This is a genomic window from Pseudomonas sp. D1HM (assembly GCF_019266105.1).
Lineage (GTDB): Bacteria > Pseudomonadota > Gammaproteobacteria > Pseudomonadales > Pseudomonadaceae > Aquipseudomonas > Aquipseudomonas taetrolens.
The window spans coordinates 115,344-230,686 of the sequence record NZ_LRMN01000006.1 but is presented as its reverse complement, the minus strand read 5'-3'; the positions used below and the strand labels follow the sequence as shown (position 1 = coordinate 230,686).

The 115,343-nt window shown below is 59.1% G+C and carries 101 protein-coding genes and 2 pseudogenes (2 of these 103 cut by a window edge); 52 read left to right on the top strand and 51 right to left on the bottom strand.

The annotated features are described in order from the left end of the window. The 3 genes in view from AWM69_RS08575 to AWM69_RS08565 are tightly spaced (at most 44 nt apart) and all read right to left on the bottom strand, a layout consistent with a single transcriptional unit that may run on beyond the window. Positions 1-562: the 5' end (the start) of an aldehyde dehydrogenase (NADP(+)) gene (locus AWM69_RS08575; protein ID WP_218726264.1), read on the bottom strand. The gene continues 1,028 nt to the left of window position 1, outside the view; the window shows 562 of its 1,590 coding nt (coding positions 1-562); it begins with the start codon at positions 560-562; its stop codon lies beyond the left edge, outside the window. Between the two features lie 21 nt (positions 563-583). Continuing rightward, complete coding sequence (locus AWM69_RS08570; RefSeq protein WP_131653843.1) at positions 584-1,921, bottom strand: MFS transporter; 1,338 nt, start codon at positions 1,919-1,921, stop codon at positions 584-586. Between the two features lie 44 nt (positions 1,922-1,965). Beyond that, the gene (locus AWM69_RS08565; RefSeq protein ID WP_218726263.1) at positions 1,966-3,108 is read right to left on the bottom strand and encodes an iron-containing alcohol dehydrogenase; all 1,143 of its coding nucleotides are present in this window, start codon (positions 3,106-3,108) and stop codon (positions 1,966-1,968) included. 154 nt (positions 3,109-3,262) lie between these two features. Between AWM69_RS08565 and AWM69_RS08560 the strand changes: the two genes are divergently transcribed. From AWM69_RS08560 to AWM69_RS08545, 4 genes are all read left to right on the top strand, one after another. Beyond that, positions 3,263-4,195 (top strand): LysR family transcriptional regulator, encoded by a 933-nt coding sequence (locus AWM69_RS08560; protein WP_131653841.1) that lies wholly within the window; start codon positions 3,263-3,265, stop codon positions 4,193-4,195. A 62-nt stretch (positions 4,196-4,257) separates the two neighbouring features. Next, positions 4,258-5,408, top strand: a protein-coding gene (locus AWM69_RS08555; protein WP_218726262.1) for an IS3 family transposase whose coding sequence is annotated in 2 segments (ribosomal slippage) — positions 4,258-4,501 and positions 4,501-5,408 — 1,152 coding nt in all. Because the reading frame shifts where the segments join, the coding sequence is not laid out codon by codon here. Between the two features lie 309 nt (positions 5,409-5,717). Further along, positions 5,718-6,191, top strand: coding sequence for a (2Fe-2S)-binding protein (locus tag AWM69_RS08550; RefSeq protein WP_218726261.1), 474 nt, complete (start codon positions 5,718-5,720; stop codon positions 6,189-6,191). Then, positions 6,188-8,476, top strand: a complete 2,289-nt coding sequence (locus AWM69_RS08545) for a xanthine dehydrogenase family protein molybdopterin-binding subunit (protein WP_179573124.1) — start codon at positions 6,188-6,190, stop codon at positions 8,474-8,476. The genes AWM69_RS08550 and AWM69_RS08545 overlap by 4 nt, the downstream gene beginning before the upstream one ends. A 198-nt stretch (positions 8,477-8,674) precedes the next feature. Here AWM69_RS08545 and AWM69_RS08540 read toward each other — a convergent pair whose 3' ends face one another. Further along, positions 8,675-8,872: a 3'-5' exonuclease gene (locus AWM69_RS08540; protein ID WP_256930246.1), complete on the bottom strand. Its 198-nt coding sequence runs from the start codon at positions 8,870-8,872 to the stop codon at positions 8,675-8,677. Beyond that, the gene (locus tag AWM69_RS08535) at positions 8,859-9,290 is read right to left on the bottom strand and encodes a hypothetical protein (RefSeq protein WP_256930245.1); all 432 of its coding nucleotides are present in this window, start codon (positions 9,288-9,290) and stop codon (positions 8,859-8,861) included. The genes AWM69_RS08540 and AWM69_RS08535 overlap by 14 nt, the downstream gene beginning before the upstream one ends. A 325-nt stretch (positions 9,291-9,615) precedes the next feature. Between AWM69_RS08535 and AWM69_RS08530 the strand changes: the two genes are divergently transcribed. Both AWM69_RS08530 and AWM69_RS08525 read left to right on the top strand, forming a co-directional pair. After that, positions 9,616-10,254, top strand: a complete 639-nt coding sequence (locus AWM69_RS08530) for a hypothetical protein (RefSeq protein WP_218726260.1) — start codon at positions 9,616-9,618, stop codon at positions 10,252-10,254. Positions 10,255-10,445: 191 nt separating this feature from the next. Next, positions 10,446-10,643, top strand: a pseudogene (locus AWM69_RS08525) (transposase domain-containing protein); the annotation flags it as partial. Here the strand turns inward: AWM69_RS08525 and AWM69_RS08520 are convergent. Continuing rightward, positions 10,633-11,199 carry an isochorismatase family protein gene (locus AWM69_RS08520; protein ID WP_131653838.1) on the bottom strand — a complete coding sequence of 189 codons (567 nt, stop codon included), beginning with the start codon at positions 11,197-11,199 and terminating at the stop codon, positions 10,633-10,635. The pseudogene AWM69_RS08525 and the gene AWM69_RS08520 overlap by 11 nt on opposite strands. A gap of 90 nt (positions 11,200-11,289) precedes the next feature. Between AWM69_RS08520 and AWM69_RS08515 the strand changes: the two genes are divergently transcribed. Further along, positions 11,290-11,811: a MepB family protein gene (locus AWM69_RS08515; protein WP_218726259.1), complete on the top strand. Its 522-nt coding sequence runs from the start codon at positions 11,290-11,292 to the stop codon at positions 11,809-11,811. Between the two features lie 248 nt (positions 11,812-12,059). Here AWM69_RS08515 and AWM69_RS08510 read toward each other — a convergent pair whose 3' ends face one another. From AWM69_RS08510 to AWM69_RS08470, 9 genes are all read right to left on the bottom strand, one after another. Further along, on the bottom strand, positions 12,060-12,770 hold the full coding sequence (locus AWM69_RS08510; RefSeq protein WP_218726258.1) for an NAD(P)H-dependent oxidoreductase: 711 nt from the start codon (positions 12,768-12,770) through the stop codon (positions 12,060-12,062). 60 nt (positions 12,771-12,830) lie between these two features. Then, positions 12,831-14,246 (bottom strand): aldehyde dehydrogenase family protein, encoded by a 1,416-nt coding sequence (locus AWM69_RS08505; protein ID WP_218726257.1) that lies wholly within the window; start codon positions 14,244-14,246, stop codon positions 12,831-12,833. Further along, positions 14,239-15,429 carry a pyridoxal phosphate-dependent aminotransferase gene (locus AWM69_RS08500; protein ID WP_218726256.1) on the bottom strand — a complete coding sequence of 397 codons (1,191 nt, stop codon included), beginning with the start codon at positions 15,427-15,429 and terminating at the stop codon, positions 14,239-14,241. The genes AWM69_RS08505 and AWM69_RS08500 overlap by 8 nt, the downstream gene beginning before the upstream one ends. 24 nt (positions 15,430-15,453) lie before the next feature. Beyond that, complete coding sequence (locus AWM69_RS08495) at positions 15,454-17,067, bottom strand: 5-guanidino-2-oxopentanoate decarboxylase (protein WP_218726255.1); 1,614 nt, start codon at positions 17,065-17,067, stop codon at positions 15,454-15,456. 10 nt (positions 17,068-17,077) lie between these two features. Then, complete coding sequence (locus AWM69_RS08490; protein ID WP_218726254.1) at positions 17,078-19,177, bottom strand: acetate--CoA ligase family protein; 2,100 nt, start codon at positions 19,175-19,177, stop codon at positions 17,078-17,080. Positions 19,178-19,190: 13 nt separating this feature from the next. Then, complete coding sequence (locus AWM69_RS08485; RefSeq protein WP_218726253.1) at positions 19,191-20,351, bottom strand: acyl-CoA dehydrogenase family protein; 1,161 nt, start codon at positions 20,349-20,351, stop codon at positions 19,191-19,193. Positions 20,352-20,417: 66 nt separating this feature from the next. Beyond that, entirely contained in the window at positions 20,418-21,209 is a 792-nt protein-coding gene (locus AWM69_RS08480) for an enoyl-CoA hydratase/isomerase family protein (RefSeq protein WP_218726252.1), read from the bottom strand. 294 nt (positions 21,210-21,503) lie between these two features. Continuing rightward, positions 21,504-22,916: an amino acid permease gene (locus AWM69_RS08475; protein WP_218726251.1), complete on the bottom strand. Its 1,413-nt coding sequence runs from the start codon at positions 22,914-22,916 to the stop codon at positions 21,504-21,506. Positions 22,917-23,127: 211 nt separating this feature from the next. Continuing rightward, positions 23,128-25,338 carry an ATP-binding protein gene (locus AWM69_RS08470; RefSeq protein WP_373274308.1) on the bottom strand — a complete coding sequence of 737 codons (2,211 nt, stop codon included), beginning with the start codon at positions 25,336-25,338 and terminating at the stop codon, positions 23,128-23,130. On the opposite strand from AWM69_RS08470, the gene AWM69_RS23095 reads away from it, so the two are divergent. Next, on the top strand, positions 25,258-25,428 hold the full coding sequence (locus AWM69_RS23095; RefSeq protein ID WP_373274307.1) for an AAA family ATPase: 171 nt from the start codon (positions 25,258-25,260) through the stop codon (positions 25,426-25,428). The two genes, AWM69_RS08470 and AWM69_RS23095, sit on opposite strands and share 81 nt — an antisense overlap. Here the strand turns inward: AWM69_RS23095 and AWM69_RS08465 are convergent. The 5 genes from AWM69_RS08465 to AWM69_RS08445 all read right to left on the bottom strand — a co-directional run bounded on the left by AWM69_RS08465 (position 25,389) and on the right by AWM69_RS08445 (position 29,666). Next, on the bottom strand, positions 25,389-26,165 hold the full coding sequence (locus AWM69_RS08465) for an ABC transporter substrate-binding protein (protein ID WP_218726249.1): 777 nt from the start codon (positions 26,163-26,165) through the stop codon (positions 25,389-25,391). The two genes, AWM69_RS23095 and AWM69_RS08465, sit on opposite strands and share 40 nt — an antisense overlap. 5 nt (positions 26,166-26,170) lie before the next feature. Next, positions 26,171-26,890 carry a response regulator transcription factor gene (locus tag AWM69_RS08460; RefSeq protein WP_218726248.1) on the bottom strand — a complete coding sequence of 240 codons (720 nt, stop codon included), beginning with the start codon at positions 26,888-26,890 and terminating at the stop codon, positions 26,171-26,173. A gap of 91 nt (positions 26,891-26,981) precedes the next feature. Further along, complete coding sequence (locus AWM69_RS08455; protein WP_218726247.1) at positions 26,982-27,629, bottom strand: TetR family transcriptional regulator C-terminal domain-containing protein; 648 nt, start codon at positions 27,627-27,629, stop codon at positions 26,982-26,984. Between the two features lie 153 nt (positions 27,630-27,782). Further along, complete coding sequence (locus AWM69_RS08450) at positions 27,783-28,571, bottom strand: class II aldolase/adducin family protein (RefSeq protein ID WP_218726246.1); 789 nt, start codon at positions 28,569-28,571, stop codon at positions 27,783-27,785. A 45-nt stretch (positions 28,572-28,616) separates the two neighbouring features. Continuing rightward, complete coding sequence (locus AWM69_RS08445) at positions 28,617-29,666, bottom strand: ABC transporter substrate-binding protein (RefSeq protein ID WP_218726245.1); 1,050 nt, start codon at positions 29,664-29,666, stop codon at positions 28,617-28,619. Between the two features lie 212 nt (positions 29,667-29,878). On the opposite strand from AWM69_RS08445, the gene AWM69_RS08440 reads away from it, so the two are divergent. The 4 genes from AWM69_RS08440 to AWM69_RS08425 all read left to right on the top strand — a co-directional run bounded on the left by AWM69_RS08440 (position 29,879) and on the right by AWM69_RS08425 (position 36,204). Further along, on the top strand, positions 29,879-31,840 hold the full coding sequence (locus tag AWM69_RS08440) for an FAD-dependent oxidoreductase (RefSeq protein ID WP_218726244.1): 1,962 nt from the start codon (positions 29,879-29,881) through the stop codon (positions 31,838-31,840). Positions 31,841-31,942: 102 nt separating this feature from the next. Next, on the top strand, positions 31,943-32,560 hold the full coding sequence (locus tag AWM69_RS08435; RefSeq protein ID WP_088500012.1) for a cupin domain-containing protein: 618 nt from the start codon (positions 31,943-31,945) through the stop codon (positions 32,558-32,560). Between the two features lie 67 nt (positions 32,561-32,627). Further along, a complete protein-coding gene (locus AWM69_RS08430) occupies positions 32,628-33,380 on the top strand; it encodes an enoyl-CoA hydratase (RefSeq protein ID WP_218726243.1) in 753 nt (250 codons plus the stop codon). Between the two features lie 400 nt (positions 33,381-33,780). Next, a complete protein-coding gene (locus tag AWM69_RS08425) occupies positions 33,781-36,204 on the top strand; it encodes a glucose/quinate/shikimate family membrane-bound PQQ-dependent dehydrogenase (RefSeq protein ID WP_218726242.1) in 2,424 nt (807 codons plus the stop codon). Between the two features lie 84 nt (positions 36,205-36,288). On the opposite strand, the gene AWM69_RS08420 is transcribed toward AWM69_RS08425, so the two are convergent. The 4 genes from AWM69_RS08420 to AWM69_RS08405 form a co-directional block, all read right to left on the bottom strand. After that, positions 36,289-37,836: a TerC family protein gene (locus tag AWM69_RS08420; protein WP_131653832.1), complete on the bottom strand. Its 1,548-nt coding sequence runs from the start codon at positions 37,834-37,836 to the stop codon at positions 36,289-36,291. A gap of 449 nt (positions 37,837-38,285) precedes the next feature. Continuing rightward, positions 38,286-38,483 (bottom strand): PLD nuclease N-terminal domain-containing protein, encoded by a 198-nt coding sequence (locus AWM69_RS08415; RefSeq protein WP_131653831.1) that lies wholly within the window; start codon positions 38,481-38,483, stop codon positions 38,286-38,288. A gap of 90 nt (positions 38,484-38,573) precedes the next feature. Further along, the gene (gene xerC / locus AWM69_RS08410) at positions 38,574-39,419 is read right to left on the bottom strand and encodes a tyrosine recombinase XerC (protein WP_048379771.1); all 846 of its coding nucleotides are present in this window, start codon (positions 39,417-39,419) and stop codon (positions 38,574-38,576) included. 201 nt (positions 39,420-39,620) lie between these two features. Then, positions 39,621-40,253, bottom strand: coding sequence for a LysE family translocator (locus tag AWM69_RS08405; RefSeq protein ID WP_218726241.1), 633 nt, complete (start codon positions 40,251-40,253; stop codon positions 39,621-39,623). Between the two features lie 147 nt (positions 40,254-40,400). On the opposite strand from AWM69_RS08405, the gene AWM69_RS08400 reads away from it, so the two are divergent. Next, positions 40,401-41,792 (top strand): PLP-dependent aminotransferase family protein, encoded by a 1,392-nt coding sequence (locus AWM69_RS08400; protein ID WP_218726240.1) that lies wholly within the window; start codon positions 40,401-40,403, stop codon positions 41,790-41,792. Here AWM69_RS08400 and AWM69_RS08395 read toward each other — a convergent pair. Next, complete coding sequence (locus AWM69_RS08395) at positions 41,789-42,424, bottom strand: response regulator transcription factor (RefSeq protein WP_218726239.1); 636 nt, start codon at positions 42,422-42,424, stop codon at positions 41,789-41,791. The genes AWM69_RS08400 and AWM69_RS08395 overlap by 4 nt on opposite strands. Before the next feature lie 3 nt (positions 42,425-42,427). Next, positions 42,428-44,239, bottom strand: a complete 1,812-nt coding sequence (locus tag AWM69_RS08390; protein ID WP_218726238.1) for a PAS domain-containing sensor histidine kinase — start codon at positions 44,237-44,239, stop codon at positions 42,428-42,430. 178 nt (positions 44,240-44,417) lie between these two features. On the opposite strand from AWM69_RS08390, the gene AWM69_RS08385 reads away from it, so the two are divergent. After that, positions 44,418-46,040: an acyl-CoA synthetase gene (locus AWM69_RS08385; RefSeq protein WP_131653826.1), complete on the top strand. Its 1,623-nt coding sequence runs from the start codon at positions 44,418-44,420 to the stop codon at positions 46,038-46,040. A gap of 48 nt (positions 46,041-46,088) precedes the next feature. After that, positions 46,089-47,861, top strand: a complete 1,773-nt coding sequence (locus tag AWM69_RS08380) for an acyl-CoA dehydrogenase C-terminal domain-containing protein (protein WP_218726237.1) — start codon at positions 46,089-46,091, stop codon at positions 47,859-47,861. 65 nt (positions 47,862-47,926) lie between these two features. On the opposite strand, the gene AWM69_RS08375 is transcribed toward AWM69_RS08380, so the two are convergent. Both AWM69_RS08375 and AWM69_RS08370 read right to left on the bottom strand, forming a co-directional pair. Continuing rightward, the gene (locus tag AWM69_RS08375; RefSeq protein WP_048379759.1) at positions 47,927-48,223 is read right to left on the bottom strand and encodes a putative quinol monooxygenase; all 297 of its coding nucleotides are present in this window, start codon (positions 48,221-48,223) and stop codon (positions 47,927-47,929) included. A gap of 25 nt (positions 48,224-48,248) precedes the next feature. Continuing rightward, on the bottom strand, positions 48,249-48,485 hold the full coding sequence (locus AWM69_RS08370; RefSeq protein ID WP_218726236.1) for a YdcH family protein: 237 nt from the start codon (positions 48,483-48,485) through the stop codon (positions 48,249-48,251). 547 nt (positions 48,486-49,032) lie between these two features. Here AWM69_RS08370 and bcsE point away from each other — a divergent pair. From bcsE to bcsC, 9 genes are read left to right on the top strand one after another with little or no spacing between them, the layout of a single operon-like run. Then, positions 49,033-50,577 carry a cellulose biosynthesis protein BcsE gene (gene bcsE / locus AWM69_RS08365; protein ID WP_218726235.1) on the top strand — a complete coding sequence of 515 codons (1,545 nt, stop codon included), beginning with the start codon at positions 49,033-49,035 and terminating at the stop codon, positions 50,575-50,577. After that, entirely contained in the window at positions 50,574-50,774 is a 201-nt protein-coding gene (bcsF, locus tag AWM69_RS08360) for a cellulose biosynthesis protein BcsF (RefSeq protein WP_131653823.1), read from the top strand. Before bcsE ends, bcsF begins: the two co-directional genes overlap by 4 nt. Beyond that, on the top strand, positions 50,761-52,404 hold the full coding sequence (bcsG, locus tag AWM69_RS08355) for a cellulose biosynthesis protein BcsG (RefSeq protein ID WP_131653822.1): 1,644 nt from the start codon (positions 50,761-50,763) through the stop codon (positions 52,402-52,404). The genes bcsF and bcsG overlap by 14 nt, the downstream gene beginning before the upstream one ends. Then, positions 52,374-52,613: a cellulose biosynthesis protein BcsR gene (bcsR, locus tag AWM69_RS08350; RefSeq protein WP_131653821.1), complete on the top strand. Its 240-nt coding sequence runs from the start codon at positions 52,374-52,376 to the stop codon at positions 52,611-52,613. The genes bcsG and bcsR overlap by 31 nt, the downstream gene beginning before the upstream one ends. After that, on the top strand, positions 52,610-53,329 hold the full coding sequence (gene bcsQ, locus AWM69_RS08345; protein ID WP_131653820.1) for a cellulose biosynthesis protein BcsQ: 720 nt from the start codon (positions 52,610-52,612) through the stop codon (positions 53,327-53,329). Before bcsR ends, bcsQ begins: the two co-directional genes overlap by 4 nt. Next, positions 53,326-55,929 carry a UDP-forming cellulose synthase catalytic subunit gene (gene bcsA, locus AWM69_RS08340; protein ID WP_131653819.1) on the top strand — a complete coding sequence of 868 codons (2,604 nt, stop codon included), beginning with the start codon at positions 53,326-53,328 and terminating at the stop codon, positions 55,927-55,929. The genes bcsQ and bcsA overlap by 4 nt, the downstream gene beginning before the upstream one ends. Further along, positions 55,926-58,247, top strand: a complete 2,322-nt coding sequence (bcsB, locus tag AWM69_RS08335) for a cellulose biosynthesis cyclic di-GMP-binding regulatory protein BcsB (RefSeq protein ID WP_218726234.1) — start codon at positions 55,926-55,928, stop codon at positions 58,245-58,247. The genes bcsA and bcsB overlap by 4 nt, the downstream gene beginning before the upstream one ends. Positions 58,248-58,251: 4 nt before the next feature. Next, positions 58,252-59,364: a cellulose synthase complex periplasmic endoglucanase BcsZ gene (bcsZ, locus tag AWM69_RS08330; protein WP_218726233.1), complete on the top strand. Its 1,113-nt coding sequence runs from the start codon at positions 58,252-58,254 to the stop codon at positions 59,362-59,364. Then, on the top strand, positions 59,352-62,882 hold the full coding sequence (gene bcsC / locus AWM69_RS08325; protein ID WP_218726232.1) for a cellulose synthase complex outer membrane protein BcsC: 3,531 nt from the start codon (positions 59,352-59,354) through the stop codon (positions 62,880-62,882). The genes bcsZ and bcsC overlap by 13 nt, the downstream gene beginning before the upstream one ends. Positions 62,883-63,544: 662 nt before the next feature. Here the strand turns inward: bcsC and gorA are convergent. Both gorA and galU read right to left on the bottom strand, forming a co-directional pair. Beyond that, positions 63,545-64,903: a glutathione-disulfide reductase gene (gene gorA, locus AWM69_RS08320; RefSeq protein ID WP_218726231.1), complete on the bottom strand. Its 1,359-nt coding sequence runs from the start codon at positions 64,901-64,903 to the stop codon at positions 63,545-63,547. Between the two features lie 133 nt (positions 64,904-65,036). Next, positions 65,037-65,876 (bottom strand): UTP--glucose-1-phosphate uridylyltransferase GalU, encoded by an 840-nt coding sequence (gene galU / locus AWM69_RS08315; RefSeq protein ID WP_048379735.1) that lies wholly within the window; start codon positions 65,874-65,876, stop codon positions 65,037-65,039. A 275-nt stretch (positions 65,877-66,151) separates the two neighbouring features. Between galU and AWM69_RS08310 the strand changes: the two genes are divergently transcribed. Further along, positions 66,152-66,340 carry a hypothetical protein gene (locus AWM69_RS08310; protein WP_131653814.1) on the top strand — a complete coding sequence of 63 codons (189 nt, stop codon included), beginning with the start codon at positions 66,152-66,154 and terminating at the stop codon, positions 66,338-66,340. Positions 66,341-66,363: 23 nt separating this feature from the next. Next, on the top strand, positions 66,364-66,645 hold the full coding sequence (locus AWM69_RS08305; protein WP_131653813.1) for a hypothetical protein: 282 nt from the start codon (positions 66,364-66,366) through the stop codon (positions 66,643-66,645). An 80-nt stretch (positions 66,646-66,725) separates the two neighbouring features. Here AWM69_RS08305 and AWM69_RS08300 read toward each other — a convergent pair whose 3' ends face one another. Continuing rightward, positions 66,726-67,076, bottom strand: coding sequence for a hypothetical protein (locus AWM69_RS08300; RefSeq protein ID WP_131653812.1), 351 nt, complete (start codon positions 67,074-67,076; stop codon positions 66,726-66,728). A 201-nt stretch (positions 67,077-67,277) separates the two neighbouring features. Between AWM69_RS08300 and AWM69_RS08295 the strand changes: the two genes are divergently transcribed. The 6 genes from AWM69_RS08295 to modC all read left to right on the top strand — a co-directional run bounded on the left by AWM69_RS08295 (position 67,278) and on the right by modC (position 71,129). Further along, a complete protein-coding gene (locus AWM69_RS08295; RefSeq protein ID WP_048379727.1) occupies positions 67,278-67,580 on the top strand; it encodes a DUF1883 domain-containing protein in 303 nt (100 codons plus the stop codon). Between the two features lie 36 nt (positions 67,581-67,616). Continuing rightward, positions 67,617-67,799, top strand: coding sequence for a hypothetical protein (locus AWM69_RS08290; RefSeq protein WP_048379726.1), 183 nt, complete (start codon positions 67,617-67,619; stop codon positions 67,797-67,799). A gap of 6 nt (positions 67,800-67,805) precedes the next feature. Next, entirely contained in the window at positions 67,806-68,462 is a 657-nt protein-coding gene (gene alkB / locus AWM69_RS08285; RefSeq protein WP_218726230.1) for a DNA oxidative demethylase AlkB, read from the top strand. A gap of 127 nt (positions 68,463-68,589) precedes the next feature. Continuing rightward, the gene (gene modA / locus AWM69_RS08280; protein ID WP_131653810.1) at positions 68,590-69,357 is read left to right on the top strand and encodes a molybdate ABC transporter substrate-binding protein; all 768 of its coding nucleotides are present in this window, start codon (positions 68,590-68,592) and stop codon (positions 69,355-69,357) included. After that, entirely contained in the window at positions 69,358-70,038 is a 681-nt protein-coding gene (modB, locus tag AWM69_RS08275) for a molybdate ABC transporter permease subunit (RefSeq protein WP_131653809.1), read from the top strand. A gap of 2 nt (positions 70,039-70,040) precedes the next feature. Continuing rightward, on the top strand, positions 70,041-71,129 hold the full coding sequence (gene modC / locus AWM69_RS08270; RefSeq protein WP_131653808.1) for a molybdenum ABC transporter ATP-binding protein: 1,089 nt from the start codon (positions 70,041-70,043) through the stop codon (positions 71,127-71,129). Here modC and AWM69_RS08265 read toward each other — a convergent pair. Continuing rightward, positions 71,126-72,415 carry a Wzz/FepE/Etk N-terminal domain-containing protein gene (locus tag AWM69_RS08265; protein WP_256930244.1) on the bottom strand — a complete coding sequence of 430 codons (1,290 nt, stop codon included), beginning with the start codon at positions 72,413-72,415 and terminating at the stop codon, positions 71,126-71,128. The two genes, modC and AWM69_RS08265, sit on opposite strands and share 4 nt — an antisense overlap. 426 nt (positions 72,416-72,841) lie before the next feature. Between AWM69_RS08265 and AWM69_RS08260 the strand changes: the two genes are divergently transcribed. Further along, the gene (locus AWM69_RS08260; RefSeq protein WP_131653807.1) at positions 72,842-73,777 is read left to right on the top strand and encodes a LysR family transcriptional regulator; all 936 of its coding nucleotides are present in this window, start codon (positions 72,842-72,844) and stop codon (positions 73,775-73,777) included. Positions 73,778-73,805: 28 nt separating this feature from the next. Here AWM69_RS08260 and hemB read toward each other — a convergent pair whose 3' ends face one another. Further along, positions 73,806-74,780: a porphobilinogen synthase gene (hemB, locus tag AWM69_RS08255; protein ID WP_048379711.1), complete on the bottom strand. Its 975-nt coding sequence runs from the start codon at positions 74,778-74,780 to the stop codon at positions 73,806-73,808. Between the two features lie 233 nt (positions 74,781-75,013). Here hemB and AWM69_RS08250 point away from each other — a divergent pair, with 233 nt between their 5' ends. The 3 genes from AWM69_RS08250 (at position 75,014) to AWM69_RS08240 (ending at position 76,933) form a co-directional block, all read left to right on the top strand. After that, positions 75,014-75,310, top strand: coding sequence for a helix-turn-helix transcriptional regulator (locus AWM69_RS08250; RefSeq protein WP_131653806.1), 297 nt, complete (start codon positions 75,014-75,016; stop codon positions 75,308-75,310). 52 nt (positions 75,311-75,362) lie between these two features. After that, positions 75,363-76,373, top strand: a complete 1,011-nt coding sequence (locus AWM69_RS08245) for an NAD(P)-dependent alcohol dehydrogenase (RefSeq protein ID WP_218726229.1) — start codon at positions 75,363-75,365, stop codon at positions 76,371-76,373. A gap of 80 nt (positions 76,374-76,453) precedes the next feature. Then, positions 76,454-76,933, top strand: coding sequence for a YbaK/EbsC family protein (locus AWM69_RS08240; RefSeq protein ID WP_218726228.1), 480 nt, complete (start codon positions 76,454-76,456; stop codon positions 76,931-76,933). 73 nt (positions 76,934-77,006) lie between these two features. On the opposite strand, the gene pgm is transcribed toward AWM69_RS08240, so the two are convergent. Then, positions 77,007-78,647 carry a phosphoglucomutase (alpha-D-glucose-1,6-bisphosphate-dependent) gene (gene pgm, locus AWM69_RS08235; protein ID WP_218726227.1) on the bottom strand — a complete coding sequence of 547 codons (1,641 nt, stop codon included), beginning with the start codon at positions 78,645-78,647 and terminating at the stop codon, positions 77,007-77,009. 264 nt (positions 78,648-78,911) lie between these two features. On the opposite strand from pgm, the gene eco reads away from it, so the two are divergent. Next, complete coding sequence (eco, locus tag AWM69_RS08230) at positions 78,912-79,394, top strand: serine protease inhibitor ecotin (RefSeq protein WP_131653804.1); 483 nt, start codon at positions 78,912-78,914, stop codon at positions 79,392-79,394. A gap of 64 nt (positions 79,395-79,458) precedes the next feature. Next, positions 79,459-79,782, top strand: a complete 324-nt coding sequence (locus AWM69_RS08225; protein ID WP_218726226.1) for a DUF2834 domain-containing protein — start codon at positions 79,459-79,461, stop codon at positions 79,780-79,782. 43 nt (positions 79,783-79,825) lie between these two features. Here the strand turns inward: AWM69_RS08225 and AWM69_RS08220 are convergent, their stop codons facing one another. The 7 genes from AWM69_RS08220 to AWM69_RS08190 form a co-directional block, all read right to left on the bottom strand. After that, positions 79,826-80,977 (bottom strand): PQQ-dependent sugar dehydrogenase, encoded by a 1,152-nt coding sequence (locus AWM69_RS08220; protein WP_218726225.1) that lies wholly within the window; start codon positions 80,975-80,977, stop codon positions 79,826-79,828. An 18-nt stretch (positions 80,978-80,995) separates the two neighbouring features. Further along, positions 80,996-81,358, bottom strand: a complete 363-nt coding sequence (locus AWM69_RS08215; RefSeq protein ID WP_131653801.1) for a hypothetical protein — start codon at positions 81,356-81,358, stop codon at positions 80,996-80,998. A 186-nt stretch (positions 81,359-81,544) separates the two neighbouring features. After that, positions 81,545-82,003, bottom strand: a complete 459-nt coding sequence (locus AWM69_RS08210) for a hypothetical protein (protein ID WP_256930243.1) — start codon at positions 82,001-82,003, stop codon at positions 81,545-81,547. A 248-nt stretch (positions 82,004-82,251) separates the two neighbouring features. Continuing rightward, on the bottom strand, positions 82,252-82,569 hold the full coding sequence (hdeA, locus tag AWM69_RS08205; RefSeq protein WP_218726224.1) for an acid-activated periplasmic chaperone HdeA: 318 nt from the start codon (positions 82,567-82,569) through the stop codon (positions 82,252-82,254). Between the two features lie 309 nt (positions 82,570-82,878). Next, positions 82,879-83,406, bottom strand: coding sequence for an anti-virulence regulator CigR family protein (locus tag AWM69_RS08200; RefSeq protein WP_218726223.1), 528 nt, complete (start codon positions 83,404-83,406; stop codon positions 82,879-82,881). Positions 83,407-83,909: 503 nt separating this feature from the next. Next, entirely contained in the window at positions 83,910-84,326 is a 417-nt protein-coding gene (locus tag AWM69_RS08195) for a hypothetical protein (protein WP_218726222.1), read from the bottom strand. A 496-nt stretch (positions 84,327-84,822) separates the two neighbouring features. Then, a complete protein-coding gene (locus AWM69_RS08190; RefSeq protein WP_131653797.1) occupies positions 84,823-85,083 on the bottom strand; it encodes a DUF2798 domain-containing protein in 261 nt (86 codons plus the stop codon). A gap of 117 nt (positions 85,084-85,200) precedes the next feature. Between AWM69_RS08190 and AWM69_RS08185 the strand changes: the two genes are divergently transcribed. Further along, the gene (locus AWM69_RS08185; protein WP_218726221.1) at positions 85,201-86,145 is read left to right on the top strand and encodes a LysR family transcriptional regulator; all 945 of its coding nucleotides are present in this window, start codon (positions 85,201-85,203) and stop codon (positions 86,143-86,145) included. Between the two features lie 14 nt (positions 86,146-86,159). Here the strand turns inward: AWM69_RS08185 and AWM69_RS08180 are convergent, their stop codons facing one another. Continuing rightward, positions 86,160-86,738: an AAA family ATPase gene (locus AWM69_RS08180; RefSeq protein WP_339428686.1), complete on the bottom strand. Its 579-nt coding sequence runs from the start codon at positions 86,736-86,738 to the stop codon at positions 86,160-86,162. Between the two features lie 54 nt (positions 86,739-86,792). Here AWM69_RS08180 and AWM69_RS22825 point away from each other — a divergent pair. From AWM69_RS22825 to AWM69_RS08170, 3 genes and pseudogenes are all read left to right on the top strand, one after another. After that, a pseudogene (locus AWM69_RS22825) lies at positions 86,793-87,026 on the top strand (hypothetical protein); the annotation flags it as partial. Positions 87,027-87,038: 12 nt separating this feature from the next. Further along, a complete protein-coding gene (locus tag AWM69_RS08175; protein WP_074702935.1) occupies positions 87,039-88,625 on the top strand; it encodes an ABC-F family ATPase in 1,587 nt (528 codons plus the stop codon). A gap of 160 nt (positions 88,626-88,785) precedes the next feature. Continuing rightward, positions 88,786-89,973 carry an MFS transporter gene (locus tag AWM69_RS08170; RefSeq protein WP_218726220.1) on the top strand — a complete coding sequence of 396 codons (1,188 nt, stop codon included), beginning with the start codon at positions 88,786-88,788 and terminating at the stop codon, positions 89,971-89,973. Positions 89,974-90,061: 88 nt separating this feature from the next. On the opposite strand, the gene AWM69_RS08165 is transcribed toward AWM69_RS08170, so the two are convergent. After that, positions 90,062-90,673 (bottom strand): FMN-dependent NADH-azoreductase, encoded by a 612-nt coding sequence (locus tag AWM69_RS08165; protein ID WP_131653794.1) that lies wholly within the window; start codon positions 90,671-90,673, stop codon positions 90,062-90,064. Positions 90,674-90,804: 131 nt separating this feature from the next. Between AWM69_RS08165 and AWM69_RS08160 the strand changes: the two genes are divergently transcribed. Together AWM69_RS08160 and AWM69_RS08155 are read left to right on the top strand one after the other, a co-directional pair. After that, positions 90,805-91,713, top strand: coding sequence for a LysR substrate-binding domain-containing protein (locus tag AWM69_RS08160; protein WP_131653793.1), 909 nt, complete (start codon positions 90,805-90,807; stop codon positions 91,711-91,713). A gap of 26 nt (positions 91,714-91,739) precedes the next feature. Then, positions 91,740-92,084 (top strand): MmcQ/YjbR family DNA-binding protein, encoded by a 345-nt coding sequence (locus tag AWM69_RS08155; RefSeq protein ID WP_218726219.1) that lies wholly within the window; start codon positions 91,740-91,742, stop codon positions 92,082-92,084. A 4-nt stretch (positions 92,085-92,088) separates the two neighbouring features. On the opposite strand, the gene AWM69_RS08150 is transcribed toward AWM69_RS08155, so the two are convergent. Together AWM69_RS08150 and AWM69_RS08145 are read right to left on the bottom strand one after the other, a co-directional pair. Next, a complete protein-coding gene (locus AWM69_RS08150) occupies positions 92,089-92,538 on the bottom strand; it encodes a DUF1294 domain-containing protein (RefSeq protein ID WP_218726218.1) in 450 nt (149 codons plus the stop codon). Beyond that, entirely contained in the window at positions 92,535-93,365 is an 831-nt protein-coding gene (locus AWM69_RS08145; RefSeq protein WP_048379676.1) for an undecaprenyl-diphosphate phosphatase, read from the bottom strand. The genes AWM69_RS08150 and AWM69_RS08145 overlap by 4 nt, the downstream gene beginning before the upstream one ends. A 296-nt stretch (positions 93,366-93,661) precedes the next feature. On the opposite strand from AWM69_RS08145, the gene AWM69_RS08140 reads away from it, so the two are divergent. After that, the gene (locus AWM69_RS08140; RefSeq protein WP_218726217.1) at positions 93,662-95,296 is read left to right on the top strand and encodes a methyl-accepting chemotaxis protein; all 1,635 of its coding nucleotides are present in this window, start codon (positions 93,662-93,664) and stop codon (positions 95,294-95,296) included. Positions 95,297-95,329: 33 nt separating this feature from the next. Here the strand turns inward: AWM69_RS08140 and AWM69_RS08135 are convergent, their stop codons facing one another. Next, positions 95,330-102,136 carry a TcdA/TcdB pore-forming domain-containing protein gene (locus tag AWM69_RS08135; protein ID WP_218726216.1) on the bottom strand — a complete coding sequence of 2,269 codons (6,807 nt, stop codon included), beginning with the start codon at positions 102,134-102,136 and terminating at the stop codon, positions 95,330-95,332. Positions 102,137-102,365: 229 nt separating this feature from the next. Here AWM69_RS08135 and AWM69_RS08130 point away from each other — a divergent pair, with 229 nt between their 5' ends. The 5 genes from AWM69_RS08130 to AWM69_RS08110 all read left to right on the top strand — a co-directional run bounded on the left by AWM69_RS08130 (position 102,366) and on the right by AWM69_RS08110 (position 107,566). Continuing rightward, the gene (locus AWM69_RS08130; protein WP_373274294.1) at positions 102,366-103,391 is read left to right on the top strand and encodes a LacI family DNA-binding transcriptional regulator; all 1,026 of its coding nucleotides are present in this window, start codon (positions 102,366-102,368) and stop codon (positions 103,389-103,391) included. Positions 103,392-103,483: 92 nt separating this feature from the next. Beyond that, a complete protein-coding gene (locus AWM69_RS08125; RefSeq protein WP_131653786.1) occupies positions 103,484-104,266 on the top strand; it encodes a sugar phosphate isomerase/epimerase in 783 nt (260 codons plus the stop codon). Continuing rightward, positions 104,259-105,221, top strand: a complete 963-nt coding sequence (locus AWM69_RS08120) for a sugar kinase (protein WP_131653785.1) — start codon at positions 104,259-104,261, stop codon at positions 105,219-105,221. The genes AWM69_RS08125 and AWM69_RS08120 overlap by 8 nt, the downstream gene beginning before the upstream one ends. 54 nt (positions 105,222-105,275) lie before the next feature. Continuing rightward, positions 105,276-106,571 (top strand): MFS transporter, encoded by a 1,296-nt coding sequence (locus tag AWM69_RS08115; protein WP_131653784.1) that lies wholly within the window; start codon positions 105,276-105,278, stop codon positions 106,569-106,571. 14 nt (positions 106,572-106,585) lie between these two features. Beyond that, on the top strand, positions 106,586-107,566 hold the full coding sequence (locus AWM69_RS08110; RefSeq protein WP_218726215.1) for a D-glycerate dehydrogenase: 981 nt from the start codon (positions 106,586-106,588) through the stop codon (positions 107,564-107,566). On the opposite strand, the gene AWM69_RS08105 is transcribed toward AWM69_RS08110, so the two are convergent. From AWM69_RS08105 to AWM69_RS08090, 4 genes are read right to left on the bottom strand one after another with little or no spacing between them, the layout of a single operon-like run. Then, complete coding sequence (locus AWM69_RS08105; protein ID WP_218726214.1) at positions 107,567-108,646, bottom strand: polyamine ABC transporter substrate-binding protein; 1,080 nt, start codon at positions 108,644-108,646, stop codon at positions 107,567-107,569. It abuts the gene before it with no gap. Positions 108,647-108,700: 54 nt separating this feature from the next. Next, positions 108,701-109,042, bottom strand: a complete 342-nt coding sequence (locus AWM69_RS08100) for a cupin domain-containing protein (RefSeq protein ID WP_131653782.1) — start codon at positions 109,040-109,042, stop codon at positions 108,701-108,703. 33 nt (positions 109,043-109,075) lie between these two features. Further along, positions 109,076-110,482, bottom strand: coding sequence for an FAD-binding oxidoreductase (locus tag AWM69_RS08095; protein WP_218726213.1), 1,407 nt, complete (start codon positions 110,480-110,482; stop codon positions 109,076-109,078). Between the two features lie 49 nt (positions 110,483-110,531). After that, positions 110,532-111,350 carry an AraC family transcriptional regulator gene (locus tag AWM69_RS08090; protein WP_218726212.1) on the bottom strand — a complete coding sequence of 273 codons (819 nt, stop codon included), beginning with the start codon at positions 111,348-111,350 and terminating at the stop codon, positions 110,532-110,534. A gap of 254 nt (positions 111,351-111,604) precedes the next feature. Here AWM69_RS08090 and AWM69_RS08085 point away from each other — a divergent pair, with 254 nt between their 5' ends. Further along, positions 111,605-111,883, top strand: coding sequence for a DUF1652 domain-containing protein (locus AWM69_RS08085; protein ID WP_048379657.1), 279 nt, complete (start codon positions 111,605-111,607; stop codon positions 111,881-111,883). A gap of 106 nt (positions 111,884-111,989) precedes the next feature. On the opposite strand, the gene AWM69_RS08080 is transcribed toward AWM69_RS08085, so the two are convergent. Next, positions 111,990-114,476 (bottom strand): UvrD-helicase domain-containing protein, encoded by a 2,487-nt coding sequence (locus AWM69_RS08080; RefSeq protein ID WP_218726211.1) that lies wholly within the window; start codon positions 114,474-114,476, stop codon positions 111,990-111,992. Positions 114,477-114,742: 266 nt separating this feature from the next. Here AWM69_RS08080 and AWM69_RS08075 point away from each other — a divergent pair, with 266 nt between their 5' ends. Beyond that, positions 114,743-115,343 carry the 5' portion of a pirin family protein gene (locus tag AWM69_RS08075; RefSeq protein WP_131653778.1) on the top strand. It continues 95 nt past the right edge of the window, so only the first 601 of its 696 coding nucleotides appear in the window; it begins with the start codon at positions 114,743-114,745; its stop codon lies beyond the right edge, outside the window.

Here is a 115,343-nt window from a genome sequence, read left to right as displayed (position 1 = left end):
GGTGGGCTTTGACCACCACGGGGCAACCGGCAGCAAGTGCAGACGCGGTGTCGCCGCCCGCCACAGAGAACGCCAGTGGGAAGTTACTTGCACCGAAGACAGCAACCGGGCCCAACGGGATTTTGCACATGCGCAGGTCAGGCCGCGGTAAAGGCTGACGCTCAGGCAGCGCCGAATCGAACGTCGCTGTTTGCCACCGGCCTTGACGAAGCACCGTGGCGAACAGCCGCAGTTGGCCAGCCGTGCGACCACGTTCACCTTCCAGTCGCGCCACCGGCAGGCCTGTCTCGAGGTGCGCACGCTCAATCAGGGTCGAGCCCAGCCCCATGATCCCGTCAGCAATAGCTTCAAGGAACCGGGCGCGGGTCTCGGGATCGGTCGCGCGGAACGGGTCGAATGCGTGCTCTGCAAGTTCGCAGGCCTGATCGACAAGATCCGCGGTCGCGCAGGTGAAAACCGGCGTGCTGATGGCCTGCTGGTCATGAGGATTCATCGCCAGAAGCTCACGCCCTTTGCCACGAACCATCTGATAGCCGATTAATTGTTCGCCAGTGAGTTGCATACATTTACTCCCTTAATCTGATTATTTGTCAGTGGAAATGGGCTGCTTCAGTAGCAGTACGTAGGCCATTGCTGCCACAGATGCCACGACGGCACTGATCAAGAATGCAGAGGCAAAGGAGCCCGTTTGCTGGATGCTGAATCCTGTAACAATGGGAGCGACCGAGCCCGCCAGGTACCCGCCGAAGTTCTGGATGGAGCCAAAGGAGGCGACACGCCGGCTGTCCACCACGGTGTTTACGATCATCCAGGCCGTAGAGCTGGCCATGTTCACGCTGAACAGCGCGCAGCACAGCAGAATCACACTCAGAACAATGCCGCTGCCAAACGAAAGCGGAACCGTGAAGGCGGCAGCCGAGAGCAGGGCGCCCACCACAACGATCTTGCGACTGCCCAGAATCGTGACGCCGTTCTTCACCAGGCGGTCGCAGATACGGCCCGCCACAATGGTGCCCAGCGCGCCGAACACGTAAGCCAGAGAAACGACCCATGCGGTCTGATAGAGCGTGAGACCATGTTCACGCTCGAAGTAACCCGGCAGCCAGGTCAGGTGCAACCACAGCATGTAGATCACGCCCATGAACCCCAGCACTGCTCCCCAGGTCGTCTTGTGGCGAAATAGCTCGGCCCAGGCGCGAAGTTGTTCCTTGATGCCTGGCCTGGCCGTAACCGCCGCCTGTGGCTGTGAGGCCAAGAGTCGAGCCCGCTCCTCGGCAGGCAGTTCAGCCAGGTAGCGCTCCTTACTTTTGTAGAAAGCGAACCAGCAGGCAGCTAGCACAATCCCGAACACGCCTGTGACGATGAACATGCCTCGCCAGCCCCAGGTGACCATCAGCAGTGTCAACAGGGGAGGCGCAATGCACGGCCCGATACAGGTCGACGACAGCACGATGCCCGTAGGTGTACCTCGCTTCTCGGCTTCGAACCACTCCGACAGCGCTTTCGCCGCCGAAGGGAACATCGGTGCCTCTCCAATACCCAGCAAAATCCTCAGGCCGATAAAGGACGAGAAGCTGTTGATCAAGCCAGACGCGGTCTGGGCCACCGACCAGCCAAGGAGCGCCGCGCCCAGGGAGATCTTGCTGCCAAGGCGGTCAATGATCACCCCCAGAGGTAACTGGGCAAGTGCGTAGGCCAGAGAAAACGCCGACAACAGGATGCCCATCTGCGTAGGTGTGATCCCCATGTCCCGCTGGATTGAAGTGTTGGCTATCGACAGCGCACTGCGGTCGACGTAGTTGATGATGCCAATCACCAGAAGCAGGCTCACGGTGATGACCTGGTACTTCTTATAAGGATTCGAACTCGCGACCGTTACAGGCTTGCGGTCTGACGCTGTTTGCGCATATTCATTATTCATGGATATTCACTTTTCTTATTGTTTTTGGAAAGCGGAGGGGGGGCCTACATTGAGGCCTCAAGAATCCACAGATAATCGTCAGCGCAAGCCTCACGCGGGTTGGTGCGATGACTGTGATCAGCCAGGGCGCCCTGGATGATTTTCGCAAACATGTCTTCGGTGACTTCCAGCTCACGCAGACCGGTCGGCAGACCCAGCGCAAGCGTCATATTGCGAATCGCCTCTTCGATTTTGCTCTCATCCGCGAGGCCAATTGCCTGAGCGATTCGAGCCATCTTGTGCTCGGCCACAACCGTCTCGGCCTTGCGGTTGAATGCGATGACAGCGGGAAGGAAGATGGCGTTGAGGGTGCCGTGGTGCAGGCGGGGATTGATGCCGCCCAAGGAATGGCTGAGGCTGTGAACGCAGCCCAAGCCTTTTTGGAATGCCAGAGCGCCCTGCAGTGAGGCACTCATCATGTTGATACGGCCTTCCAGGTTCTTCGGATCCCGGGTAGCGGTTTCGATGAAGCGCCAGGCACGCCACAGGCCATCCAGGGCAATGCCGTCAGCCGGCGGATTGAACGCCGGGGCCATGAAAGTTTCCAGGCAGTGTGCAATAGCATCCATACCGGTCGCGGCGGTCAGTGCCTGTGGCAGGCCCAGCGTCAACTCCGGATCGCAGATGGCAGATTTAGGAACGACATAGGGAGAAATCACCCCGACCTTGCGACCGTCGTCCAGGATCAGGATTGCGCCACGGCCAACCTCGCTGCCAGTCCCGGCAGTGGTAGGGACTGCAATCACAGGAGCGGTCGCTGGAGTGATGCGGGCCAGGCCGCCTTCGATGACGGCAAAGCTTTTAAGGGGGCCGTCGTGGGTGGCACAGACAGCCACGCCTTTTGCCAAGTCGATTGCGGAGCCACCGCCGATGGCGATGATTCCATCACATCGGAACTCTTTGAACATGGCCACGGCTTCGCGAACGGCCTTTTCGTTCGGGTTGGAAGGGGTGCCGTCGTAGATCGGCAGCTGGACGGTCGCATCGGGGAAGTGACTGAGAGCAACATCGATGATGCCGGCAGCGCGGACACCACGGTCAGTGACGATCAAAGGTCTGGTTATACCAACCCGATGACACTCAGCAGGCAGAAGCGAAATGGCGCCTGCATCGAATTGAATCTGGGTGATGTAATTGATCAGGGACATGGGTCTCTTTGAGCCTCCAGGCATTGTTATTATGGGCCGATTTCAGGCCTGCCTGTCGCTCCAGGCGCGACAGTGTTCCGCGCCAGTATAGGAATCAATCGTAGGGCATGGTATTGAGAACAATCCATACAGGTATAGCTTGGAGCAATATCAAATGACCCCATCGCTTAACTCGATCATGTCCAGACTCCATGCCAGACACCTGCGCCTGCTCATCGAGCTGGACGAGCATCGCTCGCTCCTCGGGGCAGCGAGCAGCGTTGGCCTCACTCAACCTGGCGCGAGCAAAGCGCTACAAGAGATCGAAACAACCTTTGCTACGGCGCTTTTCACACGAACCAACCGGGGACTGGAGCCGACGGCAGCCGGCTACTGTGCAATCCGCTACGCGAGAGTGGTTCAAACCGATATCTCAAACCTGCGGCATGACCTGGATGCGATCTTGAGAGGTGTCGGGGGGCGACTTGCGGTCGGCGCAATCATGGGCGCGGTTCCACTGCTCATGGGGGCCATCTCTCAGCTCACCGCCATCCAGCCCGAGATGTCGTTCGAAATCATCGAAGACACCAGTCAATCTCTACTGACGCAGATCGAGAGTGGTCGACTGGACATGGCCCTGTGTCGGACGTGTGTCAGCAACTCACCGCACCTGTTCTCGAGTTCGCGTGTACAGGATGAGACTCTGGCCGTCATCGGCAACATTGATCACCCGCTCAAGGATGAACAGACGCTAAGCCTTGAACAGTTGGCTGCAAGCCGATGGATTGTGTACAGGGCGAACATGCCGATGCGGGTGCAACTGGAGCGGGAATTTCACGATGCAGGCATACGCTTCCCGCTCCACCTGGTCGAGACCACTTCAATCCTGGCGACGTTGTCGCTCCTGCAAAATCAGCCCGACTTCGTGGCACTGGTGTCGATAGACGTGGCGAACCAATGCGCTCAACACCACCGAATACGGATCCTGCCCCACACAATGAAGTCGATCAGTGACCCCTACGAACTGGTGACACGCCGGGGCAGCCAGGCGACACCTGCCATGAAGCAGTTAACGCAGCTACTGCTTGGGCCAGCCGAAGTTGAATAGTGAATCGCCCCTAGTTTCGTAGACACCTCCAGGCCTCATAATACGGCCCATTAGGAGGTGCCATGAACAACCCGCGTTATCCCGAAGAATTCAAAATCGAAGCCGTCAAACAGGTGACCGAACGAGGTCTGCCAGTGGCTGAGGTAGCTGCTCGTTTGGGTATGTCGACACACAGCCTGTATGCCTGGGTGAAGCGTTACAGCAAGCCCCAAGAGCAGCGCGCGCAAGAGGACGACCAACACGCTGAGCTACGTCGTCTGCGGGCTGAACTCAAGCGCGTGACCGAAGAGCGAGACATCCTAAAAAAGGCCGCCGCGTACTTTGCCAAGGAGTGCGGCTGAAGTACGCCTTCATCAGTCAGCTATCCGCAGACTATTCGGTTCGCCGTCTGTGCCAGACCCTGAAAGTACATGCCAGCGGTTACTACGCCTGGCTGGCTGAGCCGAAGTCGGCACGAGCAAAGGATGATCAGCGGCTACTGGGTTTGATCAAGCACTCCTGGTTAGAGAGCGGTGACGTCTATGGTTACCGCAAAATCCATGACGACCTGCGTGAGCTTGGAGAACAGTGCGGCAGACATCGAGTTGCTCGACTAATGCGCCAGGAAGGGCTGCGCTCGCAGACAGGGTATCGGCGGCGGCCGGGGCGTTACGGTGGTAAGCCTCCAGTGGCGGCACCGAATCACCTGGAGCGTCGATTCAATGTCACCGAGCCCAACAAGGTCTGGGTCACGGACATCACCTACATCCGCACCTATGAGGGCTGGTTGTTTTTGGCAGTGGTGCTCGATCTGTTTTCGCGGCAGGTCATCGGCTGGTCAATGAAGCCGCAGATGACTAGCGACCTGGCGATTGATGCATTGCTGATGGCGGTTTGGCGGCGTAAGCCAAAGCAGGAGGTGATGATTCACTCAGACCAAGGGAGCCAGTTCAGCAGCGGCGACTGGCAGAGTTTCCTGAAAGCCAACAACTTGCTTGGCAGTATGAGCCGGCGCGGCAACTGCCATGACAATGCGGTAGCGGAAAGCTTTTTCCAGCTGCTGAAGCGGGAGCGGATCAGGCGAAAGATCTACAGCACCAGGCAGGATGCTCGTGCTGATGTGTTCGATTACATCGAGATGTTCTACAACCCAAAACGCCGGCACGGTTTCAACAACCAGCTATCGCCGGTAGAGTTTGAAAAGCGCTATTTCCAGAGCCTGGAGAGTGTCTAGAAAACCTGGGGCGATTCATAACTCTGGCTCGGCCCTAACCCTTTACACGAATTTCGTAATTTTTTGACCGTCAGCACCAAGCGCTTTACAGAGCTCCACTGGCTGTTCCGAAAGAAGACCAATGATGTCTCCGGTTCGGAGTGGCACGTCGGACAGGTCCGTAATGATCGCGAGCAGTGAATGCCTCTATTAGCTCAGCTAATGAATTGGGGGCGATCTTTTTCTGTAGAGTTTCTAGACTCATTCCGGTAGCCATCCCAGCGCTTGCAGCGCATCGCCCCCGCGGTTGCCCCTGACAGGAGTTCGCCCATGACAAGACTTCAAATCAACGGCCAAACCAAGGACGTTGAAGGCCCCGACGACATACCGTTGCTATGGGCGCTACGCGATGAACTTGGCATGACCGGAACCAAGTTTGGCTGCGGCATGGCCATGTGCGGTGCCTGCACCGTGCATATGGACGGTACGGCCATTCGCTCGTGCGTCACTCCAGTCTCGGCGGTAGCCGGGCGGGCAATCTCGACCATCGAGGGAATGGAGGCGGATCGCGTCGGGCAAGTCGTGCAACAGGCCTGGATCGAGAACAACGTCGCCCAGTGCGGTTACTGCCAGGCAGGGCAGATCATGACGGCGGTGAGTTTGCTCAAGAGCACGCCGAAGCCCAGCGAGCAGCAGATCGATCAGGCCATGAGCGGTAACATTTGCCGCTGTGGCACCTACCCGCGCATCCGCGCAGCAATCCAGCAGGCTGCCAACCAACTTGCGCAGGGAGGCTTGGTATGAGCATCAAATCTGGACTCTCCCGACGTGTCTTTCTGCAAGGCAGCCTGGCTGCGCTAACGCTGGCCGTGACGGCCAAGGGACTGGTCACCGCCGCCTGGGCAGATGACGGCGCCAAGAAATACGGTGCCGATAGTATGCCTGGCGGTACGGTGGACGATCCGCTGATCTTCGTTTCCATTGTTGAAGATGGCACGGTCACCATCGTCGCGCACCGTGCAGAAATGGGTACAGGCGTGCGCACCAGTCTACCGATGGTGGTGGCGGACGAGATGGAAGCGCGTTGGGAGCAGGTCAAGATCGTACAGGCTGAGGCTGACGAAACGCGCTACGGCAACCAGAACGTGGATGGCTCGCGTAGCGTGCGCCATTTCCTGATGCCCATGAGGCGTGTCGGTGCCGCAGCGCGTCAGATGCTCGAAGCGGCCGCCGCAGCGCGCTGGTCTGTGCCTGTGTCTGAGGTCAAAGCTATTCAGCACGAGGTCGTACACGAGCGTACCGGGCGGCGCCTGGGTTACGGCGAGCTGGCGGTGGATGCGGCCAAGCAACCGGTACCCAATGCCGACGCACTCAAGCTCAAGGCTCGGGAAGATTTTCGCTACATCGGCAAGGATCGCGTACGCCTGGTCGACTTAGAGGCGATTGGTAAGGGCCAGGCCACTTACGGTATGGATATGCGTCTACCAGGCATGGTCTATGCCGTAGTGGCTCGTCCGCCCGTGGTTGGCGGGAAGTTGCGCCGATACGACCCCAGTCAAGCGATGGCTGTGCCAGGCGTCATCAAAGTGGTGGAAGTGCCTGATATGAGCGGCGCACCGGGGTTCCAGCCTCTAGGCGGTGTAGCGGTCGTCGCGCGCAACACCTGGGCCGCACGCCAGGGACGCGCTGCTCTGAAAATCGAGTGGGACGACGGCGCCAACGCCAACTATGACTCCGTTGAGTACCGCCGAACGCTGGAGAGTGCAGCGCGCAAGTCCGGCAAGGTAGTGCGCGACCAGGGTGACGTTGCGCAGGCCTGGAGCAGGGCGCCTGAGGCCGAACGCCTGGTCGCGGAGTACCACGTGCCGCATCTGGCTCATGCCTCAATGGAGCCTCCGGTGGCCACCGTACAGATCCAGGGTGGCAAGGCAGAGGTCTGGACCTCTATCCAGAACCCCGTCGCGGCACGTGATGCTGTGGCGGCGCGGTTGAAGCTAAAGCCCGAGAACGTCAAGGTCAATGTGCTGCTTCTAGGCGGCGGTTTCGGTCGCAAGTCCAAGCCCGACTTCGTAGATGAAGCTGCCATCGTCGCCCAGGCTATGCCTGAAGGGACGCCGGTCAAATTGGTATGGACCCGCGAAGACGACATCCAGCACGACTACCTTCACACCGTTTCGGTTGAACGGCTAGAGGCGGTCGTCGACAGCCAGGGCCAGGTCCGCTCGTGGCTGCACCGCAGCGCGGCGCCCACCATCGCCTCGCTTTTCACCGAAGGCGCCATGGGCGAGCAGATCTTCGAGTCGGCGATGTCGGCGATCAACATGCCTTACCGCATTCCGAACGTGCGAGTGGAAACCGCCGAGGTGCCCGCACATGCCCGCATCGGCTGGTTCCGCTCGGTGGCCAACATCCCGCATGCCTTTGCGGCGCAGTGCTTCATCGCCGAACTGGCTCATCGCGCAGACAAGGATCATCGACAGTTCGCTCTCGACCTGATCGGCCCAGCGCGCCAGATCGATCCGGGCACGATGGCCGATACCTGGAACTACAGCGAGTCGCCCGAGCGTTACCCTTACGATACCGGTCGCCTGCGTGGCGTGATCAACGCTGCGTGCGAGGGAGCAGGGTGGGGGCGCGAACTGTCAGCGGGACATGGTCTCGGGCTGGCATTCTGCTATAGCTTCCTCAGCTACACGGCCGCTGTGGTCGAGGTGGCAGTGGACGACAAGGGTGCAGTGCGCGTGCTGAGTGTGGACATGGCGATTGACTGCGGTCCGCAGATCAATCCAGAGCGTATCCGCGCACAACTCGAAGGGGGCGCAATCATGGGCCTGAGCCTGGCACTGAGCAGCGAGATTACGTTCGCCAAGGGCCGAGTGGTTCAGAGCAACTTCCATGACTATGAAGTATTGCGCCATAACGCGTCGCCGCGGGTTATCCGTACCCATCTGGTTAATGACGACCACAATCTGCCTCCCGGTGGTGTCGGTGAACCGCCGGTACCACCGGTTGCGCCTGCACTGTGCAATGCGATCTTTGCTGCTACCGGCAAACGTGTGCGTAGTCTGCCGATTCGAACAGTGGCGTAAGTTAAGGTGCCTAGCTGACCGCCAAGGTCAGCCTGGCACCAACCAAACTATGTGCTTTGCAATAGGCTGTGTCCCCAACTTGTGCGCTACATAGCTGCTCGCACTCATCACCCAAATGCATTGCCGCTGACTACTGATTAGATTCGAGTTGACCGATGCCGAGCGAAGCGGTGTGGTGTAAGCAGGGGAGGTCTTGATTCACAGGAAAGGGCAGGGATCGCGCTTCGGAGTCACAATGGTGGTCCGACGTATCGCCCGAGTCACACCCACCCGCAGTACTAAAAGATCCTGGGCGCAGATTCTTGGATCCTGCGGGGCTTTGGCAATGCGCTGGTAAAGGCCGTCGTAGATGATGACCTCGTCGAACTCCTTCCCTTTGGACTTATGTATCGTCATTAGGTGATCGTGTGACACACCAGGACAGGTACTGCTTCAGCAAACGCAGGTACTGGTCACGGGTACGCGGATCGATCTGCGGAAAAGGTTCCGTTCCAGAAGTGCCGATTCGGCCGACCAAGTTGTCGGCTTGTCGGCCGCTTTGGAGCCAGATGGCGTAACCGTCCAGTAACGCCAGAACCGCCTCAAAGTGGCAAGCCAAGATGGCGTCATCAATATTAACTTCTCGACTTTTGGCATAGCTATAGAAAGCCTGGATCGCGCGCAGATGCGCAGCTGTAGTGTTGTAAGCGCGGTACCGTAGCTTGAGTTGAACGTAGATGAACGGGACAAGTATGGGCAACGGCGTCGCATCTCCAGTCTGCACGAGCAGCGGTACACGCTGACCTGAAGAGAAACGGCATTGAATCAGCTTCATCGGCAGCCACCTCATTCAATGACTCGCCATGAACACGAAGTACATGGCCCGTTGAGAGAGTGGACGCCAGAAGCGGGTTTGTCGAATCAGTGTTTTACGAGCCTCATGAACACTCTTAACATAGCACCTCGTTTAACATAATATACATTATGCGAACCTTCGTATCGGGGTGTCAGGGTCAGTGGAAGTCAGATTTGCCGCAGCGCCTCTCAAAAATCAGTCCTGCTTACAGTTGCATTGCTCATAGCTGATCGCATCTAATTCGTCCCCGTCATTTGATGACAACTAAGTCAGATGGCTCGTATTAAGCAATCAAGGACGCAACATGAAAAACAGGAAAACTGTATCCCTGGCAATTCTGCTCGCAGCATTGGCCGGTTGTTCTGATCCAAAGAAAGCCAACGAAGAAAACTTCGAAAAAGCTGCTCAAGCTTATTTAGACACTCAATACCCTCGGTGCCTCGTCGTAACTGAACTCCCGACTGAAACCAAAGATTTTGATATGACTGGCAACAGTAAGGCCCTGCATGCTCTGGCCCAGGTCGGCATCATCAAAGAAGTAGAATTGTCCCGCAAAGAAATTCCAAAGAGCTACTGGCAAGAACAACGAACCGACATTCGTTACTCGTTCGATCTAACTGATGAAGGTCGTAAGTTCTACAAGACCGACGCGCAAAAACGCATGAACGGAACCACTGTAGGTGGCATCTGTGTAGGCAAAGCTCAGGTTGTTAGCATTGACCAATTCAGCGAGCCTGGCGACATGATGGGTCAGAAAATCTCTCGAGTAACTTACTCCTATAAGGTCAATGACCTACCGGATTGGGCTCGTAACGAGGAAGTCGTAGCTACCATTAATGGTCTAGCCCCAATGATTGCGAGCGAAAAGGCTCCCATCAAAGAAACGCGAGCCATGGTTTTAACCAACAACGGTTGGGTTCATGAGCGTCTTTTTGGTAAATAAATAGTGGTCTGACACTTAAACACAAAAATTAGATTTTGACCGTTAGCTCTCAAATTTGAACGCTAACGGTCAAATTTGAGCTACCCCTGGCTCATCTGAAAGCTATTTAAATGCTACAGCCCAATGAAAACGTGGATTGTAACCGATTACACGTGCTTTCAAGTGCGCGAAACTGGGTGAGTAAGAGCCCAATCTGGCTCTTCGCAGGGTCGTTGCGAAGCAGCAAACGAGCGGCGGCGATCATGAGTTTGATCCAGTCTGCACGGTTGAATGGGCATGATCCGTATGCCTATCTCAAGGACATGCTGACCCGACTGCCAACTCCGCAGGCAAGTGAAATAGCTCAACTGCTACCGCATCAGTGGGTACCACATAACTTCACAAGGTGAACTGTGCGACCACTTCGTCCGATGACATGACATCGGCATACTCATCACCGAGTATAGCTAAGGTTAATTCATGGACGGTTGTGGCGTCCCACGACTTTCCATGTGCTCCGATGACAGGCACGGCTGTCGTGGCATCTGAGGGAAGGATGATGCTGTATCCGAGTGCTTTTCCCGCACGGACTGTGGCATCCATGCTGTTGTGAATGACAACCCCCGTCAGTACCAAACGCTTTACCTGCATACTTTTAAGAGTTGCGTCCAATTCAGTGCCAATGAAGGCGCAGTTTTCCTGTTTGGTGATGACGGTTTCTCCCTTTATCGGGGCAACGTCTTTTTTTATGCCATTCCATGGGCCATGGACGTAATAGCTGGATGTAGGAGTCTGCTCATCGTGCTTCACGTGAAGAACCGGCCAACCGTTTGATCGCCAGTGCTTGAGAAGGCGTTGGATCACGGGCAAATACTCAGGATTATTTTTGCCATCCCAGTTCGGGCGATCAATGGCATCCTGAACGTCTAGGATAACAAGGGGAATAGGGCCAGATTTATCCTTCATGTAATCTCATCTCCTTTAAGTTTTGATGCAATGCTGATGGCGACTCATTACACTCGCAGCGCTTGCCTCTGATCAAGGATCGATCTTCAGATGTCCATATCTATTTTGCCTCGCGCTTTACTCACTGCGGTTGATGCGATTTATTTGCCTGCCGGTTTGAAATGCCCGAGCGATATTTCGCCACACGCTGAGGCTCGTGAATACGGAGGCTGCCAATTCAATCTGGCGGGCCGTCGAGTACTGTTCCGTGTTGCCAAAACGACGCCGACCAAGGTTGGACAGTTCGTTACATTATGGAAACGCCCCTGTATCGACAGTGTTATTGCACCACTGGATCACGCAGATGGCATCGACTTTGTGGTGGTCAATGTGGCCAGCGCCTCGCAGAGTGGCCAGTTTGTTTTTGACCGTGATGCACTGTTGGCCCACGGCGTGACGTCCATAAACGGTGTCGGCGGTAAGCGTGCCATGCGTGTTTACCCTCCGTGGAGCCAGCCGGCATCCAGGCAAGCGTTACAGACTCAACGCTGGCAAATGGCGTATTTTCTGGCGATTGAGCCCTTTGACGAGGCCTCAGTACTGCGCGCCAAGGTGTTATTCAAGTGCGGGTGACACTACTCGGCTGACAGGCTAACAAAGTGATTCATAGCCTTAAGTTATAACTCAACTAAATGTCTGTTTAGTTGAGTTATAACAAAACAGATCCCCAGTGAGGTTCGGCCACGCCGTTTCGACGCTGATACATCTCCCATCCCCACCGTTCTGCACCCTGCCCTCAGCCCGGTATAAATCGCCCGCCGGGTTGCCGTGACCGACACGGCTGCTGGTTGCACAGCCGTTTTTTCGGCTCGTTCACCGGCTCAGCGATTCCCGGCCAACGGATAAAGCGCTTCATCGAACTGCGACAGGCAAGGAAACACTATGGGCAGATCGTCGGCGATATGAACGAGACGCTGCTGGTAACTACGCAGAAAATCCGCACGGGCCTCGTCAGTGATGTATGGCACATGCCAGGCCACAAACGGTTCCAGCACTTCGCAGCCGACGTAAGCCAGAGTGCCACGCAGAATCGGCCGTAGCATGTCTTGCAGCGGGCCGTGAATGGCGCCTTCACCGAACATGTGCTCGCGCCCGCCCAGGGTCACCGTCACCAACGCCTTCTTGCCGCTGAGTCCGCCCTGGTCGTAGAAGCGTTTGCCGCCGTAACAAATGCCGGATACCAATACCCGGTCAATCCAGCCTTTGAGTATCGCCGGTGCCGAGAACCAGAAAATCGGAAAATTCAGGATCAGCAAATCGGCCCACAGCAGCTTGTCCAGTTCTTGCTGGATATCCGCTGCCAGTGCTTGTTTTTTGACCCCCAGGCGCTGCTCCAGCGCATAAACCAGGTAGTCCGGGTTTTCACGCGCTGAGAAATCATTGGCACTGGCTACCGGGTTCCAGTTCATGGCATACAAATCACTGACCTGTACTTCATGCCCTTGGGCTTTGAGGGTTTCGACCGCTTGGTCGCGCAAGGCTGCGGTGAAGGAGTTGGGTTCGGGATGCGCGTGGACGATCAATACTTTCATGGTAATTCCCTGGATGCTTTCAAGTGTTTGAGGCGAAGAACGGGCGGTGTCAGGTCAGGATCACAGTTGCAACGCTTTCACTTCGACGAATTCGGCCAGCCCTTCCTCGCCCCACTCGCGGCCATTGCCGGACTGTTTGTAGCCGCCAAACGGAGCCTGATAGTTGAACGCCCCGCCGTTGATAAAGCACTGGCCGGCACGGAGCTGCCGACCCAGGTCGACAGCCCGCTCTCGGCTACCGGCCCATACGCCACTGGAGAGGCCGAACGGTGAGTCGTTGGCGATGTGTATGGCCTCGGCCTCGTGGGTATAGGGGATCAGGCACAACACCGGCCCGAAGATTTCCTCTTGAGCGATACGCATCCGGTTGTCGACATCGGCAAACAGCGTTGGCTTGACGTAGAAACCGCGCTCAAACTCCTCTGCCGTACCGCCGCCACATAACAGGCGAGCGCCCTCCTCCTGGCCGACGTTTATGTAGTCACGTACGGTACGCCGCTGCGCGGCCGAACACATCGGCCCCAGGAAACTCTGCGGGTCGAGCGGATCGCCCATGCGCAGGCTTTGAGTCTCGGCCACGGCCAATTCCAGTGCTTCGGCATAGCGGTTGGCAGGCAATAGCATGCGCGTCAGCGCCGTGCAGGTCTGCCCGGAGTTGATCATCACGTCTTGCACGCCATAGCGTACGGCTGCTGCCAGGTCGGCATCCTCACCGATCAGCAACGGGGATTTGCCACCCAGTTCAAGACAGACCCGTTTGACCGAAGGCGCTGCGGCTTGCGCCACACGAATGCCCGCACCGGTAGACCCCGTGAACGAGACCATGTCCACGTCATGGTGCCTGGCCAGTGCCTCACCGACCTTCGAGCCCGGCCCGCTGACCAGGTTGAAGACCCCGGCAGGCAAGCCGATGGCGTCGATCATTTCAGCCAGCAAGAACGCGTGAAGCGGGGTTTCCTGACTCGGTTTGACCACGACGGTGCAACCTGCGGCCAGTGCCGGGGCCAATTTGCCTATCAACTGATGCAACGGGTAATTCCAGGGATTAATGAACGCACACACGCCAACCGGTTCACGGATCACTAATGAACTGCCGACCTCGCGCACTTCATCCATAAGCCCGGCGATTTCGATGTACTGCTCAAGCCCGGTAATCGGCCCTTCGACTTGTACCGAGCGGCACCATTGCACCGGCATGCCCAGTTCGGCCGTGATGACTCCCGCCATCTCGTCTGCTCTTGCACGCAACTGTCCTGCCAAAGCCTGGATATAACCTGCGCGTTCGGCGGATGACGTTCGCGACCACGGGCCAAAGGCCTGTCGCGCGGCGGCCACGGCCCGGTCGACATCACGTTCGTCGCCCATGGGCACGCGCCCTGCGACCTGCTCCGTTGCCGGGTTGATCACCTCAGCCATGCCCTGGCCTGAAGGTGTCTGCCACAGACCGTTGATGAATAGAGCCGTGTAGTTACGCATCGACCCGTTCCTCCATCAGCTCATGGGCACACCGGGCGATACGTTGGCAGGCATCACGCAACTGCGCCGCACCCAGCACCAGGCCCAGACGAATATGCCCGGCCGCGCTCGGGCCAAATGCTTCACCGGCCAGAACGGAAACACCATGCCTGTCCAGCAAACGGTCTGCGAAGGCCTGGGCGCTAAGCCCGGTTTCACGGATATCAACCATCACGAACATGCCGCCATCCGGTCTCAAGGCACGCAGCCCCGGGCACGCAGACAGGCTTTCGCACACCAGATCCCTGCGCTGGCGATAGGCCTGACGCATGGCTTCAAGCTCCGGCAGCTCCGCTTCCAGGGCGACCACTGCCGCGTCCTGAATGAAATCCGGAGAGCCATAAAGCATGCACAACGCGAGGTTTTCCAAATGCCCGGCGAGTGCCTGCGGTGCAACCACCCAGCCAACACGCCAGCCCGTCATGGCGTGAGATTTCGAGAGGCTGTTCAGGGTCGCCGTGCGCTGCGCCATGCCAGGCAAACTGGCCGGGCTGATGTGCTCGCCCTCGAACAGCAATTCGCTGTAGACCTCATCGGAGATCAGCCATAGATCATGGGCAATGCACAGCTCGGCCAACGCCTCCCAGGTGGAACGGGACAAACTGGCACCGGAGGGGTTATGCGGGCTGTTAAGTGCCAGCGCCCGGGTGCGCGGTGTAATGCGCGCAGCGACGTCTTCGGGCAATACCCTAAAGCCATTTTCGGAGCGCACCGGCACCGGAATGACCACCGCACCACAGGCCCCGAAGACAGCTTCATAGGTGACGTACATCGGCTCGGCGACAATCACTTCATCACCCGGGTTGAGCACGCACTGCACAACGCTGAACAACGCACATTGCGCACCGGACAGCACCACGACGTGATCGGCATTGACCTGTTGGCCGCTGCGCTGCTGATGACGCCTGGCAATGCTTTCACGCAAGGCACGCTTGCCGCGGACTTCGGCGTAATGGGTATTGCCTGTGAGCAGGCTGTCGATTGCCGCTTGCACGATGGGGGCCGGGGTATCGAAATCCGGGTCGCCTACCGAAAGCAGCAGAATATCGTGGCCCTGTTCCTGAAGTGCGATGGCGCGGTAGTGAATGTCCCAGGCTGCCGCGCCGTCACCGGCGATACGTTGAGTCAGATCGGAAAAACGCATGATGGTTAGTTCCTTATAGTGGGGTTAACCGACCAGCGCGCACGCGTGCTTGAGTTCGATCAGGGTGACGCCGTTTCGGCTAAATCCTGCACGCAGGTCCATTTGCAATTCATTCAGGTTCTGCGGCTGGGTCACGCTGCAACCAAAGGCACGGGCCAGTGCAGCGAAGTCGGGATTGCGCGGCAGTACACCAATCGGCTCGATATCCAGGCCGATCATGTCATCACGGATCTGCCCCAACGCGTCGTTGTTCCAGAGCAGGATCACCAAAGGGCTGTCCAGCTCCTCTACCGCGGTTGCCAGCTCTTGTGCGGTGTAGAGAAAACCGCCGTCGCCGACCAGCACCAGCCCGGGCCGGTCCGGCGCAGCGAATTTGCCACCGATACCCGCCGGCAGACCGTAGCCCAGGGTGCCGTAGCCTGTCGGATGCAACCAGCTGCGCGGCGCATGACTGTTGAACGCGTAGTTACCGGTGTAGGCCAGCTGAGTCATGTCGCTGCTGACAAAGGCGTTGGCCGGCAGCTCTGCTGAAACCCGGTCGAGAATCGCCTGGTGAATCGACTGCAAAGCGCCATGCCCGGCCTTGACGGCCTGACGCAACGTACTGACGGTTTGAATGGCCGCGCTGGCATCACGGGCCGCCTCGGGCAGGCGCGCCAACAACGCAGCCACGGTCTGCTGGGCATCGCCCTGCAACGCCACGGCACAGGGGTAGAAGTCATTGAACTTGCGCGGATCGATATCCACCCGCAGCAGTTCGGCATTCAGTGGCAGGCGCTCACGCCAATAATCGGTATCTGCCATCTCCGTGCCTACGGCCAGTACCACATCCGCTTCGGCAATCAGCTGCCAACCGGGCTCGATACACAACGTTGCGCCCGCATTCAATGGCGCGTTCGGCGGCAACAGTCCCTTGCCGGCGACGCTACTGAAAAACGGTGCGGCCAGGCGCGTGCTCAGGGCTTGCAGCGCTTGCGCCGCGTGCAAGGCGCCACCGCCGGCAATGATCATCGGTCGTCGTGCAGCCTTCAGTTTCGCCACGGCCTGATCCAGCACCTCGCTCGACGGGACACCGCGTCCGGGGCGCCGCACCACCTCATGACTCCAGTCGCGGGCCACTGGCGCAGCCAGCACATCCAGCGGCAGCGAAATATGCACCGGCCGCGGCCGCTCACTGTCGAACACCGCGTAAGCCCGGGCAATCAGCTGCGGGATGTCCTCGGCAGTCAATGCCACCGCCGAAAACGCGGTGATGGGTGCGGTCATGGCACGTTGATCCTGGGTCTCGTGCAAGCACCCCCACCCTTTGCCAAGACTCGCCGTGTGGTTAACGCTGGAAATCACCAGCATCGGAATCGAGTCGGCGTACGCCTGGCCGATAGCCGTAGCCGCGTTGGTCACGCCGGGGCCGGTAATGATGAAGCACACGCCCGGTTTGCCACTGACCCGCGCATAGCCGTCCGCCATGAACCCGGCGCCCTGCTCGTGCCGGGTCAGGACATGGCGAATGCCGCTGCCAGGCAAGCCGCGATACAACTCCAGGGTATGCACCCCGGGAATGCCGAACACAGTGTCGACGCCGTAGTTCGCCAATAGACGCACCAACGCCTGGCCACCGGTCAAGGTTTTGCTTTGCATGCTCATGTCCTCAGGCGTGGTCGAGGCGAATTAACGCATCGACCGCAGTCGTGCCTTGGGCACCGACCAATAATGGGTTTACATCCAGTTCGAGCAAGTGCCCGGCGTTTTCGCAGGCGTAGTCCGCCACCGCCCGGATGGCGGCGACCAGCGCGTCCATGTCCGCGGCTTCGCGGCCGCGAAAACCTTGCAGCAACGGGGCACTGCGCAGGCTTAGCACTGCGCCGCGAATGGCGTTATCGGTGGTCGGCAGCAACAGGCTGCGGCTGTCCTTGAGCAATTCAACCAGAATCCCGCCAGCGCCAATGACCAGCGCCAGGCCAAAGCCGGTTTCACGCTTGACCCCTACAATTAGCTCCGCCAGAGGTGGCGACGCCATGCTTTCCAGCAGCACCTGGTCGAACGGCACCCCTGGCGCGTAGTCGGCAATCCGCCCGCGCATTTGTTCCAGGGCGGCACTCAAGGCCTGGGCATCTCGCAGATTCAATGCCACCGCACCGGCTTCGGTTTTGTGCGGCAATCGGGCGCTGACCGCCTTGAGCACCAAGGGATAACCCAGCGTGTTCGCCGCATCCAGAGCCTCGCCGGGGGTCGTCAATACCCCTCGCGGGGTCGGCAAGCCAAAGGCTTGCAGGGCCTGCTTTGACTGCCACTCATCCAGCAACTGCCCGTTGCCTTCCAGCGCGTGTGGCGCAATTGGCAGCAACCCAGACTCACCGAGTGCCAGCAAGGCCTGGCGCCGTTGCTGATAACCGGCAATGGCGCCCCACGCGGCAAATCCATCCTCAACCCCTTGCAGCGCCGCTACGCCGTGGGCATGCAGGCGCTCACGGGCACTGGCCGGCAGTAATTCAGGGAAGGCCGAGGAGACAAAACCGGTCTTGCCATGACGGCTCAGCGCCGAGCAGTACAGCTCCAGCAGCAGGTCACATTCCTTGCGTTCGCCGGTCGCCTCAGAGGGGTAATCCAGTACCAGCACCGCGGCGTCTGCTTCGGTGCGCAGGGCACTGTCGAGCATCTGTTCCAGAGCGTTGCGTTCCCCCCAAATCGCTGTGGTGAAGTCCAGAGGATTGACCAGGTTGGCGTAACTCGGCAGGACTTTATCCAGTTCGAGGCGCTGCCCTTCGTCCAGGGGTGGCAGGCTCAAATCATTGCGTTCGGCGTAGTCGGCAATCAACCCGGCATCGCCACCCGAGCACGCCAGGGCGATCAGGCTCTTGCCCGCCGGCAAGTTGCCGCAGGCGGCGGCTTTGAGTGTTTCAACAAAACTCACCGGACCACTGACCCGAATGACCCCGAGACGGTCGAACAAACTGTCGTACAGCGCATCGGAGCCGGCCAGCGAACTGGTGTGGCTCAGCGCCAGTTCTGCACCGATTTGCGACACCCCGGTTTTCAGGGCAATGATCGGAATCCCTTTCTCCAGCGCCTTGTGCGCAGCGCGGGCGAATCCCGGAACGTTCTTCAGCCCTTCAAGGTGCAAACCGATGGCCGTGACACGCGGCTCATCGAGCAGCACATCCATCAATTCGGCGATGCCCAGTTGCGCCTGATTGCCGACTGAAACCATGTAGGCCACAGGCAGCGAGCGATCACTCATGGACAGGTTATAGGCGAAGTTACCGCTCTGGGTCAGCACTGCCACGCCCTTCTCCACCGTCTTGCCGCCGTGGGCGACCGGCCATAATGCGCAGCTGTGCAGGTAGTCGAGCACGCCGTAACAGTTGGGGCCGAGCAAGGCCATGTCACCGGCGGCCTGAAGCAACCGGTCTTGCAAGGCCTGGCCTTGCGGTCCGATCTCGGCAAAACCGGAGGCATAGCAGATCGCGCCGCCTGCGCCTTTGGCTGCCAGCTCGGCGACGCAGATCAAGGTCAGATCACGATTGGTGGCAATGAATACCGCGTCCGGCCCACATGGCAGCTCTGCGACGCTGCGCACACATGGCACACCTTCGAGGCTGTCATGCTGCGGATTGACCAGCCACATCTGCCCCTGGTAGCCGCCCTCTGCGCAACGCTTAAGCGCGCGCGCCATGCTGCGCCCGCCGATAAACGCCACATGGCGCGGTGCGAGCAGACGCTTGAAGTTGTCACGAATGTGTTGAGACATGTGCCTTCTCCGGTCAGCGCAGCAGCGGCCGCAGCAACTCGCGTGAAATGATGTGCCGCTGGATTTCGGAGGTTCCCTCCCAGATCCGCTCGATCCGGGCATTGCGCCAAATGCGCTCCACCGGGCCTTCGTCCATCAAGCCCATGCCCCCAAAAATCTGCACCGCCTCATCCGCCACACGCCCCAGCACTTCACTGGCGAACAACTTGGCCATGCCGGCTTCGCCGTCAGTCATGCTGCCTTGATCCATTTTCCAGGCGGTGTGCAGGGTCATCAGTTCCGCCGCCCGGATTTGCGTGGCCATGTCCGCCAGCTTGAACGACACCCCCTGGAAGGTCCCGATGGGTTGACCGAACTGCTTGCGATCTGCCGCCCATTGCAGCGAAACGTCCAGCGCCCGCTGGGCCTGACCCACGCAGTTGGCAGCCACCATCACCCGCCCGGCCGTTAACCAGGCATTCGCCACGTCCCAGCCCTTGCCGACTTCACCGAGCACTTTGGAGGCCGGCACACGGCAATCGTCGAAGAACATTTCGTAAGTGTGATAGCCGCGGTTGCTGACGCATTTCGGGCCACGGCGGATGGTCATGCCCGGCGTGTCGCGGTCGACCAGAAATGAGGTCACGGCATTACGCGTGCGGCCGTTGTGCTCGTAGGTATCGGTCACCGCGAACACAATGGCGAAGTCAGCGTGCCCGGCATGGCTGATAAAGTGCTTGCTGCCGTTGATCACAAAGTCATCGCCCTCTCGTACCGCTCGGGTTTTGATCGCATTGGCATCAGACCCGGCGCCGGGCTCGGTGAGTGCGAAGCAGTCGGTTTTTTCACCCTGAATGCACGGCAGCAGGTAGTCCTGGATCTGCTGGCCGGTGCAGGCCATGAGAATCTTCGACGGACGTGCGACAAACACATGCAAAGCCCATGAAACTTTGGACAGTTCGCGTTCGATCAGCGCCTGGGACAGGTAGTCGAGCCCGCCGCCGCCCACTTCTTCCGGCATGTTGAAGGCATAGAAGCCTGCTGCCAGGGCCTTGCCGCGAATCTGTGCCGCGAGTTCAGGGCAGACCTCATCGGCGCGATCAACCGCTTCTTCATGTGGCAGCAGTTCTTTGGCAACAAAACTGCGTACGGCATCCACCAACATTTCTTGTTCTTGGGTCAGCTGGAAATTCATTGCGCTACCTGCTCTTCGATAACCGAGTGTTCTGGGGCTGTTGTGTCGTGGGTGGGCGAGTCGTGCTTAATTGCCCGAAAAGACCGGGGTGCGTTTTTCCATCGCCGCCCGCAAGGCTTCAGCGCCGTCTCGACTGCGCCCACAGAGCAAACCGGCAGCCCGTTCTGCGTCCAGTTGTTCCGGCAAGCTGCGTTGAGCGCCTTCGCGCATCAGTTTTTTGGTTTGGGCAAAGGCGAACGTCGGGCCGCTGGCCAGGCGCGACGCCAGCTCAGCCGCCGCGGCCAGCAGTTGCTCATCGGCACACACTTCGCTGACCAGACCGGCCGCCAGGGCCCGGTCGGCGCCCCAGAGCTCATCGAGAAACAGCAGACGCTTGGCCTGCTCGGTTCCTATCAGGCGCGGCAGATGCCAGCTGGCACCGGCATCAGGCGAGTACGCCATGCTGGTGTAACCGGCCTTGAATCGGGCGGACTGGGCCGCAAGGCGAAAATCGCAACACAGCGTCAAGTCCATACCGGCGCCCACGGCGGTGCCATTGATGGCCGCGACAGTCGGCTTATCGAAGTGGTACAGGCAGCTCATCACGGCATGGGCGGTTTCGGTCCAGCCATAGGTTTCCAGCGCCCCGCGAGACTCGGCTTCGGCCCATTCGGCAAGGTCGGCACCCGCGCAAAAGCTGCGACCGGACCCGGTCAAAACCACAGCGCGCACAGAAGGATCGAGATTGAACTGATCGAGCAACGCGTGAAGGTTTTTCAGGGTTGGGATATCCAGCGCATTACGCTGCGGCACGCGGTTAAGCGTGATCCATGCAACGCCTGCTTCAACCTGGCTGAGCAGAGACTGTTGAGTAGTCATATGAGTCCTCTGATTGTTGTGTTTGTCATGAGGTGGGACCGACATGGCGCCATACTAAACGACTGTTCAGTAATGCGGCAATCCTGGGGCCGCTCGCCTGAAACAGCGTTAAAATCTGGCTAATTTATTGATTTATAGAAGAAAAAATTAATTGAGCGCTTCATTCCCTGAAGCGCTGTTACATCTTTGAACAACTGACTACGAGCGTGTTGCCTGCCCGGAAAAAGTCGCTGACGGGCGAGTTCGCGATAAGTGCGTGTCGCGATCCCGCCCGCGCCTGCTTTGGGTGAAGGGTCAAACGGTTTGCAGCGCCTGCGCCCGGTCGGCCTGACGTTTGCGATTGGTCAGGAAGTAAGCGCCGTAGCAAATGGCAATGAAACCAAAGCCCCAATACAGCGACGGACGCTGGGTCTCATCCAGGGCCAGAAACACGAAGAGTGAGCAGCACATGGCGATGCATAGCAGCGGCAAGAACGGGTACCACGGGGCACGGTACTTGAGATCGCTGACCTTGCCGCCAGCCTTGATATAGGCCCGGCGGAATTTGTACTGCGCCAGGGCAATCACAATCCAGGTCACGGTGCCGGACATGCCGCTCACGGCCATTAACACCATAAACAGGGTGTCAGCGGCGATGAAGCTGGTCATCAGCGACACCAGGGCAAAGCACAGCGTGATGCTCAAGGCGCGCAAGGGCACACCGCGAGAGCTCAGTGGCGACAGCATTTTCGGCGCCATCCCGGTTTTCGACATCGCCCACAGGATTCGCGTAGAGGCGTACAGCCCCGAGTTACCGACCGAGAGAATCGCCGTCAGGATCACGAAGTTCATCAGGTCAGCGGCATAAGGAATGCCGACCATGTCAAACATCTGCACAAACGGGCTTTCCATCAGCCCGGCCTGCTCCCAAGGCACGATGGCGGACAGCACCACAATCGCCAGCACATAGAAGATCAGTACGCGGAACACCACGTTGCGCACCGCTTTGGGAATGCTCTTCTCCGGCTGATCGGTTTCGCCAGCCGCCACGCCCATGATTTCGCAGCCCTGAAAGGCATACACGACGGTCATCATCACCGCGAACACTGCCGACAGGCCGTTGGGGAACAGTGAGTCACCGATCAGATTGCTCATCATGGGGGCAGGATCGCCATTGGCCAGCGGCAATGCACCGAAGATCACCAGTACACCGACGATGATAAAGCCCAGGATCGCCGCCACCTTGATCCCGGAAAACCAGTACTCCGCCTCACCAAAGGCCCGGGTTGCCAAGGCGTTCAAACCAAACAGGACCACCACAAAGAGGGCTGACCAGTACCAGATCGGGACGCTCGGGAACCAGCGCACCATCAACATGCCGGCGGCGGTGAACTCAAGGCCGACAGTGGTCGCCCAGCTCATCCAGTAAACCCAGCCGATCATAAAGCCGGTGGCAGGCCCGATGTATTTGGTGGCATGCGTCTGGAACGAGCCGGACACCGGCATTTCCACGGACAGCTCGCCCAGACAGACCATCACCAGGTACATCAGGAAACCGGCCACCAGATAGGCCAAAACTGCCCCCAAAGGCCCGCCCTGGTTGATGGTGACCCCCGACCCCATGAACAGACCGGTGCCGATTACCCCGCCCAGCGACAGCATGAAAATGTGCCGGCTTTTCAAGGCGCGGGTGAGGTGTATGCCTTTACGTTCGATTGATTCGCTCATGGCAGCACCTCTTAGTATCGGGAGAGGTGCAGGACGGATAACAGGGTGTCATCACGCAGGGAAAGATCAGCTTTACGGCAGTTCATTATTATTATCTCCAATAAGCTTCGAAGACCGCGTCCAGCGCGGTTATCCCGATTATTGGAAAGCCATGTAAGTTCGCGTTGTACACCAGGATCAAAGATGTACGAAGTCGTAACAAATTTGTATGTCAGCTGCTCAGCGTGTCTTCCAGCACCGCCAGCGAACGCTGCAATACGTGCTGGAAGTGCGGTAACAACGCCTGTATCGCTGCGCTGTCGTTGATCCGCGCTGCGGACTCAAAGCCTCGCAAGGCTTCAGCCAGGGCGCTGAACCCCAGCGAGTCGCTGCTCCCGGCCAGGCGATGGGACAGATGACTGACTTCCGTGTGGTCACCCGCTTCAATGGCCTCAATCAGCGCCCAATGGTGCTGGGCGATTGAGTCACGCAACACCCCAAGTAAACCGTTGAGCTTCTGCTCGCCGAGCAAGGTGCGATGGGTGTGCAGCAATTGCCAGTCCATCAATTCATCTGTATCGGCGGGTCCAGGGATCGGCGATTGCCCGGCCAGAATCTGCCGCAGGCTGTCGAGCTTCAGCGGCTTGGCGAGAATACCTTGCATGCCCGCGTCCAGATAAGTGCGGACCAAGGCCGGTTGCACGCTCGCGGTCAGGGCAAAAATACGACTGTGTTGATTGGGGCCGGGGGTTGTCCGGATCAGTTGGCACAATTCGACGCCACTCATTCCCGGGAGGTACACATCGAGCAGAATCAAGTCAAAGGTTTGCCTGCGGCAGATCTCCATTGCCTGCTCAGCCTCTTCACAAAGGCAGACCTGATGCCCGTCGCGTTCGAGCAAGCCCCTGACCACCTCACGATTCAACGCCACATCTTCGACCACCAGAATACTCAGCCCGTGACCCGGCAAGCTGGCAACCGGGGCAAGGGCAACAACGTGGGTGGCCGGTTGCAGGGTCAGCTCGAACCAGAAGCGGCTGCCCTGCCCCTCCTGACTGTCGACGCCAATACACCCGCCAAGGACTTCCACCAGATGCTTGCTGATCGCCAAGCCGAGTCCGGTGCCCCCATAACGCTGCCTCACGTCTTCACTGGCTTGTGTGAAGCGTTCGAAAATCTTTGCCTGAACCGCCGGCGCGATACCGATGCCATTGTCGGTCACGCTGAACCCCAGGCGCTGCCCCGGGGGTTCGGCGTCAGTGGCCAACAGCGTGACTTCAACCGTGATCTGCCCCGCCTGGGTGAACTTGATGGCATTGGCCACCAGATTGCTCAACACCTGACGCAAAAACTGTTCGGCACCCTGGCAGCGTTGTGCGATCTGCGGGTCAATCCGGGCAAGCAGTTCATTGCCATTGCTCCGGGCCAGGGGCTCCAGCAGCGTCAACACCTCATCGATCAGTTGCCTGACAGAGAAGTCGACCTGTTCCGGGTGGCTTTCGCCTTCTTCAAGGCGTGCGAAATAAAGGACTTCATTCAGAATCGTCAGCAAACCTTCGCCCGCCTTGTGCAATGCCTCCAGGCGCTTACCGTCGAGCGCTTCAAGGCGGGCGCCGCGTAGCAATTCGGCCATGCCCAGGATGCCGTTGAGTGGCGTACGCAGTTCATGACTCATGGTGGCCAGGAAGCGTGACTTGGCGAGGTTCGCCGCCTCAGCCTCCTCCTTGGCCCGCAACAGACTGGCCGTGCGCCGCTCGACCATTCTTTGCAGTTCGTCACGATTGTCCTGCAATGCCAGGCGGTCGACTTCGCGCCGGTCAATATCAATGAGGATTGCCTCACGCATGTCATCCAGCGCATGGGCCACCGTATCGATTTCGTCTTCGGTACCGCTGCGGTTCTTGTCCAGCCGCAGAGGCTCGTGCCAGTCACCGGCAGCCACTCGCCGGGCAAAATCGGCCATGACCTGCAGATGCCGGGTCACCAGACGGTAGAACAACACTGAAAGCGCGACGGCAAGCCCGCACAGGAACACGCTCATCCACAACACGCTGGCCAGCCCGGTGGCGTATAACCGCTGATGAACCGCCCCCAGGTCGATACTGACCTCCAGCTCACCCAGATGGCGAAGCTCACCGCCGGGAGGTTGATACGTCAGCTCGAAGCGCTCGATACGTAAAGGTCCGAGCGGCGATGGTTCACCTTGTACCAGTTCAAAGTCAGCACTGCTCAAGCGCACCCGGGCCACATCGGAAAAATCCACCAGCCCGCGCAGCTGCACATTCAGTTGTTCCTGGTTCAGGTCCCACAGGCTGCGCTCCAGACTTCCGAGAAACCCGGCACGAACCAGTTCCATCCGTGAATCGATATCGCGCATTTCCCGGCGGTACTCGAAATACAACTGCACGCAACTGGCCAGCACGGTGAAACACAGGCTGAACAACAGAATGAACAGCAGCAAACGGCGCACCAAGCCATTGTGGCCGGCGCGCTTCATCGGGTGTTCACCGGCAGGTTGATCATGTCCCGGTAGGTGGCTTCGCTTTCGTTCAGCCAGCGTTCAACCTCGCCGGCGTCGACCATGCGTTGCAACTCGGCATCGATTTGCGGCATGCGCTCGGCCAGGGCCGAATGGCGTGACACGGCAATGCGCAAATAATCCACGCTCAATGAGCGAGGCAGCGCCGTAATGCTTTCTGCCCCCGGCAGATGCTCAACGTAAAGCTCCCCGGTGCGCCGTTCCTGAGTAATGAAGTCAATACGCCCACGGATCAGCTTGCCGAAGTTCTGTCGACTGTCAGACACCCACTCAATATTGTTGTGCTGCATAACGAAGCGATCGAAGTCCGGCCCATAACTCTCGCCGAACAACAGGCCTCCCCGATAGTGGCCGAGGTCTTCAAGCTTTTCGAACGTCACCGGATGATTGCTATTGACGAACACGGCCACCTCTTCACGCAACACCGGCACGGTCGAAAAGCGCATGCTCTGCTCACGCTGCGCCGTGCTGTAGGCCAGCACCACATCGACACGGCCTTCGGCGGCGTCCAGCAAACAGCGTTTCCAGTTGCCCAGCACGACAATATCGACTTCATACCCGAGACGGGTAAACAGCTGCTTCACCACGGTGGGTGCCAGGCCGCGCACCTGTTTTCCGTCGCTCCAGGAGATCGGCGGGTAGACCGGATAATCGCAATAGCGAATGCGCTCGGCCGCCACGGCGCCAGTGCCGGCGGCCAGCGCCCATAACAGCCAGAGCAGCCGCAGCATGCCGATCAGGCCGCTACACTGGCGGTGAACAGATAACCGGCGCCATGAATGGTGATGATCAAGTGCGGTTTGGCGGGGTCGTCATGCAGCTTGCGCCGCAAGCGCCCGACCAGGACATCAATGGAACGGTCACTGGGCACCCATTCGCGATTGCGTATTTGATCCATCAACTGGTCGCGGCTCAGGGTATGGCCACTGTTGCGCAGAAACACATTGAGCAACTGGTACTCACCATGGGTCAGCAGCGTTTCGCCGCCCGCCTGGTCGATCAGGCGCCGACGGTCGGTGTCCAGTGCCCAGTCTGCGAACTGTTTGACTTGCTGGCGGGGCAATGGCGCTGCGGGCTCCTGCAAGGGGGCATGGCGAACCCGGCGCACCAGGTTTTTCGCCCGGGACACCAGTTCCCGTGGGCTCAGGGGTTTTATGACGTAATCATCGGCGCCGCACTCAAGGCCGACGATACGGTCAATTTCGTCGTTGCGCCCGGTAATCAGGATAATGCCGACTTCCGAACGCACACGCAGTTCGCGAGTCAGGGTCAGGCCATCCTTGCCCGGAAGGCGGATGTCGAGCATCACCAGATCGACAGCCTGCGACGCCAGGAAGGTTTCGGCCAGCTCCGCCGTGGCGGCGCAGTGCACTTCATAGCCTTCCTGCGAAAGATAAGCGTGTAGAAGTTCGCGAATCAGCGGATCGTCATCGACGATCAGTACCCGAGGTGTCATCGCTTGATGTCCTGCATGTGCCCGAAGGCGCGTTTCTTATTAGAGTTATGGGTGCATCAGTGCCAGAGAGTATCCATCGCTGAACGATCGATCAACAGCCCTTTGTCTGCAGCCGGAAGCGATGCCGGCCACCGGCTTGCAAGCCATCGACCCAGGCCTCGCAGATCTGGATGCCATTATCTGGCGTAAAGGTGCCCGGGTTGAGCCCTGACTCCAGCCACAAGCCGTCGAGCAAGGCGCTCAAGCCGATGGCGGCCAGATCGGCATCAAACCCCTCCCAGCCCTCCTCTTGCGCCAGTTGGTTGAGGATCTTGCGCAACTCGGCGCGGTATTCGCCGTAAGAGTGTTCATGGGCAAGATTGATTGCCTCAGCGGTTTTCATCGCCCCCCAGAACGCCAGCCAGGCCTCCAGCAATTGCGGGTCAAGCATCTCAGGGGAGAACGAGGCACGAAAAAAAGCCGAAAATCGTTCGCGCGCATTGGGTGCGGCCTGTTCCATTGCATCGCGCAGCAAGCTCATGACCCTGCCGGTGATCGCCATATAGGCTTCGGCGACCAGCTCATCCTTACCTGAGTAGTGATGGCTGATCAGCCCTACCGAAACCCCCGCCTCAGCCGATATTTTGCGAATCGAAGCGCCCTGAAAGCCATCGCGCTTGAGGCATACCAGCGTCGCCTCGATCAAGTTGGCCTTGCGCAACTCCGGCTCCATTCGGGAAAAACGGGTTTCCTGAGTCATTGCGGTCAATCTCCTGGATTCAGTCTTGGGGCTGAGCTCGCGACCTGTGCGGCAGCGCTGAACGACTGTACAACAAGAGCGCTGCCAGCGTCTTCAGCTCAATCTCCCGCCTCTGGACATGCATCGATCCGGGACCGTTTTCTGGCAAGCACCTCAATTCCGGTAGTCAGGCGCCACGCGCTCCAGCAATCGGAGCAAGGCGGCCCACGCCAACCCCATGGCATCCGGGTCATTCAGTTCACCCTCCTGCAACGGACGTGCGGGGTCGTTGAACTGGCGCTCGGTGTGCTCACAGACCGCCGCAGGCGGCAGAATAAGCTCACCGCAGGCTTGTGCCGCCAGTTGGATCTCGCAGGCTTTTTCCAGGTAGTACATCCGCAAGAAAGCCTGCCCCACGGTTTCACCGACAGTGAGCAAGCCGTGGTTGCGCAGGATCAATACCGATTTATCGCCAAAGTCGTGTACCAGGCGCTTCTGCTCGTCAAGATCCAGCGCAACGCCTTCATAGTCGTGATAGGCGACCCGGCCGTAGAACTCCAGGGAAATCTGATTGACCGGTAGCAACCCGCACTTCAAGGCGGCCACTGCACACCCGGCCTTAGTGTGGGTATGCAACACGCACTGCGCCTCTTCACGGGCGCGGTGAATCGCACTGTGAATCACAAACCCTGCCGGATTGACCGGGTGAGGCGACGACTCCACCTTGTGCCCCTCCAGGTTGATCTTGACCAGACTGGACGCCGTAATTTCATCAAACATCAGTCCGTACGGGTTGATCAGAAAATGATGTTCCGGCCCGGGCAGGCGCACCGAGATGTGGGTGAAAATCAGGTCGCTCATGCGAAAGTGCGCGATCAGTCGATAACAGGCGGCCAGCTCTTCGCGCAGGCGCTGTTCCGTCATGGCCTGCTCGGCAGTGACCGGGTGGGCGATCTCATTCATGGTGTTGGCTCCTCTTGCTCAGGGGATTGCGCGGACAATAGCGCCCTACCTGGATGCCCACGCGTTGAAACGCTCTTCGAGCTCTTCACCGTGATCTACCCAGAACGGTACATTCATCGGCAACGCACCCATCAGGTTCTGTGGCGAGGTCGGCACCCACCCGGCCAGTTTGGGGTCCAGTCGCGCGGCGGCCAGAGTATTGGTGGGGCCGTAAGGGATCTGCTCGACGTACTTCACTTGCGCATCGGGCTGGTTGGTAAACGCGATGAACCGTTGCGCCTGATCGACATGCCTGGAGCCTTTGATGATTGCCCAATAGTCCATGCCATACAGGCTGCCCGGCCAGACCACACCGAGGCGGCTGCCGTTCTGCACAGCGGCGGCGATGCGTCCGCTGTAGGTTGAGGTCATGACCACATCACCTGACGCCAGCCATTGCGCCGGTTGTGCGCCTGCTTCCCACCACTGGATGTAAGGCTTGAGTTCCGTCAGTTTGGCGAACGCACGGTCGACACCCGCCGGTGTGCTCAAGACCGAATACACGTCTTCGACTTTCACCCCGTCCGCGAGCAAAGCAAATTCAAGGTTATACACCGCACGTTTGCGCAGCCCGCGCTTGCCGGGGATTTTTTTGACATCCCAAAAATCTGCCCAGGAGGCAGGTGCCTGCGCGAGTTTATCGGTGTCATAAGCAATGGCCACGCTCCAGACCAGGGCTGCTGAACCACAGTCCTGAACCGCATCGGGAATCAGTTGATCCGCGTTGCCGATGGTCTTCCAGGCCAGTCGCTCGTACATGCCCTCATCGCACCCGCGCATCAGGTCCGGGCCTTCGATCTGGACTACATCCCAATCGACGCTGCCGGTGTCGACCATCACCTTGATCCGGGCCATCTCACCGTTGTATTCACTCTGGATCAACTTGCTGCCGTCTGCCGCACTGAACGGCTGAAAGAAGGCCACGTCCTGGGCTTTCTGACCGGCGCCACCATAGCCCACGACAACCATGTCCGGCGCGGCTTGTGCGCCACCCGAGCCCAAGGCAAAGGTAAGGATCAATGGAAAAAAACCATGCTTGAGTGTATTCGACTTCATCAGTGGTTCCTCATGCGGGTACTGATCAGCGGCCGCTGTCATGACCCTTTTTTATTGTTGGTGAGGTTAACCCGAGGGCCGGGTATAAACTGAAGCTACTCAAGCGATATTAAAAAACAAGTTGATTTTTTACTGAGGGTAAATTTCTATAGCGTAATAATAACAACGCCGAACACCCTGTAAACGGCTCGGCCAGCCTGGAGTACCGCACCATGTCGACTTCAAACCACGGGTTTGCGAACCTCTTCGAGCCGCTGCAGATTCGTGGCAAGCGCCTCAAGAACCGCATCATGTCCAGTGGACACGACACGTCGATGCCCACCGACAACCTGGTCAACGAACAATTGATTGCCTATCACCGGGCGCGTGCCGAAGGGGGTGCGGGGCTGATCGTACTGCAGGTGGCCGGGGTGCATGACAGCGCGCGGTATACCTCCCATGTGTTGATGGCCACCGACGACGCGTGCATCGAGGGCTACAGGAAACTGGCTGACACCTGTCATGCCCACGGCACGCTGGTGCTTTCGCAGATTTTCCATCCCGGGCGGGAAATCATGGAGTCCAGCGATGGCCTGCTGGCGGTTGCCTACTCCTCCTCAGCCGTCCCCAACGAGCGCTTTCACGTGATGCCGCGTGCGCTGGATCAGGCCATGATCGATGACATCGTCGCAGGCTACGGCGCAGCCGCCAGGCGTTTGCATCAAGCCGGCCTGGACGGTGTGGAGGTGGTCGCCAGCCATGGTTATCTGCCTGCGCAATTCATCAACCCGCGGATCAATCAACGCACCGACGGTTACAACGGCGACCTGGAACAGCGCCTGCGATTTTTGCGTGAAGTCATCGCAGCCGTGCGTGCCAACACCGATGACCAGTTCATCATCGGCATGCGCATCTCCGCCGACGAGCGCGATGCCGAAGGCCTGACTGAAGACGAATCGCTGGCGGCGGTGAAATCATTGCAACATCAGCTGGATTACATCCACATCGTCGCGGGCACCTCGGCCTCTCTGGCCGGTGCGGTACACATCGTGCCGCCAATGGCCATCGAACCGGCTTATCTGGCCAAGGAAGCCGGAACGTTCAAGGCCAGCCTGTCGATTCCATTGTTTGTCACCGGACGGATCAACCAGCCACAGGAAGCCGAACTGATCATTGCCCGCGGTCAGGCCGATGTGTGCGGCATGACCCGCGCACTGATCTGCGACCCGCAAATGCCGAACAAGACCGATGCAGGACGCAGCGAGGATGTGCGGGCCTGTATTGCCTGTAATCAGGCGTGCATCGGGCATTTCCACAAAGGCCTGCCAATCTCCTGTATCCAGCACCCGGAAACGGGTCGGGAGTTGATATTCGGCTCAGTGCAGCCGACCGTAAAACGTAAACGCATCATGATCGCAGGTGGCGGGCCCGCCGGGATGAAGGCGGCAGCCATCGCCGCCGAACGCGGGCATGACGTCACACTCTACGAAGCCAGCTCGCAACTGGGTGGGCAAGTCTTGCTGGCACAACTGCTGCCCCGGCGCAGTGAGTTCGGCGGAGCCAGCACCAATTTGCAGCGGGAAATGCAACTGGCCGGCGTACGTGTCGTGCGCAACACCCGCGTGGATCGCGCGCTGGTCGAGCGCGAAAGACCGGATCTGGTCATCGTGGCAACCGGTGCAGAACCTTACTGGCCGGCCTTTGAACGCGGCGGCGAACTTCAAGTGGTGGATGCCTGGCAGGTATTGCGCGACGAGGTCAAACCCGGCCGCTCAGTGCTCGTGGTCGATTGGCGCTGTGACTGGATCGGCCCCGGCATCGCCGAACGCCTGATGCGCGCCGGCCATCAGGTGCAACTGGCCGTCAACGGTACCCATTGCGGGGAAAACCTGCCGCTGTACGTACGTGATCAACTGGCGGGCGAGCTGCATCGACTGGGCATTCCAATCACGCCCTATGCGCGTCTTTACGGTTGCGATGACAGTACGGTGTACCTGCAACACACCGCCAGCGGCGAGCCGATGCTGTTTGAGCAAATCGACACGCTAGTCCTGTGCCAGGGCCACCAGCCCGTGGATACCCTGGGCGCGGAACTGCAGGGGCTGGTGGAGTTTCGCCGCATCGGCGACTGCCTCGCACCGCGTACCGTCGAAGAAGCCATTTATGAAGGATTGAAGGTTGCCTGGGAGCTTTGACGCTGCTTTATACTCCGGGCCTTTGTCAGCATCGTCGCAGACATACCCTCTTCAGGCTGAGCGCTTCAACGCGTTCAGCCCAGACTCGGTTCGGAGCATGCAATGAGCAATAGCAGCAAACTGCCGCCGGGCTGCACCGCGCCCGTCAAACAGGGCGGCGCAACAGAGCCGCACTTCCTCGGCACGCGGATTCGCGGCCTGCGCAAGCGCAGGGGCATGACGCTGACCGCCCTGGCAGAAATGAGCGAACTGACAGCGGGTTATATCAGCCAGCTTGAACGCAATCTGGCCTATCCCTCCATTCCGGCGCTGTTCAATATCGCCCGAAGCCTGGGGGTCACCATTCAATGGTTTTTCGCCAGCGAAGCGGGCTCAGCGCCCGAGGACAGTGGCTACGTGGTACGCAAGAACAGCCGCATGAGCGTGCATTACGAGGACGGTATCGTTGACCAGTTACTGACCCCGCAGCCCAATCGTCAGCTGGAAATCCTGCACTCGCGGTTCCCGCCCGGCACTTACAGTCAACAAAGCTACAGCCATGAGGGTGAAGAAGCCGGGTACCTGCTCACTGGCAGTTTTGAGTTGTGGGTCAGCGACCGGCATTTCCAGCTCAATGAAGGCGACAGTTTCAGCTTTTCCAGCCAGGAACCGCACCGTTACGGCAATCCCGGCGAGGTCGATGCCGTGGTGATCTGGATCATCACCCCACCGACCTTTTGACCTGCACAACAATAAAAAAACTGCCGGAACCCGGTGTCCGGCCAGTGAATCCAGAAAAGGCAGCCCGATGAACCCTGTGATCCTGAGCACTCAAAACGACGCCGTGTTGACCCTGACCCTCAACCGCCCGGACAAGCTCAATGCCCTGAGCAACAGCATGTACACCCGTCTGGCCGACCTGCTGCTTGCCGCTGACGAAGATCCCGATGTCCGCGCGATCATCATCACCGGGGGCGAACAGTGCTTCACCAGTGGCAATGACCTGCAGGACTTTCTCCAAGACCCGCCGACCCATCTGGACAGCCCGGCGTTCCGTTTCATGCAGGCGGTCATCCATCTGGAAAAACCGCTGATTGCAGCGGTCTGCGGCGCCGCCATTGGCATCGGCACCACCCTGCTGCTGCATTGCGATCAGGTGCTGATCACCCGTAATGCCAAGCTGCGCATGCCTTTCGTACACCTTGGATTGTGCCCGGAATTCGGTGCCAGTCTTCTGCTACCGCGCATGCTGGGTCATGCCAGAGCGGCTCGGTTGCTGCTGTGGGGCGACGCCCTGGACGGTACCCAAGCAGTGGCCCTGGGCTTGGCCAATGAAGTGCTGGACGACGGCGAACAATGCCTGGCTGCCGCACAGCATATAGCCGAGCGACTGCTGGCCCTGCCGCACGAGGCCCTGTTGCAGACCAAGCGTTTGCTTAAACAGCCCGTGATGAAAGAACTGGAAGACACCCTTCGCAGGGAAAACTTGCTGTTTATCGAGCGTCTGAACAGCCACGAGGCCAAAGCGGCACTGAACGCCATGCTGCAACGTATCCGGTGACGCAGATATAGCCGGGACAGACCCATGACGTCCCGGCCCGTCATTGCACTTGAGTCGCCCCTGCCGGCCTTCTCGATTCTCGCCATTGCCTTGTCCCGCTGATAAACCCGCCACGGGTGTGCAGCCTGGATTATTACGGCTGCCACAAAAGTCCTTCCTGCCCCCCTGTCGGCGGACAATTTGTCGCAGCCGTCGTTTTTTTGATATTCTGGCAAAACTAACCATTTAGTTAACAATGTGACTGCGTACTGACGATCATCCGTTTTCCCGTTAAGACGGACTCCAGCGACCCAGCCACCCTTCTCGTTTTGTCCGGGAAACAGCTATACCTGATTAAGGATCAAGTCTGTTTGCCTGCAACCTCCCCCACAACGTTCATGCATCAGTAGGGTCATGCACCATGATTAACTCTCAACCTTCGGCATCTGCAAGCCGCTGGCCCGTTCGGGTCGTCGCCTTGGGCGTGCTGGTATTCGGATTGCTCTTCACCGCCGGTGGCGGTTACCTGGCGACGCTCGGAGGCAGTCTGTACTTCCTGCTCGCGGGCCTGGTCATGATTGCCTCCTCCATACTGCTCTTCAAACAGCGCGTGTCGGGCGCCTGGCTATTTGCAGCCGTCATGCTTGCCTCCGTCCTCTGGGCCCTGGTCGATGCCGGCCTGGTCTTCTGGCCGCTGGTCTCTCGCCTGTTCGCCTTGGGCGTATTGAGCCTGCTGGTGGCGCTGGTTTATCCGACGCTGCGCAAGGCAAACGGCTTGCAGCCCGGCATGGGTGGATATGCCCTGAGCGCGGTGCTCGCCGTGGCGATGGCCGCGGGTGTCTGGGGCATGTTCCAGCCTCACGCCACCGTTTCGGCAACCGGTGATGGCCCTGGCCTGACCAAGGTTGATCCGGCTAATGCGCAGAAAGACTGGGCGCACTATGGCAATGACGAAGGTGGCAGCCGCTTTGCCGCGCTGGATCAAATCAACCGCGAAAACGTTTCCACGCTGGTGCCTGCCTGGACTTACCAGACCGGTGACATTGCCCTGAGCGACGGCAATGGCGCGGAAGACCAACTGACCCCGCTGCAAGTGGGCGATAAGGTCTTTATCTGCACACCGCACAACAATCTCATCGCGCTGGACGCCGACACCGGCAAAGAGCTGTGGAAAAACCAGATCAACGCCAAATCCGCGGTATGGCAACGTTGCCGCGGTATGGCTTACTTTGACGCCTCGGCGCCTATCGCTGCGCCTACCGATGGCAGCCTTCCTGCCGCAGCAGTAACGGTTGCACCCGGTGCTGCTTGCCAGCGTCGGCTGCTGACCAACACCATTGATGCCCGTCTGATTGCTGTCGATGCTGACACCGGCAAGTTCTGCGAAGACTTTGGCAACAATGGCCAGGTCGACCTGAAAGCCGGTCTGGGCAATGTCCCAGATTCCTACTACCAGTTGTCGTCGGCACCGCTGATGGCGGGCACCACGGTCGTGGTGGGTGGCCGCGTCGCCGATAACGTTCAGAGCGATATGCCGGGTGGCGTGATCCGTGGTTTCGACGTGGTCACGGGTGCCATGCGCTGGGCCTTTGACCCGGGTAACCCGCAAGACAAACAAGCGCCAACCGGCGACAAGACCTACGTACGCAGCACGCCTAACAGCTGGGCACCGATGTCTTATGACCCGCTGATGAACACCGTGTTCTTGCCCATGGGCAGCTCGTCCACGGACATCTACGGCGTAGACCGGACTGCACTCGACCACAAATACGGGGCTTCGATCCTGGCCCTGAACGCCACCACCGGTGAGGAAAAGTGGGTTTACCAGACCGTGCACAACGATCTGTGGGACTTCGACCTGCCGATGCAACCCAGCCTGATCGACTTCACCAAATCTGACGGCAACACCGTGCCTGCCATTGTTATCGGCACCAAGGCCGGGCAGATTTTTGTGCTCGATCGTCACACCGGCCAACCATTGACCACCGTTGAAGAAGTGCCGGTCAAAGCGTCCAATATTCCCAATGAACCGTACTCGCCGACCCAGCCAAAATCTGTCGGCATGCCGCAAATCGGTGCGCAAACACTGACCGAATCGGACATGTGGGGCGCGACGCCGTTCGACCAGATGCTGTGCCGCATCTCGTTCAAAAAAATGCGCTACGACGGTTTGTACACCGCACCGGGCACTGACGTGTCCTTGAGCTTCCCTGGCTCGCTGGGCGGGATGAACTGGGGCAGTCTGTCGACGGATCCGGTCCACGGCTTCATCTTTGTCAACGACATGCGCCTGGGTCTGTGGGTCCAGATGGTGCCGCAGGAAAAAGATGCCAAGGCCTCTTCGGGTGGCGAAGCGCTGAACACGGGCATGGGTGCAGTACCGCTCAAAGGTACGCCGTATGCGGTCAACAAGAACCGCTTCCTGTCGATCGCCGGTATTCCGTGTCAGGCCCCGCCTTTCGGCACCTTGACCGCAATCGACATGAAAACCCAAAAAATCGCCTGGCAGGTTCCGGTCGGTACGGTCCAGGACACCGGCCCGCTGGGTGTCAAAATGCACCTGCCGTTGCCGATCGGCATGCCAACCCTGGGAGGCACGCTGTCGACACAAGGCGGCCTGGTGTTTATCGCCGGCACTCAGGACTACTACCTGCGTGCGTTCAACTCGGCCAACGGTGAAGAAGCCTGGAAAGCCCGTTTGCCCGTCGGCAGCCAAGGCGGTCCCATGACCTATGTTTCGCCTAAAACCGGCAAGCAATACGTGGTCATCACCGCCGGTGGTGCTCGCCAGTCCGCTGATCGCGGTGATTATGTGATTGCTTACGCGCTGCCTGACAGCCAGTAACAGCCCTTAGCACCTGCAATAAAAAGACCCGCTGTCACCTTTACGGTAACAGCGGGTCTTTTTTTGTCTTTCACTGCGCAGGGATTACAACGCAGACAGCAGCACCCTCTTCACCCGACGCTCTTCGACTTCGGTCACTGTCAGGCGCCAGCCTTCCCAGATCAGCGTGTCACCGATGGTCGGCAGCCGATCCAGCAGGCTCATGACCATCCCGGCGAGGGTCTGGTAGTCATCCGTAGCGCTGGCCGGAAAACCGGTCTGCTGGCGCACCTGACTCAGGTTCAGGCCGCCGCTTACCAGGTAGCCGTCTTCCCGGGACACGATGTTCGGGCCCTCGATCTCACTGGCATCCGGCAATTCGCCCGCAATGGACTCAAGGATGTCGGTCATGGTCAGGACACCGATAAAGTCGCCAAACTCGTTGACCACGAACGCAATGTGCGTCGACTCCTTGCGCATCTGTTCCAGGGCATTGAGGATCGTGAAACTCTCCAGCAGGTTGAGAGGCTTGCGCGCCATGGCTTCCAGATCCGGTTCATGACCCGCCAACAGCTCTTTCAACAGTTCTTTTTTGTGAACAAAGCCCAGCGGTTCATCGATGCCCCCTTCCCGAATCAACGGCAATCTGGAATAGGAGGAATGCATCAGCTTCTCGCGAATCACCTCTGCAGGATCCGACAGGTCGATGTAGTCCACCTCGCCCCGCGGGGTCATGACACCGCGAATCGGTCGCTCCGCCAGTTGCAGAACACCGCTGATCATGATGCGTTCGCGGCGATGGAAAACCTGCTCGTCTTCGCTACCCTCCATCAGGTCGGCAATGTCTTCGCCGACTTCATCCGTATTCAACTGGCGACCGCCCAGCAAGCGCATGACCGCATGAGCCGTGCGTTCGCGCATCGGGCGCAGCCCCTGCAGGCTTTTCTTGCGGCGCAGGCGCGCAAGCTGGTTAAGCAACTCGATCAGGATCGAGAAGCCGATGGCCGCATACAGATAGCCCTTCGGAATATGGAAGCCCAGGCCCTCGGCCGTGAGGCTGAAGCCGATCATCATCAGGAAGCCCAGGCAAAGCATGATCACGGTCGGGTGACTGTTCACGAAGCGAGTCAACGGTTTGCTGGCCAGGATCATCAGGCCGATGGAGAACACCACCGCAATCATCATCACCGACAGATGTTCGACCATGCCCACGGCAGTAATGACCGCATCCAGCGAAAACACTGCGTCCAGTACCACGATTTGGGCAACGATCGGCCAGAACATGGCATAGCCCATCGAGCCCGTACGCTCGGTTACGTGGCCTTCGAGTCGTTCATGCAGTTCCATGGTGGCTTTGAACAGCAAAAACAGACCACCGAAGAGCATGATCAGGTCTCGTCCCGAGAACACCTTGTCAAACACCTCGATCAGAGGCTGAGTCAGGGTCACCATCCAGGAAATACTGGCCAGCAGGCCCAGACGCATGATCAACGCCAGGGACAGACCAATGACGCGGGCGCGGTCACGTTGCTCGGGCGGCAGTTTGTCCGCCAGGATGGCAATAAACACCAGGTTATCGATGCCGAGCACCAGCTCCAGCACAATCAGGGTCAGCAGGCCAAGCCAGGCCGTGGGATCAGCAATCCATTCCATAGATAATTATTCGCTCTCTCGAAGGTTCAGGCCGAACGTTTGCCACGCGCAAGCGAACATTTCCCGACTCGAAGGCATTCGATTCAGGGGCATGGTATTCGGCGAAATGGACAAGGGTACGTCGGGGGATATCAGGCTTGGAAAGCGTGACACAGGCTCGATGACGGCGATCAAGCGAAGCGTGGCGACTGATGGGTAGCCGCGACTGGGAGGTTCCAGGAGGGTGTTCATACAAACCTTTAGTGGATTGGGGATGCAATCCTACTTCGATTTTTATCCGGCTAAACAAGGATAGTTATTACAAGGTTTTACATCCATAAGCCCCCCAGCGATGAATCGACGCTTCGACCAGCGGTCATGCCCGTGACCGCCACACCCGGGCGACGATCGCTGGAGGGCCCTGTCAGGAATACCTCGACATTGCTGCCCCGCTCAAGCGGGGCACTGGATCACGAGGTTTGCGTCTCGGGTTTGGGCCCCGCCACCCACCACGCCAGCATGCCGAACAGCGGCACGAATATAATCACCGCCATCCACATGCAACGACTGTTCTTCGACGCACCGCTTCTGAGGGCGCTGCGGATGGCCCAGAATTCGGCCAGCAACAGGATGACTGCGAGTGCGATCCAGATGTATTCGGTTTGCATGCTTCACCTCCAAAGTTGTAAAGCTTTAGGTGAGGTCATGGCGTGAGGGTTCAGTAAATTTTGACCGGCAACCCGCCGGGCAGACACCGATCACAATATAAAACGATCAGTTGCATTGCGCCGCTCGTTGTCATCACGCATGTCATAGCTGACGGTGGTGGCGATGTTGGCGTGGTGCGCCAGCTTTTGTGCAATTGACACGTCGTACTCCTCGATCACCCGCGTAATGAACGAGCGCCGGAAGTCGTGGGGCATGATATTGACCCCGACCTGCTTGCCCCGTTGTTTGGCGATGTAGTAAATCGCATGTTTGGTGATGCGTTCACGGGTGATGTGATTGCCGCGGCGGATGCGATTGAACAAGAAGTCATCATCGCTGACCCCTTGCGGGAGATTATCCCGGCGGAAGGTCAGCCACGCTTCGAGCTTCTCGAAGGCCCAGGCGGGGGCAAACTTGATCAGCTCCTTGTTGCCCTTGCCCAGCACTTGCAAGCTGCGTTCTGCAACATTGACCTGGCTCAGGTCCATGTTCACCGATTCTGACTTGCGCATCCCGGAGCCATACAGGATGGCAATAATCGCAGCGTCTCTGAGACCCTGCGGCCGCGGGTCTGCGGCACAGACATCCATCAGTTCCCGAATCAGGGTGCGGCGCAGGTTGCGGCCCTTGGAAAGGCGCGTCCCGCCGCCCGCCTTCACCGCACGGATTTTCAGCAAGTGATCCTGAGTGATCAGGCTTTGCTGCCAGGCCTGATTCATCACGCCGCGAATGGCATTCACATACAACGATGAGGTGTTGGGGGCGTAACCGTCAGTGCGCAGCGTAGCCACCAGGGCCGTGATATGCCCCGGCTGCAGCTCGTGCCAGGGAAACTCATCGATCGCCACATCTTCGACGCCCAGTCGATCCGCTGCGTCCTGGAGTACGTAGCGCATGGTCTGACGGCTTGAGGGCGCAAGTCGCTCAAGATAGAGCGCAACAGGTGCCTGGACCTGATGTAACTGGACAGTTGAAGGCTGCGGGGCGACGGAGTGATGACTCGACAAAACCAATCTCGATACGGGCAGAAACACGTCTCAATATAACCTATGACAGCCTGTTTCCCGTGCACTTAAAGCGTTTTGGCTCAACCCCGATCAAAATCCCCGCGCCAGCATCAACGCGACGCCCAGCAACATCACCGCTGTAGCCCTGCGCAATAACACCTGGCGGGCCGGGCTTTGCAGGACGCGGCGAATGCGCTGGCCGAAATAGCAGTAGAGGCAGCCACTGGCAAATTGCAACAACAGAAAGGCCAGCCCCAGCAGCGCCACATCCAGCGCCCGTGTATCACCACCCTGCCCGGCAAACTGTGGAAACACCGCGCTGAACATGACGATGGTTTTCGGGTTGGAAAAACCGGTCAGCAAGCCTTTGCCAAAACGCCCCTTGAAACTGTCCTGGACTGCGGTAGCAGGGTTATCAAGCGCCAGACCCGGGCTGGTCCACTGCCGGTAGGCCAGGTACAGCAGGTAAGCCACGCCGATGTACTGAATGGCCCGGCTGATCAGTGGATTGCCCTTCACCAGCTCAGCGAAACCGACAGCAAAAATCAGGATCGAAACCAGATACGCCACGCTGGCGCCAAGTTGCACAGGCATTGAGCGCTTCAGGCCCTCCTGCATGCCCAGTCCCATCAACAACAGGGTCATGGGGCCTGGACTGAAGGTCATCGTGGCGCAGAACAGCAAAAAGTAAGTAAACGAAGCAAGTGTCAGTTGGGTGGTCATGGCGCGCCGTACATCCTGATCTGATCGCTCGAACACACGCGAGCGGTCACGCAGTCTAGCCAGCAGGTGTCAGCCTGGGCAGATCAAGCACACGCCGACTTGACCGACCTTTACTGGTAGCATGACCGGTCAAGTACGAGGTCCTGCATGCACATACCCACCCTGCTGTTCCAGCCTGGCAAATCCAAGGTTCAACAGATTGTCGAATGCCTGAACGACGCCATCGATCAGGGCCTGCTGGTTCCCGGCAGTAAACTGCCCTCAGCCCGGGAAATGACGCAGGCCTGGGGCGTGAGCAAATTCACCTTGATTGAAGCGCTGGATCGCCTGCGCGGACAAAATCGCATCACCTCGAGCCAGGGCCTTGGCTACTTTGTCGCGGCCAGGTCGGTGCAGCCGCAAACCAGCGGACTTGACCTGCTGCCGCAAGACCTGACCAGCATCTTGCGCCGTTCCCTGATTGGCGCCAGCGGTTCCATGCGTCCGGGTGGCGGGCATTTGCCCGAAAGCTGGCTGGAGTCCAGTTCCATGCGCGCCAGCGTGCGTCAAATTGCCGGCTCTGCTTCCTTGCAACTGACGGGTTATGGCGACCCGAGCGGTTACTTGCCCTTGCGCCAGGCCCTGCAGCACAAGCTGGCAGGGCAAGGCATCGAAGTGCCCGTGGAGCAGATCATCACCACCGCCAATACCGTGCATGCCCTGGACATGCTTCTGCGGTTGCGCCTGCGACCCGGGGATTGCGTGCTGCTCGATGCGCCCTGCTATTTCAACTTTCACGCCAATCTGGCATTGCATGGTGCCCGTGTGGTCACCCTTGAGCGCAGCGCACAAGGGCTGGACCTGCAAGCACTGGAACAGCTGCTGATCGAACAGCGCCCGCGCCTGTATGTGACCACCAGCCTGCTGCACAACCCGACCGGCCACTCCTTTACCCCAAGTCAGGCCTACGGGCTGCTGGAATTGCTCAAGCGCCATGACTGCCACATCATCGAAGACGACCTCTATGGCGACTTGCACCCCAACCCGCCTCCGCGCCTTGCCGCCCTGGCCGGGATAGACCAGGTGACGTACCTGAGTGGTTTCTCCAAAACCCTGAGTGCCAATCTGCGCATGAGCTTTGTGGTCGCCGCACCGCAAGTGGCGGCCAACCTCACGCAAATGAAGCTGATGTGCGGTGGCATTACCTCGCAAATGCTTGAACAGGTGGTCACGTCGATGCTCAACGATGGCAGTTATCACAAGCATCGCAAACGGGTGATGCAAGGCCTGCAAGCCGCCGGCCCGCGAGTGGCCGACTGGTTGCAGGGGCTCGGGTTCGAGTTGAGCGGCCCCTATCAGGGCGGGATGTTTATCTGGGCCTCGCTGCCCCCGGGATTTGATGCCGAGGAACTGGCCCGCACCGCACTGACCCGGGATCTGGTGCTCGCTCCCGGCAGTCTGTTCGGCGTTGAACCGGGTTTACGCCAATCACTGCGCTTTAACGTGGCCTGCACTGACAACCCGCAGGTCATGGCGGCCGTAGAGGCCTTGCTCGCTTAACCCAGCTTGAGCGGATCGACCAGCCCCGCAGCGATGGCCATGCCCACCAGATCCGGCAAGTGCCGGGCCTGCATGCGGGTCATGACCCGGGCCCGGTACAGGTCGATAGTCTTGGGGCTTACCCCCAGTTGTCCGGCCATTTCGCGGGTGGTGTAGCCCTTGACCAGCGGCAAGAGCACATCGCGTTCACGGGGCGTCAAGCTGTGCAGGCGCGCCTCAAGCTCGGTGTGTTCCTGACTGGCGGCCTGCTGGGCATTACCGCCGCTGAGCGCCTGCTGCACACTGTCGAGCAGTAACTGCTGGTTATAGGGCTTTTCGATAAAGTCATGGGCACCGGCCTTGAAGGCACGAACCACGATAGGCACGTCGGCGTGCCCGCTGACAAAAATCACCGGCATGGTGATGCCACGCTCGCGCAAAGCCTGCTGCACATTCAGCCCGCCCATGCCCGGCATGCGGATATCCAGTACCACGCAGGCACTGCGTACCGGATCACAGGCTTCCAGAAATGCCTGCCCGCTGGTGAATGGCAGCGCAGCCAGCCCCACAGATTCCAGCAGCCAGACGGTCGAGTCGAGCATGCCCTGATCGTCGTCGACCACATACACCACCGGTTGCATCGGGATTGCCATAGGTTAGCGACCTTCTTCCTGTGAATTGAGTGAAGTCATCAGCGGCAAGCTGCAGCACATCAACAAGCCGCTTGGTTGTGGACAGGCCTCGAGTTCGCCGCCAAAGCCTTCGATGATACTGCGGCTCATTGACAACCCCAGCCCCAGCCCTTGCGGTTTGCTGGTGTAAAACGGCGTGAAGAGTTGCTCAAGCTGGTCGGCACTGACGCCGGGGCCTTGATCCTGCACGCGGATCTGCAACCCGCCAGTGGCGAGTGGCTGGACCTGCAATGCAATACGCGAAGGTTGCCCGGGATGTTGCTCTGCGTTGGCGTCAATGGCGTTGCGCAACAGGTTGAGCAACACCTGCTCCAGTAATACCCGATCGGCATACACCCGGGGCACGTTTTCCGGCCAGTGCAGGTCAATGCTGACCTGCTGCTCACGCGCCTCCCAGGCACACAGGTTCACGGCCTGGCGGGCCACCTCGCTGACATCCAGCGCTTGCAGATGACGGTGACCCTTGCGCAGAAAACCACGCAGGCGCTTGATCACTTCCGAGGCATGGTTGGCGTGCAGATTAATCCGCGCCAACCCCTGGGCAACCCGCTCGACAGCGTCGGGATTGCTGTCCAGGGTTTGCAAATAACGCTGGCTGGCATTGGCGTAATTCACCACGGCTGCCAGCGGCTGATTGATTTCATGGGCAATTCCCGAGGCCAGCTCACCGAGGGTGACCAACCGCGCTGTATGGGCCATTTCATCTTGATGATGACGCTGCTCGGCTTCACGCAACTCGCGCTCACGCATGTCACGGGCCACCAGCGAGAAAAACCGCTCGCCGGCGGTGGAGCGATGCGCCAGCAGCAATAATGACACCGGCACGGAGGGCTCGCCGTTCAAGGGTTGCAGACGCGTCTCGGTGGTCCACAGGCCTTCTTGTTCCGCGTGGCGCCAGCCGATGGTTTCCAGGCGGGCAAGGTCATGCGGATTCAAAAACGCCGCCAGCGCGGGCATGCCGGCCGTCGCCGGTACCCCGAGCATGCGCCGGGCCGCCGGATTCAGGTAAGACACACCCCCTTGCGGGTCGATAAACAACACAGGATCCGGATTGGCCTCCACCACCTCGGCCAGGCGCCGCTTGTTCTCTTCAGCCTGAACCCGTGCGGTGATGTCACGCGACACGCTGACCACCTCGACCACCGCCCCGGTGTAGGTTTCACGGATCGCGCGGCTGGCTGTCTCAAACCACAGGTAATGCCCGGCCTGATGACGAATGCGGTAAGTCATGGTGTGATACCCGTCGAGTTCCAGCGCATCCCGGGCCTGGCGCATCACGCACGCCAGATCATTGCGATGGAACAGGCGTTGCGCCAGGCTGCCGCGCAATGCCTCAGGCCAATACCCAAGCAGCGTCCAGGAGGCCGGGGACGCATCCAGAAAGCGCCCGTCGGGCGTGTGCCGCGAGATCAGGTCCGTGGTGTTCTCGGTGATCAATCGATACAGACGCCGGGCCCTGGCCGCATCGCGCTCTGCCAGCAACTCAGCACTGGCCTCACGCCCGCGCGCTACAACGCATTGATTGTCCAGGTCAGGGATCAATGTCCAGAGCCATACCTGATCGTTGTAGTGAGCTTCCACCTGCTCAATCGCCCGGGCCTGTTGCAGACATGCGCGCACCAGCGCCGGCAAATTTCCCGGCAGCCATGCGCGGACACTGCACAACGGGTCGCCGGCCAGCAGGCGCGACAAGGCAGGATTGGCCACCCGTGGCGATGCGTCTGCATCCAGCACAACAGACGGTTGAGGGTCGTGCGTCATCAGGGAAACAGGCATGGGAGTTCCTGGAGAATGTGCGAGCATCGAGATATAGAACATATACTATATTGCTTAGGTATTACTTCCATATCAAACCCAGAGTGGGCTATAAATCAGGCCGGACATCAAACTGCCCGTTCACCCCAGGTAGAACAGGCAGCCCTAGAGCTAACAATCAGCCACCGGAATGACCATCATGTCGATTTTTGAGCACGGCCTGGAGCCGTCTGCCGTCAACCATATTGCCCTTTCCCCCCTGAGTTTCATCGAGCGCACCGCCAGCGTCTACCCCGACTACCCCGCCGTGATCCACGGTTCCATCCGCCGGACCTGGGCCCAGACCTACAGCCGGTGCCGGCGCCTGGCCTGTGCCCTGGCGGGACGCGGCATTGGCAAGAACGATACCGTGGCCGTCATGCTGCCCAATATCCCGGCCATGCTGGAAGCCCATTTTGCGGTGCCGATGATCGGTGCCGTGCTCAATGCCCTGAACGTACGTCTCGATGCCGAGGCGATTGCATTCATGCTGGCCCATGGCGAAGCCAAGGTACTGATCGCCGACCGCGAATTCCACGATGTGGTTCATGCCGCGGTGGCCATGCTTGATCATCCGCCGCTGATCATTGACGTGGATGACCCCGAATACGGCGAAGGCCTTCCTGTCAGCGCACTGGATTATGAAGCGCTACTGGCTGAGGGCGACCCTGAGTTTGACTGGCAATGGCCAGAAGATGAGTGGCAAGCCATTGCCCTCAACTACACCTCAGGCACCACGGGCAATCCCAAGGGCGTGGTCTATCACCATCGCGGGGCTTACCTGAACTCGCTGGGCAACCAGATGGTCTGGGCCATCGGTAACCACCCGGTGTATCTATGGACCTTGCCGATGTTTCACTGCAACGGCTGGTGCTACCCGTGGATCATCACCGCCCTGGCCGGGGTGCACGTGTTTCTGCGCCGGGTGGACCCGCAAAAAATTCTGACCCTGATACGCGAACACCAGGTGACCCACCTGTGCGGTGCGCCGATTGTGCTCAATGCGCTGGTCAATATGCCGGAATCTGCCAAGGCCGCCATCGATCATCCGGTGCATGCCATGGTCGCGGGTGCGGCGCCTCCGGCCAAAGTGATCGGCGCGGTTGAAGAAATGGGGATCAAGGTCACCCATGTGTACGGCCTGACCGAGGTCTATGGCCCGGTAACCATTTGTGCCTGGCACGACAAATGGAACGAGCAACCGCTGGCCGAGCGTGCCCGGATCAAATCCCGCCAGGGCGTGCGCTACCCCACACTGGAGGGCGTCATGGTGGCTGACCCGAAAACCCTGCGCCCTACACCACGGGACGGCGAAACCATGGGCGAGATTTTCATGCGCGGCAACACGGTGATGAAAGGCTACTTGAAGAACCCCAGCGCCACCGCCGAGGCGTTCGAGGGCGGCTGGTTCCATACCGGTGATCTGGCGGTGTGCCACCCCGACGGCTATGTTGAAATACGTGACCGCCTTAAAGACATCATTATTTCCGGCGGCGAGAACATCTCGACCATTGAGGTCGAAGGCGTGCTGTATCGCCACCCCGGCATCATGGAAGCCGCCGTGGTCGCCCGACCGGATGAGAAGTGGGGCGAAACCCCTTGTGCTTTCGTCACCCTCAAAGCGGATCACCGGCAACTGCGCGAGAGTGAAATCATCGCCTTCTGTCGCGAGCATCTGGCCGGGTTCAAAGTCCCGCGTACGGTGGTGTTCACCGTGCTACCCAAGACCTCGACGGGCAAGGTCCAGAAGTACGTGCTGCGCGACATGGCCAAGGCCCTGTAAATCATCGCGCACGACCCATGCCCCCCCTGACAACAACGAGGTTTTGTGATGCCTGAATTCAATGCACCGCTGCGCGACATGCGTTTTGTACTGCACGAAGTGTTTGATGCGCCAGCCCTCTGGGCGCGCTTGCCCGCCCTTGCCGGCCAGGTGGACGCCGATACCGCCGATGCGATTCTCGAAGAAGCCGCCAAGGTCACCGGCCAGCTATTGGCACCGCTCAACCGAAGTGGCGATGAGGAAGGCGCGCAGTGGGAGGCCGGACACGTCAGTACGCCCCAGGGCTTCAAGTCCGCCTATGACACATACATTCAGGGCGGTTGGGTCGGACTGTCGGGCAACCCCGCGTTTGGCGGGCTGGGCATGCCCAAGATGCTGGCCGTGCAGTTTGAAGAAATGCTCTATGCCGCCAACTCGAGCTTCGCCCTGTATTCGGCATTGACGTCCGGTGCGTGTCTGGCCATTGATGCCCACGCCAGCGAAGCACTCAAGCGCACCTACCTGCCACCTATGTACGAAGGACGCTGGGCCGGCTCCATGTGCCTGACCGAGGCCCATTCCGGCACTGATCTGGGACTGATCCGTACCCGGGCCGAACCCCGGGCAGATGGCAGCTTCAGCATCAGCGGCAGCAAGATGTTCATTACCGGCGGCGAGCAGGACCTGACCGAGAACATCATTCATCTGGTGTTGGCCAAACTACCCGATGCACCCGCCGGGCCGCGGGGCATTTCATTGTTTCTGGTACCGAAAATCCAGGTCAATGCCGATGGTTCGCTAGGTGCAAGCAATGCCGTGAGCTGCGGCTCGATTGAGCACAAAATGGGGATCAAGGCTTCCGCCACCTGCGTGATGAACTTCGATGGCGCTTGCGGCTGGCTGATTGGCGAGCCGAACAAAGGGCTGGCGGCAATGTTCACCATGATGAACTACGAACGCTTGTCGATCGGCATCCAGGGGATCGGCAGCGCCGAGACCTCCTACCAGAATGCCCGGACCTACGCCCGCGAACGCCTGCAAAGTCGTGCGCCGACCGGCGCGGTCGCCATCGACAAGGTTGCCGACCCGATCATTGTTCATCCCGATGTGCGCCGCATGCTGCTGAGCATGAAAGCCATGACCGAAGGCGGCCGGGCCTTCGCCAGCTTCGTCGGTCAGCAACTGGACCTGGCCAAGTTCTCCACCGACCCGCATGAGCAGCAAGCCGCCAGCGAGCTGGTTGCCCTGCTCACCCCTGTGGCCAAGGCGTTCTTTACCGACACTGGCTTTGACAGCTGTGTACTGGGCCAGCAAGTGTTCGGGGGCCATGGCTACATCCGGGAGTGGGGGCAGGAACAGTGGGTGCGCGATGTGCGGATTGCCCAGATCTATGAAGGCACCAACGGAATCCAGGCGCTGGATTTGCTGGGGCGCAAGGTCATCGCCAACCGCGGCGTGGCCTTGCGTTTATTCACATCCCACATCCGCGCCTTTGCCGCCGAACCTGGCAAGCCTTATGCCGGTGAACTGCTGATTGCCGTACAGCGCCTTGAAGACGTGAGTGACTGGCTGCAAGGACAGGCGCGCCTCAACCCCAACGAGATCGGTGCCGCGTCTGTCGAGTACCTGCATCTGTTTGGTTATGTGGCGTATGCATGGCTGTGGGCCCGCATGGCCGATGTCGCGCAGCATTCGCGGAACGCTGATCCTGACTTTTATAACGCCAAGCTGGCCACGGCGCAGTTCTACTTCAGCCGTCTGCTACCGCGTACATTGAGCCTGGAACAATCGATCCGGGCCGGCAGTGAATCGCTGTTCGGCCTGGAAGCCGCCAGTTTTTAGGCGCTGAAACAAATGCGGCGGCCTGTTCAGGGCCGCCGCGACATGCTGCACGGTTTAATTGACGCTCAAATGCTGACTTCATCCAGCAGCAATACTTCACGATGCGCCAACAGTTCGCCAACGGCCTGAACCATCGTCACATAGTGTGCAGTGGTCTTGTGCTGCTCTATGGCCTCCATGTCCGCCCAGCCTTCGATAAATACAAAACGCTCAGGGTCGGTACGATCCACGTGCAAGTCGTAGAACAGGCAACCGGCTTCAGCGCGTGATCCCGGGACACAGGCACGCAAGGCCTGTTCGACGGTATGCCCGTGACCTGGCTTGGCACGCAACGTGGCGACAATTTTGATGACGTTGGACATTTCAACTTCCTGAATCTTGGGTGACTTAAACGCTCAAGCGCTGCGCGATTTTATCTTTGATCTGCAGCCGCTGCTCCTTGAGCTTGCGCAACACATCATCTGGGACACCGATAGCGTCATTCGCCTCAGCCTCAACCACTTCGGCATCCTTCTCGTTGTACTGCACAAACAGCTTGTCGAGATGAGGATCTGCGCTACGAGACTGGCTGACAGCTTCCTTAGTTAGACCCAGATCCTGTAACAAGTCGTGCTTAACGGGCATATCTGCACCTCATTCGTTAGGGTGAAGGGTCAGACTCCGAGGACGAGTCCGATCGGTGCACGCATGTCATACGTGCACCCCACTAACCAATAGCATGCAATGGGTCACTCAGAAACCCATGCGTTAACTTTAGTCATCCACCCTCTTCTCACCGGGCCGATTTAATCTCTGTTTATTGAATAAACAGGCTGTTAAACAGCTGAATCGTTACCGCCTTAATAGGCATGCCAATTTAATGACCCCAATCAAGAACATGATATTTTTTTGACATATCAAGCTCTAAATCATGGGCCTCTGCCATTTCCCGGTGATACTATGTACAAATTCCGACATTTTTTTTACAAGCAGCTACGCTAGGCGCAACCTGTCCGGACGCTGAAACTTAAAAAATCCAGACTAAGGTCAAACACAAGCCAAATTCAGCGCCATATTATTGACGCCAATAAAAGCTGCTGCAAGGCAATACTCGATGCGAGCCAAGCGAACTTTTTTGCCTGCCCGTCTTTAGCGCCTGACCACATCAATTTCCCGGGGGGGGATGTATCGCTTGGCTCATATCAGCTTGGGTATCCAGGGATTGCTGGATCAACAGATTGCATTACGTACGGGCGGGATTTTTTGGGTAACGGTCGACCAGTCGGCCGATGCACGCCTGCTCGCCCGGCAGTTCCTTGAGGCCATGCCCGCACACGTACCCGCCACACTGGTCTGTGGTTCGGGTTCTGTGCAGGCGCTCATCAGTGACCTTGCACCTGATCGAGGCCCGGACAAGCTCAGGCTGTACGAGATCGCCCAAAAGGTCATCGCCCCAGGATTGGCGACACTCTCGCGAGATCTGGCCCGGACAGGCATTGAGCAGGGCTGCCAGATCGCGCTGGTGGTGCCCTCCAACAGCTGGGCCGAGACTGTTTCCGTCAGGCATTTGCAACACTGGTGCGAACGCCTGCGTCCATGGTTGAAGGCTCGCGATGCAACTTTGCTGGTGATCGCCCACGGCGAGGCCTCCCCGTTGCATGCCAACCTGTTGCAACTCAACGAAACCCTGTCCGGCTTGAGCCGGCTGTACCGCCACAATGGCGATATTCGTTACCAGCTGCACTTCTGGCACAACGCTATGGGTGTCAGTGCCGGCCAGGAGTTCAAACTGTCGATTCAGGACAAGACCCTGACCCTGATCCCGCAAACGGCCGTCGATACCCAGCCTCGCGTGGCTGACGACCAGCATGTTTACCTGGCTGAACGCGCCGTGCTGGAGGGCACGCCTTCGTTGTCCAGGCACTGGTACCTGTTTGAAAGTCGTGAAGCGTTGCTTGAACAAGCCCGGACCGCACGCGCGGCGACCATCATCGTGGGGATAGACAATAGCCACCAATTGCTTGAACTGGCGCAGCAACTGCACGATCTGCGAGAGCAGTGCGGGCCGGCACTGAAAATTGTCGTGCGCGAAATGGAACCCGCCGTGCGCTATCGCGATGAGCGCCTGTTGCTCGCCTGCGGTGCCAATATCATTGTTCCCGACGGCACTCTGCTGTCACGGTTTCTGAGCCTGATCGAGAGCGTCCAGGGTCAGCGCTGGCAACATACCCGCAACAGCGACTTTGCCACGCTGCTCGAACGCCAGCGTCCCCCGCAGATTCGCGGCCTGGTCAGCCCTCGCGAGTTCTATGAGACCGTCGAGCAGATTTATGCCGACAGCCTGGGTGAAGTCACCCACCAGTTGGTCAGGTTCGAGCCTGTGCAGGGGCTGAGTGAAGACGTGTTCCTGAACCAGATGTGCCTACGCCGCTTTGGCGACATCGCATGCCTGCTGAACGGCGACTTGTACCTGTTCCTGTTCGCCTGCCGCGCCGATGGCCTGGACCCTGCCCTGGGCAATATCTGTCGCCTGCCCTGGCGTGACCTGTTTGTTCAGCGTCATGTACTCAACGGTATCGCCGACCTGTCCGAAGACGCCTTCATGCAAGCTCTGCCGGGGGCTGCACATTGGCACATTCCCGTCGAAAGCTTTGTCACCCCCTCCCCCGGGATCAACAACCGCACACCGCTCAAACCTCAGCCCATTACTTTACCCCTGAGTGAGCCACAACCATGACGTTCCTGGAACTGATCGATGTCATCGTTTTGACTGGCGTCGTCACCGTACTCTTAACGCTGTTCTGGCAGCGCATACGGGCGCTTGTGAAAAACCATCTCGAGCAATACCTGTCGCCCCGGTATCTGAAATCCTGCGGCGTGCGACGCCGTGTGCCTGCCAGCCCTTCATTGAGAGCGCCTGATGAGTCTGTTTAAGCCCGCCTCGCCGGCCTACAAAATTGCCGGTGCCTGGCAAGGCCTGGGCGCCTGGAACCTGTATTTTCTGGGCAAGTTCCTGCTGACCTGGACCGGCCACCTGAATTTCCAGGTGCTGCCCAATCTGATCTTCGCCGTGGCATTGCTGATTCCTCTCGGCCGCCCCGTCTGGTCCCGTATTCGCACCCTGATCGCCATTCCTGTGGCGGTTGCGCTGTTGTACCAGGACACCTGGTTCCCGCCATTCAGCCGCTTGCTGGCACAGCCGGGGGTGCTGGATTTCTCGTTCGACTACGTGGTTGAACTGCTGGGGCGTTTCATCGACTGGCAAGTGTGCGCCTTGCTGCTGTTGTTAATTGTTGGCTATGCCTTCGTCAATCAATGGCTGCGCCTGACCACACTCACCGTTGTCGGTTTTGCCTGGCTCAGCATGGGCAACCTGCAATGGCTGCTGCCGCCGGCAGCGGCCCCGCTGGTGGCCGGCACTCAAACCGGCGCGGTGACACAAGGCAATGCCGGTGAGCCGGACGACGCCACCCTCAATAGCTACCTTGAAACTTTTTACAAAACAGAGGCGCAACGTCAAGTCGAATTCAAGACGGCAGCCGTCACACCGCAGCCCTTTGACTTGCTGGTGATCAACATTTGCTCCATGGCCTGGGATGACCTGGATGCGGTGGGCTTGCGTGAAAACTCGCTGTTCAGCCAAATGGACGTGATCTTCGACAACTTCAACTCGGCCACGGCTTACAGCGGCCCCGCGGCCATCCGCCTGTTGCGCGCCAGCTGCGGCCAGACCTCCCACGCACAGCTGTACAAATCAGCGCCGGATCAGTGTTTCCTGTTCGATGACCTGCGCAAACTGGGCTTTTCGGACGAGCTGATGCTCAACCACACCGGCGAGTTCGATGGCTTCCTCCAGGAAGTCCGTGATCAGGGCCAGTTGCCACCGCCTGCACTGGGCGTTGTGCCTTCGGCCCTGCCACGCACCTATGTAGGCTTTGACGGTTCACCGATCTGGCGCGACCGCGACGTGCTGAGCAAGTGGTGGCAACACCGCCTGAGCGAAGACAAGCCCAACATGGCGCTGTTCTATAACACCACCAGCCTGCATGACGGCAATCGCCAGGTGCAGCGCGATGGCGGCACCAAGCCGGCTGATTACAGCAGCCGGGCACAGGTACTGCTCGATGACCTCAATGTCTTCATCAAGGAACTGGAAAAGAGTGGCCGCCGAGTGGTCGTGGCGATCGTGCCCGAGCATGGCGCTGCACTGCACGGTGACCGGATGCAGATTTCCGGCATGCGTGAAATCCCGAGCGAGTCCATCACCCATGTTCCGGTGGGCATCAAGCTGATCAACATGGGCGGCAACGGTCAGGCAGCACCGGTGCATGTCGCCCAGCCCAGCAGCTATCTGGCTGTCGCAGAAATCATTGCGCGCCTGTACACCGACCCGGCCTTGAGCGATGGCCAGAACGTGGACTGGTCGAAGCTGCTGACTGACCTGCCGCAAACGCAAAAAGTTTCGGAGAACTCCGGAACCGTCGTGCTCGACTACAACGGCAAGCCTTACGTGCGAATCAAGGAGGACGGTGGATGGCTACCTTACCCACAGCGTTTCAAATAAGTGCCGATATCCTTTCGCGCAATGAGCGGGCCGACGACATCGCACGACTCAAGTCGATGATGGATTTACCCGAACTCGGGTACGTCGATGTCTCGGCACATATGGAGCTGTTACAGGCCTTTGAGCGCTGGCCGCTGCTGGCGCACCTCAAGACGCAGTCGCGCCCGCCTCGGCCCGACGCTGAACAACGCCTTGAGGAAGCCCCATGATTGCGTTGAGTCTGCGGGGGGTACGCGGCGGCGTGGGAACCAGTTCAACCCTGGCCGGCCTGGCCTTTGCCCTGCATGCCCTGGGGCAAAGAGTGCTGGTGGTCGACATGTGCCCGGAGAACGTCCTGGGCCTGCATTTCAGTCTGGATTTTGCGCAACACGCAGGCTGGGCCCGCGCAACCCTCGATCAACAACCCTGGCATCAATCGGCCTGGAGCATCGAACCGGGACTGTGTGTGCTGCCTTACGGTGAACTTCATGCCCATGAGCAAGACCGGCTTGACGCGCTGCTGCTGACACAGCCGCAGCTGTGGAGCCAGCGTCAGGCGGCTCTGGCCGAGGGGTTTGACTGGGTGCTGTTTGACCTGCCGCAACGCTTGCCCGGTCACGCCGCAAACCCGCGATGCGACTTTTCCATCACGGTGGTGAACGCCGATGCTGCTTGCCATGTGTTGCTGCAGCGCCAACCGGAACCGATGCCGCTGCTGATCAATCGCTACGACGTCGCCTGCCAGTTGCAACGGGATCTGGTGCTGATCTGGCAACATCGCTATGCGCAAACGCTGGTCCCCATCAGCCTGCATGCCGACGAAGCCATGAACGAAGCCCTGGCCCGACGCGAGCCCGTAGGCCGCTATGCACCGGGCAGCCTGATTGCCCAGGATGTCATCAGCCTTGCCAGCTGGTGCCTGCTGCGCGGCAGGAGGCCTGAATGAGCGAGCGCTGGTTCCCTTATACGTATTTGCGACGCGAGCAGAACTGCACCCGCTTTACGGCTTTCATCCTGGCAGTGATTCAAGCCCTGGGCTGGGTATGCCTGCGCCTCGAGTCGCCCAACTGGAAAGCCTTGCGTGCACAGCGGCGGCGCTTGTATCCGCACCTGATCGACAAGCGTCCGACCATCGGCGACCCTCTGCGCTATGTGATCCAGACTGTCTGGCTACTGCTGGTGCGCCCGGTCGAGGCGGATCCGACCCGCCGTTTGCGCAGGCGTCGACGCCTGCGCAGCCATGTGCAGGCCATGCTCAATGTGGTGCTGCGCCCGTGGGAGTTGTTGTCCAACTCCTTTGAGCAATTGCCCGCCGCCATCGGCCCGCAGGTCACCCAGGGTTCACGCTGGTGGAGCGCGGTGCAATGGCCTCTGCGCAAGGTGCTGTACATCGCCATCGGCGTGCTGGCCGCCGTGCTGATTTTCATCTGTGTGACCGAGCCGTTCGGCTATCTCGCACAGTTGGTATTCGTGGTGCTGTTGTGGGCCATTGCAATGCTGGTCCGACGTATGCCGGGGCGTTTTCCGACCTTGCTGCTGATCGCCCTGTCGGTCATCGTCTCGTGCCGTTACCTGTGGTGGCGCTACACCTCGACCCTGAACTGGAACAACACCCTGGATCTGGTCTGCGGTCTGATTTTGCTGCTGGCCGAGACGTATTCCTGGATGGTGCTGATCCTGGGTTATATCCAGACCTCCTGGCCATTGAACCGGCGTCCGGCCCAACTCCCCGCCGATACCCGTGAATGGCCGGTGGTCGACCTGCTGATTCCGACGTACAACGAGGAACTCTCGGTCACCCGGGGCACGGTGTACGCCGCGCTGGGCATCGACTGGCCAAAGGACAAGCTGCGCATCCATTTGCTCGATGATGGCAACCGCCCCAGCTTCAAGACGTTCGCCGAGGAAGTGGGCATCAACTACATCGCCCGCACCGACAACCGGCATGCCAAGGCCGGCAACCTCAACCATGCGCTGACATTGATCGACGGCGACCTGGTGGCGATTTTTGACTGCGACCACATGCCCGCGCGTTCTTTCCTGCAGTTGACCGTGGGCTGGTTCCTGCGCGACCCGAAGCTGGCCCTGGTGCAAACGCCGCACCATTTCCTGTCGCCGGATCCTTTCGAGCGCAACCTGGGCACCTTCCGCAATCGACCCAACGAAGGCGAGCTGTTCTATGGCCTGGTGCAGGACGGTAACGATATGTGGAACGCGGCGTTCTTCTGCGGCTCATGCGCCATCGTACGGCGCAGCGCCATTGACGAAATTGGCGGGTTTGCCGTCGAAACCGTCACTGAGGACGCCCACACCGCCCTGCGCTTGCACCGCAATGGCTGGAACTCGGCGTACCTGCGCATCCCGCAGGCCGCCGGTCTGGCCACGGAAAGCCTTTCGGCGCATATCGGTCAGCGCATCCGCTGGGCCCGCGGCATGGTGCAGATCTTCCGCACCGACAACCCGTTGCTGGGCAAGGGGCTGACAATCTTTCAGCGCATTTGCTACACCAACGCCATGATGCACTTTCTGGTGGGGCTGCCGCGCCTGGTGTTCCTCACGGCACCGCTGGCCTTCCTGCTGCTGCACGCTTACATCATCTATGCCCCGGCCGTGATGATTCTGCTGTACGTGTTGCCGCACATGATCCATGCCAGCCTGACCAACTCGCGGATGCAAGGCGCCTACCGCCAGACATTCTGGGGCGAAGTGTATGAAACGGTACTGGCCTGGTACATCGCACGCCCGACCACGGTAGCGCTGTTCAGCCCGTCACGGGGCAAGTTCAACGTGACGGCCAAAGGCGGCATGATGGAAGAGAACCAGTTCGACTGGCAGACCGCCAAACCGTACCTGGTGTTGTCGGTGCTCAATGTCGTCGGGCTGGGCTTTGCCGTCTGGCGAATATTTACCGGGCCCAAGGATGAAATCATCACCATTCTGGTCAGCGTACTGTGGGTGATTTACAACCTGCTGATCATCGGTGCAGCCGTGGCGGTCGCGGCCGAAGTGCGTCAGGTTCGCCACACTCATCGCGTGCAGACCCGCTTGCCCGGCGCCATCAAATTGGCTAACGGGCACAGCTACCCCTGTGAACTGGTGGATTACTCCGATGGCGGGGTTGGCCTGCAAGTCAGCCAGGTGCTGCAGCTGTCCGTGGGGACACCGGTGTCGCTGATTCTCCAGCGCGGCACCCGCGAGTTTGTGTTCCCGGGGATCCTGACCCGCACCAATGAGCTGTTCATGGGCCTGAGCTTTGCCCAGTTGCCGCCCGAACAAAAAATCGAATTCGTTCAATGCACCTTTGGCCGCGCCGACGCCTGGCTCGACCATAACAGCGGGTTCGAAGCCGACAAACCGATCCAGAGCCTGAAGGAAATTCTCGCGCTGGGGGTCAAGGGCTATTACCGCCTTTACGAATACTTGCCTGAATGGATACGCCAGATAGCGCATCCGATCGTTAGCGTCTTTCAGTGGCTGGGCAGCTATTTGCCGCGCATGCCCAAAGCGTCCACCCCTCTTATCTCCCGGCCAGTGAGCAAATCATGAGTCGTTCATCGAAAAACAAATTCTTCGCCAGCCTTGCGCTGATGACCTTCGCCTCACAGCTGATGTCTGCACCGCTGCCTTTACCGGGCAGCGCGTCTGCGCCACTGCCAAAACCTGCCCTTGAGCAAACGGAACAGGCACTGCCCAGCTGGCCGGTGAATTACACGTTCAAACAACTGGGACGCGACTCAGACACGCTGTTGCTGGGCATCAACAACACTGAGCAGGTGGAGTTCAACCTGCGTCGCGACCGGATCGCCAGTGATGCCAGCCTGCAACTGTCGTATACCGCCTCACCTTCGCTGATCCCGACCCTCTCCCATCTGCGGGTTTACCTCAATGATGTGCTGATGGGGGTGCTGCCCATCGAAAAAGACCAGCTGGGGCGGACCACCACGCAAAAACTGGCGCTCGATCCACGGCTGATTTCTGACTTCAACCGGGTTCGCCTGGAATTTATCGGGCATTACACCGATATCTGCGAAGACCCGGCCAACAGCACGTTGTGGGTCAATATCAGCCGTTCCAGCGGTATTACCGTGCAAGAGCAAGCGTTGAGCCTGCAAAACGACCTGGCGTTTTTCCCGCTGCCGTTTTTTGACCCGCGCAACAGTGGCAAGCTGGAGCTGCCGTTCGTGTTTGCCGCCAACCCGACCCTGGGTGAACAAAAAGCCGCGGCGATCCTGGCCTCGTACTTCGGCAGCCAGGCCAACTGGCGCGGAGCGAACTTCCCGGTGCTGTTCGATAGCCTGCCGGCCGTGCAAAGCAAAGAAGCCATCCAGCCAACGGTGGTGTTCGCGACCAACGATCACCGCCCGGCCTTTATGAGCGACCTGGAGAAATTCCCGGCCGTGACTGCGCCTCTGATCGAGATGATCGATCACCCGGATGCGCCTTACAGCAAGATCCTGCTGGTGATGGGCCGCAACGATGAAGACCTCGCGGTCGCCGCCAAGGCCCTTGCCCTGGGCGGGCATCTGTTGCGGGGTTCGCGTGCAACCATCGACAAGGTTGAAACACTGCAACCGCGCAAACCCTACGATGCCCCGGCGTGGATGCGCACCGACCGCCCGGTACGCTTTGCCGAGCTGATCGCCTACCCGCAGCAGCTGCAGGTCAATGGCTTGCAACCACGTCCGATCATCCTCGACGTGAACCTGCCGCCCGACCTGTTTGTCTGGCGCAACCAGGGCATCCCGCTGCGCACCCAGTTTCGCTACACCGCCCCGTCGAGCAACGATGATTCGCGCCTGAACATCAGCCTCAACGACCAGTTCATGACCAGCCTGCCCTTGCTGCGCAAGGACACCAGCAGCCTGGAAGAGCTGCGGCTCGCGGTGCTGTCCAACGACTCGGCAAACGCCAATGACAAACTGATCGTGCCCTCGCTGAAAATTGGCGACCGCAACCGTCTGCGCTTTGACTTCAACTTTGCCAGCACCCTGAGCAGTGCCCAGCGCGATCGCTGCCAGACCATTCTGCCGGCCAACACCCAGGCGATCATTGACGAAGACTCCACCATTGATCTTTCGGGCTATCACCACTACATCAGCATGCCCGACCTCAAGGCCTTTGCCCGCAGCGGTTTCCCGTTCAGCCGCATGGCCGACATGTCCGAATCCATTGTGGTGGTACCCGGCAAAAGCTCGCCGACTCAAATCAGCACCTTGCTCGAAGCGGTCGCCGGCATTTCCGCCCGCTCCGGCTATCCGGCCTTCGGTCTTCGCTTGAGCGACGACTGGCAATCCGCCTCGAAAGAAGATGCCGACCTGCTGTTGCTGGGGGAGATGGCACCTGAACTGCGCGACAACCCCGACCTCAGCGTCCTGTTGCAGCGCCAGCACGACATGCTGGTACAGCCCGTGGGCACGACCCGCATCGATGCCAACAATCGCCGCGGCCCGTCTGCTGATGGCCGCAACCTGCCGGCCAACCGTGTCGAAGTGACCGCTCAGGCTCCGATTGCCGCTATCGTCGGCATGCAGTCCCCCACCCATAATCAGCGCAGCATCGTGGCCCTGCTGGGCAATGACGATGCCGACTACAGCCTGCTGCGCGAAACACTGGGCGACAGCGGCAAGCTGGAAGCGGTTGCAGGCTCCGTGGCCTTGATTCGCAGCAGCGGTGTCTACAGCCAGCTGGTGGGCGATCAGTACTTCGTGGGCAACCTGCCGTGGTACTTGCTGTTGTGGTACCAGCTGTCCGAGCACCCGGTCCTGCTGGCCGTGCTGGCCGTGATCAGCGTCCTGCTGACTGCATTCCTGCTGTGGCGTGCCTTGAGCTGGGCAGCCAATCGTCGTCTGCACAAGGATGACTGACGCCATGCGCCGCCTTGCAGCACTGACCTTGTCCTTGTCCCTTGGCAGCCTCCCCTTGCTGGCGAGCGCTGCCACCTGCAGCTGGCCCGCCTGGGACAGCTACAAGCAGGCAATGATGAGTGACGACGGGCGCATCATCGATCGCTCATCGCCAAAGCTGATCACCACTTCGGAGGGGCAGAGCTACGGACTGTTCTTTGCGCTGCTGGGCAACGACAAGCAAAGCTTCGCGCGGATTCTCGACTGGACCCGCAACAACCTGGCCGAAGGTAACCTTGAAGCCCATTTGCCCGCCTGGCTCTGGGGCCGTTCCGAATCGGGCAAATGGCAGGTGCTTGACACCAACAACGCCACCGACGCGGACCTGTGGATTGCCTACAGCCTGCTCGAGGCAGGACGGCTCTGGCAACAGCCGGCGTATCTGGCACTGGGCCAAAACATGCTCTGGCGCAGTGCCGCGCAAAGCCTGCGCAAATTGCCCGGGCTGGGCCTGATGCTGTTACCCGGCGATGTCGGGTTCGACAGCCCTGAAGGCTGGCGCTTGAACCCCAGCTACCTGCCACCTCAACTGCTGGCGCGTTTTGCCGGGATTTCACCGGTCTGGGCAGAACTGGCGGCCAACCAGCAACGCGTGTTGATCGAAGGGTCACCCAAAGGTTTTGCCCCTGACTGGCTGCTCTGGAAGTCCGCAACTGGCTGGGCGCCCGACACCCAGGACGGCAGCGCCGGCGACTATGACGCGATCCGCGTCTACCTGTGGGTTGGCATGCTGGCCAAGGACGCGGCCAACACCCGGTCGCTGCAGAAGCACTTTGCGCCGATGCTCAGCCTCACCCAGACCCTGGGCCATCCGCCGGAAACCGTGGATGCACTGACCGGAAAATACAGCGGTACCGGGCCGGCGGGCTTCTCCGCAGCCATGCTGCCATTGCTCGCCAGTGCGGATTCACCCGCACTCGCCGTGCAGCAGGCGCGCGTCCAGCAGGAACCGCCTGCGGCCGATGCTTATTACAACCAGTCCCTGCTGCTGTTCGGCCAGGGCTGGGCTGACCAACGCTATCGCTTTGACAAGGATGGGCAGCTTCTACCGGCGTGGGCAAACACATGCAAAAACTAACGACATGGGCATTTTTGCTCGGCGGCTTGTCCTCCACGGCCATTGCCCAACCCGTCAACGTGCAGGAGCAGCAACAGTGGCTGCTGGAGCAGGTGCGCATCGGGGAGGCCTTGTACCGCGAAGACCTGGTACGTGATTCGCTGGCACGCTTGCAGTTGATCGCACCGAATAACCCGCAAGCCCTCGCCGCATCGATTCGGCAGGCGTTACTGGAAAAAAAACCTGAACTGGCGCAACAGCGTCTTGCCCAGCTTCAGGCCCTGGCCCCTGATTCCGCAGCGCTGCGCCAGGCTCGCAGCTTGATGAAGCTGCAAGACCCACAAAGCCAGAAAGACTTGCAGCAGGCCCGACTGCTTGCAGCCGCAGGCCGGCCCGAAGAGTCTGCGGTGATTTTTGAAAGGCTGTTCGGCAACGACTCTCCGGATTTCGCCACCGCCCTGGAATACCTGCGTATCCGCAGTAACATCCCCGGCCAGCGCCCCAAAGCGATCCAGCAGCTAAAAGCACTGGATGCCGAATACCCCGGCAATATTGGCCTGCGCCAAACCCTGGCTGACTTGCTGTTCAGAGAGCAACGGGCGCCTGAAGCCCTGGCGGTATTGCAACAACTGGCGAGCGACCCGCAAGCCAGCAACGCGGCGGCCAACCGCGAATACGAGTACCTCAACACGTTGCCGGTGGATCGCCACACAGAGCAAGCCTGGCAGGCGTTCATCAAACGCTACCCGGGTTCACCGACAGCCATCGAAGCCAATAAAAATCTGCAAGCCCAGCAACGTCTGCTCAATGACCCCAGCTGGGTCGCGGGCGCTCGAGGCAAGCAGATGATCGAGCAGTCGCGCAATCCTGCCGCCGCCGAAGCCCTGTTGCGCCGCGCCATTACCCGTTACCCCGATGATGCGAGCCTGTACGGCGCACTGGGGCTGGCCCACATGCGCCAGAGCCGCTATGACGCGGCCTATGCCTCGTTCAGCACCGCGCGCAGCAAAGAGCAGGACACCTCCTCCATCAGCCGCTGGCAAGACCTGATGGCATCCAGTCATTACCGGATGCTGCTGGCCAAGGGTGACAAGGCGCTGGAACGCAACGACCTTGCCGTTGCCCGCAGCGCCTTTCAGCAGGCACGCAAAGCCAAACCGGGCGATGCCGATGCACTGATCGGCCTGGCCAGCGTGGCCCGTGCCGAACACGATGACATCCAGGCCGAAGCCCTGCTGTTGCAGGCCCGCAGACTGGAACCGGGCAATACCAGCGCCGTGCGCGCACTGGTGCGCTTGTACACGGCGCAATCCCCGGACAAGGCCAAGGCGTTCCTCAATAACCTGCCCGCTTCCAGCCAAAAAGAGTTCGCCGGGCTGCGCCAAAGCCTGGAGCTCGACGAATTGAATCAGCAGGCCGATGCGGCCAGTACCCGCAAGGACTGGCCACAGGTGGTGGCCCTGCTGAGTAAAATCCGCAGCCTGACGCCCGACGAGCCCTGGCTGACCTACCGCCTGGCCAATGCTCAACGCGAGATCAATCAACCCGGCGCCGCCGACGACAGCTTCAAGCAACTGATGCAGCGCCAGGGGCAGAATCCGCAAGCGCTGTATGCGTATGCGCTCTACCTGTCGGGCACCGATCGTGACGCCAGTGCCCTGGGCGTTCTGGAGCAACTGCCGGCGGCGCAATGGAGCGACGACATGCGCGAGCTCGATACGCGCCTGCAGCGCAACGTGCGGGTAGCCCGGGCTGAAAGCTTGCGAAAAGCCGGTCAGGAACCCCAGGCCATTGCCGTGTTGTTGCAAAAAGCCACTCCTGAAGACTGGCTGACCCTGGCCGGCTGGGCCCAGGAGCGTAATGACCACCGCGAAGCGCAGCGCCTGTATGACCTGGTGCTGCAACGACAGCCCGACAACACGCAGGCCCAGCTGGGGCATATCGAAACCCTGATCGCCTTGCAACAACTTGAGGCCGCTCGCCAGGCCCTGGGCCGCTTCAAGCCTGGCAGCGACACACCACTGACCGCATCCGACCAGCGCCGTCTCGCCAATGCCTGGGTAGCTGCAGGCGCGCCGGACAAAGCCACTGCCCTGTACACCGAGCTGTTGAAAACGCCGCAGACCGACCCGTTGATCTACCGCGATGCGGCGCGCCTGATGGCGCCCAAACAACCGCAGCAGGCGCTGGACACCTACGCCAAAAGCATGGCCGCCGCTGGTTTGATCACGCCCGAACAGGCCGCGCCGCGGGACAACCGCGCCATGACCCTGGCCAGCCGCGAGAAGGATAACGACGACTGGCTCGCCAGCAGTCTGCGAAGCGACGTGGATGAGCTGTACCAACGCCAAAACCCGACGCTGCACCTGTACACCGATTACGGGTGGCGCTCCGACAGCGCATCGCAAGGCACGTCTGATACCGATACCCAGACCACGATCCTGCAGCTGGATCTGCCCGTTGCCGATGGCACGGGTTTCATCCGGGCCGAGCAAATCAACATGGATGCCGGGCACTTCGATGCCGACCCGGATGGCCTGGTGCGTGAGCAATACGGCACCTGTGCTGTTGCGGTCAATCGCAAGGGCACCGACGGCCCTGACTTCTCAGGTTGTGCCGACAGCTCTCAATCCGCTCGCGGCACCACCCTGGCGGCTGGCTGGAAGAACGAGACATGGAATGTGGATATCGGTCGCACCCCCGAAACCTTCAAGGTGTCCAACTGGTTGGGCGGTGTTGCCTATAGCAGCAACTTTGGTTCCCTGGGCTGGACCTTGACCGGCTCGCGTCGCCCCTTGAGCAACTCGATCCTGTCCTATTCCGGCGCGGTCGATCCCAATACCGGCGTGACCTGGGGCGGCGTGACGTCCAACGGCGTGACCCTCAGCCTGAGTCACGACGAAGGTGGCGTGGACGGGGTTTGGGCCAGCTTCGGGCAGCACTGGTTGCGGGGCAAGAACGTAGAGGACAACCACAAGAACACCGCCATGGCCGGTTATTACTATCGTCTGGTCGAACGAGCCGACGAACGCATGCGGACCGGCCTGACCGTGATGTATTGGGGATATGACAAAGACTTGAGCGAGTACACCCTGGGCCAGGGTGGTTATTACAGCCCCCAGCAGTACTTCTCGGTGGGTGTGCCCCTCAACTATGCCTGGCGCACGGCCAATTGGTCGGTGGCCCTGGAAAGCTCGGTCGGTTGGTCGTATGCCAAAACCAAGTCCAATGACCTGTACCCGCTCAGCGGCCTGAACGACAAAATCCTCAGTGCCGTCGACGACGCTGGCTTCAAGCTGGCTGACGGGCTGGGGCAGACTTCAGGAGGCAGCAGCAGTGGCATCGGTGTGCGCCTGCAAGGGCTGGTAGAGCGCAGGCTGTCAGACAACCTGGTACTGGGTGGCGGCGTGCTCTTCCAGCACAGCGAAGGCTACGCCCCGAGCCGGGCCATGCTCTACCTGCGCTACACCTTCGACACCTGGCAGGGCAACTTGCCGTTGCCGGTACAACCACTGGTGCCATACGCCGACTTCAGATGATCAAAACCTGTAGGAGCGAGCTCGCTCGCGAAGCTCTCGAAAACGCCGCGTTTATCCAGCACGCACGCGTTATCGTTAGCGACCATCGCGAGCAAGCTCGCTCCTACAAGGGCTTTGGCGCACAAATACCAATCAAAACCTAAAACCTGTAGGAGCGAGCTCGCTCGCGATGCTCTCGAAAACGCCGCGTTTATCCAGCACGCACGCGTTATCGTTAACGACCATCGCGAGCAAGCTCGCGCCTACAAAGGCTTTGGCGCACAAATACCAATCAAAACCTAAAACCTGTAGGAGCGAGCTTGCTCGCGAGGCTCTCGAAAGCGCCGCGTTTATCCAGCACGCACGCGTTATCGTTAACGACCATCGCGAGCAAGCTCGCCCCTACAAGGGCTTTGGCGCACAAATACCAATCAAAACCTAAAACCTGTAGGAGCGAGCTCGCTCGCGAGGCTCTCGAAAGCGCCGCGTTTATCCAGCACGCACGCGTTATCGTTAACGACCATCGCGAGCAAGCTCGCTCCTACATCAGATGATCAAAACCTGTAGGAGCGAGCTTGCTCGCGAGGCTCTCGAAAGCGCCGCGTTTATCCAGCACATACGCGTTATCGTTAACGACTATCGCGAGCAAGCTCGCGCCTAGAAGGGCTTTCTGGCTCTATCGATCAGCGCTTTACCGGGGTACGCATGGTCACAAACTCTTCGGCGGCGGTCGGGTGAACCCCGATGGTTTCGTCGAAATGCTGCTTGGTAGCCCCGGCCTTCAAGGCAATCGCCAACCCCTGCACGATCTCCCCTGCTTCCGGCCCTACCATGTGGCAACCCAACACCTTGTCGGTGTCGGCATCGACCACCAACTTCATCAGCGTGCGCTCCTGGCATTCGGTAAGCGTCAGCTTCATCGGGCGGAAGCTGCTCTCGAAGATCTGCACCTTGTGCCCGTCTTCGATCGCCTGCTCTTCGCTCAAGCCCACGGTGCCGATATTGGGCAAGCTGAAGACCGCGGTCGGGATCATTTTGTAATCCACCGGGCGATACTGCTCGGGTTTGAACAAACGACGCGCAACCGCCATGCCCTCGGCCAATGCCACGGGCGTCAGTTGCACGCGACCAATGACGTCGCCAATGGCCAGAATTGAAGGCTCGGCACTCTGGTACAGCTCATCGACCTCAACAAACCCGCGTTTGTCGAGCTTCACACCAGTGGTTTCCAGGCCCAGGTTGTCCAGCATCGGACGGCGGCCCGTGGCGTAGAACACGCAATCGGCAATCAACTCTCGACCATCCTTGAGTGTCGCCTTGAGGCTGCCGTCAGCCTGCTTGTCGATACGCGCAATATCGGCATTGAACTGCACGTCCATGCCGCGCTTGGTCAGCTCTTCGTGCAGATGCTTGCGCACCGCGCCGTCAAACCCGCGCAGGAACATTTCACCGCGATACAACAGCGATGTCTCGGCGCCCAGGCCCTGGAAGATCCCGGCGAACTCAACCGCGATATAGCCCCCGCCCACCACCAGTACCCGCTTTGGCAGCGCCTTGAGGAAGAACGCTTCGTTGGAGCTGATGGCGTACTCATGGCCAGGAATTTCAGGAATCTGCGGCCAGCCACCGGTGGCGATCAAAATGTGTTTGGCGGTGTAGCGCTGACCATTCACCTCGACTTCGTTCGGCCCGGTCAGTTTGGCGTGGCCTTCCATCAGGGTGACGCCGCTGTTCAGGAGCAGGTTGCGGTAAATACCGTTGAGGCGATTGATCTCGCGATCTTTGTTGGCGATCAGGGTCGCCCAGTCAAAGTTCGCTTCCCCCAGGCTCCAGCCAAACCCCGAAGCCTGCTCGAAGTCTTCGGCAAAGTGCGCCCCATACACCAGCAACTTTTTCGGGACACACCCCACGTTTACGCAGGTTCCCCCCAGATAACGGCTTTCAGCCACCGCTACCTTTGCGCCAAAACCCGCCGCAAAGCGGGCCGCACGCACACCGCCGGAACCCGCACCAATCACAAACAAATCAAATTCGTAGGCCATTTCTTTCTCCTGGGCAGCCCATCAGCATAATCGCTCCGGCGCGATTGACCAGCGCCGGGTTCGCTGAAAACAAAAATACGAAAAAGCCACCCGAGGGTGGCTTTGTCTTGAAGCGTGCTACAAACAGGCCCTGTCAGTAAGCCTTGCCTGTTTTGTAGAAGTTTTCGAAGCAGAAGTTGGTCGCTTCGATATAACCCTCAGCGCCACCGCAGTCAAAACGCTGACCTTTGAATTTGTAGGCGATCACACAACCGTTCTGCGCCTGCTTCATCAGGGCATCGGTAATCTGGATCTCGCCACCCTTGCCCGGCTCGGTCTGTTTGATCAGCTCGAAGATGTCCGGAGTCAGGATGTAGCGACCGATGATGGCCAGGTTCGACGGGGCATCTTCCGGTGCCGGTTTTTCAACCATGTTGCGCACGCGGTACAGGTCGTCACCAATCAGGTCACCGGCAATAACGCCATACTTGTTGGTTTCCTGAGGATCGACTTCCTGGATCGCGATAATGGTGCAACGGTACTGGTTGTACAGTTTGACCATTTGCGTCAGGACGCCGTCGCCTTCCAGGTTGACGCACAGGTCGTCTGCCAGAACAACAGCAAACGGTTCGTCACCGATCAGCGGGCGGCCAGTCAGAATCGCATGGCCCAGGCCTTTCATTTCGGTCTGACGCGTGTAAGAGAACGAGCACTCGCTCAACAGGCGACGGATACCGACCAGGTACTTTTCTTTATCGGTGCCCTTGATCTGGTTTTCCAGTTCATAGCTGATATCGAAGTGGTCTTCCAGCGCACGCTTGCCGCGGCCCGTTACGATGGAGATTTCGGTCAAACCCGCATCCAGTGCCTCTTCAACCCCGTACTGGATCAGTGGCTTGTTCACCACCGGCAGCATTTCTTTAGGCATGGCTTTAGTCGCGGGCAAAAAGCGAGTGCCGTAACCGGCTGCTGGGAACAAGCATTTCTTGATCATATGAGTCCTTACAAAGGGCTTTACGTTCGAATTTTTGGCGCAGTCTAATCAGGCGACATCGACGTTACAATGCCTGCGGTAGCAAACTGATGCCAACATAGAGGAAATTTGTTCCGGTAAGTTCCCTTAACAGTGTTTTTCGACACCCGGAAACGCGACTGGAGCCCACCAAACACCTTCCCTGCCTGCTTGAAGCCGTAAAAAATACCTGAATGCCAAATCCACGACAGGCGTTATCATATCGCCATTATTTGAGTTTAAAAGGCAGTTATTCGATGTCCACAGCAAACAGTGTCAACGGCTACACGATCCAGCAGAACGATTCCGGCGAGTGGTGGATGCTCGATGGGGCAAACGAACAGGTCGCGGGCCCTTTTGCGAGCGAACAGGCTGCCATTGAAATTGCATCGGTATTCCAGGATCAGCCTGCACCTCCCGCACGCCGACGCGCCAAGAAAGACTAACCCTACTCTTGATGACCCCTTCAATGAATAAACTTCTGACGTTACTTGCACTGGCATCACTGGCGGGTTGCGCCACAACCTCCAGCACTTACTTGGCGGATGGCAAACAAGGATTGAGCATCGACTGTTCGGGCGAAGCCATGTCATGGGCCAAATGCTACGAGAAGGCCGATGCTTCCTGCGCGGGCACCGGTTACAACATCGTCGGCACCGACGGAACGCCGGCCGTGCAAGAGCGCGACAAGACGCTGGGTGTTGACGTGGGCAATTTCAACGCCCGCAATATCGTGGTGACCTGCAAGTAGGCGTTAAAAAACCTGACGCCGCATCGAGCGATCGTCAGGTTGGGGAGAGCGTGAGGCGGTCAGATTGCTTGTGACCGCACTCAACCGGAAATGCAGTGTGTTACTGCGTTACGGATATCGCTGGGACGTACCGGAACGTTGGCCATGCTTTCATGAACTTTGATGCTGCTGCCGCCTGAGCGCTCCTCAATGTCAACGACCGCCGTCGGCCCGGATGTCACTTTTTGCGGGATGATAATCCGCAGCCCCTCTTTGTGCGGCTCAATCTGGGGAGGCTTGCGAGTACCTTCCAGTTGCTGCACCAGGCATTCCGCATAGGCTTGCGGCTTCTTGCCCGAGATGACACTCATTGTCGGCAATGTCTGCTCTATGTCCGTGACTGATGCACAGCCCCCCAACGCCAGCACTGCCACCAATACGCCCCACTTCATACAAAACCTCCGTTAAAGACCCTACGACAATGGATATTCAGAATTTATCCCTGGGTCCTGCGTCAATTGTGGCGATTTATCAGAGTTTTACGTCAGACTCACCTGCATCGCGTCATAATAAGCGTCTTTGGCCCCCTGCTTGGACTAAAGCACATGTTATCGTGCTGATTTTTCAGCAAAAGCCCCCATTCTGGAGCCCCCATGAAATTTATTCACCAGCGTGAGCACCTTAACGAAGATGACATCGTCGTTATTGAGTGCTCCCAACCCTGCAACATCCGCCTGATGAGCGATGCGCATTTCCGCAGTTTCAAGAACGGCGGTCGTCATTCCTACCACGGCGGTGCCTTCAAGGACTTCCCGGCACGCATCACCGCACCGAGCACCGGTTTCTGGAATATCACCATTGACACCGTCACCAGCCGGGCAATCAGCGTGACCCGCAAGCCTAGCTTCAAACCGACCATCAAGATCGTACGTCGCTCAAGCTCGAAACTCCGCTAAGCCTGACACCCATAGCCTTCAAAGACAGGAAATACCGTGGATACCACCCGTCACGACACCACCAAGTTCGTCATCAAGTACAAACTGAACGGCGAACGTCGTTTTGAGTTTGCTCAGCTGCAAACCGGCTCCGAAGAGGAAGCCCGCTCCGCCCTCGAACGCATCCACGGCGATGCGGACGATGTCATCACCGACATCAAGGCGAGCAAGGCGCTCTAAGCCCCAATGTCTCTTGATCTGTTTGCCGAAGACGACCTGCAACAACCGACCCGGATAGAAAGGATCAGTGAGCAGGCGTTTGTGTTGCGCGGACACGCCCTGCCCCGGGTTGATGAACTGCTGATCGCGCTGGCGAACATTCTGAACTGCGCGCCCCTGCGACAGATGCAGACCCCCGCAGGGTTCGCCCTGTCCGCACGCTTGAGCAGTTGCGGTGACTGGGGCTGGTACTCCGACCGCAATGGCTACCGTTACAGCGCTACCGACCCATTGACTGACCAGCCCTGGCCAGCGATGCCCGCGGCCTTCCTGGCGCTGGCCAGAGCGGCGGCCAGCACGGCAGGGTTTGAAGATTTTGTCCCGGATGCCTGCCTGATCAACGCCTACGCGCCGGGCGCCAAAATGTCATTGCATCAGGATAAGGACGAACGCTCCTGCACTGCACCGATTGTTTCGGTGTCGCTGGGGTTGCCTGCGGTGTTCCAGTTCGGCGGATTTCAGCGCAATGACCCGGCGCAACGCGTCTCGCTGTTTCATGGCGACATTGTGGTCTGGGGCGGTGTCGACCGCTTGCGCTATCACGGTGTGCTGCCGATTCAGCCCGGGCATCATCCATTGCTGGGCGAGCAACGGATCAACCTCACGTTGCGCAAAGCCCGGTAAGCCCCTGCCGCCCCCCTGACCCAATCAATTGGCGCACAAAGCGCTATATATTTATTTATATACCGATTATCTTCCTTCTGTCCGCCCCCCATGGCTTAGGGGCCCATCCCGTTAACGGAGTTTGGTCATGAATGTTTGTGCTCGTTCCCCGGTTTTATCTTTGATCACCGCATTGACCGGCTGCTTCGCGCTGGGCTCTGCGCACGCCGATGAGGTGCAGGTGGCAGTGGCTGCCAACTTCACCGCGCCGATCCAGGCCATTGCCCGCGACTTTGAAAAAGACACCGGGCACACGCTGATCGCCGCCTACGGCGCAACCGGGCAGTTTTATACGCAGATTAAAAACGGCGCTCCCTTTGAAATGTTTTTGGCTGCGGATGAAAGCACGCCAAAAACACTCGAAAAAGAAGGCGAGATTGTCCCCGGCTCCCGCTTTACCTATGCCGTTGGCACGCTGGCCTTGTGGTCCGCCAAAGCAGGCTATGTCGATCACGATGGCAAGGTACTGACAGAAAACACCTTCAACCACCTGGCCATTGCCAACCCTAAAGCAGCTCCTTACGGCTTGGCCGCGACCCAGGTGCTGGCCGGGATGGGCTTGACCGACCGCGTCAAAGGCAAGATTGTCGAAGGCCAGAACATTACCCAGGCCTACCAGTTCGTTTCTACCGGCAATGCCGAACTGGGATTCGTGGCCTTGTCGCAGATCTACAAAGACGGCAAAGTCAGCAGCGGCTCGACCTGGATTGTCCCGGCTGCGCTGCATGACCCGATCCGGCAAGAGGCGGTGATCCTCAAAAAGGGCGAGAACAACCCGGCCGCCAAAGCCCTGGCGGATTACCTGAAAAGCCCGAAAGCCACAGCCATTATCAAATCCTACGGTTACCAACTCTAAATGCCGCTATCGAGTGCTGACTTTTCTGCAATCTGGCTGACCTTGAAACTGGCGTCAGTGACGACATTCATTTTGCTTTTGCTCGGTACTCCCATCGCCCTGTGGCTGGCCCATACCCGCTCGCGCTGGCGCGGGCCCGTCGGGGCGATCGTTGCCCTTCCGCTGGTATTGCCGCCCACGGTCATCGGTTTCTATTTATTGCTCGCCATGGGCCCCCACGGGTATGTCGGCCAGCTCACTCAAGCACTGGGCCTGGGCACGCTGACCTTCAGCTTTGCCGGGCTGGTGATCGGATCAGTGATTTACTCCCTGCCCTTTGTCGTACAGCCTTTGCAGAACGCGTTCATGGCCATTGGCCCAAGGCCGCTTGAAGTTGCCGCTACCTTGCGCGCCAACCCCTGGGACACCTTTTTCAGCGTCGTCCTGCCGCTGGCCAGACCGGGGTTTATCACGGCGGCCATTTTAGGCTTCGCTCATACCGTCGGTGAGTTTGGCGTGGTGCTGATGATCGGCGGCAATATCCCGGAGAAGACACGCGTCGTCTCCGTTCAGATCTACGACCATGTGGAAGCACTGGAATATGCCCAGGCCCACTGGCTGGCAGGTGCCATGGTGGTGTTCTCGTTCCTGGTGCTATTGGCCCTGTATTCCAGCCGCAAGGCTCAAACCAGCTGGAGCTGAACATGGCGACACCGATCACGCTACGCCTGCAACACCGTTATCCCGGGTTTACCCTGGACCTTGACCTGCAGCTGCCTGGCAAGGGGGTGACAGCGCTTTACGGTCACTCCGGCTCGGGAAAAACCACCTGCCTGCGCTGTATCGCCGGCCTGGAACGTGCCAGCCAGGCATTTGTGCAGGTCAATAATGAAGTCTGGCAGGACACCCGCAACAACGTGTTTGTCCCGGTACACAAGCGTGCGCTGGGGTACATTTTTCAAGAGGCGAGCCTGTTTGCACATTTAACGGTGCGGGCAAACCTTGAGTTCGGCCTGAAGCGCGTTGCCCCCGGAGACCGGCATGTCGAGCTGGGGCATGCCTGCGAATTACTGGGCATCTCGCACTTGCTGGCGCGTATGCCCAATCATTTATCAGGAGGCGAACGCCAGCGGGTCGGCATTGCCCGCGCCCTGCTGACTAGCCCCGGGCTTTTGTTGATGGACGAGCCGCTGGCCGCTCTGGACAACGCGCGCAAGCGCGAAATCCTGCCGTATCTGGAGCGCCTTCACGCTGAGCTGGAGATCCCGGTGCTTTACATCAGCCACTCCCAGGACGAAGTGGCGCGGCTGGCAGACCATATTGTGCTGTTGAGCGATGGCAAGGCGCTGGCCAGTGGCCCGATCAGCGAAACCCTTGCCCGGCTAGACCTGCCATTGGCTCAAGGGGATGACGCCGGGGTCGTCATTATCGGCAAAGTGTGTGATTACGATGCCCACTATCATTTGCTGTCCTTGCAATTGACCCAGGGAGGCCAGCGTCTGCGCGTCGCGCACACGCCAATGGCAATCGGCAACACGCTGCATGTGCGGGTGCAAGCCCGTGATGTCAGCTTGAGCCTGTCCCCGGGTGAGCACAGCAGCATACTGAACAGCTTGCAGGTGACGGTTATCGAAGAAGCCGAAGCCGACAATCAGGCCCATGTGCTGGTGCGCCTTGAGCTGGCGGGCAGCGCCTTGCTGGCACGCATTACCCGCTACTCACGCGACCAGCTTGGCCTGTACCCCGGGCAAGTGCTCTGGGCCAATATCAAATCGGTTGCTGTTCTGGCTTAAACCGACGGTTTGAGGTTTTGCCGGCGACGTCCCTGGAAATACCGGGCCGTGGCAATGCCCATGCCCAGCAAACCGCCCAGGAACAGGCCGAGGATGACAATGATGGCTTTTTTCGGCTTGATCGGACTGATCGGCGTCTGGGCCTTGCGGTCGATATTGACCAACCCCAGATGACTCATATCGGTCCTCAGGTTACCCAACCGCACCACTTCGGCCCGCAACGGTTCAATATTTTTCAGAAACAGGTCTTCGTTCGAGCGCTTGGCAAGCATCTCCACCTGGCGGTTGACTTCCAGCAGCTGCAACTGCCGGCCGATGTCCGATACCTTCTTGTCCGTGAAATCGTCAGACGTACGCTTGAGCAATGCCGCGCGTTCAGCCTGAAGGGCCTTGGTGCCCATGAAATACAACGGGATGCTCTGTGACGTGATTTCGGTACGCATTACGCTGGAAGACGAGCCCTGGGCCGCATCCGCCATCGCTGACGGTGTGGTCGGATGCACAATGCCCAAAGAACTGGCAATGGAAATCGCTTCATTGAGCTGCGCAATGCGGTCGTCACGCTCCGTTCTGAGTTGCAGGCGCAGGGCCTTCAACTCGTCTTTCAATTTTGCCCGTTGCAACGAGTCCGCCTCGACCAGAGTTGCAATCTTGCCCTCTTTATCCGCGTGATAACCCGAGCGGGCAGCGTTGATTTTCTCTTCGAGCTCTCTGAGACGGTTATTGATGATGACCTTCAGGTCGGCGCTGATCTGTTCCCGCTGGTTATTGATCGCGTATTCCACAAAACCATTGAGAATTTGTACGCCATTGACCGTGTCTGGATAAGTCAGCTCAAGCCGTATGAACGGGCTCAACGAATCAGCCTTTTTCGGGTCTGGCTGAGTCAGGTGGATGGCATCACGGTTAAAAATCTCAAAACTCTGTTCCAGCGAGATACCGTCTTTTTCCAGCGGCTTGAACAGTTCCTGATGGTCACGGAAAAAGTTCAAGCGCGTGTCATACGACTCCAGCGCAGACCCCACTTTAAGCAAAGCCTCTTTCGGAGGCAGCTTGTAGACCTCGGATCGATTGAGGGCATCGAGTTCGTTGATGGCCGCGGGACGCAGAACACTGCTCGCCAGGTAGACCGGCTGCGCAAGCAATGCATAGGCCAAAGCAACCCCACCCGCTACAACCGTGGTGGCAGCAATCAGCTTTTTTTGCTTCCAGTACGAGTGAAGCAGGTCAAACAGATCAATATCAGCGTGTGAAGTTGCAGCTGGCGGAGGTTCAATAGCTTTCAAAAATAGGCACCTTGTGAGCAAAACTTTTTGGCAAGTTCACCGCTGACGGTTTAAACACGGGCACTCTACCCAGAATAAAGGTAACGCTGTGACAGACTATTACAAATAAAATTCCCGTCCATAAGAATCAAGCACATAGCTTCACAAAAGCAAGAGATGACAAAGAGACGCCCTTCACATTTCCCAATAAGTCTTGTCAATTCGCAGTCGAAGTACCTTTCTTACATAAAACGTAACCTGCGCCCTGGCCCATATATACAATTCGTACTTACATTTGGCCCGCCCCATGCCCGGATCGCTTGCCGAGGCCCGCTCACAAGGGGTGCGCAGCTAGTCGACAGGGTTCAATACAGGATATTTTTCCGACAGTCTGTGTAATTATTACCGCCACAAAAAAGCACGCTTACGTGTGAGGTAAGAATCGGCATGGACATTTATCAGGCAATGCGGGTGTTTGTCCGTGTAGTCGAAACCGGGAGTTTTACTGCCGCCGCTCAGGCGCTGGGCTATTCCACGGCACAAACTTCGCGTTTGCTGTCCGAGCTGGAAGCCTCGTTGCAGGCCCGCCTGTTGCAACGCAGCACGCGCCGCCTGGCGCTGACCGAAGTCGGCATGCGCTATCTGGAACGCTGCCGCATGATCCTCGGCGAGATCGAGGATGCCAATGCCGAAGCCGCCGGTGCACACCTGATTCCCCGTGGCCACTTGCGGGTACAGTCCACTACCGGGCTGGGCATCCAGCTGCTGGCTCCGCTGGTGGCCCGTTACGCCGAGCTCTATCCGCAGGTCAATGTCGACTTAACCTTGTCCCAACGCCAGCCTGACCTGCTTGAAGAAGGCCATGACGTAGTCATCACGCTGTCGGGCAGCCTGCCGGACTCGGAAATGATCGGGCAACCGCTGGGGAGCATTTTCAGCGTCATCAGTGCGGCCCCCTCCTACCTCAAGAGTCATGGGGTCCCGCAAACACCCGGCGACCTGAACGATCACCGCTGCCTGCACCTGGTAGATCCCTTGTTTACCGACAGCTGGACCTTCCACGATGAACACGGCGAACAGTCGATCCGCCCTGGCAGTGTGTTTCAGGTCAATGTGGCCGAGGCCATGGCGCAAGCGGCCGAGGCCGGGCTGGGCGTGTGTCTGCTACCGGATTATGTCGCGGTGGGCTCTTACCGGAGTGGCGCGCTGGTACGCGTGCTGCCGCAGTATCGCCTGCATGAAAAAAGCATTTATGCGCTCTACCCTTCACGACGTTTTCTGGATGCCAAGGTCAAGACCTGGGTCGAGTTCCTGAAGCTCGAAATTCCGAAAATCCTCGAAGGGCACCAGGCCATCGTGGATGACCCGGCGCATTGGGCGTAACGGTTAAGCGCGGGAACCCGCGCCTGGCTCAAATCCCTTGCAAAGCAAGGTCCATGGCAAAGTAGGTCAGGATCATGTTGGCACCGGCACGCTTGATCGAGCCAAGGCTTTCACGGACCACCCGCGCTTCATCGATGGCGCCCGCCTGAGCACCGAACTTGATCATCGCGTATTCACCGCTGACCTGATACGCGGCCAAGGGCAAGTGCGTGGCTTCACGAATGTCGCGAATAATGTCCAGGTAAGCACCTGCCGGCTTGACCATCAGTACGTCAGCACCTTCCTGCTCGTCCAGCAGCGACTCGCGAATGGCCTCACGCCGGTTCATCGGGTTCATCTGGTATGACTTGCGGTCGCCTTTCAGTGCGCTGCCACCGGCCTCGCGGAACGGGCCATAAAGGGCAGACGCAAACTTGGTCGAATAGGCCATGATCGCCGTGTCGGAAAAGCCCGCACCATCCAGCGCGCTGCGGATCGCCTGGACCTGGCCATCCATTGCGGCCGAAGGTGAAATAAAGTCAGCGCCTGCTGCGGCAGCGGCCACCGCCTGCTTGCCCAGGTTGATCAGCGTTGCGTCATTGTCGACACCGTGGTCATGCATCACGCCGCAATGACCGTGCGAGGTGTACTCACAAAAGCAGGTATCGCTCATGACAATCATTTCAGGCGCGGCGTCCTTGCAGATACGCGCCATGCGCGATACCAGGCCGTCTTCACGCATGGCGTCGCTGCCGGTGGCATCCAGATGATGCGACACACCGAAGGTCATCACTGATTTGATCCCCGCACGGGCATACCGCTCAATTTCGCCCGCCAGTTTCGACTCGGGGATACGCATCACACCCGGCATGCTGCTGATCGGCACGAAGTCATCGATTTCTTCTTCGACAAAAATCGGCAACACCAGGTCGTTCAGACTGAATTCGGTTTCCTGAAACACATCGCGCAAGGTCTGTGAACGGCGCAAGCGACGGGGACGTACGGAGGGAAACTGGTTAGGCATCATGGTTCCTGATGGGCAAGTTCATAATACAAACGAGCCTTGGCCAAGGCTCAATGGCGCAACAAATACAGGATTGATTCTACAATTGCAAAACTCCGGACGCCTGCGGCCTCTTGCCACGGCCCGTTTACCGGTGGCTTCGATGCTACAAAAAACAGCCGATGGCGTGCTTGCGTCACACCGCTCCCAGGCTAATTATTGAACATTTCGTAAAAAGGCGTATCGTTGCGCCCATGATTCTCGAACAGCTAAAAGCGCTGGGCAATGACACCCGCATGCAAATGATGGAGTGGCTCAAAGACCCGACCAATAATTTCCCGCCTCAGGGTCACGGTGACCCTGCCATAGGTGTGTGCGTGACCCATTTGCAGCACAAGGCTGGCCTGAGCCCTTCTGCCGCTTCCGCCCACCTGGCCATTTTGCAGCGCGCCGGCTTTGTGCTGACGACACGCATTGGCAAATGGACGTATTACCGACGCAATGAACAGGCGATCGATGAATTTGCAGTTAAGCTGAAACACGCGTTGTAATTTTTAATCTTACATTTCGTTATTTTACGTAATGTAAATATGAGGGTATTCCATGAGCAGCAAAACCATTATCGTCCAACCTGGCGGCGGATATGACAATGTCGTCATCGGCGAACGCGAAGTACGTGCACCGGCCAGCGGAGAAATCACTGTACGTTTGCATGCCAACTCATTGAATTACCATGACTTTGCAGTCGTAAGCGGCATGTGGGGCCCCACTGAACCCCGCATTCCCATGGCGGACGGTGCCGGTGAAGTCATTGCCGTCGGTACTGATGTCAGCGAATTCAAGGTGGGCGATTCGGTGGTCAGCACCTTCTTCCCGGAATGGATTGACGGCACGCCGCTGGTTGAAGGTTTCGGCACTGTACCCGGTGACGGCATCGATGGTTATGCCCGCGAACAGGTCACGGCGAAGGCCACTTCGTTCACCCTCGCCCCTGCGGGCTGGAGCCATGCCCAGGCCTCGACCCTGACCACGGCAGGCCTGACAGCCTGGCGCGCCCTGATGGTCGATGACTCGCTCAAGCCGGGGGACACGGTGCTGCTGCAAGGTACCGGCGGGGTGTCGATATTCGCCCTGCAATTCGCCAAGATGGCCGGTGCCACGGTGATTGCCACCTCCTCCAGCGACGAAAAACTCGAACGCCTGAAGGCTATGGGTGCGGATCATGTGATCAATTACCGTAAGGATACGCAATGGGGTGAGACTGCCCGCGCCCTGACCGGCGGCCGCGGTGTCGATCACGTCATTGAGGTTGGCGGCCCTTCAACGCTTGAACAGTCGATGATTGCCGTGCGGGTCGCAGGGCATATTTCGATCATCGGTATTTTGAGCGGTGTCAGCGGCGAGATGAACTTCGTCCCGGCCCTGATCAAGCAAGTGCGCTTGCAAGGTGTGTTGGTGGGCAGCCGCAGCCAGCAACAAGCCATGATCCGCGCCATCAATGCCAATGGCATGCGCCCGGTGATCGATCGTCACTTCCCGCTGAGCGAGATCGTCGAAGCCTTCAAATACCAGGAAACCAATCAGCACTTCGGCAAGATCTGCCTGGACATCTAAGCCGCAACAGCCTCCGGGCGCATTGACAATGCGCCCGGAGCTTCTCTAGATTCAGGCTTTTGCCCAAAGAGTCGAGCCTGATGAGCCTTGAATCCGTACGCGCTTTCTTCACCGCAAACGCACCAGACCTGCACATCATCGAACTGGCCACCAGTACGGCGACCGTGGCACTGGCGGCGCAAGCCCACGGGGTCGAACCCGGCCAGATCGCCAAGACCCTCGCTTTTCGGGTCGGTGAACGCAATGTGCTGCTGGTAGCCCGCGGCGACGCCCGTATCGATAACAAGAAGATCAAGCATGCACTCGGCAGCAAAGCCAAAATGCTGGATGCCGAAACTGTCGTAGCCCTTACCAGCCATCCGGTCGGCGGGGTTTGCCCGTTTGGCTTGGCGACGGATCTTGCTGTGTATTGTGATATTTCCCTGCAGGCCTTCACTGAAGTCATGCCCGCAGCCGGTGCGACGCATACAGCCGTGCGCATCTGCCCCACGCGCATGGCAGAACTGGTCAATGCTCAATGGGTCGATGTGTGCCAGGCAACCGAAACCGCCTGCGCCTGAGCGGTTCCGGGCAAAAAAAAGGCCTGAAGCTCAATCAGGATTGAGCCTCAGGCCTTGTTCAGTGCTCACGAAATCAAGCGATGGCGTTATCCACCAGCACCTGGGCTTCCTCGACCAGGCGGCTGAGGTGTTCATCGCCTATGAAGCTTTCGGCGTAGATTTTATAGATGTCTTCAGTGCCCGAAGGACGCGCAGCGAACCAACCGTTCTCAGTCATGACTTTCAGCCCGCCAATGGCCTGATTGTTGCCTGGCGCATGGCTGAGAATCCCGGTGATGGATTCGCCGGCGAGGGTCGTCGACGTGACCTGCTCAGGCGACAGCTTGCTCAATTGAGCCTTTTGCTGCGCGGTGGCCTTGGCATCGACCCGCGTCGAGAACGGCTGGCCCAGCTCTTCGGTCATGGCCTGGTACAACTGGGAAGGATCACGGCCGGTGCGTGCGGTCATCTCGGCGGCCAGCAGCGAAGGAATCAGGCCGTCCTTGTCGGTCGACCAGACAGTGCCGTCACGACGCAAGAATGAAGCCCCTGCGCTCTCTTCGCCGCCAAACCCCAGAGAACCTTCAAACAAGCCATCGGCAAACCATTTGAAGCCTACCGGCACTTCGTACAACCGGCGGCCCAGGCGCGCACTGACGCGATCGATCAAGCCGCTGCTGACTACGGTCTTACCGACTGCGGCGTCTGCCCGCCATTGCGGACGGTTCTGGAACAGATAATCGATCGATACAGCAAGGTAGTTGTTGGGGGCCAGCAAGCCGCCCGACGGGGTGACAATACCGTGGCGGTCGTGATCCGGATCGCAAGCGAAAGCGACGTCGAAGCGTTCCTTGAGCCCGATCAATCCTTGCATGGCGTAGCTGGAGGACGGGTCCATGCGGATCCGGCCATCCCAATCCACGCACATGAAGCGGAACGTCGGATCGACCGCCGTGTTGACCACCTCAAGATTCAAGCCGTAATGCTCACCAATCGCAGACCAGTAACGCACGCCCGCACCGCCCAGTGGATCAACACCCAGGCGCAGATTGGAGTCGCGCAGAAGATCCATATCGATGACGTTTTTCAGGTCCGCGACATAGGTGTTGAGGTAGTCGTGGCGGTGGGTGGTACTCGCTTTCAACGCTTGCTCGTAGCTGACACGCTTTACGCCCGCAAGCCTGGCGGCCAGCAATTCGTTGGCCTTGGCTTCGATCCATTTGGTGACATCGGTATCGGCCGGGCCGCCATTGGGCGGGTTGTACTTGAAGCCACCGCTTTCAGGCGGGTTATGCGACGGCGTAATCACTACGCCATCGGCCAGGCCTGATGTGCGACCGCGGTTGTAGCAAATGATCGCGTGCGAAATGGCCGGGGTCGGCGTGTACTCGTCGCCCGCTGCAATCATGGTTTCGACGCCATTGGCCGCAAACACTTCAAGCGCACTGGCGCCTGCCGGGGTGGACAGGGCGTGAGTATCGATGCCGACAAACAACGGGCCGTTGATGCCCTGTGCCTGGCGATAGAGGCAAATGGCCTGACTGATGGCCAGCACATGCCACTCATTGAAGCTCAGCTCAAACGAGCTGCCTCGATGCCCTGAAGTACCAAAGGCCACGCGCTGGTTGGCAATGGCGGCATCAGGTTGACCGGTGTAGTAGGCGGTCACCAGTCGCGCAACATCGACCAGCAACTGAGTCGGAGCCGGCTTGCCCGCAAGAGGACTGAGTGTCATGCAAAACCTCTGGAAATAAGTAATACGAAGAATAAAACGCAGCTTACTGGCTGTTCGACCATGGCGTGAAGCAATCTATCCCCACAGGGTCGTCTGTTTTGCACTAAACCGCCAATTGGAGGCAGTAGCGGAGGATTTTGCAGGGTTCAGCGGGGGAGCCACTACCCAAGGTGTTTGCATCCAGCCCCTGCGCGCAGCCAAACTATGCCAATGCACCGATTTTATCCGGATGCGTATATTCAGCCCTGAAATTAAGGAAGCAGCATGAAACCACTCGTTATCAGCGCGGCGTTACTCATCTCGTTGAGTACGCTTTGCAGCGTGGCCAGCGCCGCCAAACTGGAAGACGTGGCGCCCTACCCTCAAGCCGATAAAGGCTTTAGCCGCCAGGTCATCCACCTGCCAAAGCAGAAGAACGAAGACGACTACAAAGTTCAGGTCATCGCCGGCAAGACCTTGCAGGTCGACTGCAATAAACAGCGCCTGGGCGGCAACCTGGAAGAACAAACGCTGCAAGGCTGGGGTTACCCGATGTATCGCCTGAGCAAGGTCAGCGGCCCCATGAGCACCTTGATGGCCTGCCCGCAAGGCAAATCCCATCCTGAGTTTGTGCCCGTGGTCGGTGAGGGTTTCATGCTGCGTTACAACAGCAAGCTCCCTATCGTGGTGTATGTGCCCAAAGACATCGAAGTCCGTTATCGGATCTGGTCGGCTTCCAAACAAACCCGGCAGGCCAGCAGCGAATAAGACCGTTTAGCGCTCTCGCACACCGCACCCCGGTATCTCCCGCCCCGGACAAGGAATGTTCAACTTGAAACGTATCTTTCTGCCATTGCTGGCCCTGGTCATTTTTGCCGCCTATACCTTCAGCGTCATGCTCCAGGCACAGGAATCCCTGCTCGACTTCGGTATTCGACTGATGTCGAAACCGGATACCGCACAGGTGGTCATCGACCTTTACCTGCTGGCGGCCCTGGCCTGTATCTGGATGTACAAGGATGCCCGCAGCCGCGGGAAGACCATGGCATCAGTGATCCCGTACTGGTTGATCACTGCGCTATTCGTTTCCATGGGGCCATTGTTGTATCTGGTGGTGCGTGGCCTGCAAGAGCACAAGGCAGCCCGCTCGCTTTAATGACACGGACCGGCCGGGATTGCCCCGGCCGGTCCTCACCGGCTTACTTCAAACCCACCCGATACACCGCGCCGTCATCCTCATCGGTCAATACATACACATAGCCATCAGGGCCCTGGCGTACATCACGAATTCGCTCACCCAGATCGCCCAGCAAACGCTCCTCCTGCACCACCTTACCGCCATCCAGTTGCAGGCGAATCAGCGATTTATCGACCAGCGATCCCACAAAGAGACTGTGCTGCCACGGTTTGAAGCGCTCTGCATCGTAGAAGGCCATGCCGCTGATGCCGGGAGACTTTTCCCAGACGTGGTGCGGTACGACCGTACCTTCCAGGGTCTTGCCCTTCGCTTCGGAAATGGGCAGCGATGAATAATCAACGCCATGAGTTGCCAAAGGCCAACCGTAATTTTTACCGCCTGTGATCACATTGACTTCGTCCCCGCCCTTCGGCCCGTGCTCATGGGTCCACAGCGTTCCTGTCCAGGGGTTCAATGCAGCCCCTTGCTGATTGCGGTGCCCGTACGACCAGATCTCCGGACGGACGCCCTGCTGCCCCACAAACGGGTTGTCGGTCGGGACACCGCCATCAGGGTAAATACGCACGATTTTGCCCTGTAGCTTGTCGAGGTCCTGAGACGTAGGACGCTGATTGTTTTCTCCCAGGGCGATAAACAGATAACCCTCACGATCAAACACAAGACGTGAGCCAAAGTGGTTGCCGGTAGAAAGCTTCGGCTCCTGACGGAAAATCACTTCAAAGTTACCGAGTTTGGTCATGTCCGCAGATAAACGACCACGTCCGACTGCTGTACCGGCCTTGTCGCCCTCTTTGTCACCCTCTGCATATGACAGGTACACCAGCCGGTCCTTGTCAAAGGTGGGGGACAACACCACATCCAGCAGACCACCCTGCCCCTTGGCCCAGACCTGCGGCACCCCTGATAAAGGCGCCGACAGCTTGCCTCCCGGACTGACCACTCGCAGATTGCCCGAGCGCTCGGTTACCAGCATGCCCTGCTTGTTGGGCAGGAACGCCAGCGCCCATGGGTGATCCAGGTCTTCAACTACCTTCTCGACACTGACTGAAGCGGGCAAAGCTGTGGCTGACTCCCCGGAGGCTGCATGGGCGCCGATAGCCGCAGTGAGCAACGATGTGGCGCACAACGAGGCCAGCATGGTTTTTTTCAACATGTGCGATTCCTTCTGCAATTAACGTTTGTCCCTGGGTTGTAGCGAGGGCGCGGTAGGTTTGAGCGTTTCGGGCAATGGCGGGTTACGGGGATAACCGTTGCCGATGGCACCGTTCTCGATGGAGGGCTGGCGCTGCGCAGGAGCCGTCGAAGGGCCTCTCACCGGGGGTGTGGCGGGAACGGAGCCTTGTCGGCTGTTGGGGTTGATACGACGGATCGTATCGTTGCCGGGCCGGGAATCGGCGGGGAGCGTATTCCCGGCAACCTGCAGGGTCTCGCTCACAGGCTGCAAGCCCTCACGGGCATGAGGCTGTGCCAGTAGCGGGGAAGCACTCACACTTCCCAGCAACAACAAAAAAAGACTGGATCCGGCAATATTCATGATGCCCTCCGCGTGCTGACAGGTCGTTAACCTTTGACGAGGCATTGGCCAGCAGGTTCGGTTTTACGGCCAAACCAGGAGCATGTACACGGATTGAAATGTGACGCGGTGTTACGTGATCCCTGGCATTTGGCGCCAGCGCGTCTTAAACCCGCCTGGATGCACTGGCAGAACGGGCGCTGGCTGTCACTCCGAGACTTCAGGCCCGATCTCGATCACCGTCGACTGCCGGGCCTCTTCCAGAAGGGCCTGCCGACAGACTTGATAACAGTCTTCGATATGACCGTTACCGACCATTTTCATCACCCCGAAGCTAATGGTTGCGGCGACGGCCTGCCCTACGAATGGCACAAAACGTACCACCGATTTGGTCGCGACCTTGGTTCCCATCTTGCGCAACAGCGACATGACCAGGGTACGGCTGATGAATTTACCGATCACCTCACTGCCAATGCTGGTCACCGCAACCACAATCAAACGCTTGGAGCGTGTGTCCAGCTGCTCGATTTGCTGGGGTGTCAGACCGAACTTGCTGTTGATGGCCGGTAGCATCTCGACCAACAGTGCCACATCGGTGCCAATATCCAGTCCGGGCAACGGGATTGCAGCGGCCCCCGCCGACACGGCCGAACGTTTGGTGACCATGGTCCTGCACTCGTCACGAATGCGATCAAGCTCGGCTAATGACCTGATTAACATAAGATTCCCCGACAGATAGAGATAAAACCAACGCAGTCTACTATGGCCTGCAGACCAAAAAGACAGGTCTGTTCCATGTAGAGGGTTAACCGGGCAGGAAATTCAGAAAGGGGGCAGTAGATTTTTCGCCACAACGTGGCAAGGACCCAGGTTGAGCCTGTACTTTGCGCAAGTACAGGCCATTGAACGAAGGGTTAAACGTCTTTTTTGACTTTAGACCACTCTTCCTTGAGTTTTTGTACAAAACTGGTTTTTTGATCCTTCTCGCACGCGGTTACGATGAGAGGGGTGATTTTTTCGACGCCATCCACATCCAGTACGGCATCTTCAACCTTGCCGCTCTTGTTAACGACTTCACCCAAGCCGACGGCAGTCGGTTTGAAACTGTCATCAACGGCCAGGAAATCTTCGCAGGTCCACTGTGAAACCGGCTGTTTAGTGTCGGCAGCCTGAGCCAAAGTAGAAAGTGCAACCAAACTTGCGGCACCCATCATCAGCCAATGTTTTTTCATGAGAATATTTCCTTATACTCGAATTGACGTTACGTTTAGTGTGCGGGAAAAAACATAGTCGGCAAAGTCAGACCTGTCAAAGAAAAGGTCACCAAAGAATAACCCGAGCCTCGCGCGAGCTTCAAAATATTGACAACGGTCAATTCAATACAAAAACATCTAACTTCATTAAATTTTGCACGGCCTTTATGGAATGAGGCATTTAAAATGGACGATTCATTGAGCAATATTAAAGCTTTCAGCTGTCACTCGCCTGGCGGTATATCAGCACCTGATACACCGCCAGCCAAGCTTTGCATACTGTAGGCTTCAATCAAGCGCCCCGTTCAGCACCTCATAAATAATCCCGGTCGCGATCGCCACCAATATCAGATCGGTGCCGGCCTGACGCCATTCATAACCATCATAATGGGGCAGCCTGCCAAGTAGACGGCTGTCCAGCTTCTTGGCTATGCCAGGTGGCAGTGGCTTGCCCCGCGCCAGGTTTTTTTGTATGCCTGGCGGTAAGGCCGGGCCTGGACTCCAGTAGTCCCGATAACCCCCCAGCACCCCGATAATGCTGCCTCGATCAATACTGGGGCCGTGCCTCCAGTCACTGTCACCCGTCATGTTGCCCTGATTGCCCTGATTGCCCTGACTTTTACCCTGATTCCCCTGACTCTTGCCTTGATGACCTTGTTTGCCCTGGCCTTCATTGCCTTTGCCACCTTGAGAATTCCCTTTCCAATTACCCTGATCCTTGCCGTTTCCACCGCCCGGGTCTGCCAGAGCCGGGGCAGAACCCGCAGCCAATGCCAGACAGGTTAGAGCGGTTACCAAAATACGTGATTTGGACATGGCCGTACTCTCAGAAAGGGAATGTTCCCTTAAATATAGAAGTTAAAGCCGATTATAGTTCCGTAATCTTGAGCAAACCGCCTGTTCGCCCCTTGTCCAAAACAGCGTGCGAACACTCTAAAAGACACGAAAGGGCATTTCAACACGAGGGGCTGGAGCGTGTCTTTTCAGGCTTGCAATCCTTTACAGGCTACCTAAACTCGAACCGCCGAAGTGAGGCTCCTTCCCTCGGTACTGGCCTGCCTGCCCCAACAGGCGGGCCTTTTTATTGGCCTGTCATCATTCAGCAATACCCATCAGAGAGAGTGGGCTCAGCCAGAAGGATCTGGCCGTGTTTTTGAGCGCCGGAGAGGCGCCGAGCCTTGATTCAGGCAAGCTGTTTCATCAGCATTTCAAGCCCGCCCTTGCGGGCTTTTTTTTGCTCCGATGAACCGACAAGGCCACGTATCGCACTCACCCGGTCACGTTAAAGTGGTTGCCCGGTTCATGGCACCCTGCGCAGCTCAGTTGCCGCTTTTCGCGCACCCTGAATGACGTTGTCCGGCATACGTCCAGACAGATGTAAACTCGAAAGACTCTCCCGACATGGTGTCGGTACACGGTACTGGCGTGATGACTAACGTGAACGCTTTGTCCCCGTCTACACCGCTATATTTGACATCATCGCTCGCAACAACCTGATCGACGTTGAGTTGTTTACCCTGTGAAAGCTCAGGTGTTATCCAGGTTAACGTGGAGTGGCTGGCCTTGACGGTCCAGAACGGCTCATTACCGCTTGCCACAAACTGTCGCCCCGCCCCCTCGGCACCGGGGTTTGCTGCTTGTGGCGCCGACGAACCGCCAGGGCCGGACTGGCTGCAGGCCGTGACTGACAGCCCTAATAAAAGAGTGCTCAATACTGAAAATATCGATTTATTCATGCGACGGTTCCTTTGAATTCAATAATGCCCCGACAAAAGAGTTAATACCGGAGGAACAACACTTACTGTCCGGCCAGTATATACACCGCTCAAATCAGTCTCAAAACATGACCTCTTTTCCGGGTATGACAATTCGCAACACCCTCCCTCAGGCCCTGCAATTTGCATATATGTGCTGCCCATGAGAGAGTTGACGGTTAATTGTTTAGGAGAGCCGATATGACTACCTTTCAATTTCTAACCGGCATGATCTTTTGTTTTATAGGTCTTGGGGTAAGAGCTTATCTGGTGATGTTCAAGGATCAAGAGTCCATGACAGGCCATTCAACACCCAGGAAGAAAAAGACTGATTCTTCCGAAGATTAAACCTGCGAACAATAACGGATGCCTTTCAGTGCCTGAACATGTCACCCATTCATAGGCCGCCGAGTGACTGATTGCCCTGTTTCGCCTGTGACAGGCGAAACAGGGCAGTGTTTTAGGGCTGAAGGCCGCCTCAGTGGCGAACCGTCCACGCAACGAGCCGGGTAACCATCGGCCGTACGACCAGTACACAGGCAAAGGCCGCCGGCATTGCCACGCGGTACGCATTCATCACATTTTCCATGTAATGGTCATTCATACCGAATTCGGCGACCGTGATCACCAGGCACATCAGAAACGCCATGATGGTCGCCATGTAAAAAGCAGAAACGTAGGGTGCAGCGTGCTTTGGAAACAAACGCAGGGGCGCGTTCCCGGCTGTTCTCTCGGTCATCGACAAGTCCTTGGGGAGAAAGAGCGACTAACCTAGCAAGCGGCCCAGCACGGCGGTAGACGCGTTACACTTGAAACATCCTTAAGTAAAACTTACGAATCGTGTACCGGGAATCGAATGGACATTCTGGGCTTGATCAATATCTATATACGCGTCGTCGAAAACGGCAGCATTGCCGCAGCAGCCCGGGCCCACGGCATGAGCGCGGCCGCTGTGAGTCAGAGCATCAAGCGACTCGAAGCCCACGTGGGCGTGCGCTTGCTTTCGCGCACAACCCGCAGCATGGCGCTCACCGAAAGCGGCAAGCGCTATTTCGAGAGCGTGCGGCACATCCCTCGCGATATCGAGCTCGCGTCGCAATCCGCTGCGGTCGCGACCCAGCCGCAGGGACCTCTGTGCATTGCGACTACAGCTGCATTTGGACGTCACGTACTTGCACCGCTAATGCCCGCGTTTAAAGACGCTCACCCGCGCATCGAGATTGAGCTGATCAGCACTGACCGGCGAGTTGACCATCGGCTGGAGGGCGTTGATGTCAGTATCCGGATCGAAGCGCAACTGAACGATCAATTGATCGCCCGCCCTATCGCCTCGCGCCCGTTCGTCATCTGCGCATCGCCAGCGTACCTGGAGCGCGCGGGAACACCTGCCACACCGCAAGAGCTCGAACAGCATGCCTGTCTGGTCTTGCGCTATCCAACGGATGGTCGCTTTCTGCCATGGGGTTTTGTGCACAACGGCCAGCGCTTCGAGGCCAAACTCAGGCCGGGCTTCGTCTGCGATGACATTGATATCATCGCCCAGATCGCAGTCAACGGTGGCGGGATCGCACGACTCGCCAGCTTCATCGCTCAGCCCCTCATTGAAAGCGGCCGACTGCTGCCACTGTTCAACTCAAACAACAGTGACGCTGCTGCCCCTGAACCCGAGCCAATGAATATCTATGCCTGCGTGACCGAGCACTCGGCATTGAATGCGAAGGTGCGCGCGTTTATCGACTTTCTTGAGCATGCACTGCAACGCGAGCCTCAGGCCAAGGCCCTGTTACGGCCAGGAACGTAGGGCAACCAGGACGATTACGTCACGCTATCGATTCGCGGGGCACGTGGGAGGCCCAGGCTTTCAACGGCATCCAGCATGTGGCGCAGCCGCTTCGCGATGGACATGTCCCCTTCCAGCCTGAGCACAGGGCAAGCGCGTTCAGACAGCCACTGTTGATGCTTGCCCAAGCTCCGCCCGTCAGCGTTTCCAGCGTCATATTGAGCCGCCCAGGCCAGGAATTCCGGCCGGGCACTGCCGAAACGTTGTATTTCCCGTCGTTCAAGCCTTTGCAGCCTGAGTTCGACAGGCAGATAAAGAAACACCACCAGATCAAATTCATCCTCAAGCACCTGCCCCCATCCCATCACGGAGCCCGCAACTACCGCGTGACCAACGGAGCGTATTGCCTGCAGTAGGCGCTTGTCGCGCTGAGCCTTGTCTGCCAGGTGTTGATACGGCGGACGGGTTGGTAGCCACAGGAAGTCATCCGCTTCCAGGTGCGTTGCGCCCAACGCCGTTGCCAAAGCCTGCGCCAAGGTCGTCGTACCGGTGCCTGCGGCACCTGTAATCAGGATTTTACGGGCCGTGTCCTGGGTCATTTCACGTTTAACCACCAGCGTAATCGAGGGACTTGCTCCGGAAGAAACAGGCCTGCCGACCATCAGCGCCTGAAGATACGGCACAGACCACCATACAACTGTCGTCACACCTATGCGACAATACGCTCAATGTCCGGTTTGAATCCCGCCTTCATTTCCCAGCAGCTTGGCCATCGCGCCCAAAAGTTGCTGTCGACGTATGCGCGCTGGATCAACTCAAGCTCAGATTGGAGCGAGCTGGAAAGCTCCGACTTGGTATCACACATTGGTATCGGCTTAAACCAGCGAACTCTAAGCTATTGATAGGTAAAGTAATTGATCTCCACAGCTAACATCACGATGCAGTTCGGCGCAAAGCCGCTATTCGAGAACGTTTCAGTAAAGTTTGGCGCAGGTAACCGTTATGGCCTGATCGGTGCCAACGGTTGCGGCAAGTCCACCTTCATGAAAATCCTCGGCGGGGATCTCGATCCATCCGGCGGTCAGGTCATGCTGGAGCCGAACGTTCGTCTGGGTAAGCTGCGTCAGGACCAGTTCGCTTACGAACAATTCACCGTGATCGACACTGTGATCATGGGTCACGAAGAGCTGTGGAAGGTCAAGGCTGAGCGCGATCGCATCTACTCGCTGCCGGAAATGACCGAAGCAGACGGCATGGCCGTAGCCGAACTCGAAACCGAGTTCGCTGAAATGGACGGTTATACCGCTGAATCCCGTGCCGGTGAACTGCTGCTGGGCCTGGGTATCGGCATCGAGCAACACAACGGCCCGATGAGTGAAGTGTCGCCAGGCTGGAAGCTGCGCGTATTGCTGGCCCAGGCACTGTTTTCCGATCCGGAAGTCCTGTTGCTCGACGAACCGACCAACCACCTGGACATCAACACCATCCGCTGGCTGGAAAACGTGCTGACCCAGCGCAACAGCCTGATGATCATCATCTCTCACGACAGGCACTTCCTGAACAGCGTCTGCACCCACATGGCTGACCTGGATTACGGCGAGCTGCGCCTGTTCCCGGGCAACTATGACGAGTACATGACCGTTGCGACCCAGTCGCGCGAGCAACTGCTGTCGGAAAACGCCAAGAAGAAAGCCCAGATCAACGAGCTGCAAGCGTTCGTCAGCCGCTTCTCGGCCAACGCCTCGAAATCCAAGCAGGCCAGCTCCCGCGCCAAGGCGATCGACAAGATCACCCTGGCCGAGGTCAAGCCTTCGAGCCGTGTCAGCCCGTTCATCCGCTTCGAGCAGACCAAAAAGCTGCACCGCCAGGCGGTGATCGTCGAGCATATGGCTAAAGGCTTTGATGGCAAGACGCTGTTCAAAGACTTCAGCTTTACCATTGAAGCCGGTGAGCGCGTGGCAATCATTGGCCCGAACGGTATCGGTAAAACCACCCTGCTGCGCACGCTGGTCAACGAGCTGACGCCGGATGCCGGTACGGTCAAGTGGACTGAAGCCGCCGAGCTGGGCTACTACGCCCAGGATCACGCACACGACTTCGAAGATGACTACACCCTGTTCGACTGGATGGGTCAGTGGACTCAAGGCGAGCAAATGATTCGCGGCACTTTGGGCCGCATGCTGTTCTCCAACGACGACATTCTCAAGTCGGTCAAGGTCATTTCCGGTGGTGAGCAAGGCCGCATGCTGTTCGGCAAGCTGATCCTGCAAAAGCCGAACGTACTGATCATGGACGAACCGACCAACCACTTGGACATGGAATCCATCGAAGCGCTGAACCTGGCCCTCGAAAACTATCCGGGCACCCTGGTCTTCGTCAGCCATGACCGTGAATTCGTGTCCTCGCTGGCCACTCGTATCATCGAGCTGAGCCCAAGCGGTGTTATCGACTTCAGCGGTACGTACGATGACTACCTGCGCAGCCAGGGCGTTGTGTTCTGATTTCAGACACGGCGTGAGCTGAGCAAGACGTCATACTGAAAACCCCGTCCTGGTGACGGGGTTTTTCATGCCTGTTCCCTTCACATTCGTTAGCCTGCTTCCTTTTACGGCGCGCCCGCGCCATCATGCGTTCATCGATTGTCAGCCGGACGCTCCGTTTATGCCTGCGCAACACCCTTCCCGTGCAAGCTCCTTGTCGGTCACCCTGCAAATCCTGTCGATCGTGTTCTATACCTTCATTGCCTTTATCTGTATCGGGCTGCCGATTGCGGTATTGCCCGGCTACGTGCATGACCAACTGGGCTTCAGTGCCGTGGTCGCGGGGCTGACCATTGCGTCCCAGTACCTGGCTACCCTCCTCAGTCGTCCCTCGGCCGGGCGCCTGGTCGACAGCCTCGGGACCAAACCCGCCATCGTCTACGGCCTGATCGGTATCGCCATCAGCGGCGTGCTCACCTTCCTGGCGGTTGCACTTGAAGACTGGCCATTACTGAGCCTGTTGATCTTGATCAGCGGACGGATTTTCCTCGGCATCGCCCAAGGACTGATAGGGGTAGGGACGATCAGTTGGGGAATTGCGCAGGTCGGCTCCGAACATACCGCCCGTGCTATCGGCTGGAACGGTATCGCTTCCTATGGCGCCATTGCCATTGGCGCACCGCTGGGGGTCGTGATGGTCGACAGGCTGGGGTTCTTAAGCCTGGGCGTGACCCTGTTGCTGCTGGCGTTGCTGGCGCTGCTGCTGATCCGCAAAAAGCCTTCGGTCCCGGTGATTCGCGGCGAACGCCTGCCTTTTTGGTCCGTATTCGGCCTTATCGCGCCCTACGGTATCAGCCTGACACTGGCCTCCATCGGTTACGGCACGCTGACCACGTTTATTACCCTGTTTTATCTCGATCGTGGCTGGGTCGGGGCCGCTTATTGCCTGACGGTATTTGGCGTGTGCTTTATCCTCGCCCGCTTGATCTTCACCAATAGCATCAACCACCTGGGCGGCTATACCGTGGCCATTGCCTGTATGGTCATTGAGGCGATTGGCCTGACGCTACTGTGGCTGGCGCCATCGACTGCGTTTGCCCTTGTCGGGGCGGGCCTGGCGGGCTTTGGCCTGTCGCTGGTGTACCCGGCGCTTGGGGTTGAAGCGGTGAAGCAGGTCCCTACCCCCAGCCGCGGTGCCGGGCTGAGCGCTTATGCCGTGTTTTTTGATCTGGCGCTGGCCATTGCGGGGCCCGTCATGGGCGCCATTGCCTTGAACATGGGTTACTCGTGGATCTTCTTCGTTGCCGCGCTTCTGTGCTGCCTGGGACTGCTGCTAACGCTGGGGCTGTCCCGCCGGTCGCGCGCCTGACTCAGGACAGACGCAAAAAAGCCCTGCATCCCGAACCGTTCAAGGTCTCGGGAATACAGGGCTTGATGCACGTAACGGTGCTGGCTGCTTAGGCCGCGCTGAACAGGTCCTGGCTGATCTGCGCCTGGGCATCGTTCATCGCCTTGGTGCGGACTTCATCGCCATACGCCAGGCCGTGGGCGCGGACGAACTCGATGTCAGTGATGCCCATGAAGCCCAACATCACTTTCAGGTAGTCTTCGTGGGCCACACCGGTGGCCTGGCCAACATGCATCCCGCCAGCAGTCGACACCACGATTACCTTCTTATTGCCGCACAGGCCTTCCGGACCGGCTTCGGTATAGCGGAAGGTCTGGCCTGCGACAGCCACGCGGTCAATCCAGGCTTTGAGCTGGGTCGCAATGGTGAAGTTGTACATGGGGGCCGCAATGACCAGCGCATCGGCCGCCAGAAACTGTGCGAGCGTCTGGGCGCTGACATCGGCTTCATGCTTCTGTGCAGCGTCACGCAATTCAGCCGGGGTGCCTGCCGCGACCAGCGTCGCGGCCGAGAAGTGTTCAATGGCTTCGGCTGCCAGGTCACGGTAGCTGACCTCAACGCCTGGCTCTGCGGCCTGCCATGCCTTGACCACTTCACGGCTCAACTGACGCGAAGCAGAGTTATCGCCCAGGATGCTCGAATCGATATGCAAAAGTTTCATGGTGATCTCCAGAGGTGAGGATCGCCGCTGGGCGATCAAGTGGAGGTGATACTACCGGCGAATCCAATCGACGATAAGTCAGTCAATATGCGATAGTTCGTCCTATCTGCAGGACAGTGAGCCAACCCCCCATGCAAGACCTTAACGACCTGTACTACTTCGCCAAGGTTGTCGAAGCCGGTGGATTCGCCGCCGCCGGCCGTGTGCTCGGCATTCCGAAATCACGCTTGTCACGCCGTGTTGCCGAACTCGAAGAGCGTTTAGGCGCCCGCTTGCTGCAGCGCACCACACGCCAACTGAAGCTGACGGCGGTAGGCGAACGCTACTTGCGCCATTGTCAGGCGATGCTGCTTGAAGCCGAAATGGCTGATGAGGCCGTCGCCAGCATGTCGAGTGAGCCCAGGGGTCGCTTGCGCGTCTCCTGCCCCGTGGGCCTGGCCCATGAAATCATGCCCGGGGTCATCAGCTCCTTTCTGCAGGCCTACCCGCACGTGCAACTGGACGTCAGCCTGCTGAACCGGCGGGTCGACCTGATTACTGAAGGCATTGACGTGGCCCTGCGTGTGCGTGAACTGGGGGATGAAGACCCGTTACTGGTGACACGGCGCTTGCGCCAGGCCCAGACCGTCATGGTCGCCACCCCGGAATTTGCCCGACAATGGCCAATCAATAGCCCCGAAGACCTGAAAAATGTTCCGCTGCTAGGGGCACTGGAAGCCGACCGCATGGTTCACCTGCGCATGCTCGACGAACACGGCAAGCCAAGTGACCTGGTACTGGAGGCACGGCTGGGTATCGATGACTTTATTGTGCGCAAGGCCTGTACCTTGTCAGGAATCGGGTTCACGGTATTACCCATGATGTACTGCGAGCAGGAGCTGCAGGAGGGCCAACTGGTACAACTGCTGCCCAAATGGTCATTGCCCGGTGGCTGGCTGCATGCGGTGTACCCGCATCGACGCGGGGTGATGCCTGCCGTACGGGCCTGGATCGAACATTTGGTCGTTTCATTCGAACGCTGTGGAGACAAATTGCTATGACCCGCGCTCCGATTAAACAGGCAAGCATGAGCAAACAGGACGTGGCCGAGTTCTGCCGCAGTTTGCCGGGTGTGCAAGAGGATGTGAAATGGGGCGGCGTGGAGGTGTTCTTTATCGACCAGAGCAAGATGTTTGCCCTGTTCAACCTGAACACCGACGGCTTGTCGTTCAAGGTCGAAAAAGAACTGTTCCTGGGCTATATCGATCGCCCGGGCATACGCCCGTCGCCGTATCTGGCGCGGGCGTACTGGATCAACATGCAGGCGCCCTACCCCATGGGCGCTGAAGAGCTGCAGGACCTGCTGCGCCGCTCCCATCAACTGGTGGTGAGCAAGTTGCCGAAAAAGCGCCAGATCGGCTTGCTGCTCTGAACCGCTACAGCCCCGGGAAGGCCGTCTTCAAGAACAGGACGTCAATCCAGACCGCCAGGTGCACAGCCACTATTAGCCAGAACATCACCTGATAAGACACCTTGCGGGTCTTGTGGCGCAATAGCTGCTGCGCCACCAGGGCGCCGGGCCAGCCACCTAGCAGCTCCACCGCGTGCAGAACCTTTTCCGGGGTGCGCCATTGACCGGTGCTTGCCTGATGCTTGTCGTACCAGTACAGGCCGAACGCAACACCGCTGGCCATTCCATAAGCCAACAGCGGAATCCGGGTAACACCGTTGACCCAGAGGCTCAGCGCGCCACCGATGGGTAACGCGCACAGCAGTGCGAACAGCGGCAACTTGAACTTCAGCCCGCGGACCTGCGGGCTTTGTCGGGCCGGCTTGCCGGTACGCTCCCGGCGTGGCCCCGGGTTGTCATTTACGGTTCTTTTCACGCTGCGGCCGCTGTCCAGTCAATCCAGCCAAACTGCCAGGTGGCCAGAATCAGCAGGCCAAACCCGATGCGGTACCAGGCAAACAACGCATAGCTGTGGTTGGAAATGAACTTGAGCAAGCCCCGCACGGCAATCATCGCGAAAATGAACGAGGTCACGAAGCCAATCGCGAACACTGGCAGATCATCGGGCTGGAACAGGTCACGGTACTTGTAGCCCGAGTACACCGCGGCGCCCACCATGGTCGGCATCGCCAGAAAGAAGGAAAACTCGGTGGCCGCCTTGCGGGACAAACCGAACAGCAAACCGCCGATGATGGTCGAGCCTGAACGCGAAGTACCGGGGATCATGGCCAGGCATTGCGCAAAACCGATCTTCACCGCGTCTTTCCAGTTCATCTCATCCACTGTTTCGGTGCGGATGACATGTTGACGGCGTTCGGCCCACAACATGATGACCCCACCAATAACCAGTGCCGTGGCAACGGTGATCGGGTTGAACAGGTATTCATGGATCATGTCGGCAAAAATCACCCCCAGCACGACCGCCGGCAGCACCGCGATGATCAGGTTGACGGTAAAGCGACGTGCCTGGGGTTGAGTCGGCAAACCGACGACAACGTCAATGATCTTGCGGCGAAACTCCCAGACCACCGCCAGAATCGCACCCAGCTGAATGATGATATTGAACGCCATGGCGCGCTCGCCGCCAAAGTTCAACAAGTCCGCGACAATGATCTGGTGACCGGTACTCGAAATTGGCAAAAATTCCGTCAGGCCCTCAACGATACCGAGTATCAATGCCTGTACGGCTGTCCAAAGATCCATCGTCCCCCCATAAAGCTCAGCATCATGCCGAGCTGCGTTAGTCAGAAATAGGTGTGTGCAACCGCTGCCACAGGGATTGTGGCTGCAGGTGTGCGTTTTCACCCGAGCAGAGTGAAAAACCGTCGGATTATCAATAAAGATGCAGCTTTACGAATTGCGGCCGAGATCCTATCAGACACGTTGCACTTTCGCTGCTATGACACACATGACGCAATTTTCATGACAGGTTCTGTCGTTGACTGACAGGTACCTGTCCATGGATGACAACAAGAATAAAAATCTGGGGTGACCGCTTTATGAATACCTTACGCAGACTGTCCATCAGCCAGCGGCTGTGGCTGATTTTGATCGTGGCAATGACCATGTTGCTGGCGTTGGGTTTGTTGATGCTCAAACAGCTCCATGACGATCTCTATCAAGGCAAGGCACAACAGACCCGGAACGTGGTGCAAGCCGCCAGCGGGATTCTCACCTACTACCAGGGACTGGAAAGCACCGGCACGCTGACACGGGCTGCGGCGCAGCAGCAGGCGCTGAGCACGATCAGCCAATTGCGTTACGACCACGACGACTACTTCTGGATCAACGACCTGCGTCCCTTCATGGTCATGCATCCCACCAACCCCACGCTCGACGGTAAAGACCTGTCCGCGATCAAAGACCCTGACGGCTTTGCAATTTTCAATGAAATGGCCAGGCTCGCCCAGACCAAGGGCGGCGGCATGGTCGATTACCGCTGGCCCAAGCCCGGCGCTGAAGCCCCAGTACAAAAAACTTCTTACGTGCAATTGTTTGAACCCTGGGGTTGGGTCATCGGCTCTGGCGTGTATATCGGCGACATGCAGGCCGAATTCCAGGCCCAGGTATGGAAGGCCTGCTGGGCGGGCCTGGGGATTGCGCTGATCATGGCAGCACTGGTGACGGTCATCGCCCGCAGCATCGTGCGCCCCCTGCAAGAGGCCGTCCATGCCATGGCCAATATCGCCAGCGGTGAAAGCGACCTGACCCGCAACCTCGACACCCATGGGAAGGATGAGGTCACAGCACTGGCCCGGCATTTCAATGATTTTGTCGCCAAGCTGCGCCGTGTGGTCAGCCAGCTGCAAGCCACCGCCATCGCACTGGACCAGTCTTCAACCACGCTGGGCAGCGACGCCACGGACGCGCAACAACGCAGCCAGCAGCAAGCCCTGGAAATGGATCAGGTTGCGACCGCGATCAATGAAGTGACGTACGCCGTGCAAGAAGTGGCCAGGAATGCCGAGCACGCCGCCAGCGAAATGCGCGGAGCCCAGAGCCAGGCGGAGCAAGGCCAGCAGAACATCGACAGCAGCCTGCAGCAGATCAATCAATTGTCAGGCACCATCGGCCAGGCCGTGGAGGTCATTCGTACACTGGCGACGCAAAGCAGCGAAATTGGCAGCGTGCTGGAGGTGATCCGCTCCATTGCCGAACAAACCAACCTGCTGGCGCTCAATGCGGCGATAGAGGCCGCACGCGCCGGCGAGCAAGGCCGGGGATTTGCCGTCGTGGCCGATGAAGTGCGCCTGCTGGCACAGCGCACGCAAAAATCGACCGCCGAAATCCAGACCATGATCGAGGGCTTGCAGGCTCATTCCGAGGCGGCAGTCGATGTGATCGGCAGCAGCAGTCGAGCTTCGCAAATAACCATTGAGCAAGCGTCCCGGGCCGGAGACAGCCTGACCCGCATTGGCCAGGCCCTGAGCACTTTGAATGGACTGAACGCTTCGATTGCCAGCGCTACGCTGCAACAGGCCCATGTCGTGGAAGACATCAATCAAAATGTCACCCGGGCGGCCGGGCTCTCGCAGAGTACCGCGCTGGCCGCCGAGCAATCGAGCACCGCCAGCCTTCATCTCAAGGGATTGAGCACCGAGCTCAGCGGGTTGCTGCGTCAATTCAAAGCGTAAACGCTTGCGCCCGTGCCAGCCCGCTGCTGGCGCTCATTCCACAGCCCCACCCAACGCCGCGAGGCTGGGGCCTCGGGAACGCTCGACGGCACTGGCCACCCGCCGCCATTGCCGACTGGCTCCCGAATCAAGGAGCCCGTCACGCGGCCCCGCGTGCTTGAGCAGGTTTTTAACCAACTGACTGAGCAGCACGACAAACCCGGGGTCAGGCAGCTCGATCAACAGGTCGCCTGCCTGACGGTGAAATGCCTGGCGCACCACGAGCAAGGTCTGCGCGGCGCCATCCATCAATACCAGATCGTCGTCATGGCGACTGACCGCGATCTTCCCGGGGTCATCCACTGGCAGGCTCAAACGGTGCAGATGCTGAACCTGCGGTGTGTACTCGATCACCACCGTGCGGTAATGCGCCCAGGCGCTCTTGCTGAAGAAAAATGTATCGCCATGACTGCCCGCACCGATCACCACGCTGTCGACCCCTCTCAATTTCAAGGGCTTGATGCTTCCGGGGCCAGCAGCTTGTAGCAACAACACCGCCCCCGCACGCTGGACACGGCCAAAGCGACTCACGTGCTGTGCCGTGCCGTTGCCGTCGATGTGATACAGCGCCGCAGCAACAGGACTGTAAACGTAGGCGTCCTTGTTGCTGATGCCCGCCCCGACAAATTGCAGAGTGTCTGCATGGGGAATGCCCCCCGCCGAGACCAGCAAACCGCTACCCGCCTCAAACCAGCGGCCAGTGCCCTGCAAGGTGAGCACGCCCGTGCATCGCCAACGTCGGGCAAGTGCCACGAGTGCCTCTGACAAGTCGGGCAGGTTGGCCTGCTGCCATTCGGCATCGTATGCCTGCCCTCGCCGCCCTGGCTCAATGGCCTCGTACTGCCAGGCTTCGTCGACTCCCGTCAGTTGCAGCTCGCCGCTGCGGGTACGCACGACAATTTCGCCCTGGCGCGTGGTCAGCCGCAACCCGGCGTCAACCTGCTGGACCGCTTTCAACCGCAATGACGGCACTGCCTCACGGGGCGCAGGAAGGTGTACACCGGCTTTAAGGACCGTGCCGGCGCCAAAGGCCTTTGCCCTGTCCTCCAGGGGCAGCGGCGGCTGAAAATACAACCTGCCGCTGCCGGGTTCAAACAGACGGGCACTGCTGCCGTCCGCTTCGAATCCGAGGAACTGCAGCGCCTTGTCTTGCAGGGATGGCGCGACCACGACCAGTTGGCCCTTGTGGTACCACACCGCCAGCGCCTGCTTTCCATCGGTAGCCTGTACACCGAATACCGCAAGCGTGGCACCAGCGTCCGTGACGGTATCAAGCGCTTCCCACCAGCAGGCCTGCCCCTTGAGCCAATGTGGATTGACCGCTTCAGTGTGCAGCCGGCCCCACTCATCGACACGGGCCACTCGCCCGTCTGCGGTGATGGCAATCAAATTGCCGTCTGCCTGCAGCAAATTCGCCAACGGCGGACAGATGACCCGCCTTGCACTGGGCAGGTTGGCATCAAGGCGTTCCGCGCCAGGCCCGACCTGGCGGAAAAGCACCTGCTCTGCCTTACTGTAAAAGAAAAACACCTCGCCACCGCCGGAGCGGGTCAGACTGCCCGCGAGCACCAGATCAGACGGGATCGGCCACGCGCTGCGGGGCTGCTGGCTTGCGCTCTGGCGCCCGGCATGATCTGCCGGGGGTTCAAGGTTGGGCTTGATCAGCACACTGTCCGCAGTGCGTAGCCAGTACCGATGATCAACACCTTCGGCATCTGTGCCATACACCAGCACCAACGGCGCAAGGGATGACTCAATCAAGTGGTCGAGGGTTGGCCCGGGCGGACTGTGCCGGTATCCACTGAGGATGGCCGAATACTGCGAACGCAGCGCCAGTTGCTTGAGCAGATGGTCATCCCCCTTCATGCGTACCAGCGCCATTTCAGGGCCCTGGATCTGGTAGATCAGCTCGGTTTCCGGGGTGCCTGAAGGTGGCTGGCGCAGCGTGAGGTAGACCTTGTCGCCCTCCTGCCAGAGCCGGATCGCCTGCGCGCCGTGCAACCGGCTCTGGGGATGGAATTGCCCGCGCAACTGTCCGCTGGCGACATCGACCCGCCAGGCGATCCCGGCCTGAGCACTATGGAAATAGGCATGTTTATCGGTGACGGCACCCAGCCAGGCATCCCGGGTAACTGCGTGGGGGCTGTCGGTGAACAGCATCCGCGCCTTGCTCACGTCGTAAAACCCCCGGCCCACAGGCCGCCCTTGATGCTGGTAGTTCTCAACCTGCACATATTGCCCGTGCAGTTGGTGGGCCCTGGCCAGGGCCTGCAGGTGCTGCTCGAAGCGCGTGTCCTGTGCGTCCCACTGAGCCGCATCCAGGCTCTCCACTTCGCTGGTTTGAGTCATGCAGTTAAGGCGATGACCTTCACGGTTATGCTTGAGTACCCGCAGGCAACAGGCATGCGCAGGATCCAGCTCGATAAGTACCCCGCCTGCCATCAGCCGGTACTGACGGACACTCACACCGTCGGCTTGCAGTTGAGGCGCCAGGAACAGGAGCTCATCGCTGTACAACTGGCGGGTATCGATCAACCACTCCGAGGGCAGGCCACTGACCAGCCGCACGCTCACGCCCTCCCGGAGCTCAAGCAGGTAGTCACCTGCATCACCCGCTCCGGTTAAGGAATAGGTCAGGTAACCCTGCAACGCTTCAGGCAGCTCGGGCACCAGCAGGTGCCGGGGACCCGGGCCAAGGATCACATCGACCGTGGTCGGTACATATTCCTGGCGTATCCGGCGAATGATCTGCTCGCCCGGAAAGACATAAAAATCGTAAGCGAACCGCTCGCTTTCAAGCCTGCGAATCACCTCGAAGCCAGGATCGTCACGAAAAGTGGCAAAAGGCAGCAGCCCGTAGTCATGCGCGATCCACGACATGGGGGTCGCCGGCAGGATGATCGCCCGGGCATTGCTATGCGCCAAGGGCTGCCGGCTGTCGACATAACCAATGCCGCTGCGCACCTCGATGGCATGTTCACGGTCGAGGTCAATCTGTGGCAGGTCGCCGATCCAGGCAGATTGCGTGCTGTAGATGTACTGGCTGCCAAAGACCAGACTCCCCTCAACCAGATCAAGGCGGCTGATCACCGCGCCCGCCAGCGGCACCAGCACCTGGCGCGTGTCGTCATAGCGGTAACCCCTGGCCTTGTAGGCGCTGTCGACCTGCTGGAAATAGCGACCCACCGCTCTGGCATCGTCTGCCACAGCACCAAATGCCTGTGCCAGCGCCACAAATCCCACCGACAGTCCGCCCAGGATCGCCGTTGCGCTACCCAGCACCGCAGAGGCCGTGGAGGCGCCCATCAAACCGCTGGTAAGCCCGGCAACGCCCGTGACCAGGCTTGCCGAATCGAACACCAGCAGAGTGCCGTGAACCGCCCGTTGCAGCTCATTTTCAGCATAAGCCAGCTCGTAGATGTCCAGGCCGATCATGACTTCTGCGAAAACCAGGCCGACTTCTTCATTCGTCCGCGCCAGGAGCGCGGCCACGCCCTTGAGTGACTCCCCGCTACTCAGCACATCCTCCCGCAAGGCGGTACGTGCCAGCTCCAGCACACGGATTGCATCCTGCGCGGCGCCCTGTGCCATCTGCACCGCCGTGAAATAGCTGTGAATCTTGAGCAGTGCTGCGCGCTCCGATGAGACGAAGGGCTGCGCTGGCCCTTGGCGTTTCTTATCGGCAAACCATTGAATCAGCGCCTTGATCGCAAACCCGGCATTCAGACCGTCAACGTGCGCATCGGTCACGTTCCGTGACACGGCAGTACCGGATGGCAGGCGCAGGCGGCGCATCTGCGTATCGATGTAACGGCAAAATTCGGCAACGGCTGACGCTTCGCTGTTCACCCAACGGGTCCGGCCGGGGTCTTCACTGTCGATAAACTGCACCCGGTAACGGCCTTCGCCGTGATTTTCGGTGTTATCGAGCACGGGGAACCAGCGGTGGTCCAGGCCCGCTTCGTGCATCAACCGACTGCTGGCCGCATGAAAACGCGTCCCCCAACGCTCTGCCTCGAGCATCGCCAGCGCCCTGCGCATGGGCAGATCCTCGGCCAGTTGGACATGCGCCGCGACTGCTGGGTCGACCTGTTGCCGCTGTCCGACGATATCGGCCAGTTCATCCGGCCGGCTCAGATCAGCGACCTGCAAGCCATAGCCCAACGGAACGGAGGCCATCTTGCGCGTATCGATTTCGACCAGCCTGAAGCCGGGCTGCGACAAGCTGCCGTAAGCGGCATACAAACCCGCCAGCCCGGCCTCCAGCAAGTGCTGCTGCAAGGCCTGGAACAGGCGCTCGGTCTCATCGAATGCGAAAACCCCGAGGTTGGGGTCATAGAAGTAGTCACGGCGCACACCCGCCCCCACCACACAGCCCAGCAGCATCGAGTGAGTGCGGGTATTGAGCGCAAACATCGTGGTGCTGCCGGCGGCTTTGAACCGTGACGCCACCTCGGGCAAGGTGAAGGTACCGGTGCTGCTGGACGCTTGAACCGCCGCCAGATTGGCATGCAGCGTTTGCAGGCTGTATTTGAACAACGTGGCACTGCCCCCCGTCGGGTCGGCGGCGGCCAGGAACAGCTTTTGCACCAGGGCGTCTGCACAGGTTTCACCGCCGATCGCCAGCGCAACGGCCATGGCCCTCACCAAGGGATAGCAACGCCCTCCGAAAGGGTCGCCCACGCGCGACAGGTAAATATCCTGCGGCACAAGACGCTCGAAACGACTCCCGGCCTGCTGAAAATGCTCGCACAACACAGCCGACTGCCGGAGCACCTGTTCGAGATAGCCAGCCTGGCGGTCAGCGGGTACCCGTCCTGCACTCTGCAGCGACCTGTCATCACTCAACAACACGGCTGACAGGTCACCGCTGGCCTTGATCTGCTGCCACAGCCAGGTTTTTTCGACACTCTGCGCCTCCCCCAGCACGGTATAGAAACACCCCTGGTAGTAATCGATCGTGTCGTTCAGCCGGCTGATCTGCTCGTCGACGAAAGCCTTTCGGCCCGACCCCGGGCGCTCGGCATACAGGCTTTGACGCTTGGCGAGCACCCCTTGCAGGTCAGTATCGAGCCTGCCGTACAGCTCGCTGCGCAAAGCATTCCAGCCCGCCAGCGCCGGATGCTCGGGGCTGAACGCGCCACCGCTGTACACCCCTTCGATGGCCGCAGGCACCGGCAGTTGAAACTTGCCGGCCAGGCGCCTCAACTGGCGGTGAACCTGCTCGCGGTAAGCAGTGAACTCAAGCTGTTTGCGCTGCAGCACGCGGGGCTCCGGCCCATGAACCGACACGGGCGCCCCGTTACTGCGCAGCATCGGCCAGACATGATCGCCAACGCGCTGATACGCCTGACGCTGAAGTACCAACTGCCAGTCACCCTGGGTGTAATGCATAAAGACCGACGCCAGGCCTTCTGCGGTACCCGGCACCTGGTAATCCAGATAATCGACGGCACACACCACGTCGTCATACAGCAGCGAGCTGTTGACCCGGCCGTCGTGGTAAACCCGGTACATCGTGGGGTTCAGCCGGGTGACCACCACCGAACAGCCGGACAGCGTCCCGGTAAACACAAGACTGCCGGCTGGTGCCTGGCGGGGAATATCGACATAAGCAGGCTGCGCATTGTTCTGGTTGGCGCCCTCGTACCCGAGAAAATACGCCGGCACGCTATTGGCAGCAGACCCGGACGTGGCCGGTTCAACTTCGTACAGCCGGGGCCCGACCTTCACCAGTTGCGCGTGCCCTTCGGCCGGCAGCCTTCGCACCGACCTGGCCAGGCTTTCGGCGCTGAACACATTGGCACCGGCAAACCCCACAGGGTCCGCAATGAAACGTTGAATATCATCGCTGCCCGGGCGGGATGCGTACCCGCCACTCATGGGTATCAGCCCGCCTTTGAGTTGCCGGTCCCATACCGCTTGGGCCAACACTGCCGGGGTGTGTACGTCATAACCGCGCACGAGCAAGGCATAGGGCAAGGTCTGTTCAATCGGCGTGTTGGTCAACATAGCCCGGGCGCAGGCCGTGGCAACCCGCCCCGCAAGGGCCTGGCCGTAACTCCCGGAGCCGCTCTCGATCGTCTCGGCATAGAAAATCCCTTTTGCCACGCGATACATGCCGGGCGGCGCATGATCGACACGCATTGTCTCGGGCAAGCGCCCGGCGAGCCCTGCTGCGACGGCTGACACCTGCCCGCTTCCGGCAACCGACAGATTGACAACGGCGTACACGTCCCCCCTGCCCAAGCGTACAGGCCCGGGAATCCGGGCCTGTACCAGCCAGCCTTGAGCGTCCTCGCTGAACATGTGTGCCAGAGCCAGGGCCAGTGTGTTGATATGCAGCGGGTCGACCTTGAGGGTCAGTTGCGCCCCCGTACTGGAACGCACAGGCTGATCGCCGGTGCGCCTGGGCGTCATGACCAGATCCCGTGGCGTATTCCACGCATCCGGCAGAAGTGAATGCAGCGGCCTGTCCTCTGCCCCGTATTCGCGGATCTCGATCGTGGCGGTGTGAGCATCCAGTGCCAGCAGGTAATCGAAGTACTGGCGTTTTTCACCCGCGCCCGCTTCACTGCCTGCCGCGCCGGCGTTGCAGTAGTGCGCGTAGGCCACGCTCGCCAACCGCTGTTCGAAGCCCCGGTAATCAGCATTGTCCGGGGCCGTCAACGGGGCATCGGCGGGCTTTTTCAGCGCGAGGACCAAGGCCTTGAAGCTGGGCGTGTTGCAGACGCGGTTAAACACCTGGCGGGCGAATTCGAGAAGAGAACGGTAACTGTCGCTTTGCGGGACGTTGGGCATGACTGTGGCCTGGAACAAAGACCTGATGATGCGGATTCGGGCCGCCTACCCGGGAGTAGATAGATATCGTTTATCGGAACGGAGCCTTTACACAGGTGCAACAGGCGCTTTTTAAACACCAGTTTATAAACGGCACTTGACGCCGATGGGTGATTTGAGTTTTCCTGAAACCGGTTTCAGTGCAATGCACTCAATCGCCTGCGATAACTCAAATAAAAGGTTTCAGGCCGTGAACAGTTTTTCTGCTGCCCAGCGCTCCCGCGTGACCATGCTTGATGTTGCCCAACGTGCCGGCGTGTCCAAGGCCAGCGTGTCGCGCTTTATTGGCGAAGACCGCGCCTTGCTCTCCGAGGCCACGGCGCTTCGTATCGAGCGCGCCATCGACGACCTGGGTTATCGCCCGAATCAAATGGCCCGCGGCCTCAAGCGCGGGCGCACGCGGTTGATCGGCATGCTGGTGGCCGACATCCGCAATCCCTACTCCATCGCGGTCATGCATGGCGTCGAAACTGCCTGCCGCCAGCACGGTTACAACCTGGTGGTGTGCAACACCGACCGCAATGACGAGCAAGAACATCAACACCTCGCCGCCCTGCGCTCCTACAACATCGAAGGTCTGATCCTCAATACCCTTGGCCATCATCCTGACGCACTGCAAGCGCTGCATGAGGAAATGCCCATCGTGTTGATCGACCGCAAAGTCGAACAACTGCACGCCGATCTGGTGGGCCTGGACAATGCGGGGGCGGTACACATGGCCCTGGAGCATCTTCAGCAGCAGGGTTACCGCGAGTTGCTGATGGTCAGCGAGCCTGTCGATGGCACCAGCTCCCGCGTCGAGCGTATCAACAGTTTTACCGCGCAACTGGCAGCACGCCCGGCGTTGAAAGGCGCTGTGGCTCAGACCGGCAGCCAGTTGCATGACCAGATCAAAACCTTCCTGCATACCCCCGGGGCCGGCCCCAAAGCGCTGTTCTGCGCCAACGGCATTGCCGCGCTGGCATGCATGCAGGTGTTGCGCGCGTTAAATTGCCGCCTGTTCGACGACGTGGGCCTGATTGCGCTGGATGATCTGGAATGGTTCCCCCTGGTCGGTAGCGGCATTACCGCTCTCGCCCAACCGACGCAACAGATCGGCGCCAATGCCTTTAATTGCCTGCTGCAACGCCTGAGCGGCGATAAAGAGCCGCCACGGGCGCTGGACTTTGCGGCGCAGCTGATCGTTCGCGGCTCCACCCGCCCCGTGACTGCCTGACGCTTTACCGGCAGGACACCCGCGGATGGGTGCCCTGCCTGTTACACAACACTTTCAATAAAAAATGAAACCGGTTTCAGAGGTTAACAACAATGACAACATTCCCCGTTTCCATCAGCCTGTCGAGCTATGGTGCCGATCTGGTACGCCAGCGCGGGCAAGGCAGTTTTATCGAGCTTCTGGCCAACGCCGGAGCATCGCGCATCGAGTTGCGTGAAGAGCTGCTGACCCATGAAGAGCCCGTTGCCTTCAGTGAGGCGGTACAGCAGTACGGTCTCGAATGCGTATTTTCTTCGCCTCTGGAACTGTGGGAAGCGGGGCAATCACGGCCCAATCCGCAGTTGCTCGCCACGTTGCACAGGGCTCACGCCTTTGGCGCCAAATGGCTGAAAGTGTCACTCGGCTATTTCACTGAACACTGCGATCTGCAAACCCTTGCTGCTTGCCTCAATCAGCAGCCGGTGCATTTGCTGGTCGAAAACGACCAGACCTGCCAGGGCGGACGCATCGAGTCGATGCAGCGCTTCTTCGACAAGGTCGAGCAGCAGCAAGCGCCAATCCACATGACCTTCGACATTGGCAACTGGCAGTGGCAAGACCAATCGGCCAGCACCGCCGCCCGCCTGCTGGGTCGCCATGTCACCTACCTGCACTGCAAAGGCGTGATACGCCGTCCGGATGGCAAACTGGTCGCCACCCCGCCGACGGCCGCTGACCTGAACAGCTGGGAGCACCTCATGGGTCATATGCGCCACGGCCTGACGCGCGCCATCGAGTACCCGCTGCAGGGTGCCGACCTGGACGGGCTGACCCAGGAACACGTGGCCGTTCTGGCCCGCTTGAGCCAAAAGCAACAGGAGCCGAGCCATGTCTAAGCCTGATGTGCTGTCGTTTGGCGAAACCATGGCCATGCTGGTGGCCGAACACACGGGCGAACTGGCTCAGGTCGGGCAATTCCACAAGCGTATTGCCGGTGCTGACAGCAACGTCGCCATTGGCCTGGCCCGGCTCGGTTTCAACGTGGCCTGGCTAAGCCGTGTCGGCGCGGACTCCTTTGGCCGCTTTGTACTCAACACTCTGCAAACTGAAGGGCTGGACTGCCAGCATGTCGAAATCGACCCGCAGCACCCGACAGGCTTCCAGCTCAAGTCCCGGGTCGACGATGGCAGCGATCCGCAGGTCGAATACTTTCGCCGTGGCTCTGCCGCCAGCCACCTGAGCCTTGACGCACTCAGCGCTCCCCTGCTCAGCGCCCGCCATTTGCACGCCACCGGGATCCCGCCCGCCCTGTCGGACAGTTGCAACGCATTGTCCTTCGAGTTGATGAAGTCGATGCGTGCCGCTGGTAACAGTGTGTCGTTCGACCCGAATCTGCGGCCTTCCCTGTGGGCCAGCGAGCAAAAAATGATCCGTGACATCAACGCCCTCGCCGCCCATGCCCATTGGGTATTGCCGGGGTTGAGCGAAGGCCAGCTACTGACCGGTTACGACGATCCGTCCGACATTGCCGCGTTCTATCTCGATCAAGGCGCGGAAGCCGTTGTGATCAAACTGGGCGCCAAGGGTGCGTTTTACCGCACTGCGCGAACCGAAGAATTCATTCCCGCCGTACCGGTAAGCCGTGTGATTGACACCGTTGGCGCAGGTGACGGGTTTGCCGTCGGCGTAATCAGTGCCTTGCTGGAAAACCTCGGGTTTGCCCAGGCAGTACAACGCGGCAACTGGATTGGCAGCCGGGCCGTGCAAAGCCGGGGCGATATGGAAGGCCTGCCGACCCGTGCCGAACTGACGCACCACACCACACACGCCGAACCTGTTCCCACACCGTGATCAGCTTGACCTGTTACCTGCTGCGACAAAAACAACAAGATCAGGAGCACCACTATGCACTCGCTAAAACTCGCCGCCCGTCGGTGGTGGTACATCATGCCCATCGTGTTCATCACCTACAGCCTGGCCTATCTGGATCGCGCCAACTATGGCTTTGCGGCAGCGTCCGGTATGGCCGAAGACCTCAACATCACCCCGGGGCTTTCGTCGTTGCTGGGGGCGCTGTTCTTCCTCGGGTATTTCTTTTTCCAGGTACCGGGAGCGATTTACGCCCAGCGCAACAGCGTTAAAAAACTGATTTTTGTCAGCCTCATTCTCTGGGGCAGCCTGGCAACCCTGACCGGCGTGGTTTCCAACGCCTGGTGGCTGGTGGTTATCCGGTTCATGCTCGGAGTGGTTGAAGCCGCCGTCATGCCGGCCATGCTGGTGTACCTGTGCCATTGGTTCACCCGTGCCGAACGCTCGCGCGCCAACACCTTCCTGATCCTCGGCAACCCAGTGACCATGCTCTGGATGTCGGTGGTCTCGGGCTACCTGGTGCAGCATTACAGCTGGCGCTGGATGTTCATCGTCGAAGGCCTGCCAGCCGTATTGTGGGCATTCATCTGGTGGCGTCTGGCCGATGATCGTCCAAGTGATGCCAAGTGGCTCACTGGCCAGGAGAAACAAGACCTGCAAAGTGCGCTGGATGCAGAGCAGGTCGGGATGAAACCCGTTAAGAACTACGCCGCCGCTTTCCGTTCGCCAAAAGTCATCCTGCTGGCCCTGCAGTTCTTTTGCTGGAGCATCGGGGTCTACGGGTTTGTGTTGTGGCTGCCTTCGATTCTCAAGCAAGGCGCGCAGATGGACATGATCGAAGCCGGCTGGCTGTCGGCCCTGCCGTATCTGGCTGCCGTGATCGCGATGCTGGCGGTGTCCTGGGGCTCGGACAAGTTGCAAAAGCGCAAACGCTTTGTCTGGCCGCCGCTGCTGATCGCATCCATTGCCTTCTACGGTTCCTACGCACTGGGGGCTGAACACTTCTGGTGGTCCTATGCGTTGCTGGTGATTGCCGGTGCCTGCATGTACGCACCTTATGGTCCGTTCTTCGCCATCATTCCGGAAATCCTGCCGTCCAACGTGGCCGGCGGTGCCATGGCGCTGATTAACAGCATGGGCGCGCTGGGTTCCTTCGGCGGTTCGTATCTGGTGGGCTACCTGAACAGCGAAACCGGCTCGCCGGGCGCGTCTTACTTGTTGATGAGCGGTGCATTGCTGATCTCCGTGCTGTTGACCCTGATGCTCAAGCCCACGACCAAAGACCCGGTGACACCGACTTTCAATGCCCAGCAACGTCTGGCCCATTCCTGATTGCAATGTGAGTGATGACCTTGAAAAAGAATGTCGTGCTGTACAAGAAACTGTCCGAGCCACTGATGCAACGCCTTGAGGCCCATGCCCGGGTCACGCTGATCGAGCGCCTTGATGCCGAAGGCATGAACCAGCTGCGGGCTGCCCTGCCCCAGGCCCACGGTTTGCTGGGCGCAAGCCTGAAGCTGGATGCACAGCTTCTGGACCTGGCCCCGCAACTCGAAGCCATCGCCAGCGTGTCCGTCGGTGTCGACAACTACGACATCGACTACCTGACCGAACGAAAGATCCTCCTGAGCAACACCCCGGACGTGCTGACCGAAACCACCGCAGACACCGGTTTTGCGCTGATTCTGGCCAGCGCCCGGCGTGTAGTGGAACTGGCCAATCGGGTGCGTAACGGGCTCTGGCAAAAAAACGTCGGCCCCGAGCATTTCGGCACCGACGTGCATGGCAAGACCCTGGGCATTATCGGCATGGGCCGCATTGGCGAAGCCCTTGCCCAGCGCGGGCACTTTGGCTTCGGCATGCCGGTGATCTATCACAGCAACTCGCCAAAACCGGCCGTTGAAGCGCGCTTCAATGCGCAGTACCGCAGCCTGGAACAACTGCTGCAGCAAGCAGATTTTATCTGCCTGACCTTGCCGTTGACGGCGCAAACGGAAGGCTTGATCGGCGCTGAACAATTTGCCCTGATGCGCCCCGAGAGCATCTTCATCAATATCTCCCGGGGCAAAGTGGTTGACGAAGCGGCGTTGATTCGGGCCTTGCAAGACGGCCAGATTCGCGGCGCGGGGCTTGATGTGTTTGAACGTGAGCCTGTGGACCCGGCATCGCCGCTGCTGCAACTGGATAACGTTGTGGCCACGCCCCACATTGGCTCGGCCACCTTTGAAACCCGTGAAGCCATGGCGCGCTGTGCCGTGGATAACCTGTTGGCCGCACTGGCGGGTGAACGCCCGGCCAACCTGGTTAACCCGCACGCCATCCGTTAATCAGCCACCGGCCTTGATTCGGGTCCACACCCGCGTGCGGACCCGATCGACTTTCAAGGGCATGGCTTGCAGCGCAAACAGGGTGTCCATCATCGCGGGGGTTGGATACACCTTGGTGTCGGCCTTGATCTGCGGGTTGACCAAGGCATCCGCCTGCTGATTGCCATTGGCGTAATGCACGTGGTTCGTGATCTCGGCCATCGCCTCGGGGCGCAGCAAGTAGTTCATATAGCTGTAGGCTGCCTTCTCGTCCGGCGCATCCACGGGCATGGCTACCATGTCGAACCAGATGGGCGAACCTTCCTTGGGCACCGAATACCCGATATTGATGCCGTTGCCGGCCTCTTTGGCGCGGCTGTCGGCTTGCAAAATATCCCCGGAGAACCCGACTGCCACGCAGATATTGCCGTTGGCCAGGTCACCGGTGTATTTGGATGAGTGGAAGTAGTTGATGTACGGCCGGACTTTTAGCAGCAACGCCTCGGCTTTTTTGTAATCCTCCGGGTCTTTGCTGTGGTGGGGCAACCCGAGATAGTTCAGGGCGACAGGCAACAGTTCCGGGCCATTATCAAGAATCGCCACCCCGCACTTGGCGAGCTTCTCCATATACTGCGGCTTGAAAATCAGGTCCCACGAATCCAGCGGCGCGTCCTCCCCCAGCACCTCCCTGACCTTGTCTATGTTGTAGCCGATACCCGTGCTGCCCCACAGATACGGAAAGCCATGCTGGTTGCCAGGGTCATTGACCTCCAGCGCCTTGAGCAGCACCGGGTTGAGGTTCTTCCAGTTAGGCAACTGGCTCTTGTCCAGTTTCTTCAACGCGCCGCCCTGGATCTGCCGCGCCATGAAGTGGTTGGACGGAAACACCACGTCGTAACCCGAGTTGCCGGTCATCAGCTTGCCGTCCAGGGTTTCGTTGCTGTCGTAGACGTCATAACTGGACGCCACGCCGGTGTCGCGCTCAAAGTTCTTCAGCGTATCCGGCGCGATATAGCTCGACCAATTGTAGATTTTCACTGTCTCGCCAGCCTGACACAGCGTACCGGCAAGCATGAGGGGCAACAGGGCCATACGGATCATGATTCGATTCCTTGCAGTTTTTAAGCAGCTGTTTTTATTGGCAGGTTTCGGTGATCAAAAGATCAATACATAGGTCTTGCGCACGGTTTCCTGGATGTCCCAGATCCCGGTGCTGTTGGCAGGCAACATCAGTGCATCGCCCGCTTCTATCGTCAGGGTTTCACCGTCATCGGGGGTGAAGGTGCAGCGCCCCTGAATAAAGTGACAAAACTCCTGCTGCACGATCTGGCGCCGCCAGCGCCCGGGCGTGCACGCCCAGATGCCTGTCTCGACGCCGTCATGACGCTCGACACAGGTCACCGAAGTCACGGCCACCGGGGTGCCCAGCGGTACCGCCACGGGTGAAGACGCATCCAGCGTCATGTGGGCGGTATTTTTAAAGTGAGTAATGCTCATGGGTGTTTCCTGATCAGATAAAGGCCAAGGGGGTTACTGCATGAAACCTTCCATAAAACCGGCCAAACGGCTGGCCAGTTGCCGACGCCAGGGCGAGCTGTTCGGGTTTGCCAGGGTTTGGTCTTCGTACACAAAACTACGAATAATCGCGTTGTAACCCAGCCAGCGGCAGGGTTCCGGCTCCCATGCCTTGAGTGCTTCGAGACCGCCCCCGGTCAACACCCAGGGCTGCCGGACCTCAAGGGTGTCGCGTTGCAGGATCAAGTCCGCCAGGGTGCGCCCGCCCAGATGGCTCGCGCCCACGCCCTCGCCGCCATAGCCACCGGCCAGCGCAATACCGTGCTGCCGATCGCACAGCATGTGCGGCTGAAAACGCCGGGACATGCCCAGGTTGCCGCCCCAGGCGTGGCTGATGCGCACATCTTTGAGCTGCGGAAACAGCTCGCCAAACAGGTAGCGGCGCAGGTCGATTTCGCTTTGAGTCAGGTCGAAGTCGTGCCGCAAGCGTCCGGCAAACTGATAGCCACCCCGGGCGCCAAACACCAGTCTGTTATCGACCGTGCGCTGGCCATAGGTGACTTGTCGGCTGCTCTCGCTGAAGGCTTGCCCCTGCGACAGGCCGATATCGCTCCACTGGCTCGCGGACAACGGTTCAGTGGCCACCAGCAGGCTTTGCACCGGCAGTTGATAACGCCCCAAGGGCGGCAGCGTGTTGGCATACCCTTCCACCGCGGGCACCACCCAACGGCAGCGTACGTCGGCCCTGGCCGTACGGGCATGACCGGAGCGCCACTCGAGAACCGGGCTTTGTTCAAAAATGGTGACCCCAAGCCGCTCAACGGTACGTGCCAGGCCGCGCACCAGTCTGGCCGGATGAAGGGTGGCCACGTGCGGGGTAAAAATGCCGCCATAGGGCCGTGCGACACGAATCTGCTGCGCCAGTTGCGCCGGGCTCAACCAGTGATAATCCGCTTCGCTCAATCCCTGGGCGTAGAGCGAAGCCAGATAACTGCGCAAGCTGGCCTCTTGCTCGGGATAGCGCGCGGCGCAATACAGCGCGCCTCCCTTGCGCAAATCGCAGTCGATACCTTCCCGCTCAGTGACGCGCTGAACTTCATCGATAATGCCATGCAGCAAACCGAATGATTCACGCCGTTGCTGGGGAGAAAGCCCTGCCAATAGCCGGTCCTCACCCAGCAAGTTCCCCATCAACCAGCCGCCATTACGCCCCGAAGCACCAAACCCGGCCGTTTGTGCCTCGACGATGGCAACGCTCAGCTCAGGGGCGTGCTGTTTGAGGTAGTACGCGGTCCAGAGTCCGGTATAACCGGCGCCGATGATCAGTACATCGACATCCAGGTCATGGGCAAGCGAAGGCCGTGGCGCCAGATCATCCCCAAGCTGGTCCATCCACAGACTGATAGTGCGCCATGCAGGCATTGCCGACTCCAAACCTTGATCAAGAATGGGTCGATCCTATCTCCGGGCCTCAGGGCGAGTCTTGCGTGCGTACCCGCAGAGAAATTTGCCTGGCGTAGGCCTTGGGAGACTGCCCGGTGTGTTGACGGAAACAGCTGTAAAACGCCGAGAGGGAGTTGAACCCCGCCGCGAAGGCCACGTCATCAACTTTGATCGCAGAGCGGGCCGCATCCATTGCCGCCAGCACATGGCGCAACCGTGCCTGGTTCACGTACCGGTAAAAGCTTTGCCCGAGCACCTGATTGAGCAAGTACGACATCTGGTTGCGTGTGTAGCCGCACGCCTTGGCCACTTGCTGCAGATCCAGATCGGGATCGAGAAAGGGTTGTTGCTGTTCAAAATAACTTTGCAGGTCCTGGGCCATAAAACTCAATTGCCGTGCCGAGAGCCCCAAGCGACTTGCCGCAGGCCGTAGCGACGGCGATCGTGGGGTATTTTGCGCCTGCTCGTGGACCAGCGAGGCATATTCATTCACACACCAGATCAGCCCGTCGCGCACCGTGATCGCTTCGCTGGCGCGGAACGACACCAGGCCCTGGCTGCCTCGCAGGGTCATTCGGTACTGAATGAACGCGGTGTCGCCATCCAGGCGAATGCGGTCGCTATGCTCCAGCGCCTCGTCCGGGTCTCGGGGCATGGACAATTGCACGTACTCGCGCAGCTCATCGAGCACCATCATCCGGTTCTGGAAAAAGTCGTGATAGCGTACATCCGGGTGGTACAGCGCCATCACCCCTTCCAGGTCCCGGTGTTTCCAGCACAGGTGATAACGCAACACGGTTTCGCCAGTGGCGCGGGTCTGCTCGGGGCAGTCGTCTGGGGCTGACATAGGATGCTCGGAAACAAAACATGAGAGTGCCGCGTCTGGGGCCCGGCTTCAACACTCATCGGATACCCGATAACCGCTGGAAAACCGCTTCAGCCCATGACGTGCATCAAAACCTGTTGAAACAAGTGGGCTTCAGTTAAAAAAAGGCTTATCGCCACTACTTCGGGATGATAGCTTTGAACACGAAACAATCGTAAACATGGCGCGGCCGGGTTACCCGTGCCGTACTTGCCCAGAGCAAAAGGAATCGCTCTATGAACACGTCAAACAGTGTCAACAAAGTTTCTTTTCCCAACGCCTGCCAACTGATGCGCTGGCATTTCCACCCCATGGGCTTCGAAGCCAGCATGGACGCCCCGCGCAGCATGATTGCCCGGCTGTTTGACCGTGCCAGCGGCGAAACCCTGATCGCCATTGCCGGTATCCCTTGTGCAACCGTCATGAATACCGGCGAAGTGGCCCGGATCATCCAGGCGGTGGAGGACGAGCTCGAAAGTTTCGTGCCACCCCGGGCCTGGCAGGCGCTGGCTTGATAGCGCTGCGCAGCGACAGGTGTCTCGCTGCGCAGCCTTCGTGCCTCGGCAGCGGCTACAGGCAGTAAGCCGGGACGCGGCCTCGTGCTACTCGTCCAGCGCTACGTTAAGGGTTCGCCAAAAGAGGTGTATCCACCCCTCGTAAATCCTCGAAAAATGCCTTGCCGGCGGGAATACGATCAGAGGCCTTGGGGATGTTGGGGCCTTGGGCATCCTGCTTCTCCAGGTACCAGTAACAATGTTTGACTGCCCGTGTGATGCCGACATAAGCGAGGCGTAATACTTCGTCTTTTTGCGCGTTATCGTACGGGTCAGGATCGCCATCTTTCCCCAGGCCCGCCATCCGGTACACCTGGTTCTTGTACGGTGAAGACGTCAGGTGCTGACAATCGCCCAGCAGGAAAACTGCATCCGCCTGCAAGCCCTTGGCGCTGTGATACGTCAGTTGCTTCAGCCTGCGGTCTTCAGGCGCCAATCTAGAATCAACATTAACAACAGATTGAATTTCCTTTTCAATCAATGCCTTATCGCTGCTTTTTCGATACAACATTAAGATTCGATCCCCGGCATGGTAATGCTCGGTCAAGCGTGTGGCGAGATCCTGCTCGTCACGCGGCAAGACCGTCACCGGCACCAGCTCCTTGGGTTCGCCGCTGGCCTTGGCCCGTTTTCCGGCAATCGAAGGCGCAGCACGCACGATATGCTCGGCTGCATCAATGATGTGCTGGTGGCTGCGGAAGTTGTCGCTGAGCATGACCCGGGTCGTGGCGGGCGAAGGGAACTCTTGGTTGAACGCCATGAAATACTTCGGCGAGCTGCCACGCCAGCCATAGATTGACTGCCAGTCATCCCCCACACAGAGCAATGACGAGCGCTGGGCACCCCGCCCGACATGCATCGCCGGACCCCGGCTGCGAATCTCCCGCAGGCTGGCCCGCAACCACGACACGATTTGTGGCGAGACGTCCTGGAATTCATCGATCATTAAGTGCGACAACGGCCGCAACTGCTCGTGACTCAACAGCTTGAAGTTCTGTGGCGTGTTTTCGCCAAACAGCGAGAACATGCGGTTGTAGGTCATGACCGGCGGGGTTTGGGCCAACAGGTGATCTTCCAGGGCGCGCCAGTACAGGCTCAGGGCCTCGAAAAAGAAACGGTCCGGATCGTCCTTGGCAAAGCGCATGTCACCGACGGCTACCGCCACATCGAGCCCCAGGTTCTCGATAAAGCTCGCCGCGGATACAAACGAGTCGAGCAAGGGGGCCGAGCTCAGTTCCCCCTTGAGCTTGTAGTCGAACCCCGGCCCGGCGCTCGCATCCCCCGCCAGGGAGGCAATGACGCGCTTGGCAGCGTCATAATTTTCCAACCAGATCAAAGGCTTGCTACAGAAAGCTCGAAACAGTGTGCGCTTGACCGCCCACTCTGCGCGCACACTCAGCTTGGCGCCGGGGCGGCAGATCTGCGGGTTTTCCTGCGGGTCGAAGCCCAACACGACCCAGGCATCCAGTTGCGGGATATAGCCGTGACAGTGGAAGTGCGAACCGTTGATTTCCAGGGTTTCGCGGTTGGGTTCGATGCCCTTGATGGGCCAGGCGCCTGCAGCAAACCACAGGTCTTCAAGGGTGTCGCACAACTCTTCGTCGCGCTTGGCGGCCAGCTCAGTCACTGCCATGCGCTTTTGCACGTCCGGGTGATCGCGCTCCAGCTCCTTGAGCTGCAGGGCATGCCGGCACAACGGTGCAAGCGCCTGGCGAAAACGCTCATCCCGGGTATACAGCCCGTGGTAGCACGCATTGAGCTGCTGACGCTGCGCATCATTGATACGCAAGTCAAAGGGGTTGCTGTCGGTGTCGTCATCGTTGAACAGGCTGCGGCTATTGAGCGTCTCGAAGGCCTGCAACTGCCCGTAACCGGGCAGGCTGCGCACGAGGGGCAAAATACGCGAGTGGAAGGTACGGACCACCTCCCGCGCCTCTTTAAGGCTCAGGTTCCGGCCCCACAGGGCAAAAACCTCTTGCAACTTGCTGATGAAATCCTTGCGCGACTCACGGGTGAAGGTCACGACCGTCATCGACCCGAGCTCAAACCCCAGGTAATGCGTCAGCAATAGAATCCGCAGCACCAGTGACGTCGATTTGCCCGCCCCGGCCCCGGCCACGACGGAGGTTGACGGTGTATCACTGAAGATCATCTTCCATTGGGCTGCACTGGGCTGGGCATGGGCAGGCAGCAGCGCGGCCACGTCAGCCTTGATCTGCTTTTTCAGCTCGGGGGTCAGCGGTAAGCGCCAGTCGTCGAAGAGGTTGTCGTCGATGCCGGGGGCTCGCAGCTCCTGCGAACGGGTGTCACTGATAAACAGCACCTGGCGGCCCTCTTCCAGCCCCTCGGCATGTCCCTCCTGGAAACCGTAATCGACCCCTGCGGTATGGCCGCTGCGAAACCCGTCCGCCTGACCTTGCAACCAGGACGCCGCATGTTGCGCGCGCAAACGGCTAAGGCCGCTGCCAAACAATCGTGCGGCCAGGCGCTTGAGCAATGGCAGTTGAGTGACAGGGGCAAGTTCGACAGGCAGTTCGGGGGTGTGTTGCGGCACGCTGACTCCAGGGTGTGAGGCTGTTCGGGAGGATGGGCTATGGTCGCCGCAATGGGCGAGGATATCTAGCTAATTGCTTGGGCATCAGCTGTTTAGGCGCTGAACCATCGGTGATTCAGCTTTGCTAGCGCCGCACAAACATCTATTTAATCGATTGCTTTGAAGCATTTTTTAACCTTTTTATCGATATATCCTTGATGCAAAATCACTCCATCAACCACTGGCCACCGTTTAACCGTACGGCTGACCTGAACCGGAGAAGAATCATGCTTGAGCTCAGACCTTTCAGCACCCTGGGCGGTGCAAACCATGGCTGGTTGGACGCCCATCACCACTTTTCGTTCGCTGAGTACTACGACCCACAACGCATGAACTGGGGCAACCTGCGCGTGTGGAACGATGATGTCATCGCCCCGGGAACCGGTTTTCCAAAACACCCGCACCGTGACATGGAGATCATTACTTACGTTCGTGAAGGCGCGATCAGCCATGAGGACAACCTCGGCAATAAAGGCCGTACCGAAGCCGGTGACGTGCAGGTCATGAGCGCAGGCACCGGTATTGCCCACAGCGAGTACAACCTCGAGCCGATCCCTACCAAGATCTTTCAGATATGGATCATTCCCAATCAGCAGGGTGATGTACCTGCCTGGGGCGCCAAACCCTTCCCCAAAGACGGACGCGAAGGCTTTGTGACCCTGGCCAGCGGCAAGCAAGGTGACGACGAAAGCCTGCGAATTCGCGCCGATGCGCGACTGGTGGCAGCCAACCTCAAGGCCGGCGAAAGCGCGGAGTATCGACTGGACAGCGGCCGTCGTGCCTATCTGGTGCCCGCCACCGGCGTGATTGAGATCAATGGCCTGCGGG

What these genes read in the sequence shown, in the direction of transcription:
- AWM69_RS08570 (WP_131653843.1), bottom strand. Translation starts at nt 1,921, where the DNA reads ATGAATAATGAATATGCGCAAACAGCGTCAGACCGCAAGCCTGTAACG.
- AWM69_RS08565 (WP_218726263.1), bottom strand. Translation starts at nt 3,108, where the DNA reads ATGTCCCTGATCAATTACATCACCCAGATTCAATTCGATGCAGGCGCC.
- AWM69_RS08560 (WP_131653841.1), top strand. Translation starts at nt 3,263, where the DNA reads ATGACCCCATCGCTTAACTCGATCATGTCCAGACTCCATGCCAGACAC.
- AWM69_RS08550 (WP_218726261.1), top strand. Translation starts at nt 5,718, where the DNA reads ATGACAAGACTTCAAATCAACGGCCAAACCAAGGACGTTGAAGGCCCC.
- AWM69_RS08545 (WP_179573124.1), top strand. Translation starts at nt 6,188, where the DNA reads ATGAGCATCAAATCTGGACTCTCCCGACGTGTCTTTCTGCAAGGCAGC.
- AWM69_RS08540 (WP_256930246.1), bottom strand. Translation starts at nt 8,872, where the DNA reads ATGACGATACATAAGTCCAAAGGGAAGGAGTTCGACGAGGTCATCATC.
- AWM69_RS08535 (WP_256930245.1), bottom strand. Translation starts at nt 9,290, where the DNA reads ATGAAGCTGATTCAATGCCGTTTCTCTTCAGGTCAGCGTGTACCGCTG.
- AWM69_RS08530 (WP_218726260.1), top strand. Translation starts at nt 9,616, where the DNA reads ATGAAAAACAGGAAAACTGTATCCCTGGCAATTCTGCTCGCAGCATTG.
- AWM69_RS08520 (WP_131653838.1), bottom strand. Translation starts at nt 11,199, where the DNA reads ATGAAGGATAAATCTGGCCCTATTCCCCTTGTTATCCTAGACGTTCAG.
- AWM69_RS08515 (WP_218726259.1), top strand. Translation starts at nt 11,290, where the DNA reads ATGTCCATATCTATTTTGCCTCGCGCTTTACTCACTGCGGTTGATGCG.
- AWM69_RS08510 (WP_218726258.1), bottom strand. Translation starts at nt 12,770, where the DNA reads ATGAAAGTATTGATCGTCCACGCGCATCCCGAACCCAACTCCTTCACC.
- AWM69_RS08505 (WP_218726257.1), bottom strand. Translation starts at nt 14,246, where the DNA reads ATGCGTAACTACACGGCTCTATTCATCAACGGTCTGTGGCAGACACCT.
- AWM69_RS08500 (WP_218726256.1), bottom strand. Translation starts at nt 15,429, where the DNA reads ATGCGTTTTTCCGATCTGACTCAACGTATCGCCGGTGACGGCGCGGCA.
- AWM69_RS08495 (WP_218726255.1), bottom strand. Translation starts at nt 17,067, where the DNA reads ATGCAAAGCAAAACCTTGACCGGTGGCCAGGCGTTGGTGCGTCTATTG.
- AWM69_RS08490 (WP_218726254.1), bottom strand. Translation starts at nt 19,177, where the DNA reads ATGTCTCAACACATTCGTGACAACTTCAAGCGTCTGCTCGCACCGCGC.
- AWM69_RS08485 (WP_218726253.1), bottom strand. Translation starts at nt 20,351, where the DNA reads ATGAATTTCCAGCTGACCCAAGAACAAGAAATGTTGGTGGATGCCGTA.
- AWM69_RS08480 (WP_218726252.1), bottom strand. Translation starts at nt 21,209, where the DNA reads ATGACTACTCAACAGTCTCTGCTCAGCCAGGTTGAAGCAGGCGTTGCA.
- AWM69_RS08475 (WP_218726251.1), bottom strand. Translation starts at nt 22,916, where the DNA reads ATGAGCGAATCAATCGAACGTAAAGGCATACACCTCACCCGCGCCTTG.
- AWM69_RS08465 (WP_218726249.1), bottom strand. Translation starts at nt 26,165, where the DNA reads ATGCTGCGGCTGCTCTGGCTGTTATGGGCGCTGGCCGCCGGCACTGGC.
- AWM69_RS08460 (WP_218726248.1), bottom strand. Translation starts at nt 26,890, where the DNA reads ATGACACCTCGGGTACTGATCGTCGATGACGATCCGCTGATTCGCGAA.
- AWM69_RS08455 (WP_218726247.1), bottom strand. Translation starts at nt 27,629, where the DNA reads ATGACTCAGGAAACCCGTTTTTCCCGAATGGAGCCGGAGTTGCGCAAG.
- AWM69_RS08450 (WP_218726246.1), bottom strand. Translation starts at nt 28,571, where the DNA reads ATGAATGAGATCGCCCACCCGGTCACTGCCGAGCAGGCCATGACGGAA.
- AWM69_RS08445 (WP_218726245.1), bottom strand. Translation starts at nt 29,666, where the DNA reads ATGAAGTCGAATACACTCAAGCATGGTTTTTTTCCATTGATCCTTACC.
- AWM69_RS08440 (WP_218726244.1), top strand. Translation starts at nt 29,879, where the DNA reads ATGTCGACTTCAAACCACGGGTTTGCGAACCTCTTCGAGCCGCTGCAG.
- AWM69_RS08435 (WP_088500012.1), top strand. Translation starts at nt 31,943, where the DNA reads ATGAGCAATAGCAGCAAACTGCCGCCGGGCTGCACCGCGCCCGTCAAA.
- AWM69_RS08430 (WP_218726243.1), top strand. Translation starts at nt 32,628, where the DNA reads ATGAACCCTGTGATCCTGAGCACTCAAAACGACGCCGTGTTGACCCTG.
- AWM69_RS08425 (WP_218726242.1), top strand. Translation starts at nt 33,781, where the DNA reads ATGATTAACTCTCAACCTTCGGCATCTGCAAGCCGCTGGCCCGTTCGG.
- AWM69_RS08420 (WP_131653832.1), bottom strand. Translation starts at nt 37,836, where the DNA reads ATGGAATGGATTGCTGATCCCACGGCCTGGCTTGGCCTGCTGACCCTG.
- AWM69_RS08415 (WP_131653831.1), bottom strand. Translation starts at nt 38,483, where the DNA reads ATGCAAACCGAATACATCTGGATCGCACTCGCAGTCATCCTGTTGCTG.
- xerC (WP_048379771.1), bottom strand. Translation starts at nt 39,419, where the DNA reads ATGCGCTACGTACTCCAGGACGCAGCGGATCGACTGGGCGTCGAAGAT.
- AWM69_RS08405 (WP_218726241.1), bottom strand. Translation starts at nt 40,253, where the DNA reads ATGACCACCCAACTGACACTTGCTTCGTTTACTTACTTTTTGCTGTTC.
- AWM69_RS08400 (WP_218726240.1), top strand. Translation starts at nt 40,401, where the DNA reads ATGCACATACCCACCCTGCTGTTCCAGCCTGGCAAATCCAAGGTTCAA.
- AWM69_RS08395 (WP_218726239.1), bottom strand. Translation starts at nt 42,424, where the DNA reads ATGGCAATCCCGATGCAACCGGTGGTGTATGTGGTCGACGACGATCAG.
- AWM69_RS08390 (WP_218726238.1), bottom strand. Translation starts at nt 44,239, where the DNA reads ATGCCTGTTTCCCTGATGACGCACGACCCTCAACCGTCTGTTGTGCTG.
- AWM69_RS08385 (WP_131653826.1), top strand. Translation starts at nt 44,418, where the DNA reads ATGTCGATTTTTGAGCACGGCCTGGAGCCGTCTGCCGTCAACCATATT.
- AWM69_RS08380 (WP_218726237.1), top strand. Translation starts at nt 46,089, where the DNA reads ATGCCTGAATTCAATGCACCGCTGCGCGACATGCGTTTTGTACTGCAC.
- AWM69_RS08375 (WP_048379759.1), bottom strand. Translation starts at nt 48,223, where the DNA reads ATGTCCAACGTCATCAAAATTGTCGCCACGTTGCGTGCCAAGCCAGGT.
- AWM69_RS08370 (WP_218726236.1), bottom strand. Translation starts at nt 48,485, where the DNA reads ATGCCCGTTAAGCACGACTTGTTACAGGATCTGGGTCTAACTAAGGAA.
- bcsF (WP_131653823.1), top strand. Translation starts at nt 50,574, where the DNA reads ATGACGTTCCTGGAACTGATCGATGTCATCGTTTTGACTGGCGTCGTC.
- bcsG (WP_131653822.1), top strand. Translation starts at nt 50,761, where the DNA reads ATGAGTCTGTTTAAGCCCGCCTCGCCGGCCTACAAAATTGCCGGTGCC.
- bcsR (WP_131653821.1), top strand. Translation starts at nt 52,374, where the DNA reads ATGGCTACCTTACCCACAGCGTTTCAAATAAGTGCCGATATCCTTTCG.
- bcsQ (WP_131653820.1), top strand. Translation starts at nt 52,610, where the DNA reads ATGATTGCGTTGAGTCTGCGGGGGGTACGCGGCGGCGTGGGAACCAGT.
- bcsA (WP_131653819.1), top strand. Translation starts at nt 53,326, where the DNA reads ATGAGCGAGCGCTGGTTCCCTTATACGTATTTGCGACGCGAGCAGAAC.
- bcsB (WP_218726234.1), top strand. Translation starts at nt 55,926, where the DNA reads ATGAGTCGTTCATCGAAAAACAAATTCTTCGCCAGCCTTGCGCTGATG.
- bcsZ (WP_218726233.1), top strand. Translation starts at nt 58,252, where the DNA reads ATGCGCCGCCTTGCAGCACTGACCTTGTCCTTGTCCCTTGGCAGCCTC.
- bcsC (WP_218726232.1), top strand. Translation starts at nt 59,352, where the DNA reads ATGCAAAAACTAACGACATGGGCATTTTTGCTCGGCGGCTTGTCCTCC.
- gorA (WP_218726231.1), bottom strand. Translation starts at nt 64,903, where the DNA reads ATGGCCTACGAATTTGATTTGTTTGTGATTGGTGCGGGTTCCGGCGGT.
- galU (WP_048379735.1), bottom strand. Translation starts at nt 65,876, where the DNA reads ATGATCAAGAAATGCTTGTTCCCAGCAGCCGGTTACGGCACTCGCTTT.
- AWM69_RS08310 (WP_131653814.1), top strand. Translation starts at nt 66,152, where the DNA reads ATGTCCACAGCAAACAGTGTCAACGGCTACACGATCCAGCAGAACGAT.
- AWM69_RS08305 (WP_131653813.1), top strand. Translation starts at nt 66,364, where the DNA reads ATGAATAAACTTCTGACGTTACTTGCACTGGCATCACTGGCGGGTTGC.
- AWM69_RS08300 (WP_131653812.1), bottom strand. Translation starts at nt 67,076, where the DNA reads ATGAAGTGGGGCGTATTGGTGGCAGTGCTGGCGTTGGGGGGCTGTGCA.
- AWM69_RS08295 (WP_048379727.1), top strand. Translation starts at nt 67,278, where the DNA reads ATGAAATTTATTCACCAGCGTGAGCACCTTAACGAAGATGACATCGTC.
- alkB (WP_218726230.1), top strand. Translation starts at nt 67,806, where the DNA reads ATGTCTCTTGATCTGTTTGCCGAAGACGACCTGCAACAACCGACCCGG.
- modA (WP_131653810.1), top strand. Translation starts at nt 68,590, where the DNA reads ATGAATGTTTGTGCTCGTTCCCCGGTTTTATCTTTGATCACCGCATTG.
- modB (WP_131653809.1), top strand. Translation starts at nt 69,358, where the DNA reads ATGCCGCTATCGAGTGCTGACTTTTCTGCAATCTGGCTGACCTTGAAA.
- modC (WP_131653808.1), top strand. Translation starts at nt 70,041, where the DNA reads ATGGCGACACCGATCACGCTACGCCTGCAACACCGTTATCCCGGGTTT.
- AWM69_RS08260 (WP_131653807.1), top strand. Translation starts at nt 72,842, where the DNA reads ATGGACATTTATCAGGCAATGCGGGTGTTTGTCCGTGTAGTCGAAACC.
- hemB (WP_048379711.1), bottom strand. Translation starts at nt 74,780, where the DNA reads ATGCCTAACCAGTTTCCCTCCGTACGTCCCCGTCGCTTGCGCCGTTCA.
- AWM69_RS08250 (WP_131653806.1), top strand. Translation starts at nt 75,014, where the DNA reads ATGATTCTCGAACAGCTAAAAGCGCTGGGCAATGACACCCGCATGCAA.
- AWM69_RS08245 (WP_218726229.1), top strand. Translation starts at nt 75,363, where the DNA reads ATGAGCAGCAAAACCATTATCGTCCAACCTGGCGGCGGATATGACAAT.
- AWM69_RS08240 (WP_218726228.1), top strand. Translation starts at nt 76,454, where the DNA reads ATGAGCCTTGAATCCGTACGCGCTTTCTTCACCGCAAACGCACCAGAC.
- pgm (WP_218726227.1), bottom strand. Translation starts at nt 78,647, where the DNA reads ATGACACTCAGTCCTCTTGCGGGCAAGCCGGCTCCGACTCAGTTGCTG.
- eco (WP_131653804.1), top strand. Translation starts at nt 78,912, where the DNA reads ATGAAACCACTCGTTATCAGCGCGGCGTTACTCATCTCGTTGAGTACG.
- AWM69_RS08220 (WP_218726225.1), bottom strand. Translation starts at nt 80,977, where the DNA reads ATGTTGAAAAAAACCATGCTGGCCTCGTTGTGCGCCACATCGTTGCTC.
- AWM69_RS08215 (WP_131653801.1), bottom strand. Translation starts at nt 81,358, where the DNA reads ATGAATATTGCCGGATCCAGTCTTTTTTTGTTGTTGCTGGGAAGTGTG.
- AWM69_RS08210 (WP_256930243.1), bottom strand. Translation starts at nt 82,003, where the DNA reads ATGGTCACCAAACGTTCGGCCGTGTCGGCGGGGGCCGCTGCAATCCCG.
- hdeA (WP_218726224.1), bottom strand. Translation starts at nt 82,569, where the DNA reads ATGAAAAAACATTGGCTGATGATGGGTGCCGCAAGTTTGGTTGCACTT.
- AWM69_RS08200 (WP_218726223.1), bottom strand. Translation starts at nt 83,406, where the DNA reads ATGTCCAAATCACGTATTTTGGTAACCGCTCTAACCTGTCTGGCATTG.
- AWM69_RS08195 (WP_218726222.1), bottom strand. Translation starts at nt 84,326, where the DNA reads ATGAATAAATCGATATTTTCAGTATTGAGCACTCTTTTATTAGGGCTG.
- AWM69_RS08190 (WP_131653797.1), bottom strand. Translation starts at nt 85,083, where the DNA reads ATGACCGAGAGAACAGCCGGGAACGCGCCCCTGCGTTTGTTTCCAAAG.
- AWM69_RS08185 (WP_218726221.1), top strand. Translation starts at nt 85,201, where the DNA reads ATGGACATTCTGGGCTTGATCAATATCTATATACGCGTCGTCGAAAAC.
- AWM69_RS08170 (WP_218726220.1), top strand. Translation starts at nt 88,786, where the DNA reads ATGCCTGCGCAACACCCTTCCCGTGCAAGCTCCTTGTCGGTCACCCTG.
- AWM69_RS08165 (WP_131653794.1), bottom strand. Translation starts at nt 90,673, where the DNA reads ATGAAACTTTTGCATATCGATTCGAGCATCCTGGGCGATAACTCTGCT.
- AWM69_RS08160 (WP_131653793.1), top strand. Translation starts at nt 90,805, where the DNA reads ATGCAAGACCTTAACGACCTGTACTACTTCGCCAAGGTTGTCGAAGCC.
- AWM69_RS08155 (WP_218726219.1), top strand. Translation starts at nt 91,740, where the DNA reads ATGAGCAAACAGGACGTGGCCGAGTTCTGCCGCAGTTTGCCGGGTGTG.
- AWM69_RS08145 (WP_048379676.1), bottom strand. Translation starts at nt 93,365, where the DNA reads ATGGATCTTTGGACAGCCGTACAGGCATTGATACTCGGTATCGTTGAG.
- AWM69_RS08140 (WP_218726217.1), top strand. Translation starts at nt 93,662, where the DNA reads ATGAATACCTTACGCAGACTGTCCATCAGCCAGCGGCTGTGGCTGATT.
- AWM69_RS08135 (WP_218726216.1), bottom strand. Translation starts at nt 102,136, where the DNA reads ATGCCCAACGTCCCGCAAAGCGACAGTTACCGTTCTCTTCTCGAATTC.
- AWM69_RS08125 (WP_131653786.1), top strand. Translation starts at nt 103,484, where the DNA reads ATGACAACATTCCCCGTTTCCATCAGCCTGTCGAGCTATGGTGCCGAT.
- AWM69_RS08120 (WP_131653785.1), top strand. Translation starts at nt 104,259, where the DNA reads ATGTCTAAGCCTGATGTGCTGTCGTTTGGCGAAACCATGGCCATGCTG.
- AWM69_RS08115 (WP_131653784.1), top strand. Translation starts at nt 105,276, where the DNA reads ATGCACTCGCTAAAACTCGCCGCCCGTCGGTGGTGGTACATCATGCCC.
- AWM69_RS08110 (WP_218726215.1), top strand. Translation starts at nt 106,586, where the DNA reads ATGACCTTGAAAAAGAATGTCGTGCTGTACAAGAAACTGTCCGAGCCA.
- AWM69_RS08105 (WP_218726214.1), bottom strand. Translation starts at nt 108,646, where the DNA reads ATGATCCGTATGGCCCTGTTGCCCCTCATGCTTGCCGGTACGCTGTGT.
- AWM69_RS08100 (WP_131653782.1), bottom strand. Translation starts at nt 109,042, where the DNA reads ATGAGCATTACTCACTTTAAAAATACCGCCCACATGACGCTGGATGCG.
- AWM69_RS08095 (WP_218726213.1), bottom strand. Translation starts at nt 110,482, where the DNA reads ATGCCTGCATGGCGCACTATCAGTCTGTGGATGGACCAGCTTGGGGAT.
- AWM69_RS08090 (WP_218726212.1), bottom strand. Translation starts at nt 111,350, where the DNA reads ATGTCAGCCCCAGACGACTGCCCCGAGCAGACCCGCGCCACTGGCGAA.
- AWM69_RS08085 (WP_048379657.1), top strand. Translation starts at nt 111,605, where the DNA reads ATGAACACGTCAAACAGTGTCAACAAAGTTTCTTTTCCCAACGCCTGC.